This is a genomic window from Aporhodopirellula rubra, assembly GCF_014192335.1.
GTDB classification, from domain to species: Bacteria; Planctomycetota; Planctomycetia; order Pirellulales; family Pirellulaceae; genus Rhodopirellula; species Rhodopirellula rubra.
This window is the reverse complement of sequence record NZ_JACHXU010000030.1, coordinates 1-98,194: the sequence shown is the minus strand read 5'-3', so window position 1 is coordinate 98,194 and position 98,194 is coordinate 1. Positions and strand designations below refer to the sequence as shown.

The 98,194-nt window shown below is 58.0% G+C and carries 56 protein-coding genes; 35 read left to right on the top strand and 21 right to left on the bottom strand.

Going from position 1 to position 98,194, the window contains the following annotated elements:
* Positions 1–902: 902 nt before the first annotated feature.
* From FHS27_RS27490 to FHS27_RS27480, 3 genes are read right to left on the bottom strand one after another with little or no spacing between them, the layout of a single operon-like run.
* Entirely contained in the window at positions 903–3,218 is a 2,316-nt protein-coding gene (locus tag FHS27_RS27490; RefSeq protein WP_184309078.1) for a peptidase M50, read from the bottom strand.
* Positions 3,218–4,360 carry an HlyD family secretion protein gene (locus FHS27_RS27485; RefSeq protein ID WP_246421088.1) on the bottom strand — a complete coding sequence of 381 codons (1,143 nt, stop codon included), beginning with the start codon at positions 4,358–4,360 and terminating at the stop codon, positions 3,218–3,220. Before FHS27_RS27485 ends, FHS27_RS27490 begins: the two co-directional genes overlap by 1 nt.
* Complete coding sequence (locus tag FHS27_RS27480; protein WP_184309074.1) at positions 4,354–5,949, bottom strand: efflux RND transporter periplasmic adaptor subunit; 1,596 nt, start codon at positions 5,947–5,949, stop codon at positions 4,354–4,356. Before FHS27_RS27480 ends, FHS27_RS27485 begins: the two co-directional genes overlap by 7 nt.
* Before the next feature lie 281 nt (positions 5,950–6,230).
* On the opposite strand from FHS27_RS27480, the gene FHS27_RS27475 reads away from it, so the two are divergent.
* The 3 genes from FHS27_RS27475 (at position 6,231) to FHS27_RS27465 (ending at position 9,924) form a co-directional block, all read left to right on the top strand.
* Positions 6,231–8,132 carry a TolC family protein gene (locus tag FHS27_RS27475; protein ID WP_390854719.1) on the top strand — a complete coding sequence of 634 codons (1,902 nt, stop codon included), beginning with the start codon at positions 6,231–6,233 and terminating at the stop codon, positions 8,130–8,132.
* Between the two features lie 71 nt (positions 8,133–8,203).
* Positions 8,204–8,971: a hypothetical protein gene (locus FHS27_RS27470; protein ID WP_184309072.1), complete on the top strand. Its 768-nt coding sequence runs from the start codon at positions 8,204–8,206 to the stop codon at positions 8,969–8,971.
* A gap of 203 nt (positions 8,972–9,174) precedes the next feature.
* Positions 9,175–9,924, top strand: coding sequence for a hypothetical protein (locus FHS27_RS27465; RefSeq protein ID WP_184309070.1), 750 nt, complete (start codon positions 9,175–9,177; stop codon positions 9,922–9,924).
* A gap of 715 nt (positions 9,925–10,639) precedes the next feature.
* Here FHS27_RS27465 and FHS27_RS27460 read toward each other — a convergent pair.
* Positions 10,640–11,785 carry a leucine-rich repeat domain-containing protein gene (locus tag FHS27_RS27460; protein ID WP_246421080.1) on the bottom strand — a complete coding sequence of 382 codons (1,146 nt, stop codon included), beginning with the start codon at positions 11,783–11,785 and terminating at the stop codon, positions 10,640–10,642.
* A 53-nt stretch (positions 11,786–11,838) separates the two neighbouring features.
* The gene (locus FHS27_RS27455; RefSeq protein WP_184309068.1) at positions 11,839–13,167 is read right to left on the bottom strand and encodes a Gfo/Idh/MocA family protein; all 1,329 of its coding nucleotides are present in this window, start codon (positions 13,165–13,167) and stop codon (positions 11,839–11,841) included.
* Between the two features lie 316 nt (positions 13,168–13,483).
* Between FHS27_RS27455 and FHS27_RS27450 the strand changes: the two genes are divergently transcribed.
* The 12 genes from FHS27_RS27450 (at position 13,484) to pyrE (ending at position 34,657) form a co-directional block, all read left to right on the top strand.
* Entirely contained in the window at positions 13,484–15,595 is a 2,112-nt protein-coding gene (locus tag FHS27_RS27450; protein ID WP_184309066.1) for a sulfatase-like hydrolase/transferase, read from the top strand.
* A 69-nt stretch (positions 15,596–15,664) separates the two neighbouring features.
* Positions 15,665–16,642 (top strand): hypothetical protein, encoded by a 978-nt coding sequence (locus FHS27_RS27445; RefSeq protein ID WP_184309064.1) that lies wholly within the window; start codon positions 15,665–15,667, stop codon positions 16,640–16,642.
* Positions 16,643–16,898: 256 nt separating this feature from the next.
* Positions 16,899–18,971, top strand: coding sequence for a S46 family peptidase (locus FHS27_RS27440; protein WP_390854717.1), 2,073 nt, complete (start codon positions 16,899–16,901; stop codon positions 18,969–18,971).
* A 262-nt stretch (positions 18,972–19,233) separates the two neighbouring features.
* Positions 19,234–20,421, top strand: coding sequence for an AAA family ATPase (locus FHS27_RS27435; RefSeq protein WP_184309062.1), 1,188 nt, complete (start codon positions 19,234–19,236; stop codon positions 20,419–20,421).
* Complete coding sequence (locus tag FHS27_RS27430; RefSeq protein ID WP_184309060.1) at positions 20,418–21,287, top strand: hypothetical protein; 870 nt, start codon at positions 20,418–20,420, stop codon at positions 21,285–21,287. The genes FHS27_RS27435 and FHS27_RS27430 overlap by 4 nt, the downstream gene beginning before the upstream one ends.
* Complete coding sequence (locus FHS27_RS27425; RefSeq protein ID WP_184309058.1) at positions 21,287–24,094, top strand: hypothetical protein; 2,808 nt, start codon at positions 21,287–21,289, stop codon at positions 24,092–24,094. The genes FHS27_RS27430 and FHS27_RS27425 overlap by 1 nt, the downstream gene beginning before the upstream one ends.
* Positions 24,091–27,189, top strand: a complete 3,099-nt coding sequence (locus FHS27_RS27420; RefSeq protein ID WP_184309056.1) for a hypothetical protein — start codon at positions 24,091–24,093, stop codon at positions 27,187–27,189. The genes FHS27_RS27425 and FHS27_RS27420 overlap by 4 nt, the downstream gene beginning before the upstream one ends.
* A gap of 63 nt (positions 27,190–27,252) precedes the next feature.
* On the top strand, positions 27,253–28,836 hold the full coding sequence (locus FHS27_RS27415; protein WP_184309053.1) for a glycoside hydrolase family 5 protein: 1,584 nt from the start codon (positions 27,253–27,255) through the stop codon (positions 28,834–28,836).
* Positions 28,837–28,916: 80 nt separating this feature from the next.
* Positions 28,917–30,539 (top strand): phytoene desaturase, encoded by a 1,623-nt coding sequence (locus FHS27_RS27410; protein ID WP_315854717.1) that lies wholly within the window; start codon positions 28,917–28,919, stop codon positions 30,537–30,539.
* 181 nt (positions 30,540–30,720) lie between these two features.
* Positions 30,721–32,196, top strand: a complete 1,476-nt coding sequence (locus FHS27_RS27405) for a type II secretion system protein GspD (RefSeq protein WP_246421077.1) — start codon at positions 30,721–30,723, stop codon at positions 32,194–32,196.
* A 38-nt stretch (positions 32,197–32,234) separates the two neighbouring features.
* A complete protein-coding gene (locus FHS27_RS27400) occupies positions 32,235–33,953 on the top strand; it encodes a COG1470 family protein (RefSeq protein WP_246421075.1) in 1,719 nt (572 codons plus the stop codon).
* 128 nt (positions 33,954–34,081) lie between these two features.
* Positions 34,082–34,657: an orotate phosphoribosyltransferase gene (gene pyrE / locus FHS27_RS27395; protein WP_184309048.1), complete on the top strand. Its 576-nt coding sequence runs from the start codon at positions 34,082–34,084 to the stop codon at positions 34,655–34,657.
* Positions 34,658–34,751: 94 nt separating this feature from the next.
* Here the strand turns inward: pyrE and FHS27_RS27390 are convergent, their stop codons facing one another.
* Together FHS27_RS27390 and FHS27_RS27385 are read right to left on the bottom strand one after the other, a co-directional pair.
* A complete protein-coding gene (locus tag FHS27_RS27390; RefSeq protein ID WP_184309046.1) occupies positions 34,752–35,300 on the bottom strand; it encodes a MogA/MoaB family molybdenum cofactor biosynthesis protein in 549 nt (182 codons plus the stop codon).
* A gap of 70 nt (positions 35,301–35,370) precedes the next feature.
* Positions 35,371–35,811 carry a Rieske (2Fe-2S) protein gene (locus FHS27_RS27385; RefSeq protein ID WP_184309044.1) on the bottom strand — a complete coding sequence of 147 codons (441 nt, stop codon included), beginning with the start codon at positions 35,809–35,811 and terminating at the stop codon, positions 35,371–35,373.
* A 266-nt stretch (positions 35,812–36,077) separates the two neighbouring features.
* On the opposite strand from FHS27_RS27385, the gene FHS27_RS27380 reads away from it, so the two are divergent.
* On the top strand, positions 36,078–38,993 hold the full coding sequence (locus FHS27_RS27380; RefSeq protein WP_390854704.1) for a M16 family metallopeptidase: 2,916 nt from the start codon (positions 36,078–36,080) through the stop codon (positions 38,991–38,993).
* Positions 38,994–39,102: 109 nt separating this feature from the next.
* On the opposite strand, the gene FHS27_RS27375 is transcribed toward FHS27_RS27380, so the two are convergent.
* A complete protein-coding gene (locus FHS27_RS27375; protein ID WP_184309042.1) occupies positions 39,103–41,562 on the bottom strand; it encodes a S8 family peptidase in 2,460 nt (819 codons plus the stop codon).
* A 324-nt stretch (positions 41,563–41,886) separates the two neighbouring features.
* On the opposite strand from FHS27_RS27375, the gene FHS27_RS27370 reads away from it, so the two are divergent.
* Complete coding sequence (locus tag FHS27_RS27370; protein WP_184309039.1) at positions 41,887–42,630, top strand: hypothetical protein; 744 nt, start codon at positions 41,887–41,889, stop codon at positions 42,628–42,630.
* A gap of 16 nt (positions 42,631–42,646) precedes the next feature.
* On the opposite strand, the gene FHS27_RS27365 is transcribed toward FHS27_RS27370, so the two are convergent.
* The 3 genes from FHS27_RS27365 to FHS27_RS27355 all read right to left on the bottom strand — a co-directional run bounded on the left by FHS27_RS27365 (position 42,647) and on the right by FHS27_RS27355 (position 45,350).
* Complete coding sequence (locus FHS27_RS27365) at positions 42,647–43,558, bottom strand: alpha/beta hydrolase (RefSeq protein WP_184309037.1); 912 nt, start codon at positions 43,556–43,558, stop codon at positions 42,647–42,649.
* Positions 43,559–43,737: 179 nt separating this feature from the next.
* Positions 43,738–44,625, bottom strand: coding sequence for a DUF58 domain-containing protein (locus FHS27_RS27360; RefSeq protein WP_184309035.1), 888 nt, complete (start codon positions 44,623–44,625; stop codon positions 43,738–43,740).
* A 47-nt stretch (positions 44,626–44,672) separates the two neighbouring features.
* A complete protein-coding gene (locus FHS27_RS27355) occupies positions 44,673–45,350 on the bottom strand; it encodes an ABC transporter ATP-binding protein (protein WP_184309092.1) in 678 nt (225 codons plus the stop codon).
* 338 nt (positions 45,351–45,688) lie between these two features.
* On the opposite strand from FHS27_RS27355, the gene FHS27_RS27350 reads away from it, so the two are divergent.
* From FHS27_RS27350 to FHS27_RS27320, 7 genes are all read left to right on the top strand, one after another.
* Positions 45,689–48,691, top strand: coding sequence for a PSD1 and planctomycete cytochrome C domain-containing protein (locus FHS27_RS27350; protein ID WP_246421067.1), 3,003 nt, complete (start codon positions 45,689–45,691; stop codon positions 48,689–48,691).
* 257 nt (positions 48,692–48,948) lie between these two features.
* A complete protein-coding gene (locus FHS27_RS27345; RefSeq protein WP_184309088.1) occupies positions 48,949–50,349 on the top strand; it encodes a DUF1501 domain-containing protein in 1,401 nt (466 codons plus the stop codon).
* 94 nt (positions 50,350–50,443) lie between these two features.
* Positions 50,444–52,174 (top strand): sodium:solute symporter, encoded by a 1,731-nt coding sequence (locus FHS27_RS27340; protein ID WP_184309033.1) that lies wholly within the window; start codon positions 50,444–50,446, stop codon positions 52,172–52,174.
* 116 nt (positions 52,175–52,290) lie between these two features.
* Positions 52,291–53,262: a beta-propeller domain-containing protein gene (locus tag FHS27_RS27335; protein ID WP_184309031.1), complete on the top strand. Its 972-nt coding sequence runs from the start codon at positions 52,291–52,293 to the stop codon at positions 53,260–53,262.
* Positions 53,263–53,323: 61 nt separating this feature from the next.
* Entirely contained in the window at positions 53,324–54,883 is a 1,560-nt protein-coding gene (locus FHS27_RS27330; RefSeq protein WP_184309029.1) for a hypothetical protein, read from the top strand.
* A 591-nt stretch (positions 54,884–55,474) separates the two neighbouring features.
* The gene (locus FHS27_RS27325; protein ID WP_246421065.1) at positions 55,475–57,031 is read left to right on the top strand and encodes a sulfatase family protein; all 1,557 of its coding nucleotides are present in this window, start codon (positions 55,475–55,477) and stop codon (positions 57,029–57,031) included.
* Between the two features lie 137 nt (positions 57,032–57,168).
* Complete coding sequence (locus tag FHS27_RS27320) at positions 57,169–58,707, top strand: family 16 glycoside hydrolase (RefSeq protein WP_315854713.1); 1,539 nt, start codon at positions 57,169–57,171, stop codon at positions 58,705–58,707.
* Here FHS27_RS27320 and FHS27_RS27315 read toward each other — a convergent pair.
* Positions 58,699–59,106 (bottom strand): hypothetical protein, encoded by a 408-nt coding sequence (locus FHS27_RS27315; protein WP_009096817.1) that lies wholly within the window; start codon positions 59,104–59,106, stop codon positions 58,699–58,701. The genes FHS27_RS27320 and FHS27_RS27315 overlap by 9 nt on opposite strands.
* 118 nt (positions 59,107–59,224) lie before the next feature.
* Positions 59,225–59,689, bottom strand: coding sequence for a HugZ family pyridoxamine 5'-phosphate oxidase (locus FHS27_RS27310; protein WP_246421063.1), 465 nt, complete (start codon positions 59,687–59,689; stop codon positions 59,225–59,227).
* A 202-nt stretch (positions 59,690–59,891) separates the two neighbouring features.
* On the opposite strand from FHS27_RS27310, the gene FHS27_RS27305 reads away from it, so the two are divergent.
* Entirely contained in the window at positions 59,892–62,072 is a 2,181-nt protein-coding gene (locus tag FHS27_RS27305; protein ID WP_184309023.1) for a hypothetical protein, read from the top strand.
* A 99-nt stretch (positions 62,073–62,171) separates the two neighbouring features.
* On the opposite strand, the gene FHS27_RS27300 is transcribed toward FHS27_RS27305, so the two are convergent.
* Positions 62,172–63,086, bottom strand: a complete 915-nt coding sequence (locus FHS27_RS27300) for a hypothetical protein (protein ID WP_184309021.1) — start codon at positions 63,084–63,086, stop codon at positions 62,172–62,174.
* Between the two features lie 23 nt (positions 63,087–63,109).
* The gene (locus FHS27_RS27295; RefSeq protein WP_009096812.1) at positions 63,110–63,715 is read right to left on the bottom strand and encodes a lysophospholipid acyltransferase family protein; all 606 of its coding nucleotides are present in this window, start codon (positions 63,713–63,715) and stop codon (positions 63,110–63,112) included.
* Positions 63,716–63,924: 209 nt separating this feature from the next.
* Between FHS27_RS27295 and purB the strand changes: the two genes are divergently transcribed.
* Positions 63,925–65,352 (top strand): adenylosuccinate lyase, encoded by a 1,428-nt coding sequence (gene purB / locus FHS27_RS27290; protein WP_184309084.1) that lies wholly within the window; start codon positions 63,925–63,927, stop codon positions 65,350–65,352.
* 197 nt (positions 65,353–65,549) lie between these two features.
* Here purB and FHS27_RS27285 read toward each other — a convergent pair whose 3' ends face one another.
* Positions 65,550–66,032, bottom strand: a complete 483-nt coding sequence (locus FHS27_RS27285; RefSeq protein WP_184309019.1) for a helix-turn-helix transcriptional regulator — start codon at positions 66,030–66,032, stop codon at positions 65,550–65,552.
* Positions 66,033–66,223: 191 nt separating this feature from the next.
* Here FHS27_RS27285 and FHS27_RS27280 point away from each other — a divergent pair, with 191 nt between their 5' ends.
* Both FHS27_RS27280 and FHS27_RS27275 read left to right on the top strand, forming a co-directional pair.
* Positions 66,224–67,936 (top strand): proton-conducting transporter transmembrane domain-containing protein, encoded by a 1,713-nt coding sequence (locus FHS27_RS27280; RefSeq protein ID WP_184309017.1) that lies wholly within the window; start codon positions 66,224–66,226, stop codon positions 67,934–67,936.
* 89 nt (positions 67,937–68,025) lie between these two features.
* A complete protein-coding gene (locus FHS27_RS27275; protein WP_184309015.1) occupies positions 68,026–70,632 on the top strand; it encodes a YbcC family protein in 2,607 nt (868 codons plus the stop codon).
* Between the two features lie 74 nt (positions 70,633–70,706).
* On the opposite strand, the gene FHS27_RS27270 is transcribed toward FHS27_RS27275, so the two are convergent.
* Positions 70,707–72,947: a sigma 54-interacting transcriptional regulator gene (locus tag FHS27_RS27270; RefSeq protein WP_315854711.1), complete on the bottom strand. Its 2,241-nt coding sequence runs from the start codon at positions 72,945–72,947 to the stop codon at positions 70,707–70,709.
* A gap of 506 nt (positions 72,948–73,453) precedes the next feature.
* On the opposite strand from FHS27_RS27270, the gene FHS27_RS31805 reads away from it, so the two are divergent.
* From FHS27_RS31805 to sufD, 4 genes are all read left to right on the top strand, one after another.
* Positions 73,454–73,705, top strand: coding sequence for a 4Fe-4S dicluster domain-containing protein (locus FHS27_RS31805; protein ID WP_184309013.1), 252 nt, complete (start codon positions 73,454–73,456; stop codon positions 73,703–73,705).
* Between the two features lie 187 nt (positions 73,706–73,892).
* Positions 73,893–75,338: a Fe-S cluster assembly protein SufB gene (sufB, locus tag FHS27_RS27260; RefSeq protein WP_160167281.1), complete on the top strand. Its 1,446-nt coding sequence runs from the start codon at positions 73,893–73,895 to the stop codon at positions 75,336–75,338.
* 149 nt (positions 75,339–75,487) lie between these two features.
* Positions 75,488–76,252 carry a Fe-S cluster assembly ATPase SufC gene (gene sufC, locus FHS27_RS27255; protein ID WP_009096796.1) on the top strand — a complete coding sequence of 255 codons (765 nt, stop codon included), beginning with the start codon at positions 75,488–75,490 and terminating at the stop codon, positions 76,250–76,252.
* Between the two features lie 75 nt (positions 76,253–76,327).
* The gene (sufD, locus tag FHS27_RS27250) at positions 76,328–77,650 is read left to right on the top strand and encodes a Fe-S cluster assembly protein SufD (protein ID WP_184309011.1); all 1,323 of its coding nucleotides are present in this window, start codon (positions 76,328–76,330) and stop codon (positions 77,648–77,650) included.
* Positions 77,651–77,703: 53 nt separating this feature from the next.
* Here the strand turns inward: sufD and FHS27_RS27245 are convergent, their stop codons facing one another.
* Positions 77,704–80,736 carry a CHAT domain-containing protein gene (locus FHS27_RS27245; RefSeq protein ID WP_246421059.1) on the bottom strand — a complete coding sequence of 1,011 codons (3,033 nt, stop codon included), beginning with the start codon at positions 80,734–80,736 and terminating at the stop codon, positions 77,704–77,706.
* A 294-nt stretch (positions 80,737–81,030) separates the two neighbouring features.
* Between FHS27_RS27245 and FHS27_RS27240 the strand changes: the two genes are divergently transcribed.
* The 3 genes from FHS27_RS27240 to FHS27_RS27230 all read left to right on the top strand — a co-directional run bounded on the left by FHS27_RS27240 (position 81,031) and on the right by FHS27_RS27230 (position 84,302).
* A complete protein-coding gene (locus tag FHS27_RS27240; protein ID WP_184309007.1) occupies positions 81,031–82,086 on the top strand; it encodes a hypothetical protein in 1,056 nt (351 codons plus the stop codon).
* Between the two features lie 68 nt (positions 82,087–82,154).
* Complete coding sequence (locus FHS27_RS27235) at positions 82,155–83,225, top strand: putative zinc-binding metallopeptidase (protein WP_246421058.1); 1,071 nt, start codon at positions 82,155–82,157, stop codon at positions 83,223–83,225.
* Between the two features lie 51 nt (positions 83,226–83,276).
* Entirely contained in the window at positions 83,277–84,302 is a 1,026-nt protein-coding gene (locus tag FHS27_RS27230) for a D-alanine--D-alanine ligase family protein (RefSeq protein ID WP_184309003.1), read from the top strand.
* A 236-nt stretch (positions 84,303–84,538) separates the two neighbouring features.
* Here the strand turns inward: FHS27_RS27230 and FHS27_RS27225 are convergent, their stop codons facing one another.
* Genes FHS27_RS27225 through FHS27_RS27215 form a run of 3 tightly spaced genes read right to left on the bottom strand, consistent with a single transcriptional unit; the run spans position 84,539 to position 98,084 of the window.
* Positions 84,539–85,711 (bottom strand): aminotransferase class V-fold PLP-dependent enzyme, encoded by a 1,173-nt coding sequence (locus tag FHS27_RS27225; protein ID WP_184309001.1) that lies wholly within the window; start codon positions 85,709–85,711, stop codon positions 84,539–84,541.
* Complete coding sequence (locus FHS27_RS27220) at positions 85,711–94,914, bottom strand: hypothetical protein (RefSeq protein ID WP_315854709.1); 9,204 nt, start codon at positions 94,912–94,914, stop codon at positions 85,711–85,713. The genes FHS27_RS27225 and FHS27_RS27220 overlap by 1 nt, the downstream gene beginning before the upstream one ends.
* A complete protein-coding gene (locus FHS27_RS27215) occupies positions 94,911–98,084 on the bottom strand; it encodes a hypothetical protein (RefSeq protein WP_246421056.1) in 3,174 nt (1,057 codons plus the stop codon). The genes FHS27_RS27220 and FHS27_RS27215 overlap by 4 nt, the downstream gene beginning before the upstream one ends.
* Positions 98,085–98,194 lie beyond the last annotated feature (110 nt).

Here is a 98,194-nt window from a genome sequence, read left to right as displayed (position 1 = left end):
CGTTCTGCTGGCGAACAGTGAGTCTGGTGTCGAGGGACTTTGACGATGGCCAACTATTGCAAATCTTCAAGCGGCGAACAGGGACTGAAGTGGGCGCGGGTTTGGTTCAAGCAGTTTTGTCTGTTTCACCGTCGACCGGTCGATCCTTCGAAAGAGTTTACAGCCGAGGAGGTGATCGCTTTCTTGCGTTCGAAGCGGGATGCGGGCGTGCCGGCATGGAAGCGGATGAAGGTTATCAAGGGGCTGAGGCTTGGGGGAGGGAATTGTGTCGGCCCTTCAGGCCTTGGGGTTTTTCTGTGGGGGGGACCGGTGGCTGACGCCACCGGCATTGGATGTGTCGGCCCGTTGGGCCTGGGGTGGTTGGTTTCTGGGGGACGTGGTTGGAGGTTGTGGGGACAAATTGGCGGAGCAATTTGGCGACTATGGGTTGGGGCGTTGGGTGGCCGAAGAAAAGGCAGCCGGTACCGCTGCAGCCATTCGTACCGCACACCTTTTCCTCATCCGGGAGCAGGCGAGTTTCGAAGATTGCGGACTTCGTCCGCTTGGGTGACTTTCTAGGGGACAGCAATGTGCTTCCCGTCCAAGTGCCCCTCGGATACCAGCAGAGGGGGTAATTGTGGCATGTTGGCGGGGGAGGTGCAAGTTTTTTGTTGGTTTGGTGGGGGGAGAGTTGTATGGGGTTGGTGAGTGCTTTTTGTGCTGGGGGGAGGTTGGGGTTTGATTCTTGATCTTAATCTTGATCCTGATCTTTGGTTTTGGGGTGGTCTGTGGGGGTGGGCCTGGGTTGTTGGGGCTTGATGGTGTGGGGGCTGACCGAGGGCCTCGGTCAGCTACGGGGGAGGATGGTTATTGTGTCGGCCCGTTGGGCCTGGGGGTGGCCGGTTTTTGGGGGAGGTTGGGAGCTAGAAGTTTTCTTTGATCCATCTTTGCCATCGTGCGAAGAGGGAGGTGGCGGGGAGGTGGATTCGGGTGGGGGTGACCAATCGTGTTGGGAGGATCCATTCGCGTGCGTTTGCATTATCGAGACGCACGGTGACTTCGTACCAAACTTCTTTCCGTGTCTGCGAATGCGTGAGTTGCTGTGGATGGCTGCTCCATCCTGATGCAATGATCTCTTCAGGGAGTTCGTCCACGGGATCGGCCGAGACTGTTTCGACGGAACCACTGAGTGTTCCGGCGGGGAGGCCGCGATATCCAACCGAAACGGGTTGTCCGGGACGCACCGAGTCAATCGATTCTTGACGGACGAACAGTGAAACGTAGCGACGGGTCGGGTGCCCAAGCCGGCCGAGCAGCGTGCCCGCTTCCATCGTTGCTCCTACATTGCGAGAACGCAGCGGGACGCCCACCCAACTGAATCGTTCACTCATTCGTTGCCACTGAGTGATGCGCCGCGGCGGTGGATCGTATCGTGTCAGTCCGGTGCGGTTTCCCAATCGCAACTCATCGAGCCGGCGGGCGATCGTGGCGTGCGTCTCCTCGGCGCTAGCGAGCCGCTCTTCGAGGATGGGGTGCAACATGGATCGCGAGGGTTGATCCAAGCGGTCGATGCGTGCAGCAGCCAACTCGGCGCGAAGTTCCTTCACTCGTCCACGAGCGACACTCTCCTGTAACCGCAAACGCCAATCATCGAGTTGAACGACTCCGTCGAGCTCGCCTGTTGCGACGAGCGTTCCAGGCCTGGCAACATAAACCGGCCGCTCGTCATCGGCATGGATTAGCCCGCCGACGCGCCGACCGCGGGGCAGTGGCACGAAGAGAATCAAGGCAATCACAATTGCCGCTCCGGCCATGCCCCAACGTTGGCGTCCTCGATCGTTTTGCAGATCGCCCTCCGCCGCGGTCGATCGATTGTTTCGTTTGCGTAGTTGGCTCAACAGCGTGAAGCCGAGCCAGAGGGTGATGGGCAACGCTAGTCCGATGCCGACCCGGGATTCGATGAACGCGTAGGCCGCCCATACAATGGCTGCATACACGAGCGTCCGATACAGGAGGCTGGCCATGCCGTATGCCACCAATCCGAAATTTTGTCCAGCGCCCATTCTGTGTGTGCTTGCAGGTTCCGCCCGGTCTCGTTTACCGCGAAACCAACGCGAGCATGTTGACCGCATGGCCGATTGGGCTTGCGCGGAAAGATTGGGGATACCAATCCAATCGGAAAGGATGTAATAGCCGTCATACCGCAGCAACGGGTTCGCGTTGATTAACAGAGTGCTCACGGATGCGACCATCACGATCAGCGCCGCGAGGTCATGCAGCGTTCCGGGCTGCGTCGTCGCCCACACCATGACCGCGATGGCTGCAACGGTCCATTCCGCGATCATGCCGGCGGCTGAAACGAGAATGCGATCGCGGCGACGCGGCATCAACCACGTGTCACTGACGTCGCAGTACAAACACGGAATCCCCAGCAACAGCAACACGCCGATTTCGCGGCATCGCCCTCCCAAGGCGGTGCAGACGATCGCGTGCGAGAGTTCGTGGATGACTTTCGTGACCACGACCGCGAAGGCGAACATGATCAAGATACCGTTCACCGAAGAGCCCCCGGCACTGGTCGTCGTCAACGATGAAAACAAGCGTGTGCCGGCATCGGCTGAATCGGCCAAGAATTCATCGAATCGCACCCCAACGATCGCGAGAGCGCAAAACACGAGCACCGCGACGACTGCCAAAACACGCCTGGCCCCCTTTTCTTTCTCGTGCGTGAGCGTTTGGGGTGCGGTTTGCGATGCTCCCGGAGAGGTCAACTGATTTTCTACCTGACTGGTGAACCGACGACCGCCCCAACTGCTGAGCAATTGATCTAGCCAACCACGGAGCCAACCACTGCGGCGTCCAGCGAGCCATCGATCGGGGGTGATTCCGGGCAAACGGATCGCGAGTGGCTGGGACCACCACGGACGCCCCGTGTGACTCGGCGATGGCCGCCACAACCGTGACGCTGGCATGACGTCGTTGGTCACCAATAGTCCCGTGCGGGAGGCGGTCGCGAGAAACTGCGCCAGGTTGCTCGGTTCGATCAGCCCGCGGTACTTCGCTTCGATCTCTTCAAACGAGCCGCCTTGGATGAGCGAACGAAGGATCCCGAACTCGGCATCGTCGAAAAAGTGAAACGCTTGCGACAGCGGGTCGTTTAACACCCAGACGTATCGATCACCGAGCGAAATGTGGCTCGCGATCAGGTCCGGCCGCAGTTGCAAACGGGGCACGCTCATCAGCGGATCTCGACACGTGCGTTCGAACCGGGATAGATGCCGCCGATGTTGTCAAACTCGATCCAAAACCGCACCTCTCCGGTAACCGCATCGATCTCGGGACTGACGAATTTTGATCCGCCGGGAACTTCGACGGTCCCGCCTCCAGGTTGTGAAACGAGAATTCGAATCTCGTTTGATTGCCGCAGGGTCTCGGCATCGAGAGCTTTTGCGAATCCCTCGACCCGCAATCGTTTCGTGTTGATCACGCGAGCTACGATTTGCCCGGGACGCACCCAATCTCCGACGCGAACGTGCATGGTCACAACGGTTCCGCCGATCGGTGTTCGCAGGTGATGGGCGGCGAGCCGGTTGTCGGCGAGGTCGAGCTGTAACGCTTCGATCTCCGCCTTGAGCGAATCCTCCTGTCCGGCCGATCGAGCGGCCTCGAGTTCGACCAACGCGGTTTGGCGTTTCAGCCGCAGGGTTTCCGCGGCGGCTTCGTCGAGCCGCACGTCGATCTGCGCCATCTCCAGTTGGAACTTCGCCTCGAGCGTTTCCAACCGGGTTCGCTCGAACGCGAGTCGCAGCGATTCGATCTCCGATTCCGAAACGGCATCCGAAAAATTCTGTCTCGCGTTTTTGGCCCGCATCCATTCGTTCTGCGCAACGGCCTCGGCCTTTTCGGCGGCCTGGACTTTCAAATCGTTCGTCGCCTGTTGGCGGTTCACTTCGCGGCGAACCGTGTGCTCGGTGATCAGTTGTTCGCGTTCAGCGACGGTGGCTTTCGCCGCCTCCAACGCGTCCTTGGCGTCGCGTCGTTGTTCGGCGATTTGCAGTGCACGTTCGGCCAACGAACGTTCGATCTGCGACTTCTCGTCATCGAGCTGCACGATCAGATCGTTCGTTTGTACGGAATCTCCTTCTTGCACGTTGACTTGCCGCACCGTTCCCTCGGTCGCCGATGTGATCGAAGCTTGATCAATCAACACGACCACGAGATCAGCGACGACCGTCTGCGTGGTATTCTCAGTCGCTCTCGCCGCGACCGCACTGAGACTCAACATCCCAACCGCGATCACCCCAACGGCGGAGTGTCCAATAAAGCGACGTCCAACAAAGCAACGTCGCACCATCAAACCGACCTCACGAAAACTCACCATCCGTAACTCCTCACCCATTCGATCAGCGGACGAAACAAGACGAACCCGACGGCCCGGTTCCCGGCATGAACCACCCCGACGACGGTGGCACCGACATGAAGATCCGCGGGCATGGTTTCCGCAGGCATATTTTCGGAAGACATGGATTCCGTGACCCGCATCGTCACTCCGACCACGGGTTCGCCCCGTTCGGTCCAATGGACGGTATTGGCCACGGACATTAATTCGGCGAGAAACTCAACATCGGGTGACGAACGCAATCGCAGCGTCGCGGTGACCGGTTCGCCGGTTTGCGTGGCGGCGCTGAAGTATCCGAAACTCTCGTCGGGCAAATCCAACACCGCGTGATAACCGCCACTGGGGTCGACAATCTGCATGAGCCATTGGCTCTGCATGACGTTTTGCCCCAACAAGTCGGATTGATCGTCCCGCATCATGACACGCCCGTTGACGGGAGACTCGATGGCGAGAGAACGTTTGACGTCGCCGATCAGAGTCGCCTGCTCTCTCAGCGAGTCGATGCGTGACCGCAAAACCATTTGACGTGCCGACCGACTGCGTGATTCCGCAGGGGAGCTTTCACCACGAGAGACGTCGTTTCCTGATCGCCCGTTTGCGGTTCGCCCCGTGCCGGATTGGTTCAGCCGCAGCGTGGCGAGTTCGGTTTCGGCGGATGCCAACTCCCCGGCGAGACGTTCGTACTGCAATTGAATCTCGGGGCTGTTGATTTCCGCGAGCGGGTCTCCGGCCTGGACGAGTTCGCCATCGGAAACCGGTAGCGTCACCAACGTTCCGGAGGCAGGTGCGAACACGCCGCGGGACGTCGCCGGTTCGATTCGTCCTTCGACTGCCAATCGAAAGGGGACAGGAACACTCAGCAGTACTCCCACAATCACGGCGGCGATCGCGAGGCCGGCAAATCGTTGCCCGGTGCTCAACCGTCGCCACCACCGCGACGTGACGCGTTCGGAACGATGTGATGTCGAGAGCCATGACGCCAACACGACCTTGGCGGCCGCATCGATTTGCGGTTGGATCGGCGTGATCGCCTCGGCCAGCGGGACCGCCTGAGGCATGAACCGCTGCATCACGATCACCGCGTGGACGGCAGACGGATTCGAATCACTCGCATCCTCATGTTTGTCCTGTGTGACGTCGTTCCGTATGGCGTCGTTTTGTACGTTGTCCTCGTGCGAGTCTCGATCACGGTGATGGTGATCTCGCCCGTGAATGGGCATCGCGAACAGTTCCAAGCATTCGGGGCGACGCGACTGCGGGTCGATGTCGAATGCGGGTGAGGTGACCGCGGCGCCTTGCTCTCGGACTCGCGCGGCGATCGATTGCAACCGCACGACTTCACGAGAACGAGCATCTAGCGCGACGGTGGTGGACGTCGCGACCAATTGCGGATTGGGCGTCGTCGTGACGAGGTAGCTGACCCGATCGACGTTCGCCACGGCAGCGATCTCGCCGCAGAGGGCGCGGGCGCGCACGGCGGGATCGGCGAGCGAATCGGTTCGCCGCAGACGTTCGAGTTCGAAGACTCCGATTTGCCGCTGGCGGTCGCGAGGAGAGGGAACAGCGTTCATGGGTGCATTCTACCCGGCGACGACGCAAAAGCCTCGACCCATTGGTCAGTTTCACGTTGTGAAACACGCTCAGACAACGTTTCGTAACGGTTTGACTGGATCGAGTTGTGTCGATTCGTCGAATAAAGACGAGAATGCGGAATACTCCGCCGTGCCGGCGCAACACTCTGCTCTTTGGAACATTGAACACATCCACCAAATCTGATAGAGATCCGAAGTCGGGAGCGATCCCCGGACTGAAGGAGTCGTTGGGCACCGGACTGATGTCCGATCCGCCTCAGATGGCGATTGCCTATGGTGGAGTCGACCGGGCGGGACGCACACGGCCTCGTCGCACGGGCGGGTCGACGGCGCACTGGGGGGTGCTGTCGATTTTGCTGTGGTCGCTGTTAACCGGCGGTATTCTGTCGTTGTTTTCGGGCGTGCTGGGGTGTCGTGCCAGCCGTGCGTTGCCTGAAACGGTCTGCAACGACACGACTTGTGTTGACGCTATCATGGCCAACGTCGACGCCGGTGCTCCACCGAGCGAGCGTGACAAGGCGACTGCGATCGCGACGGCACCGCTTCCGCCGATCACGATTCGCGACGCCGATTCGCTCGAAAATGCTGAGTACTTTGACCTCACGCTCGCCGATGCGATCCGCACGGCGCTAACGAACTCGGAAGTCCTTCGCGACCTCGGTGGCACGGTGCTGCGGGCTCCCGAACAAATGCCCACGGAGCAAACGCTGCCGTTGGTCCAAACCGATCCGCAGTCCGGTATCGAAGCCGCGTTGTCGGCCTATGACGCTCAGCTCTACGCACTCGGGAAGTGGCAAAACAACGACCGGCAATTCAACAACCGCTTCTTCGGTGGCGGTGCGAATTCGTTTCAGCAAGACCTGCACGACTACGTCTTCCAGACGACCAAACGGACCGCCACGGGTGCGGAATTGGCGCTGCGCAGCATCACGGACTATGACGCGAACAACGCGACGGGGAACGAGACGCCGAGCGCATGGCAGACACAATGGCACGCCGAATTGCGACAACCGTTGCTGCGTGGCGGTGGGTTAACGTTCAACCGGATCGGTGGTCCGTCGGCGTTGCCGGGGGTTTACAACGGCGTGTTGATCGCCAAAACCAACAACGACATTTCGGTCGCCGAGTTTCGACGTGACGCACGCAATTATGTCAGCAACGTGATCAACGCGTATTGGGATTTGGCGTACGCGTATCGAGACGCCGACGCTCGTGCCGAGGCACTCGAACGAAGCCGCGTGACGTGGCGAAGTTACGACGCACAGAAAACATCCAACCGACGCGGCGGATCGGCCGAAGCACTCGCTCGCGAACAATACTATCGATTCAAATCGGAATACCAGGATGCCGTGGCCGGGAAACTGGTCGGGCGCACTCAAGTCAACAACGCCTCTTCGGGTGGAACGTTCGCGGGCATCGGCGGCGTGTTGGCGACGGAGCGGCGGCTGCGTTTGTTGATCGGCATGCCCGTCAGCGAAGGTATCTTACTGCGGCCGATCGATGAACCGATTACCGCGCCGATCGTTTTCGATACCGAATCGCTAACCGCGGAAGCGATCCGGATGCGAGCGGAACTGCAACAGCAACGTCTGTTGATCAAACGCCGCGAAATGGAATTGTTGGCAGCCAAGAACTTCATGTTGCCGACACTCGATCTGATCTCGACGTATCGACTTCGGGGGCTCGGCAAAGATTTGACGGGGTCCGATTCGGCGTTCCAAGAGATCGGTGACATGGATTTCCAAGAATACGAAGCCGCGCTCGAATTCCGTATGCCGGTTGGTTTTCGCCAAGCCCATGCGACGGTGCAGAACGCGAAGCTGCAAATCGCCCGCGACCGCGCGGTGTTGAACGAGCAACAACGGCAAATCATTCACGACCTGTTGGGTGTTATCGCCGAAACCGATCGAGCCTACGCGTTGGCGGAAACGAGCCTGAACCGGTATCTCGCCGCGAGAGACGCTCTCGACGCGTTGGAGGCGAATCGCGAAGCCGGTTTGCCGATCAGCCTCGAACAGTTGCTCGATTCGCAGCGTCGGCTCAGCGAATCTCAAACGCGGTATTACCTCGCCGTCACCGAATACATGGTCGCGATCAAAAACGTCCAATTCGAAACCGGCACCCTGCTCGAGAACACGCAAATCATGATCGCGGGCGGCTGACCGCTTGAAAACGGAGCCGACTTCGCCAAGACTTGCGGGCCCGTTTGATCCTAATTTGCAAAGATTCTCGCATGGCCGTCCGGCTCAACGTTCTGATTCTCCGTCCCACCGGTGGCGGCTCTTCGTGGCACGCCCACTGCGACGACCTGCTCGGCCACGTGCTCGGACGACCGGGAATCGACGTCACGCTCCTGGAACGTTTGCCGATCGCGGGAGAAGAATCGACCGAGATGCTGGCGCTCGAATCGATCGGCGGTCACGCCGCCTGTTTGGCCTGGGAAGCCCCACAAAAGGTGCTCGAGGATCTCGATCGAGCAGGCCGCCCGATGACACGGCGGCCGCATGCGGGTGACCCCGGTGCCGGGCACGACGGTGAACCAACCGCCGAATCGGGCGTGAATTCATCGCTCTCGGGCAATTCGGCGGCAAACAGTTCGCATGCAGAGAGCACCAACGGCGATCGTCCTCGGGGACGGATGTACTTCTTCGACATGCGGCAGAATCAAAACGCCGCCGAGGTACTCGATTCGCTCGTGTCGCTGCTGAAAACGCTGCAGGTCCCGACGTTTCAGATCGGCGGATCGACGCCCATCCTGGCCGCCCCGGCATCGCCATCGCCAGCCAACCCGGCTGCCGCGAAAACTGCGGCCTCGGAACCCGTGCCACCGGAACCTGCGGCCCCAAAACCTGCGGCTCATTCGGTTGATTCCAGCGAGGCTGACGTCAATCCGGCCGCTCCCGCCACCTCGCCGAACCGATCGAGTGCCACGGCGTCCGAGCGGTCTACCTCGGACGAACTCGACCGTTTGGTCGACCAACTCGATGAGTTGGACATCTAAAGCGTTTCAACGTGACGTGCCCTTTCCACCGCCGCGACGTTCACCAGCACGCGGCCGACCGTCTGGTGACGGTAGCGTCATCTCGATCCCATGGGATACTGCCGTCAGTTGACGTGCCCAGAACTCGCGTCAGACGGTAGACTGGCCCAGCCGCCTCCGTCGAACTCAGCACCACCCCACCGTTTTCCGCTCCCCAGATCTCCATGTCCGACAAGCCCAACGACGCTTCCGAATCGAATCCCGTGTCCGACGACGAGCCACAATCGGAAGCTGCCGTCACCGAACAAACGACGGCTGACGCGAAGAAAGACGATTCGCCAGGTTGCCTCCCGGCTGTTGTCGCCGGCACACTTCTGATGGGAATCGTGGCTGCGGTGTTGTGTGGTGTCACCACGTGGATCCTGTTTCAAAAGCGAGCTGAAATTGCGGTTCGTACATTGGAAGGGTTTGTCCCCATGATCGAACAAAGCTTGCTCGAACCCGAGGACAAGGCCGACGTGATCAAGCAATTCGAATCGTTGATCAAAGAGATGAGTGCGCCGGATTACCCGCCTGCCTCGGCCGCCGCGATCATGCAGCGGGTCGTGCGATTGCCGATCCCACACTGGGGCGAACTGGACGCCGTCGAATCGTTCGTGAATGAAAACTACGAAGGCGACGACAAAGAACGTGCGTTGACGGACTTGTCACGCGTTCGCAAAGCCGTGCAAGCGAATCTTGCGACCGTTTTTGACGTTGTCGATGTTCTCGAACCGGTCGCCGTCGTTAACGAGACCACAGGCAGTCGGTCGTTAAAAACCAAGATGACGCGGAAGGACATCGATCAAGTGATCGAGCGTGCCGGTTTGCTGGCCGATCGCGCAAAGATCAAGGACCAAAGGTATCCCCGCATCGACATGGCAACGATCCTTCGCCAAGAAATCAAAGCGGCGAAAACGGAAGGCGGCTACTAGTCGCGATTGGTAAGTCAAATGCCGCGCCGCTAACAGTAGCTGGAGTCGCTAACAGTCGGTCGCCCGAAGCCCAGCGGCGATCGGTAACTCATTGGAATGCACCATTGATAAGTGCTGGATTTCGATAGATCGCTTGCGGCGATCATAGAACGGGCTAAGCACGGAGTGCCGGCACAATCTTTTGCGATTAGCGGCGAAAGCCGTCTTTGTGTCGGCCCTTCAGGCCTTTTGTTTTGGCTTGATGCGTTTACCGGGGCTTGGCAGCCCCGGCAAAGGTTCTGCCGGCCCTCCGGGCCTTATTGGAGAGCCGGGGCGTTTTCGAGAATGAGTCCGGGGATGCGCAATTAAATAGGTGCGGTGTTTCGTTCGATTGTTTGCGGCGATGATCGAACGGACTAGGCACGGAGTGCCGGTACAAACACTGCCGGGGGTGCCAACCCCTGGCATCAAGCTCAATGACGCACCAAGGCCTGGAGGGCCGATACAACCTTTTCTGATTTGCGGCGAAAGCCGTCTTTGTGTCGGCCCTTCAGGCCTTTTGTTTGGCTTGATGCGCCTACCGGGGCTTGGCAGCCCCGGCAAAGGTTCTGCCGGCCCTCCGGGCCTCATGGCAGCACAACGCGTCATGATGGCGGCATAACGCGTTGCCGGTTTGTTTGCATTGACTTCAATCAGCAATGCAGTTCGTGCCCCGACTATACGAGGGACCTCGATACTACTGGCCTTCGATGTACTTCAGTTGGATGTCAGTGTCGGGCAGTTTCTCTTTCAACTGATCGACGCCTTCTTGGGTCACGGCGGTGCGAGTGACTTTCAGCTCCTTGAGCGACTTCAAGTCTTCGAGGTGGACCAAGCCCGCGTCGGTGATCAAAGTCGATCCGAGGTGCAGGAATGTGAGGTCTTTCAAATCGCTTAGATAAGGCATGCCTTGATCGGTCAACCGAGTGTTGTCCAGATTGAGCCATTGCAATTGGGCGAGTCCCTTGAGCGGTTCGACGCCTCGGTCGGACAGATTCAATCGCCACACGTTCAGCTTTTTGAGCGAACTCATTTCCGCCAGTGGCGTCATCGCGTCATCCAGCAACTGAGAACATTCGCTCAAATCCAACTCTTCGAGCTTGGCGAGTTTCGGCAAGAACTTCATTCCGTCGGCTCCGATACCGGTCCCGGCAACACGGAGCTTTTTCAAATTGGGAAACGCCGACATCACGTCGATGGCGTCGTCACCGATGGTGGTGCCCGCCATGTAAAGTTCCTGCAGATTCGTGAGGTTGGTGACGGAACTTAACCCGTCTTCACTGACCCACAGGAAATCCACGGCGAGTACTTTCAAATTGGTCAGCTTCGAGACCGAAGCCATTCCGTCATCACTAACATCGCAATCACCGCTCTTGCCCGACAGGCGAAGAGCTTTCAGTTTCGATAGTCCCGTCAAATACTCCAACCCGGCATCGCCAATGGGACAATCTCGCAAGTCGAGGTTTTCGAGCGACGCGATCTCACCGATCCATTTCAAACCGTCATCGGAAATCGGAACGCCACCGAGCAATACCGAACGCAAACGCGGCAATTGACTCAGTGGTTCCAAGTCGGCGTCGGTCACCTCCGTGCCACGAAGGTCGATTTCTATGATCATGCCGTTTCCGTCGCGCCGCATCTTCGTCGTCATCGCTTCGACCGCAGCGACCGCGTTGGCGGGATCGGCCGGTTGCGGTTTCGCCTCGGCCGCTGGCGTTGACACGTCGGCGGCCTCGTTGACGTCAGAACTCGCTTCGGTATCCACCGTGCGGGAACTGCACCCGGACACTCCAACGACAAACAGAACAGCGATGCAGACGGGTGCGTGGATAAAACGGCGCAATGAGATTCTCACGTTCGAGAGGTACGGAAATGGGATCGATCGCGACGGCGCGATTACGCGGTGACTTCCCAACCAGGGCGATATTCTTTTCGCAAGAACACGTCGGCTTCAGGGCAGTTGGTCGCCTTGAGATTTTCGCCATCCCAGTCGAGTTGTTTGCCGGTGCGGAACGCCACGTTTCCGAGAAGGACCGATTCACTGAGTGCGCCGGAGTAATCGAAATTACACGTGGTCGCTGAACCGTCCTTGCATGCTTGGATCCATTCGGCGTGGTGCCCGATCGAATTCGGGATCGTTTCCTCGGGAGGAGTGAAGTCGGCGAACTTCTCTTTCGGAAACAGTTTGTAGTTGCTGTAACTAGCGAACAGGCTTCCTTCGCTGCCGACGAACATCACGCCGCTTCCGGGCACCCGCTGACCGGCCACCGTCTTCGGCGTCATAGATCCATCGTACCAGGTCAGATCGACCGGTGGCATTTCGTCACGAGCGGGGAATTTGTATCGAACGATCAATCCGAGCGGGCAGGTTTCCGGATGGACTTCGGGGCCCTCGGCTTCGCACGACGTCGGATGACGCAGGTTCAACGCCCAGAACGGAAGGTCCATGTAGTGACATCCCATGTCGCCCAACGTTCCTTGGCCGAACTGCCACCAACGACGCCACTGTGCCGGATGGTATCGGCCTGCCGCGTAGGGACGCTCGGGAGCCGGTCCCAACCAGAGGTCCCAATCCAGATGCTCGGGAACCGGATCGGCTTTCTCGGGCAGCTCACCACCGCCCCAACCTTTGCCGACCCAGACATGCACTTCTTTGACATCACCGAGCGCACCGGACTGAACGATTTCGACCACGCGACGGTAGTTATCCTCAGCATGTATCTGTGTCCCCATTTGCGTCACCACGCCCATCTCTTTGGATGCGTTGGCAAGGATGCGGGCTTCCTCGATTGTGTGCGTCAGTGGTTTTTCGCAGTAACAGTGCAAACCCGCGCGGATGGCACGGATTGCGGCGGGAGCGTGATGATGATCGGCCGTTGAAATGACAATCCCATCGGCCTTGTCCGCTTCCTTACTGATCATCTCCCGATAGTCGCGATAGGTGGCCGCGCCCTTAAACGTTTCGGACGCGCGATCGAGATAAGTTTGATCGATGTCACACAACCCAACGATGTCTTGCGACTGGACACCGGCCAGGTTCGCGGAGGCTCGGTTAGCCGTTCCGACGATCAAGAGTTTGAGTTTATCGTTAGCCGAATTCGATGCTTGAACAGGGACGCCTGTGTAGACACCCGCGGCGAAGGCGGCACCGGCCATCCCTCGCAGAACGCTTCGACGATTTGGACGAGCGGACGCAACGTTGTTTTTGTTTCGATCGGTAGGCACTGGAGTCGACACCTTGGATGGGAAGGATGTGGGGAGTCGGACAGGAGGGACACTGAGTATAATTCATCTGCGAAAGCAAAGGTTGAATACTCACGTTTTGACATGAGAACGTTCGACGCGAAAGCTACCAACCCCATGCGATCGGATTCAGCTATACTCCTTCTATTGATTTCCTGCGCAGATGGTTTCAGCGGCAACGATACCCGCACAAACCCGCGGATAACTTCTCGATTCCCGCGAAAATTTTCTGCAGAAAATTTTGAGCCTGAATCCCCCACCTACCTTCACTTCCCTCCTCACTCGCCTACCAATTTCAATGCCCCGCTTCTATGCATCGCAATTTGCATGTTTGTTGATTGCCGTCCTGAATTTGCATCTCATCGGTTTGAACGACACCGGTTATGCCGCGTCACCGGATCCGAAACCGGCACCGAACGTCATCTTTATCCTGTGCGATGACCTCGGCTGGGGTGACCTCGGCGTCCTGCATCAGAACGAATCGACTCACCCCAAGAAGTTCGCAACGCCCGCCCTCGATGCGATGGCCCGCGAAGGTGCCCAACTGCGGAACCACTATTGCCCGGCTCCGGTTTGTGCCCCGAGTCGCGCGTCGTTGTTGTTGGGTGTCCATCAAGGTCACTGCGGTGTTCGAGACAACCAATTCGACAAAGCCCTTCCTGACAACCACACGCTCGCGACGGTCTTAAAAACCGCCGGTTACCGTACCGCCATCATCGGGAAGTATGGTCTACAAGGCGGCGTCAAAGGCGATACGTCATCTGGTTTATCCCAACGGTGGTCTGCGTATCCGACCAAGCGAGGTTTTGACGACTTCTTCGGTTATGTGCGCCACGTCGACGGCCATTTGCATTACCCGGCGGAAGACTGGCCACTGGGAAATTCGGAAAACCACCGCACTCCGAAAGAGTTCTGGCACAACGACCAGGAGATCTCGCAACAACTCGGTCGTTGCTACACGACGGATCTGTTCACCGCTTATGCGAAGAAGTGGATCACCGAACGATCACGTGATGACAATACTGCGCCGTTCTTTCTTTATCTCGCCTACGACACACCACACGCGGCTTTGCAAGTTCCCACGATGGAATACCCATCGGGGCAAGGGCTCAACGGTGGCATCCAATGGGTCGGTAAAGATGGAGAGATGATTAACACCGCGCACGGAACGATCGACTCGTTTCGGTATCCCGAACACACCGGTAAAGAATGGTCGGATGTGGAAGAACGTTTCGCGACGATGGTCAAACGCATCGATGATTCGGTCGGCGACCTTCTGCAAACACTTCGCGATTTGAAGATCGACGAGAACACGCTCGTTGTTTTCTCGAGTGACAACGGACCGCATCACGAATCGTATTTGAAAGACGTCAACTACGCTCCGACATCGTTTCAATCCTACGGACCGTTCGACGGCACCAAACGTGACACTTGGGAGGGCGGTATCCGTGTCCCGACACTCGCGTGGTGGCCGTCGCAAATTCCGGCTGGAACGATCGACCGCACGCCGAGCCAATTCCACGACTGGATGGCGACGTTTGCGGACGTTGCCCGAACGTCTCCACCGGCAGTATGCGATGGCGTCTCGTTAGTGCGATCGATGACCGGTAACGCCGACCGGAGTGCGAGCAAAGTTTACGTCGAGTATTCGGTCGGTGGCTCGACGCAGCCATATGACGATTTCGAAAAACGAAAGCGAAAACGCAAACGCGGCCAAATGCAGGTCTTGATGCACAAGGGCTACAAAGGCGTCCGGGTCAACATCACCGACCCGAACGCGCCGTTCGAAATCTACGACCTCGAGAACGATCCCAGCGAAACGAAAAACCTGGCCGACACGTCGGACGAATTCGTCAAACTACAACAAGAGATGCAAGACCGCGTTCTTCGCATGCGGCGGCCTAACGAAACCGCGAAGCGTCCCTACGATCAAATGCCGGTTCCCTCGTTACCCGCAGTTCCGATGACGCCGGGCATCATTCGATCGGTCGCCAAGGGCTCCTTCGACTGCGTTCCGGATTTTGATTCCATTCGTAGCCAACCGCCATCGGCTGTAATTATCAAAGGCATCCCGAACCGTCCGGCCGAGTCGCATCTCGGCAATGAAGACCGCGTCTACCGGTATATCGGTTTCCTGGACATGCCCGCCGATGGCGAATATCGGTTTGAATTGCAATCGTCGACACCGTCATTCGTTCGGGTCCACGACGCGATTCTGATCGACAATGACTTTCATCACGACGCGTCGCAGAAGCGGTCGACTCGAATTCGCTTGGCAGAGGGTCGCCACCGGTTTACGATTACGATGTTGGCGAAACAGGGAGAGCCGATGTGGTATCTGACTTGCCACGCCGAAGGCGATTCTTCGAACGATCTCACAGACGGTGGTTGGGGCATACCGAAACCATAACGCGAACCTTCGCAATAGATTGCCGGTTGCGCCACGGGCGCGACTTTCACTACGAACGGATTTTGATAGATGGCAGCTTTTTCTCGTCGTTCTCGCAAACCGAATGCCCCTCCTCAGGCTTCCGAGACGACGAACCGATACCGCCAAAACGCGAACGGAACCGCGGGCGTCCCGCGACCGACCGGTTCGGCGGTAACCGCCCAAGGTTCGGCGAGTCCGGGTCAAACCTCCGCCGGCAAAGTTCGCCCGGCACCGCCGAAGATCCGCCCACGCGACCCCGCCGCATTGACGGGATTGGCGATCTGGATTCGCCAGAACCAGCCGTCGTTGGAAAAAATCAAATCCGAGCAGCAGCGTATTCACGCCGAGATGCTCAAACTCAGCCGCGCGATCGATCGCCCCAATTTCCTGAAAGTTGGCCGTGACGACCTGGTGCGTTTGATCCACTTGATGGACGAGGCGTTCTTTGAATCGCGGGTGTTGCCGGTCGCAAAAGCCGAAGGGCTCGACTTCAAATTCTCGTCACGAATGACCAGTGCGGCGGGGAAACTGGTTACTCATTACCCGACGGGCCGAAAAGACGCGCCGCGAACGTTTGAATTGATCCTTTCGTCGACGCTACTGTTCCAAACGTTCGAAGACGTCGATCGCCCGGTCACCGTCACCGGACGTAAGTGTCGAGACCGACTCGAAGCGATGCAGCGGGTTGCCGAACATGAAATGACACACTTGATTGAAATGTTGATTTGGAACACCGGCAATTGCTCTCAACCGCGTTTTCAGGGCATCGCGAAATCGTTCTTCGCTCACACCGACTACCAACACGACCTGATCACGCAGCGGGAACGTGCCGCGGCGAAATTTAACATTCGTGTTGGTGATATGGTCTGGTTTGACAACGGTGGCTCGAAAATCGTCGGCCGCGTCAATCGCATCACCCGCCGAGCCACCGTGCTCGTGAGCGATCCCAAAGGCGAACGGTTCAGCGACGGCGGGCGTTACACGCGTTGGTACGTGCCGCTGGAAAAATTGCGTCCGATGGGATGACATTCGATCGGGATCGCACGCCGGGAACGCGCACAACGTTGTGGGTCCTTCGCGTGTTGACCGACTTCACTACGTTGCCACGGCGCGTTTGGTCTTCTACCATTCAACTGATCGCGCAGCATTTGCGTGGTCTCTCGGCGTCTGATTTGTCTTTCAATATTCATCGGGCGTCTGAGGTTCACCTCGATCGACTCGCAGGCACAGCGGGTCGCTTTCCCTCCCTCGTCCCCACCTCGTTCCTGTGAAAGTAACTTGCATGCTCGGCGGCTCGCTTCGACATCTGACCTTGGCCCTTTCGGTGATTGCGGTATCCATGATTCCATCGACGACGACCACAACCCATGGCGATGAGGGCATGTATCTGTTCAATGATTTGCCGCGCAGCCTTCTGCAGGAACGATACGGTTTCCAACCATCGGACACGTGGGCCGAAGAGTTGCGTCTGGCCTCGGTTCGATTCAATTCGGGAGGATCAGGATCATTTGTTTCGTCGACGGGACTGGTTTTGACCAATCATCACGTCGCCAGTGACACGTTGCAGAAACTCAGCAGCGAAGAACATAACCTGATCAAAGACGGATACCTCGCGAAATCTCACGACGAGGAACTCAAGGCACCCGACCTCGAACTCAACGTCCTGATTGAGATCGAAGACGTCACCGATCGGATCAATGCCGCGGTCACGAACACGACCAACCCAGACGTTTCGGCGAAACAACGCCAAGGGGCGATTGCGGCGATCGAAAGTGAATCGTTAGACCAAACGGGTCTTCGCAGCGACGTGGTCACCCTGTTCGGCGGCGCCCGTTATCACTTGTACCGATATAAGAAGTACACCGACGTGCGTTTGGTGTGGGCCCCCGAAACGGCCGCCGCATTCTTTGGCGGCGATGCGGATAATTTTGAATACCCGCGTTACAACCTCGATGCCACGTTGATGCGAGTTTACGAGAACGGCGAGCCGGCCAAGATCGATCACTTTCTGCGGTGGAGCGACACGCCGGTCAGTGACGGCGATCTGATCTTCGTCAGCGGGCATCCCGGCCGAACCCAACGCATCTTCACCGTCGAGGCTCTGGAGTATCTCCGCGACACGCGTCTGCCATTCGTGTTGGACTATTTACGACGCAAGGAAATCCTTTTCCAACAATATCAACTCGAAGGCAACGAAGCCTCGCGCCGCGGACGAGACGAATTGTTCGGAATTCAGAACGCACGGAAAGCCTACACGGGCATGCTCGCCGGTTTGCAAGACCCGCAAACGATCGCGACACGGCGAGGCCGACAACACCGCTTGATCACCGAAGCGAGCAACAACCCGCAATTGCGGCCACTCGTTTCGGCATGGCAGGAAATCGCTGAAATCCAAAAAGAGAAAGCCGCTCAGTTAACACGATCGGTTTCTCTGCGTAGCGATCTGGTCCAACTCGCGATCTCGATTCTGTTGCTCGCCAAAGAAGATCAGAAACCCAACGGTGACCGGTTGGCGGAATACACCGACGCGTCGCGTGAGTCGCTGCTCAATCGATTGACCAGCCCGGCGCCACTGTATGACGATTTGCAACGAGTCAAACTCGCCGATGAGATCGCGTTGTTGCTCGAACGACGCGGCATGGGCGACACGCTCGTCCAGGAAGTTTTGGCGGGTCGTTCGCCTCGTGAAGTCGCGGCGGAAATTGTCGACCAGTCGAATTTGGACGATCCCGAAGTCCGCCGACAATTGATCGATGGTGGCGTCAACGCGGTACTCGGCAGCGACGATCCCGCGATGCGACTCGCCCGGATTCTCGAACCGGAATACCGAGCCTACCGCGCGGTCGATGACCAATTGTCCGAACGCGAAAAACAGGCCTACGCAAAAATCGCTCAGGTCGTCACCGCGATCGAAGGAACCGGTGGATACCCCGATGCCACGTTCACACTGCGTCTCGCGTTCGGGACGGTGAAGGGTTACATCGAAAATGCGGCCGAGATTCAACCCACCACCAATTTCGAAGGCGCGTTCGAACACGCCGCCGCTCACGCCGGCCAAGACGACTTCGATCTTCCGGAGAGTTGGATGAACGCGAAGGACAAGATCGACTTATCGACACAATTGAATTTCGTCTCGACGGCGGACATCATCGGCGGCAACAGCGGTTCACCGGTCGTCAACCGTGAGGGGAAATTGGTCGGATTGATCTTCGATGGGAACATCCAAAGCCTCACGAGCGATTACCTCTACACCGACCAACAGGCTCGCGCGGTCAGTGTCTCGGGCGTCGGAATTCGCGAAGCGTTGCGGACGATTTACGAAACAGAGTCGCTCGCAAACGAACTTGGGCGATAGGAATGGGCTCTCTTTCAATGGATGGCGAGCGTTGTTGATTCAATTCCACTCGCGGAGCGAGTGGTTGACGAATTAATTCCCTGGGAGAGAGAGTGATTGACGTTTCCATTCCACTCGCGGAGCGAGTGGGCGACGATTTAATTCCCCGGGAGAGAGTGGTTGACGTTTCCATTCCGCTCGTGGGGCGAGTGGGCGACGTATTAACTCCACTCGCGGAGCGAGTGGTCGACTTTGTCGCCGATTTTTGACACGGGCTTAATTCATGAACGCTGCGATCGATCCCGCCGAAATCACTCATCTCGCAGCCAATCTGCGGCGAGATGTGTTGGAACCGATCAAAGAGCGTCTGATCGGCAAAGACGAAATTGTCGAGGTCCTCGGTGTCGCACTGACGGCGGGTGAGAACGCGTTTTTATTGGGGCCGCCCGGCACGGGAAAGAGTGCGTTGGTGAGCGAACTCGCCGGACGACTTCACGGTCGCTCGTTCGACTATCTGCTGACACGGTTTACTGAACCGAGCGAATTGTTTGGTCCGTTTGATTTGCGTCGGTTGCGCGACGGTGACCTCGTGACGAACACCGAAGGCATGTTGCCGGAGGCCGATTTCGTTTTTTTGGACGAGCTCCTCAATGCGAACTCGGCAATTCTCAACAGCCTGCTGCTGGCGCTCAATGAACGGGTGTTTCGCCGCGGGAAAGAACGTGTGCGGCTGCCCATGTTGATGGCGGTCGGCGCGAGCAACCGATTGCCCGAGGACGATGCATTGGCGGCGTTGTTTGACCGTTTTCTTTTGCGGGTTCGATGCGACAACGTGATCACGGATCGCTTGGGTGAAGTGCTCGCGGCGGGTTGGAAACGCGAGCAGCACGATCCGCCGGCACCCTCGCTCGATATCGAGGATGCGCGACGGTTGCAGGCCTGCGTCACGCACGTGGACCTTACGGAAATGTTACCCGCGTACGGCAAGTTGATCTCGCGACTGCGAACCGCGGGCATGGAACTGAGCGATCGGCGGGCGGTGCGATTGCAGAAAACGATTGCGGCGAGTGCCGTGACGTGTGGCCGGACGCACGCAACTGTATCGGACCTGTGGATCATGCGTTACATCTGGGACACACCCGATCAAGAAGAATTGCTGGCCGCTCAGTTGGCGAGCGTGCAGGCCGAGTTTGGCGGCGGGGCGGACGATCCGATTCCGCCCGAAGGCGACGAACTGCAAAGGCACCCGATGGCGGATCATCACATGGAGTCGGGCCCTGATCCTGAACAACTCTCGCGTTTGTTGGACCGAATCGCCGACGAACCCCAGGCCCCCGCGTCGGCCGACACTCTTTCGCTCGTAGCGGCGAGGCTGAACTGGGTCCAAACCGATGCCGCCCGTGAACACCTGCAATCGCGTGTCACGGAGATTCGCGAATCGATCCGTTTGACTCAAGAGGCGACCACGTGAACCGCACGCCGGGGGGCGATCGCGACCGCGATTGGTACGTTCGTCTGGACTCACTCAGTGAGCCTGCGATGAACGCGGTGGCCTCACAATTGGTCGCGATGAACGCGTCCACGCGCGTCGCGACGATTGGCTCGGACGTGTGGGTCCGCACGACGGATTCGAGCAACCGGTCGAACCGTGGTTCGAATACTGAATCAAACGGCGACCTCTTGTCGGTGTTGCGACGGTTACCGGGCGTGGTTTTCCACGTCCACGAGAAAGGCGGCCTCGTGCGTTTGGGCGACAACGTCCCCTCGGTTGCTGCTCATGAGTCGGCCGAAACGCCGCCGCAGTGGCTTCCGATCGAACAGGTCTGCGAAGTCGTCGTGCCGGTTCCTCAAATTGCTCGCCGAGATCCAAACGCCACGCGGCGACCAGTTCAATTGATACGTGGCGGCGTCGCGATGCCATGTAACGCGATGCTGACTCAACTGGCACACCTGCAGGAATGGATCGAATGGACTCCCAAAGCCAGAATTGATCGGCTTCGATGGACGTGCCGCGGCGATGAATGTCTTATGATGGGTGACCCTTTACCGCCGATCGAAGGCCGATACTTCGTTTGCAGGGATCGAGTGATTGTGCCTGCGGGAATGACGTGGACGCCGGCGGTACCCAATGATGTGTTGTTGACCACTTTTGGTGTGTCGCAGAGCGAGTGGTTGTTGTGGGAAACGGAGGATCGTTGGTCGCTAGTTCCTGACGACACGATCACCGCGATGTCACGCGGGGGCGTTCGATCGGCGTTCGCGTCGAGTCATGCAAATCGACACATTAACACTCCACGAGACTCCGCTGACTCGATCGACGCGGGGAACTCGGCCTGATGATGGAATACCTACGCTCACCGGCTCCTAACCTTTGGCGGTGCGATGACGACGGGGACGCGTTCGTTTGGTGTGACGACTCCAGCACGATCGCGTTGGCCGCCGAACTCGCCGCGATTCTGGGTCCGCTGCGAATTTCACTCGGGGCGTTGCCCTCATTCACCGCGGTTCTATTCGTGATCGCGGCGGTGCGGCGACAGGAACTCGCGCGAGACGTTTGGAAACGGCGACTGAGTATTCTGTCCGGTTCCACCCGTGTCGACGCGATCGCCGAGTGGCTGCACTCCCTCGGCGAGTTACCTCTGGACATTCGTTCGCAAACCGAGGGGCCGATGGTGATCTTCGGATGCGGCCTCGAAAACTGCCGGGCTTACCTCTACGAAGCCGACATGCCGCAGTCGGATCTTGTTTTGGAAACTCTATCCCTGTCACGCATTGATCGTGCACCGGAAGAATCTGCAAACGAAATTGGGCGTGAAGGTTCTCCGTCGGATCGTTCTCAATCCAGGCGATATGGTGATGCCTCACGGAGTAAGCGTGCGTGGGAAACGCTGGTTTACCTGAGTCGGTCGGGATTGACGGCGGACTCACTCCGCACGTGGAGAGAAACGGGTATCAAGCTGTTACCCGAACCCGCTGACCAGGCGCCCGTTCCACCGCCACCGCGTGACCCGATCAATCGGTTGCTCGCGGAGTTGTCTGACGATGTCCAATACGGTGCTCTCGCGCGGGCAAGTCGTTCGGCCTCATCGATCGTTTCGTTACCCCGTCGTCCGAGCGAACCGGAAGCGTTACCGATCGGCGGTGTTTCCGATGTGACCAACCGCGGCAATCCCGAACGGTTGCTCATGACGGAATTAGCCGCCGACCCGATGTTGTTGTTGGCGAGGATCGCGAACGGTCAAGCGTTGTATCTGCGACGCGAGACACCGCCGGGACCTGCGCCTCGACAACGTCCGATTGCGATCGAGAACGGCATTCGGTGTTGGGGGGAAACACGAGTTTGGATGTCGGCGTTCGCTTTGGCACTCGGCGCGGCCGAAGAACGACGCGGCGACACGCGGGCGGAATTCTGGACGGTCGCCGGCGATCGCGTCCTTCGTGAGGATTTCACAACACGCGAAGGGACGATCACGCAGTTATCACGACTCGAACCGGACGCTCACCCGGGAGACGCGATTGCGTCCTGGGACGCGTCGCTGCGGGAAGACACCAACGATTGGGACGAGACCTATGCCGAACCGTTGATCATCGTGAGTGAGGCGACCGATCATGACCAAGGCTTCACCGAATCGATTCGTTCGATCAAACGACCATTCTTAATCGCAACGGTAAGCAGTGATGGACGCGTGCAATTGTCACGTCGCACGTCGCTCGGTGACGAAAAACTCCAGCGGTTAAAACTCGAATTGACCGGACCATCCGAGTCCATCGTCAAAGGTGATTCCAAGGAACGGCCCGTTTTCCTTAGCCAAACGATTCCACCGCTGTCATTCAGTGCGGACTCCAAAGTGATTTGGGGGCGGATGGTGATCGACCGCTACGAGAAGCCCATGGCGTGGTTGATCACCCGCGACCGCCGGATGCTATTGAGCACGTCGACACGACACGGTTGCACTGAAATCGTGAACGACCTCCCCAGCAGCAAAGTGTTGGCACATCATTGGCTCAATGACCGATTGAGCATCGTGGTCGGCAGCGAAAACAGGCCGCATGCCTTGCTGCACGTTACCCCCGAATCGAAGATCCAAAGGTTTGACCTGCCTCCCGATTTCGGTTCCTGCAAATATGAATTCGTCGACCAGGAACTCATGCGTTTTCATAATGACCTCTACCAATTCATCGATACTGCGACAGGACGCGTCGCGAGCGAAGGGACTAAAAACGGACAGTCCGTCGGCAACGGGTTCGTGGTACGCCATGGCAAGGAACTCGTTCGCATCGATGGTCAACGCCCCAACACATGGCACAAACTCGGACGATTCCGCCTGGAGTCGGTCTTCGGAATCGGATGCGTCGTTGATGGCGAAAACGAAAACCCCGTGATCATCGCACAGAACCTTAGTTCCGTCCGCCTACTCGGCGAAGAGTTTGAAAAACAACTGACCGGCGTCAACGTGCAATCCATCCATCGACCTCGCCCGATCGTTTGCGATCCGACGCGACGGTGGTGGGTGGTCGAATACGAACAGACGCAACAAATCACCGGGTTGGAAGGCTATCACGTTCCGGATCATCGATTTTTCCGGATCGACACGCGTGAGGCGACCGTTCGCGCCGTGCAGGACGACGACTTTCGAATGCGGCTATGGGCGAGTGAAAAACAGTTCTCGTTCGCGATCCTTCAAAAGTCAGTGCGTACTCAGGTTCGAGGCGTCGCGATGACGGCAAATGGACTCGTGTTCCTGACGCGATCCAACCATGTCCGCCGTCTGCAAGTCGAACGCGAACCTCGATTTCATTTAGCACTCGTTACCGAGATGGGTGACTGGGAAAGCGATTTCGTGTTGTTCGAATCCTCATCGCAAACATCGGGAAACCGCGATGCGGGATGGAGCCTGCGGTCGGCGAAAATCAGCGGCGGGACGGTGTGGTTGGACTCTCGCGGACTCGTTCATTTGCAACGTGATGACGACCATCGAGAACTCACACTCGTGTTGGTCGATTCTCACTGCGCGGGCTGGTTCAGCGACGAAGGATTCTTCGGTCCCCCATTTTTTTCTAACACCGAAGACAACGTGATCGTCGACATACCGGTACCCGACTCGGTGCTCGATTGGCTGGAATCATGGGCGCATCAACAATGAAATTGACAATCCGTCCACGACTGTGCTTTGACGATTCTGAACGTGAGTCAATTACAAACGCCGGATCCTCCGGTGCAGCGCTCGGTTGCTGGCTTCCCAGCGGCGATGTCGACACGCAAATCGACTTCATGATCCGGTGTCGTGGTGATCAAGACGAATCGATTGCGTTTTACCGGGTTCCGTCGGCGGCGCACGATGGGACAGAAAAACGTGCTAACGAGCAGGGCCTACTCGCGTTGCCGCTCGGGGTTTTTAAGATTCCATCGGTTCCCGCCACCGTACCAGTACACGAAGTGCTGGCCCAGCGACCGGGCACGAACAACACGCGGTCGTTCGCGACATCGCAATGTTGGATCGCATCGCAAAGCCGACTCGAACCGGCGTGTCCGCCACAATGGCTCGCCGAAGCCTTGCCCTCGGACGATGCCGCCGTGTGCGCGTGGTTGCCACGGATTGGCTTATTCGTGCTCGAACCGTCTGACCGCGTAACGCTCGATCAGTGCGTGTGCCCGCCCTCCCCACCCGTCACGTTCGACAAACAATCGGATGATCGGTGTGCCGAGTGGACTGCGCCGCCAACGCCGCCCGCGCTACCGCATCGGCTCGCGGGGTTACGTTTGCTCGACCCCTTGACCGCCGAAGATGTGCTCGGCCCCAGCGGTCTCGGTGCCGCCGGTGCCGACATCGGTCGTGATACGGAAGGCCTCGGCGATCAACCGGATACTCCCGCCGGAACAAAGGACGAAAAGTCGGGGCGTCGTCAAAGCTCAACGAGCGGACCACGAAATTGGAAATCGTGGATGCTCCGCAAACTCGACAAACTCGCCGGCCCCAAAGACACCCAGTCGAAGGATTCCCAGGCGAAGGACAATCAAAAGGGAACACCCGCATCTCCTTTGGGAACACACGACACGTCACAACACGGGTCGAACGCGAGAAACCGTCGCACGTCGGGCGCCGGTTCGATCTCCGCGTCGCTGTTTCGCTATCTGTCCCGTAGCGTGGCCCAGGAACGCGAAAACCAGCTCGAGAAACTGCTGCGGATGTCGCGGATGGATCCTGATCGGGCACTTCGATTCGCGATCCCGCTGGCGGGTGCGGATGCCTTTCGTGGGCTCGCCGTTCCGGGCGCACGATTGATGTCGCGTCTGCCGAACTTTTCGCTCTCGGGTCTCCACGGCGGTGGCGGACCGGCTGACGTTTGGGATATCGATCCTCAGGTACGATCACGACTCGTCGCGGCTTATCATGAGATGGCCAACCGCGAATCGGCGGCGGGTAGACATCGTCGCGCCGCGTACATCCACGCAAATTTGCTCGGCAACTACGCCGCCGCGGCCTCGGTACTGGAAGCGGGCGGTTATTTTCAAGAAGCTGCGGCGTTGTATCGCGAGAAACTGAACCGACCCGCCGAAGCCGCCAAGTGTTTGATGGCGGCAGGTCTTTTTGAACAAGCGGCCGAGATCTACGCGAAGATCCAAGACCACGTTAATGAATGCGATGCATGGCGACGTGCCGGAGACGAGGCGCGAGCGACACGTGCTCTCGAACATGCCGTCACGAAACTGGTCTCGTCGAGGCAAATCGTCGACGCCGCGGAAATGATCGACGACCTGTTAGACGACCGGGCACGAGCGATCGAGTTGTTGTTTGACCAATGGCCGAACGGACACGACGTGCGTCGGTGCTTGGTCAAAGCGTTCACGTGGTGGGGCGAGGCAAACGAACACGCGATCGCCGCGGACCGACTGCGCACGGTCGTTGAAACGACATCCGATCGAGACCGGCTGCGGCTCGTCGAACTGACACACCATTTAGCGCGTCGATATCCCGATCGTCATTTGCAACGAACGGCCGAAGACCGATGCCGTGTTGCCGTCTCGCAGATTCTCGTCACGCCGACCTTATCGGGCGACGCTGACAGAGCCTTGACGATGCTGCGAACTCTTGATTCGTCGAGCCCGCTGCTCGGATCCGACGCGACGCGTTTTGCATCGAGGCATCGCAGACGAGAACATGAACGAGTCAAATCCGAGCACCCCGCTTCGAGATCGAGCTCGCGCGAACTCGATCGTTTGCGGTCGATCACGCTGCCCAAGGGGAACTACATCACCGCACAGATGGTGAACGACGAACTGTTCGTGATGCGGCATCAAGGCACGGACGTATGGGTGTCCCGATTGGCAGACCCGGGGAAAATCAGCGGCACGCAAGAGAACCTACCCTTTCATCGAATCAACGGGGTATCTGAAAACCTGAACGAGTTGTGTCCTGTCGACTTGATTGTCAGCGGCACGCAGATCTACGTTCGATTCCCGCATGAGCAGACGATGATGCCATCACTGCGGTTGGAATCGCAAACACTCGCCGACGCGTGGACAATCCATTGGCGTTGGCCGGGCGGATTGCAATCCAGTGACGTGGCCGTGGCCGCATCCGACGACACGTTCGCGAATTTGGAAACGAACGACGGAGAAACCATTCTCACGCAGTGGTCGAATCACTCGATGGCGCTGCGAACGTACTCGCTCACGTCGCTGATCGAATCGGTGCATGACATTAACATCGACGAAATCGGGTTCGACTTGGCATCGCAGGAATTTCAAATTCGAGATGACACGTCGATATGCCCAGCCTACTCGCATCCCACACGATCGACATCGCACCTCGCCTTCCTCGACCAATCACTGGTCGTCGCGGCGGGCAGCACCTTGATCGTCGACGCTCTGTCCTCGTCCGCGTTTGTCGCAGCAGTCGGCCACCCGATTACGGCAATATGTGTTTCGCCTCGCAGCACACGGCGGCGGATCGCGGTCGCTCACGAAGGCGGACTGAACGTTTATTGGTGGGAATTGGGTGAACTGCATTGCCAGATCATTGAAACCGAAAGATCCTTTCAACACGTGATGTGGATGCGCGGCGGCAGATTGTTCGCGGTATCCGGTGCGCAGTTGTCACGCTATCAAATAGGTCGTCAAACGGTCGTCAAGAGTGGCAAGATCACACTATGGAGCGGACCGACGCTCGGTTTGCTCGCGTTGTCGCCGAGCGTTTGTGGCGTCGCCTCGCGGACGGGATCGATTGAACGGTTCTAGCTGTGATAGTATCGGCGTGACTGATTCCGCTTCCTATCGCGATTATGTATCCAAATTGTGCTCATGAACCTCACCAATAAGACATCCAACGCGTGGCGCGGCATTGGTCGAATTTGCGGTCTTGTCATTGCGATTTTGATTGCCTGTGATTCCGCGAACCTGCGTGCTCAAACGTTGCCCGAACCGGCGTGGGATCAGTTGCCGCGTTGGCGTGGGTTTAATCTACTCGAGAAGTTTCACCTCGATTGGAGCAACGGACCGTTCCTCGAATCTGACTTCCAGATGATTTCGGATTTGGGATTCAACTTCGTCCGATTGCCGATGGATTACCGCGTTTGGATTCAAAACGGTGATTGGAACCGGTTCGATGAGAAAACGTTTCGCGAAATCGATCAAGCGATCGCGTGGGGAAAGGAATACTCGATCCACGTTTGCATTAACTTTCACCGGGCTCCGGGATTCACGGTCGCCTCGCCACCGGAAAAAACCAACCTGTGGACCGACCCGGTAACTCAACAGGTGTGTGCGAAACACTGGGGTGAGTTCGCGAGACGTTACGAAAATGTTTCGAACCGGAACTTGAGTTTCAATCTGTTCAACGAACCGGCCGACATTGATGAATCCGCCTATGTCGCGGTGGTTCAGAAAATGGCGGACGCGATTCGGCAGCACGATCCGAAACGGTTGATCATCTGCGACGGGATGCAATGGGGACAACAACCCGTCGCCGGTTTGCGGGATCTTCATGTCGCTCAGGCAACACGTGGTTATGCCCCGATCCAGATCACGCACTACCGTGCCAATTGGATGAAGGGCTCCGACCAATTCCCAACCCCGACATGGCCACGGATCGTTGCCGATGGCACGTTGTACGCGCCGACGAAAGACGACATTCCCATCAACGCGCGAGGCCCGCTGCGGATCACATCCCACTGGACCGACGATACGCCGCTGCGTCTGCGCGTCGGCACGGTGTCCTCCGACAATACACTTGTTGTGCGTGCCGATGGCCGGACCGTGTTCGAGAAATCATTCGCCCCGGGACCGGGCGACGGCGAATGGCGATCGTCCGAATATTCGAAACAGTGGCAGTCTTACAAGGCGATTTATAATCGCAACTACGAAACCATAATCCCCGCTGGCACGCGAAGCGTCGAAATTGCGAACACGAAAGGCGATTGGCTGTCGCTCACCGAAATCGGAATCGGTCACCGCAACGCCAAAGGATACCAACGGGAAACGATCGTGGGGTTTCGCAATCGATGGGCATCCCCGCCGTCGTCGTTGACTTACCACACGATCAAACCCAGCGATGATTCATCGCGACCTCATTTCACCGGTGCCGAACAAGAAGACCGCCTGTGGCTGTGGGACGAGGGTGTCGCCCCGTGGCTGGACGCCTCGCGATCGGGGACGGGCGTTCTCGTCGGTGAATTTGGATGCTATCACCGGACCCCGCATGACGTTACGCTCGCATGGATGGAAGACAGTCTCGCGAATTGGCAACGTGCGGGCATCGGTTGGGCGTTGTGGAATCTACGCGGCAGCTTCGGGGTGCTCGACAGTGAACGCAGGGACGTGAAATATGAGCAGTATCGAGGACACAAACTCGACCGCAAAATGCTCGACCTTCTCCAGCGATATTGACGCCCACGTGGCAAAGCCGCACGCCCGCATTCGGCAGACTCGCCGGGGCCTTATAGTACGGAAAACTTATCTCGGCCCGCGTGCTCGGCCGCCCGAACGTCAGGAAGACATCGTCTCTGAGACCCCAAATGAATAAAAAGAAAATCGTGATCGTCGGTGCCGGGCCTGGCGGATTGGCAACCGCGATGCAGTTAGCTCAGGCGGGATGCGACGTCACCGTGCTCGAACGCCGGGATCGTGTGGGTGGTCGCACCTCTGCAATCGAAACCGAGGGTTTTCGATTCGACTGCGGCCCGACGTTCTTTCTCTACCCCCGCGTGCTCGCGGAGATTTTTCATTCGGTCGGTCGCGACTTAATGGAAGAGGTGCCGATGGAACGTCTCGACCCGCAATACCGCTTAACGTTTGGTGGCGAAAGGGGCGGCGTGCTCGATTGCACGCCCGACATGGACGAAATGGATCGCCAGATTGCCAAGTTTTCCGAAGCCGATGTCGGTCAATTGCGGCGATACATGGACGACAATCGTGAGAAGCTAGAAAAGTTTCGACCGATCCTGGAATCTCCTTTTAACTCTCCACTGGACCTGTTGCGTCCTTCGCTGCTCGGTGCGGCGGCGAAATTGCATCCGTTTCGTAGTCTGGGTAAAGAGCTGGAGCGTTATTTCAGCGACCCGCGACTGGTGATCGCGTTTGCGTTTCAAGCGAAATATTTGGGCATGTCCCCTTTTAACTGCCCGAGTTTGTTCAGCATTCTTTCGTTTCTCGAGTATGAACACGGCGTCTTTCACCCGATCGGTGGATGCAGCCGGGTGAGCGAGCGGATGGCGGAAATCGCCGAAGAGCTCGGCGTCAAGATTCGTCTGAACGAACCGGTCGATTCGATCGAAATTCAAGACCAACGCGTGACCGCTCTGCGAACGTCCCAGGATCGCTACACCGTCGACGCGATCGTCGTCAACGCCGATTTCGCCGATTGGATGACCAAAACCGTTCCCAATGAAACACGGCGGCGATGGACGAACGAAAAAATCGAAAAGAAAAAATTCTCGTGCAGCACCTTCATGCTGTATCTCGGCATCGAAGGCATGTACGAGGATTTGCCGCATCACAACATTCATATCAGCGAAACGTATGATCGGAATTTGCGCGAGATCGAACTCGATCACGTACTCAGCTCCGATCCGTCGGTGTACGTGCAGAATGCGTGCGTGACCGATCCGAGTTTGGCTCCCGCGGGATGCTCGACCTTGTACGTGTTGGTTCCCGTATCGCATCAAAGCGAGAACATTGATTGGTCGACGCAGGCGGACGCGTTTCGCGAAAAAACGCTCGATCAACTCGCCGCGATCGGGCTCGGTGATGTCCGTGACCGGATCCGCGTCGAACATCGCATCACGCCCGACGACTGGGTCAACGACTATGCGATCTACAAGGGGGCCACGTTCAACCTGGCGCACAACCTCGGGCAAATGCTACACCTGCGGCCCAAGAATCGATTCGACGAACTCGATGGCGTGTACCTGGTCGGCGGCGGCACACACCCAGGCAGCGGTCTGCCGGTGATCTACGAGTCGAGCCGGATCAGCTCGCGTTTGCTACTCGAGGACCTGGGGATATCGACGCAGTTCATTGACGAGGCGGCGAAGGGCGTTCCCGTGACCAACGGAATTGCCGCGAGTTTACGTGATCCGGCGATGGCGTGAAATTTAGGTTGGCAAGTGGCAGGAGAGATGGGGAGCGTCTGTTCATTATTCACATTGGCGCCGATCCGGTGGACCCAGTATTAGCAGGGGGTGCATTTGGGGCGCCCTGCTTGTCGGCACAGCAACGGGGGTTTTAGAAAGCTGAACCCGATACGAAACGCTTGAAGACTTTCCGCCTAACTTGCCACTCCAACCTATCCTACCGTTTCTCGTCCTCGCGACGCTGCTCCAGAGCGGTGCGTGCGTGTATCGGCCATTGCCGCCACGCATCTCGGTCGATGAGTTGATTCAAGAATCTCTGGATCGGTCCAACGCGGTCAACAGCGGCGACGAACACTACGTCCAGCCGATCCTCGAAGATGAATTGATCGTGGATAACGGGCACTGGGAAAACGGAGCCTGGGTCGAATCCAACGTCGTCCCAACCGATGCGCCGTACGGATCGGGCCTAATCGACACGGCACTCGATCCACACGTTGCGTCGATCGACGATAGCATTCGCATCAATGAAGAGTTCATTGAGACCGACGTTCGCGAAGTCCTGATGATGCTGACCACGGAAGCGAACCTTGACTTGGTCATGGACGACAACGTCGGAGGAATCGTTAACGCTCAGATCAACGATCTGTTGGTCGATGAGGCGATCGAGAAAGTTTTGATGCCGCTGGGGTTGTCGCACACCAGACGCGGCGATCAAGTCATCGTCGCGCCACCGGATCCGAGTTCGCCGCTGTTCTCTTACATCTCCGTCCGAAAAGACTACCGTCCGCTGCACATCGACAGCCGCGCGTTGATGGAAACGGTACCGGCCTCGTGGTTGCAATATGTCACGTCAATCGAGTCCGCCAAGCTATTGATGGTGCACGCACCTCCACGGATCACCGACGATATCATTTCACGATTCGCGAGCATCGATCAACCGATTCCACAAGTCGTCCTCGAAGCGATCATTTGCGTCGTCTCGCCCGATTGTGGGTTTCAGTTTGGGCTGGATTGGCAGCACGCGGTGGAACTCGACGGCGCGAAATCGCTGGCACTCGGCGCGACCGGACTGGCGCTCAACGGCACCGTCAGTAGCGAGGGCATGAATCAAATTTTTTCAGAATTCAGCAGCACGTCGACATTCGTCAAATTGCTCAACGAACACGGATACCTGACCATTCGCGCCTCACCTCACGTGATGGCGAAAGACGGCGAGCAAGCGAACATTGCGATCAATCGCGAAACGTTCTTTTCGGTGCAACCGCCCGGTACGACGGGAAACAACGCGGTCTTCTTTCAACAGGACATTCAAAAAGTCGATGCGGGCATCACGCTCGATATCACCCCTCACATTCGAGGCGACGTCGTGACGATCGATATCGAGAAAGCGGAGGTCAGCGAAGATGTCCGTACGGCCAACAACGAATTGTCCGTCAACCCGTTCCCGGTGATCAATCGACGCAGCGTCTCGACAACTGTCAGCGTTAAAGACGGAAAAACCATTGTGATCGGCGGATTGGTACAACGAGAAACCATTGATCGGGTCAATCGGGTTCCCGGTCTGAGTCGGTTGCCCGGCGTGGGCTATCTTTTTCAGTCGACCCAACGGCAGACGCGAGACGCCGAGGTGGTGATTTTCATCTCACCTCGCATCGTTCGGTCGGAAGGGTCGTGAACAAGAAACCGAAACTTCCGATCAGAATGCTTGCCCCCATGTCTGTCTTTCATCGCCTGCCCGCTGTCGCACCGAACACCAACAGCCCCGTCGCCCACCGGCGTCGCTGCCAATCGGCGTTTCGCCGGTCGATCGCATTCCGATCGATGGCAATGGCATGCATCGCAGTCGCGGTCAGTTCGAACGCGTTCGCCCAAGCCCAATCCGGTGCCGCATCGGCTGGAAAACGCATCTCGTTGACCCGCAGTGTCGAACCATCCTTCCGCGTCGAACCGGTCGTCCATCGGTTCCGCGCTCGACGCGGTGAAGTAATCCCGTTCTCGTTTGAGATCGCATCGACGGGAAAGATCATGAACGTCGACATCAGTGCGGTAAATCTTCGTCAGGAAGAGACCGGGATCATCTTGCACGATGAAAACAGCAAACCGATGGACGGAGTCCGTTTCACATCACCGAAACAATTCCAATTGCGTCCGGGCGAAAAATTCCAAATCGAAGGCGAAGTCACCGTACCGCTGAACAAAACCAATTACGTCTCGTTCGGAATCCTCGTCCGCGACGGCGGCCAAATCTCCGACAACCCGAACGAGCCTTTGGAGACCGGCAAAACGCGAGCAGCGATTCGCTTCGTCACTCAGTACGTTTTGCGTGTGGACATTGAAACGGGTGCTCAAGACGTTGGCGACATGAACCGGTTGCATTTCGATCGCGGTGAATTGATCGCCATAGACGGTCTCCCTTACATCAACGCGTACCTGACCAACCCGACCGACGATGCGCTCGAATGCGATGTGCGGGCACAACTAAATGCCAACGATTCCGCGACGACGGCGCCCATCCGATTGAACATGCCGTCCCGCAGCGAACTGGAAGATGACAGTCGATACCTCGTCCGCATCATGCCGCACAGTCGTTTGCGATTGGAGGGTCCGGTCGAGGGCATCATTCCCGAAGGCGACTACGACCTGAACGTTCGATTGAGTAACGGGCGTCGCTCGATGGTCCAAGCCAACTTCCCGACCCGCGTCGACTCGAACAGTTTCCGTGGTCTCAGTGCTTTGGTGGCAACGCTCGGTGACGGCCTTTCGATCGAGCCCGCACAAGTCGAACTGGGGCGTGTTTCGGGCACCAACCGCATGACGACGCTGCAATTTCTCAATCGTGGAAACGAACCGAAGAGCGTTCGGTTGATCGCCAAGGACCACACCGGCGTTGCTCTCGACGGAATCATTTTGACCAGTAAATCGTTCGTGCTCAAACCGGGGCGCAGCAAGACGGTTCGCGCCATGCTCCGCGGACAGAACGACGCGAACCATCAGTGGGGAACCCTCGAGGTCGTCTGCGACGAAGCGAACGCATCCAAACAATTGCCTCTCGCCTTGATCCACGCACAACGCCCGGAAATTCAACTCGTCACCGACGAAATGCAGTGGGCACAACTCCCCACCGGCAACGCGTTCACGATGAAGGTGCAAAACCAGGGCGATGGATACGCACCGTTGTTCGCCAATTTGAAATTAGCCGCCACGAAAGGACACCCCGTCAAACTTTCCGACGGCTTCGGAGCTTGGCTCGCGCCGGGTCAGACGCGTGAACTGCAATTTGTCGTGCCCGAATCCACTCAACCGGGCCCGTATCAAATCACGCTCGACGTTCGCTCGGCCAACGATTTGATCGTCGCCGAACGCACCCTCATGCTCGAGTTAACCCCTGAAATGCTGGGTCAGGCGAGCGAACAGGTTGCCGCCCGTCCGTAAGCGTCGAACTCGCGTTTCGCGCCCCAATTCGTCAACTTAGGTTGATCGCGGGGTGCCCGAAAGCCGGCATATGTGATAAGAAAACGCCTTCTCCTGTTTTCCTCACACCTCTCGCGAGTTCCCTCACGATGACCGCCGACGCCAGCCTAAAACCATTGATCGAATTGATGCAGCGTGAAGCGTTGCAGCGTGGCACCTTCACGCTCGCGAGCGGAAAAACGGCGAGCTACTATCTGGACTGCCGCCGCGTCACGTTGCACCCCAAGGGCGCCGGGATGATCGGCAACGCGATGTTGAATTTCATCAGCCGCAACGGCAGTGCCGACGGCGAGATGCCTGACGCGGTCGGTGGAATGGCCATCGGCGCCGACCCGATCACCGCTTCTATTGTCACGATCGCCGGGGGACAAGACATCGACCTGCACGGGTTCATGGTTCGCAAAGAAGCCAAGGGCCACGGCATGGGTCAACAGGTCGAAGGCCCCGTCGAGCCTGGACAAAATGTCGTCATCGTCGAAGACGTCATCACCAGCGGCGGCAGTGCGATCAAAGCCGCCGAAGCAGCCCAAGCGTTCGGGCTCAATGTGCTTTACGTGCTCGCCATCATCGACCGTTTGGCCGGCGGTGAAGAAGCGTTCGCCGCCAAGGGTTTGAAGCTCCACACGCTGACGACAATTCGGGACTTCGGTATCGAACCGGAGTGAACCGGCGTTTGATAGGCCAGCGTTCGCTAGGGCAGCATTCGTCCGCAGGTGGTTCTGCGTCTAGCAACGGTGGCGACGACGGAGAATCGATGCATCAGCCTTTTACTAATGCCGATGCGTGACGGATGATCGGCAGGACGCAGTGATTCATTGCGGTCGTGACCGCTCCCGTCGAACCCGGCAGAGCGAACACGACGACCTGACCGATTCGGCCCGCGGTCGCCCGACTGAGCATCGCTTTGGGGCCAATCTCGGCGATCGAGATCGCGCGAAAGTGTTCGCCAAATCCGGGCAAACTGACGTCGAGCAACTCTTCGATCACATCAACGGCGAGGTCACGCGGGGCGATCCCCGTGCCCCCGGTCGTGATGATCGCATCGACCGAATCGTCGGCGACAAACGCCTTGATCGACTCACGCAGCGGCCCCTCATCGTCGGTGATCACAATCCGTTCGGCAACGAGATGGCCGACGTCTTCGAGCAACGCCACGATGCGATCGCCGCTCGGATCGTTGTCGATCGTTCGCGTGTCACTCAGCGTGATCACCGCCACCCGCAACGCCGCACTGACGTCGACATTGCTGCAGCCACAATCCGGCGACTCACATTGGTGTGAGGCCGGTGATTTCGATGGGTTAGTCATACAGTTCTACTTTTTCGGCGGTCGGTGTCACGATTTGAAAGGGGAAAGGCGAGTCGTTCTCGCGGAGCATTCACGTCAGCGAAATTTCGACTCGGTCTTCGAGTTGACGAACCGGGAACGATTCCTGCAACGGTTGGCGGTTGATCATTTGGATGCCTGTCGCGAGGTCGTATTGCCAACCGTGCCACGGACACGTCACGCATCCGTCACGCACCACCCCTTCGGCGAGCGGGCCGCCTTGGTGCGAACACATGCCATCCATCGCATACCAATCACCGGCGTGTCGAAAGATTGCTACGACCCGTCCGTCGATCAGAGCCTCGACGGCAAAGTCTTCTCCCGATTCGACTTGCGACCGCGAGACTATTTTCAGCGTCGACTCCCCCGAGCATGATTGATCCTCTCGGATTTCAATGACGGGTTGCCATTCGCGTTCCTCATTTCCGTCCGCTCGGTTGGCGGGCGAAACCACATCGTTGGGAAAGCGTGGCACGCGGTCGGAGTCGGACATCTTTTTCGTAGCCGTGCGGTCGAAGGTCGGTTCGAAGGTCAAATTCAGAAATTCATCTTTAGCGAAGCCATCCTAACCGAAGCCCGCTCGGTGACGACCCGTGATCAGCATGAGGCCATCACGTAGACGCCCGCAAAAGGAGACAACAGCCTCCGCTAAACACCTGCGACGTCCGCGATCGGTTTGGGGTGATGGTCGCCCCGGTGGCCTAGACGTTACAATGCCGGCGTAACGCTCGATCTGCAACACAAACGGATTTCCATCAGATGAACCGGCACGTTTCCCCGCCCCGATCTTGGTCACACTCGTCTCGAATTTGCGTCGCCGCACGCTCCGGCCTCGCGCCGATCCTGATTGGTCTCGCGTTCGCCGTGAGCCCGATTGTTTTTGCCGCCGACGTCTCTTCGTCAACGGACGATGGCGCGACCGCCGCCGCAACTGAAACCGAAACCACCGAGACGTCGCAAACTTCTGACTCAACAACCGCCAAGGATGACCACGTGGCCGCAACCGACAGCCTTCCGAAGATGCTCCGCAGCGTCGAAGGGATCTCGCAATATGAACTCGACAACGGAGTTCAAATTCTGCTTTTCCCGGACGAGAGCAAAGAGGTCGTGACGGTAAACATGACCGTGTTCGTTGGTTCTCGACACGAGGGTTACGGCGAGGCGGGCATGGCTCACTTGCTCGAACACATGCTGTTCAAAGGCACGCCGACTCACCCCGAGGTCCCCAAAGTCCTCACCCAACGCGGCGCCCGTTTCAACGGAACGACGTGGATGGATCGCACGAACTACTACGAAACGCTTCCCGCGAGCGAAGACAACCTGGAGTTCGCGGTCAACCTGGAAGCCGACCGTTTGGTCAACAGTTTCATCCGCGGCGAAGACCTCGCGAGCGAAATGACGGTCGTTCGTAATGAATTCGAACGCGGCGAAAATTCACCCACCCGCGTCTTGATGCAGCGGATCGAATCGGCCGCGTTCGACTGGCACAACTACGGCAAATCAACAATCGGCAACCGCAGCGACATCGAACGAGTGCCCGTCGTCAAGCTGCGAAATTTCTATCGCAAGTTTTACCGTCCTGACAACGTGATGGTAATCGTCGCCGGTAAGTTCGATCCTGATCACGCATTGGCAACCATCCAAAACGCGTTCGGACCGCTTCCGGTCCCCTCCAAACCGATTGACGAAACCTACACCGTTGAACCCGCCAAAGACGGCGAACGAACCGTCGTGCTTCGCCGCGTCGGCGACATCCAATGCGTCGGAACCGCCTACCACATCCCCGCCGGCAGCCACCCCGACTACGCTGCCGCGAAAGCTCTCACGGTGGTGCTCGGCGATGAACCGAGCGGACGCCTGTACAAAGAAATGGTCGAGACCGAAATCGCCAGCAGCGTGTATGCGATGGCATTCGGCTTTCGTGAACCCGTCTTGCTGATGTGCATGGCCGAAGTGCCGGTCGATCAATCGCTCGAACAAGCCCGCACGAAACTGCTCGATATCCTCGAGGACTCGTGGGACAAACAACCGATCACGGATGCGGAAGTCGAGCGGGCCAAAGCTCAAATTCTCAAACAACGAGAGATGGCGTCCGCGGACACCGATAAAATCGCCGTCACGCTGAGCGACTGGGCCGCCCAAGGTGATTGGCGTTTGTACTTCCTGTACCGGGATGCCGTCGAAGCACTGACCGCCGACCAAGTTCGCGAAGTCGCGAAGAAGTACTTGGTTCGCAACAACCGCACCGTCGGGCTGTTCATCCCGAGCGACGAGTCCGACCGAGTCAGCATTCCTGAATCGCCGGACCTCAATATCCTGCTCAAAGACTACAAGGGCCGCGCCGCCGTCGCAGCCGGTGAGAGCTTCGATCCTGATCCGATGGTAATCGAGAAACGCGTTCTGCGAGGTGACTTGGTCGGCGGAATGACTTACGCATTGCTCCCCAAACGCACGCGTGGTGATTCGGTCTCGCTCAAACTCACGGTTCGATTCGGTACCCCCGATACCCTGAAAGATCGGATGGGCGCCGTCGAAATGCTGGGGCTGTTGATGGCCCGCGGGACAACGGAAATGACCTACCAAGAACTGCAGGATGAATACACCCGATTGAAAGCTGATGTCTCGGTCTACACGCTGATGGGATTGTTGCAAATCGAAGTGAAGACCAAACAGGAGAACCTCGATGAGGTCATCGCACTGGTCGGTGACGTGCTCAAGACGCCGCGTCTAGACGACACGGAACTCGAACTGATTCGTCGCCAAATCATCACCAGTTTGCAACAGAGCCAATCTGAACCGAGCGTTGTCGCCCCGCGGCACGTCCGTCGCACCCTGTCGCCGTACACCAAAGATGACATCCGTTACGTCATGACCATTGACGAGGAAATCACGATGTACGAAGAAGCCACGATCGAACAGATCCGCGAACTGCATGCGGACTACCTCGGCAACCAAGCCGGTGAGTTGTCCGTGGTTGGTAACTTCGAACCCGCCGACGTCTTAAAGGCGTTCCAATCCGAACTCGAAGGCTGGACGACGGATCAACCTTACGTGCGAATCGATCGCCCCGCTCACCCGGACACGCCCGGTCATTTCGAAGCCCTCGAAACGCCTGATAAATCCAACGCGTTCATGTACAGCAGCCAACAGTACGCTCTCTCGGATCTCGATCCCGAGTACGCCGCACTGACGCTCGGCAACTTCATCCTCGGTGGCGGTTCGCTCAGCAGTCGTTTGGCTGATCGCGTTCGTCAACAAGAAGGATTGTCGTACGGCGTTCGCTCCGGCGTGAGCCCGCGTCCGAAAGACAACCGGGTTGACCTGACGATCTACGCAATCACGAATCCGGCCAACAAAGACAAGTTGCTGAAAGTGATCCGTGAAGAAATCGATCGATTGATCGCAGAGGGTGTCACGCAGGAAGAACTCGACGCCGCCAAACAGTCTTACCTGCAGGCCGCTCGGATCTCACGCACCGGCGATCCAGCGCTCGCATCGATGCTGTTGATGGCGATGTTCACTGACCGCACGTTGGCCGACGTTGCCAAACATGAGCAACAAATCCAAGACGCGACCGTTGAAGACGTCAACGCAGCGATCCGGAAGTTCATCAACCCGGACAAACTCGTCACCGCGATTGCGGGCGACTTTGCGAACCTTCCGAAACCGGAATAAAATTCGATCGCGGTTCGCGGCGTAGAACTCGCGGCGTAGAACTATCGAGACCACATGATTGATCCGTGTCGCTGATTCACAGCGGCGCGGATCAATTCGTTTGATGGGTTCACTCGTAGGCTTCGAACAATTGGCGGAGCCCGCGAAGGTGATCGTCGGCATCACGTTTGAGGTCATCGAGGGATCGCATCGGAACGGTAGATTCGTTCGCCAGCGTCTGAGATTGCGGCACGATCGCCTGCGCCGCCAACGCACTGGCACCGACCGGCACGGTCTCGAATTGCTCGAACGCTTCGCTGCGTTCAAACCCGCGAGCGATGCGACTCGTCCCATCGGCACCGGTCCACTGCGTCAACGATTCACTCGTGTGCCAACTTCCGTCGGGGCTGTCCACGTAGATTCGCACGGTATCTTCGCCGCCACGTGACGCGGTCGCGACAACGTCTTCAAACCCTGAGGCACTCGCGCGATAACCGACACCGCTGATGAGAGAACGCGTTTGCGCGATCGACATCACATCATTTACTGAGCTATCGCCCAGGTCTGCGGTGTCATGCCCGCCTGCTTCCGCGTACGCAAACACTCGCTCGAAACCAAACGCAGCTTGGAACTGATCGCCGCCACGCATCGAACTGAATTGAGGCCGGATGACGAGCTGATCGTCGTGCACCGAATCACTCAAGTGCGCCGTGTCGTTTCCTCCCGACGTCGCGTACACGTACAGTTTATTGACGCCTTCCAACTGGAAGTCGAACCCACGGCCGCTGAACTGAGCCGAATGCTCGTTCGATCGCAACACATCGTCGCCGTCGGAGTCGTACATTGTGACGCGGTCCTGTCCGCCTCCGCTGACGAAACTCACGTTTTCAAAACCACGCAGTTCGATCACTCCGCCTGGAAACGTCAACAACGAGTGCCCGCCGTTCGCTCCACTCGAAGGACGCAGCGTGAGCTGTTCGGATCCGGTTGACCCCAATATTTCAATCGTGTCACCGCCCGCACCCGCATCAATCACGATCGGATTCGATGCCGTTGAGGTCGTGCCCGCATCGAGCAAGTAGCGTCCGGCCTCGTCGCTCAACCAAACATCACCGTCGATTTGCGATCCGCTGTTGGTGATCAAGTCGCGGAGATCCAGAACTAATTCATCCGAGTCGTTACCGCTGGTGTAGCCGTCGATAGTCGTTGGTGTCTCGACCGTTGATCCACCGCCGTCGGGTTCGCCTTCGTTGCCGCCACCACCGGCGAGGTCACCAAAGTCGACGGCCGCTTCGATATCGAGTGTTCGGTAGGTCAGCCCCGTGGACGAATCGGTATGCGTGACGGAGGTCGACTCGAGCCGTTCGAGAATACTCTCCGAGGTCGCCTCAATGCCCGCTGCTTGCATCGCTTGACGCACCAACATGGATGCGGCCGCGACTTGCGGGCTCGCCATGCTCGTTCCACTGAGCGATGCGTAGTCGTTCACGTAACCGTCGTAGCCACGCACGTGCTCCGGCACGGCGCTCGTCAATTGCTGCCCTTCACCAGCAAAGATGCCCTCTTCGCGTTGCGAGAATCCACTGAGGTTTCCGTTCGTATCGACCGAACCGACCGCGGACACCCACTGGCTCGACGCGGGATACATCAGGTCATCGGAGGCCGGATCGAGTGTCGCCTGCGAATTTCCGGCCGCCGCGAAAACGAGGATGTCGTCTTCATAGAGCATCTGCAATTCGTCTTCGAGCATCGCCATCGCTCCGTCGCGGTTGGAATCGTTCAGTTCCGTACCGAGAGACAAGTTGACCGTCGTGATCGGAGATTCAAACGCGTCTTGGTTGTCGTGCACCCATCGCAACGCTTGCTCGATCCATGCCAAGTTTCCGGCACCCGCGTCATCAAACACACGCAGTGCGACGATGTCCGCTCCCGGAGCAACGCCACGGAACGTGTCGCCGTCGAGGGTCGTCGCCACTCCACTGGCCAAACCTGCCACGTGCGATCCGTGATACCCGGCCGGTGCGTCGTCGTAGGGGTCAGCATCGTTTTCGGCAAAGTCCCAACCTCCGACGACTCGCGTCCCGGTGCCGTATCCCGATCCGAACGCGTGGTGATCGTATGCGATTCCCGAGTCGATCACGGCGATCGTTTGCCCGGCCCCGTCGAATCCGCTCGATGCCCCGATCCGCGCTGACTGCTCCATCAGGCTGCTGCCCGATCCATCGGCGCCATTCAGCGCCGACTGCGCGAATGCTTGATCGAGATCGTTGAGCGTCGATCCGTAGGTGTTTGGCGTCAAAACCGCAGGCGCGATCGAGAGCGGAAAGTCTGCGGTCGAGACGGGCAACGCGGAGCCACCGGCGTCATGGCCGACGGCATATGCGTCCGCGGGACAGGGTGCCGAGAATTCAGGTTGAAGATCGACGGCCTGATCAGTCAACGGATCGGAAAAGGGATCTGCCAAGGGCGCGAGCCAGGCCCCCATCATGCTGGCCGATAACGCTAAACGTGGCTCGCAACTCTCGATGCCTGCGGGCGCAAGTTCGATTCCATGGTTGGCGGAATATGTAGCGGTCGTACGAGATTTCATGCCTGACGCCGTCGAGTCCCCACGTGCCGATTCGACACAATACGAGAGATATCGTTACAACCGGAACGGATCATTCAGTGGATTCCAATCCGCGCGGTTCTTCCGTTGAAACCTAGTACACGTTTTGAGCGTTTGTCGCGTGAAATACGACAACAAACGACGTTTCGACTTACCGATCTTGCCCAACCGGACCCTGCATCAAGAGGTTTGAGTCCGTGGTCAGGGTGTTCCGAAAGAAGTGGGTAGCCAGGCGGCACGCGCGATGACTCGCGCCCTTGGCGGTGTATAAGTCCGGTGGGAGCGACAAGTCAGGGTGCGACAGCGATGTCTTTAAGAAAGATTTGGAATTCACTATGCGGGCGTTCCGAGAACTCGGACACGACCGCGAATCCAGAGACCACTGCGGCACAACCGGCCGCACCCGCAGCACCGCGTCAGGCGGCTGAGGTCGCGGTCGCATCGACGGCACCAACCGCGCCGGCGAAAGCGAAACCAGCTACCCGCCGAACCGCATCGCGTCCGGCCGCTCCGGTTGTCGCCGAAGCGAAACCTGCCGCCCCTGCACCGCAGATCACACCGCCCAAACGCAGCGTCCTGTCGATGCTCTCGCGTGGCGAACACGATGCGCTGCTGAAGATCGTCGGCGACAAACAACCGACCAGCATTCTCGAAATCGGTGTCGGCGACGGATCCCGAATGCCCGCGATCCTCGCAATGCTCGATCAATCGGGAATCGAGCAAGGTGTTGTCAAAGCCATCGTGATCGATGAGTTTGAACTCGGCAGCGGTGACGTCGCGATGCGTGACTACCACCGCCAACTCGCCGGACTGGCCATTCGCCCTGTGATCTTCCCCGAGTCGGTCGGACGCGGGCTCGTCAACGTCGCCCACCGTTTCGGCGCGATCGACCTGATCCTCGTCGACGCGAAAACCGACGAAACGAACTCCGAAGCACTCGCCTCATTCCTCGGCAAAGTCACCCATTCGGCAACGACCGTGTTGACCAACACGACCGGGAAGTGGACGACTCGCCAAACCGGTTCGGAACAAACACGACGCGCCGCTTAACCGTCCGCGTTTGTCGTTAGTTCATCCATCCGGCATCACGCAAAAACGTGATCGTCTCGCCGAGTGTCTCGCGGTAGTACTTACCGCCGGACCGATTGACGTTGAAAAACCCATGCGGTTGTCCCGCATAGGTTCTCAACTCGCTCTTCAGGCCCGCTTCGCGACTGAGTCGCTGGAATCGTTCGGCCGTCGTTACGGGGATCAACCGATCACTGTCCCCTAAAAACACGATCGCCGGAGGATCGTCGGCCGTGATATTGTGTGCCGGTGAATACTCCTGGTATTGATCTGCGACGCGTTTGGTTCCCCAACCACCAGGCCCGTTGTCGTAAACGGGATTGAACAACAGAAGCGCGTTGGGTTTTCTCGAAACACCTTCGACAATCTCGTCGTCCATCATGCCGAGATACGCGGCCAAGTGCCCGCCCGCCGAACCGCCGCCCGCTGCGATCCGGTTCGGGTCGATTCCGAATCGTTTCGCATTGCCTCGCACGAATCGAAACGCGTCTTGGGCGTCGGCGATGCAGACATCCGGCGGCGCGGTTCCCTTCTTATCGAGTAGCCGGTACTCAACACGGAAACACACCAAACCTAACTTGGCGAGTTCTTGGCTGTGCTTCGCGAACGGGCCTGGTTCGCCGCCGACCCAACCTCCGCCATGAAAGAACACGACCGCACCGCGAGAGCCACCCGCCTGCCAATCCGAAGGACGCGTCCAGTCGATCCGCAAGTCCCGTGGTTTGCTCTCGTGTTCGACCTGTTTGTAAATAAAAGAATCTTCGATCGTCGCCTGTGCCACCGCTTCCGCACTTCCGCCATCAGCCACCGCGACCGTGTCGCCGGCCGTTCCGATCGATGCCAGCGGACTGAACGCAGCCGAAACTAGAAAGAGGAACACAACACAATTCTGCAGACGCGCAAACATCATCGATCCGGGGTGGGGAGGGGGGGAATCGGAGGGAGGGAGCGTGGTAAAGGGCAATCGTCAGGTCACCCGAATCACCACGAAGATATTACACCATCGAAGGCCGAGATGCTCGCGATCGGCATGATTTGTCAAACGCGGCAATCCCCACGGCGCGGCAGTGACGATCGAAGGCAACGACTCTAGAAGCGAGCCTGACGTTGCTGCAAATACTCCGTCAACGCTTTGTCGAACGGCATGCTGGTATCTAGCGCAACGTAGTCAATCCGCATCTTGTTGCAACCTTCGCTATACGTTTCTCGAAACGCATCGACCCCGCGAAGGTACTCGTCTCGAAAACCGGTCGCATCAACGGTGACCAACTCACCCGTTTCGGGATCTTCAAACTCTACCGGTCCGTCGTATGGAAAGTGCACCTCGGCTTCGTCCATGACATGAAACACAATCACATCGTGCCCACCATGCCGGAGCCTCCCCAATGCGGTCAATATTTCAGCGGGATCGCCTAACAAATCCGAGAACAACATCACCAAACTTTTTTGCCGCAACATCGCCGCGACCTGCACGAGACTCGCGGTAATGTCGGTTGTCCCATCCGGCGTCATTGCCGAAAGGGCCGCCATCACGTCTCCGAGATGCCCACGACGACTGCGGGCCGGCAACACGGCGCGAAGCTTGTCGCGAAAAGTCAGCAATCCGACCGGGTCTTTTTGCATCGTCATCAAATACGTCAACGATGCCGCCAAACACGTCGCATACTCGAACTTGGTCATCGATTGACGTTCGCTAAACCCCATCGACTTCGACAAATCCATGACGAGGTATCCCGTCAGGTTCGTCTCCGCTTCAAACCGTTTGATGTAATACTTGTCCGTCTTCGCGAAGACCAACCAATCGATCAGTTTCGGATCATCGCCGCGGTTGTATCGTCGGTGCTCACTGAACTGGACCGAGAATCCCTGCAACGGACTCGAGTGCAATCCCTGCAAAAACCCACGCACGACCATGCGGGCCCGTAGATCAAGCCGCTTGATTTTCTGCAACGTCTCAGGGGAGAGCGACTGGGTCATGCGTCAACAACGTCCGTGTGTTTGAAAGAGGAAAACATGAGCGACGCTCACGCCATCGAACGTTCGACCAGAGCGCCGCCGGTGAGTTCGAATTGACTTTGCATTGCATCGGCGAGTGCCAACGAATGCGTCACCGTCACCAACACCGCGTTCTCATCGGCTTGCAAACGGAGCAACAACTTCGTGATATCCGAAGCCGTTTTCGCATCCAGGTTTCCGGTCGGTTCATCAGCAAGAATCAGCGTCGGACGCATCAACATGGCCCGGGCGATCGCGACGCGTTCACGTTCACCGCCGGACAATTCTCCCGGCAAGTGCGTGCTACGTTCGCTCAGCCCCACGGCCTCGATCAACGCTTCGGCCCGCCGCGTGTCGTCGGCCGTCGGTTTGCCCGTGGCGAGCGAAGGGATCAACACATTCTCGATCACCGATAATTGCGGCAACAGATGGTGATCTTGAAAAACGAATCCGATCGTTTGGTTGCGAAACGCCGCTCGGGCCTTCTCATCGAGGGCAAACGGATCCGTTCCGTTGATGGAAACGCGTCCCTCGTCGGGCTGATCGAGCGTTCCCAGAATCTGCAACAGCGTCGTTTTCCCGGTACCGCTCGGACCAACGATCGCCGCCGACTGCCCCGGTTCGAGTCGCAATGACACATCCTCCAACACGCGGAGCGGTTGCCCCACCGTGGCGTAAGATTTTTTAACATTCTCGACAACTAGCATTCCCTGGCCTTTGTCATTGTGTTTGGTTCGTCCGTTTCGCGTCATCTGGAATTGTTTTCGTCGGCAAATCACGGGTGCACGCCCGAACGCCACACGCAAACCCCATGATCGACTCTGTCGCAACACAGTGTATCGCACAACGAAGAGAACGGTCAGGTGAAAGACGCGTCGGAGGAACTCCCTGCCAGAAACTCCGATCCGATCCGACCTGAACAGTGGCGTGTACGGCTGTCGCAATGGATTAATCGACTGCCGCACATTATGCTCTCATGAGATATCGCAACCCGCTATAGTGGTCCTCTTCGCGTTGCGAACTGACGCCGTTTGAGAGAAAGCATATGACTGACGTCTCCCGTTTGCGTTGCCTCCTGATCGCTGCCGCTGCGTTCGTGTGGCATTCGAATCAAGGCACTGCGGAAGAGATCGCCCCCCCCGAGTTCACGTCTGAACAGCTCGAGTTTTTCGAAAAAGACGTGCGTCCGGTATTGGTGGAACACTGCTATTCCTGCCACAGCGGAGACTCCGAAAAACTGCAAGCGGGTTTGTTCGTCGACAGCCGCGAGGCGTTGCTGCATGGTGGTGATTCAGGCGAAGCGATCATCCCAGGTGATATCGACGGCAGCCTGTTGATCGAAGCGGTTCGGTTTGAGTCCTACGAAATGCCACCGGACGGAAAGCTGCCCGACGAACAAATCGCGGCGCTCGAACGGTGGATCGAAATGGGCGCGCCGTGGCCCGAAGAAGAATCCGGGGGTGACTTCACGCGTCCCTCTTTTGACATCGAATCTCGGCGCGAGGAACATTGGGTTTGGCAGCCGGTGCAGTCTCCCGAGGTCCCGTCGGTTAAAGATGCGACCTGGCCCCGCGACAAGATCGATCACTTTATCCTCGCCCGCTTAGAAGCCGAGGGTCTGCAGCCGACTCACGATGCAACTCGCACGGCGCTCATGCGGCGGTTGTACTTCGACTTGATCGGCTTGCCGCCGACACCTCAACAAACATCCGAATTCCTCAACGACACATCACCGGCGGCGGTCGAACATCTCGTCGATCAACTCCTCGAATCGCCTCACTTCGGCGAACGATGGGGACGCCATTGGTTGGATCTCGTTCGATACGCTGAATCCCGCGGTCACGAATTCGACGACGACGCACGCAACGCGTTCCAATATCGCGACTACATCATCCGCGCTCTCAACGCCGACGTCCCCTATGACCAATTGGTGCGTGAACACCTCGCGGGCGATTTGCTGTCAACGCCACGTCTGAATCCTCAATCGGGTTTCAACGAATCGGTTTTGGGAACCGGTTATTGGTTCCTCGGCGAGTGGGTGCACTCCCCGGTGGACGTTCGCAAAGATGAATCGGACCGATTCGACAACATGATCGACGTGATGTCGAAAACGTTCCTGGGTGTGACGGTGGCATGTGCCCGTTGCCATGATCACAAATTCGACGCGATCTCGACGGCGGACTACTACTCGTTGTCCGGTTTCTTGCAGAGCAGCGATTACCGTCAAGTTCGATTCGAATCGCTCGAACACAACCGGATCGTCGCTCGCCAAATCGAGGCTCTCGATCGCGACTATCGCGCCCGAATCTCAAGCATCCTCGAACAAAGCCAACTGCCTCAACCGACCGCCGCTGCGTTGGATGTCCCCGCCGTGGTCGACTACGGCAACCTGCCACCGAACGACTACATGCAGAACGGGTTCATTTTCTCGTCGCAACCGACGCAGGTTGGACAACCCTACTGGACCTCCGACGACAACGGCATGTCGTTGCACTTCGCCACCGAAACAGCCGCGATCAATGATCCCATCTGGAACGGACTGGAATCGATCTCCGAAAAAGGGATCGGCAACCGTAACAAACTCGACCAGATTCCGCGTGCCGGTCGAACATTGCGAACACCTACCTTCCTGCTTGAGAACGGACAGGTTAGCTGTCGCGTTCGCGGCACCGGACACGTCGTCGCTTGCGTGGACTCACATCGATTGGTTGCGGGACCGTTGCACGGCGAAACGATCAGGCCAATTAAAGAATCCGACGAATGGGTGACGCTGAACCTAACACGCTACGTCGGTCATCGATTGCACCTCGAGTTCACACCCGCAGAGGACAGCCAATTGGCGGTCGCCTACGTGCTGCAAGGTTCCGAACGCCCGACGATCAAAAAGATTAACCGACAAACCGCGGAGGCATCCGCAGCGGTGGCCGAATACGAAAACGCGGCTCTGAAAGTGATCGGCGAACAAGCCCCCGATCTCGTGGATTCGTGGAAACGCGAGCGAGAAGAACTGCAATCTCAGATCATGCGTCGCTCCCATTTGGCAATGGCGATGATGGACGGGACCGGCGAAGACGATCATGTCCTCATCCGTGGAAACTCGTCCAAACCGGGTGATTTGGAACCACGTCATTTCCTAACTGCCATTTCCTCCAACCAGCCGATGAAAATCAAGGCCGGCAGTGGACGTCTCGAACTCGCTGAACACATCAACGATCCCTCCAACCCACTCACCTCGCGAGTCGCGGTCAACCGGATTTGGCACTACTTGATGGGACGCGGCATCGTGCCGACGCCTGACGACTTCGGCGTACTCGGCCAATTGCCGTCGCACCCAAAACTGCTGGACTATCTGGCAACCGAATTCGACGCCGACGGACGCAGCATCAAGCGGATGATTCGCCGCATCGTTCTGTCGCGAACGTATCAACTCGGCAGCCAATCCGATCCCGACGCGGTCAGCGCCGATCCAAAGAACATGCTCTGGCACCATCGTGCTCCGAAACGACTCGAAGGTGAAATCATTCGCGACTCGCTGTTGTCACTCTCGGGACGTTTTGATTCGACCATGCACGGCGAACCGATCCCCATCCACCTGACGCCGTTCATGGATGGTCGTGGCCGTCCGAAAAAGAGTGGCCCGCTCGATGGGGATGGTCGACGATCGATCTACTCGGCGGTACGGAGAAATTTTTTGTCCCCCTTTATGTTAACGTTCGACACACCTGCCCCGTTCAGCACGATGGGGCGCCGCAACGTATCGAACGTTCCCGCCCAAGCCTTGATTTTGATGAATGATCCGTTTGTGATCGAGCAAACGAAACAATGGGCGACCCGCGCAATCGGAGAATCAGACGACGTCGATCAACGACTGCGTTGGATGTACGAGACGGCGTTCGCGAGACCACCCACCGAGGATGAAGCGATGATGGCACCCGCCTACCTCCACGCCGAAGCGAAGGCACGCAACGTGTCCGAAAATGACGCCGAACTTTGGGCCGACATCGCTCACGCGTTGGTCAACACGAAGGAGTTCATCTTCCTGCCCTGAGCGTGCAAACGGGTGTCCTCGCGTGTACCGCCAGCGGCATTCCCATTCGCCGACACCGCCACTAGCCGACACCGCGGCGCTTCGCAATCGCCTCGCCCCCCACCTCAAACTTGCCCACTGCAAACCTGCCCACCTCGAACCCGCCCCGCACCGAAATCCTGCCTTTCATAATCCTGCCCTCAGGACGCCCACCCATGAATCAAAATTTCCTGTACCCGTGCCAGAGATACCAGTCCGCCCCGACTTCGCGACGAGACATGCTCAAGCGATGCGCGAGTGGATTCGGGGCCGTCGCATTGGCTGGATTGCAAACCGATCCTGCGTTTGCCGCGTCCGCATCGTCATCGAATACCGGCGGTGCAGGGAAAGCCGGCCACGGGCCTCACCACCGTGTCCGCGCCAAAAACGTGATTTTTCTCTACATGGACGGCGGGCCATCGCAGATCGACACGTTTGACCCCAAACCGCTGCTCGATAAGTTCGACGGCAAAGACCCTGGGAAACTGTTCGACGTCGAACCGACGCAGTTCAACAACAACGGCAACGTGCTCGCGAGTCCCTGGAAGTTCAACCAATACGGCGAATCAGGCATTCCGGTCAGCGACCTGTTCCCTCACGTGGCGACCTGCGCGGATGAACTCGCGGTGATCCGATCGATGGTCTCCGAGTTCCCCGAGCACACCTTCGCGAACTACTTTCTGCACACCGGCAGTGGACTGCAGGGCCGCCCCAGCATGGGAGCGTGGGTGAATTATGGCCTCGGCAGTGAGTGTCAAAACCTGCCGGGATTTGTCGTCATCAACGGCGGACTGATTCCACCAGGCGGCGTGGATTGCTTCGGCAGCGGTTTCCTGCCGGCGAGCTATCAGGGATCGATCTTCAAACCAACCGGCAGCGGCGTCGCCAACATCGAACGGACCGAACCCACGCTGGAACGCCAACGCTCCAAACTCGACCTGATCGGGCAACTCGACGGCTTCGCCCCCGACCGATTCGGACAACACGACAGCCTCGAGTCGGCGATCCGAAATTACGAACTCGCTTATGCGATGCAGATGGCGGTTCCCGACGTCATGGCACTCAACGACGAGCCCGCGCATATCCAGCAGGCGTACGGCATGGAATCGGAATACGCTCCAACCCGCACCTATGGGGCGCAGTGCCTGATCGCGCGTCGGATGATCGAGCGAGGCGTGCGTTTCATTGAACTGACGTGCCCGAGCGTCGGTGGCGACCGATGGGACCAACACGGCAGTCTCAAAGAGGGGCACGAAAACAACGCCCGCGCGGTCGACCAACCGATCGCCGCTCTGCTGAAAGATCTTCGCCAACGCGGCATGCTCGACGACACGCTCGTCGTGTGGGCAGGCGAATTCGGACGCACCCCGTTCGCTCAAGGCAAAAATGGCCGCGACCACAACCAATTCGGCTTCACCGTCTGGATGGCGGGCGGCGGCGTCAAACCGGGAACGATCTATGGTGCCACCGACGAATGGGGCTACAAAGCGATTGAAAACCGCGTCGAGATTCACGACCTGCACGCCACGATGCTGCACCTGATGGGCGTCGATCACACACGATCGACGTTCCGCTTCGGTGGCCGCGACATGCGACTGACGGATGTCAAAGGACACGTCATCGATAGCGTGATCGCCTGACCTCGCTGTCGCGAAAACACATTACTGTTCGGTTTCATTTTCCCCACCCGCGACGGCTTTCACGCCACCGCTGAACTCGAAACAAACGTGAACCATGGAGCACTCAACGAGTGAACTTTCTGAGCTAGGCACGCGCGTGCACCTCGGGACGGTCGACATCATTGTCGCAGTCATTTATCTAATCGGAATCGTCGCGATCGGCTTGCTAGCCGCGTGGCGACATAAAAAGCGAGAAGGGGCCGCGGATGAATACTTCCTCGCCGGAAAGAGCCTCGGATGGGCGAGCATCGGCCTGGCACTCTTCGCCACCAACATCTCGACACTGCACCTCGTCAGTTTCGCGCAGAACGGGTTCGACACCGGACTGCTCAACGGCAACTTCGAGTGGATGGCGGGCTTCACCCTGGTTCTCCTCGGACTGTTCTTCGCACCGTTTTACATCCGCTCGGGCATCTCAACGCTGCCCGATTTTCTTGAACGACGCTACAACCGCACGTGCCGCGATTGTCTCGCATTCGTATCCGTCCTGACCGCGATCGTGATTCATATCGCGTTCGCTCTTTTGACGGGCGGCATCATCCTGGAGGAACTGCTCGAGATCCCGATGATCTACAGCCTTCTGGTGTTGTGCGTTTTGACGGGCATTTACACGATCGTCGGTGGACTGCTCGCCGTCGTCGTGACCGAGAGCATTCAAACAATCGTGCTTCTCACCGGCGCCGCACTGATCACTTATTTCGCACTTTGGGAACTCGGCGGCACCGCGGACTCTCCCGGCGGGTGGGACGGCTGGCAAAACCTGTTGTCGATTTTGCAGCGTGAAGGCGAAACGGAAAAACTCTCCATGTTGCGTCCGCACGGTGACCCCGACGGCATGCCGTGGTACGCCGTGTTGCTGGGCTATCCCGTGTTGGGCATTTGGTATTGGTGCGCCGACCAAACGATCGTGCAACGCGTGCTCGGTGCTAAAGACGAACAACATGCACGCCAAGGTCCGATCTTCGCGGGCGTGCTGAAGATATTACCGGTGTTTCTATTTGTGCTGCCGGGACTGCTCGCCTATGCCCTTTTCGTCGACGGACGACTCGACCTATCGATGATCACCGTCGACGGCGAAGTCCAATCGAAAGGCGTCTACGCGAGCATGATCACAGAACTGTTGCCATTGGGCATGCGTGGCATTCTCGTCGCGGCGTTGATGGCCGCACTCATGAGCACGGTGTCCGGAGCGTTAAACTCAATCTCGACTCTCGTCAGCTACGACCTCGTGAAGCGATTCAACCCCAGCGTCAGCGACAATACGCTCGTCCGCGCGGGCCGGATCGCCGCCGCGATCGCGTTGTTCGTCGCCGTCGGGCTCGTTCCCGCCCTGAACATGTTCGAGAGCATCTACAACGGCATGGCGAGCATCATCTCGCACGTCGCGCCGCCAATCACGGCCGTCTTGGTCCTCGGCGTTTTTTGGCGAGGCTCGAGTGCTCGCGCCGCCGCCTCCGTGCTGATCGGCGGATCCATTTTGGGCATCAGTGTCTTCACGATCAACACGTTTGTCCCGGACGGGCTCCTCAACCAACTGCCCGGAGGTTTCATGATGATGGCGTTCACTTTGTTTGTGCTCTGCGTGATCGGCCAAGTCATCCTCAGCCTGATGCTGCCCGATCCGAAACCGGTCGCAGCCGATGGCGTACTCAACGGATCCGAATTGGCGTGGGAAACGCCTCTCGCGGCGTTAAGAATTCCTGGCAAGACTCGATTGGGTGATCCCCGCCTTCTCTCGGCCTTGCTGATCGTCGTTATGGTCATCCTGTACTGGATCTTCCGCTAGTTCCCTCGCCTCCCGCATTCACGCCTAGCCTCGGCGTCATCGATACCCTGCCTCAACATCCATCCTGCGTCCTTTATTCCTTGCCTTCACTCTTGCCCCGCATCGAGAAACCGAGCATGCCAAAGCTTCTCCGAATTTGCTTCATCATCGCGTTCTTTTTCGCGTTTACGAACTCGCACATCAATATCGCTCCGGTGCTCGGGGCAGACGAATCAGATGTCGTGACGCACGGATTTTTGGCATGTGGCAAGACGACTTACATCGTCGGTGAGAGTGGCACGAAAACATGGAGCTACCCGCACTCGACCCGCGACGGATATGTACTCGACAGCGGCGAGATCGTTTTAACACTCAGCAAATCGAAAAAACATCCCGGTGGCGCCGTCGTCGCGATCGCAACCGACGGGACCGAAACGGTCTTGTGGAAAGGCAGCCAAGCCGAAGTCAACAGCGCCCACCCGACGGACTCAGGAACGTTGGTGATTACTGAAGCCGGCAACAACCCGCGTCTAGTCGAAATCGATCGCGACGGAAACGTGTTGGTCGAGTTCTCATTGCAGTGTCAGAAACCGAACTTTCACATGCAAACTCGAATGGCACGCAAACTCAGCGACGGAACGTACCTCGTTCCTCACTTGCTGGACTTTGCCGTTCACCAATATGACGCAGAAGGGAATGTGTTGAACAAGATCGACACGACCGTTCCGGGTGACACCGAGCGTAAAATCCATTCTTGGCCCTTCACCGCGATCCGCCATCACGACGGCCACACCTTGGTTTGCTGCACCAACGGCAATCGCGTCGTAGATTTTGACGAGAGCGGAGAGATCGCGTGGCAACTCACTAACGAAGATCTCCCTGGGCCGTGGTTACAAGATCCCTGCGGCAGTCAACTCCTTCCCAACGGCAACATCGTCATCACGAGTTACGCGGGCGGTCGAGCCGACGTCAACGCTCCCAAATTGATCGAAGTCAACCAGGAGAAAGAAGTCGTCTGGACCTATTCCGATGGGCAGAAAGTCGGAATCCATCACTTCCAAATTCTCACGACCAACGGGCAAAATCTCGCAGGGCCGATCCTCAAATAGTTCTTGCGGTCTATTGCAACTGGCACGATGAAAGCAAACGTCTGATGGAAGCAAACAACCGATGAACGTCCTCCGACACATCCTGCTGCTCACGTTCGTTTGTGTCAGCACATTCCTATCGTTTCCCACTCAGGTAAACGACGCGGCCCCCGATGCGGGCGTGGTCGCGTATGAGGACTTTGGCGCCGTCGGTGATGGCGTCCACGATGACCTGCCCGCAATCGTTCGAACGCACGAACATGCCAACGCCAACGACATGGCCGTCGCGAGCAACCCCAACGCGACCTACCACCTCGGTCGCACGGCGTTGACTGCGGTCATCATGACGGACACCGACTGGAGCACGTCGCGTTTCATCATCGACGACACCGATGTGGACGATCACAAACGGACGCTATTCGAGGTTCGCAGCCGACTGCGACCTGAGGAATTGACGATCCAAAAACTCAAACGTGATCAGAAACATTTGGACCTGGCGATCGACACGGATTGCTACGTCACGGTGACAAACCAAAACATCAAACGTTACATCCGGCGCGGAAACAACCAGAACTCCGGAACCTCCCAGCGTGACAGTTTCATACTCCACCGTGACGGACGGATCACGGGAGACATTGATTGGGATTACGACAAAATCGACCGGGCGGCGGCGTTTCCGATCGATCAGGCGCGATTGTTCCTACGCGGTGGCATCTTCACCACCACCGCCAACCGAATGAAGCAGGACGTGGGTTACAACTATTGGCAACGTAACATTCTGATTACGCGATCCAATACCGAAGTTGACGGAATCGTCCACCACGTCGTCGGCGAAACCGCGACGGGGCATCCTTATTCAGGATTCATCAACGTCAAAGAATGCGCGAACGTGACCCTGCGCAATTGCTTCGCCACCGCGCACAAGACCTATCGCACGATCGGCGCCGCTGGCAAACCCGTCAGCATGGGATCCTACGACTACAGTGCCAACGGCGTGGTCAATTTCACGATGATCAATTGCCGGATGGAGAACATCACTGACCGTTCTCGCTGGGGAGTCATCGGGACGAATTTTTGCAAGAACATTGTTCTGGAAAACTGCGTGCTCAATCGCATGGACACGCACATGGGCGTCTCAGGACGCTATGAAATCCGTGGTTGCACGCTCGGTTACATGGGTTTGAACGCGATCGGACGCGGTCTCCTCACGGTCGAAAACTCGACACTGCATGGTCGCTCGCTCATCAATTTCCGTGACGACTATGGCAGCACCTGGAACGGGGACATCATCATTCGCGATTGCCAGTGGATTCCCAACTCCGGAAAGAAGTGCGATCCGCATCTGTTTAACCTACGAAACGACGGCACTCACGACTTCGGTTACCGCTGCTTCATGCCTCACACGATCAAGATCAACGGACTGCACGTCGACGACTCGAATCACTCGGACGCCTATGAAGGCATCTACCTCTTCTCGGACCCCGGCGGAAACTCGCAATCAAACGCTGCTTTTCCGTACGCGTGGTGTCAAAGCATCAAGATAGAAAACCTAACCGCCACGAGCGGTAAGCCCATTCGCATTTCACCGAATCCCCACCTCGCCGAAAGCGTTGAAGTCACCTTCATCGATGCTGCCAAATAACGGCACGTGGCGTCATCAGCGCGAGTGCGAAGGACAAAGAACAGCGAGAATATGAATTCGTTTGTCGATCGATAATGCTGATGACACTTGATCTCGAGCATCTCAAATGATGACGTGCCCGAACACAGTAGCTGAATTCATTAGAATTCAATTCCCCGACGTCTGGCGTCATCGGCTTTATTTATTTTCGGAATGCTCTCGTCACCCGTCAAACTGGCACGCCCACCAAACGCTCTGCGGGCTAGCAACTTTTTCGGCGTCAAACCAAAACAGTACGATCTTGACTCGCGGCACATTCGAACGATGCAAAACGGACACTCTGTGATTTTCCTGACACGTCTGGCAAATCGAAACTGCGAGACAAACGCCGAGAATGCCTTCTCATTGATGCATGACGGCGCCGGTCGGTCTATGCTGTTGGGACCGCGAGCGATGCCATTGAGCAATCCGGCAAAGCCCGACCCGCCTCCGCATCCTACCTCCCTAACCCGCCGTCACTCCCCACCCGATGCATCCTTGAGTCATCTCGTTTGAGTTCTCGAAGGCGTCAGCATCTGCCTTCCGTCGTTAGCCGTTTCACCGAGGATCCCCATGCCACCTCTGCCCCCGTCACGTCTCCTCCCGGCACCGCTCACGTCGATGCTGATTGCGTCAACCCGCAATGTGCCCGCTACACGAGAACCAATCGCTGGCGTCCTATCGGCCTGTGCCGCATTGGTGTTGGCGTGGTTCGTTTCGTTTGGTCAGATCAACGCTGCCAACGCCGCGGAAGGTGAAACGGAATCCGCAGAACGCCCCAACGTAATCGTCATTTTCACGGACGACCAAGGCTACGGTGATTTGGGTTGCTTCGGTTCGACGACAATCGCGACACCCAACATTGACCGCATGGCGAAAGAAGGCCGCACGTACACGAGCTTCTACACCGCATGTTCGGTCTGTTCGCCCTCACGTGCGGCATTGCTCACCGGTTGTTATCCCAAACGCGTCGGCATGCACCGTCACGTTTTGTTCCCCAAGAGCGACTACGGTCTTAACGCGGCGGAATACACCATCGCGGACCATTTGAAATCGGCCGGCTACGCGACCGCCTGCGTGGGCAAGTGGCATCTCGGTCACCACCCTGAGGTCCTTCCTCGGGCAAACGGTTTTGATTCCTATTATGGAATCCCGTACTCCAACGACATGAACCATCCGGCCAACCAAAACAAACCACGCAACGCGTCGGACGAACTATGGGCCGACCAAGAATCCTGCGTGAACCTTTGGCAAACGCCATTGTATGAAAACGAATCCATCATCGAACTCCCCGTCGACCAGCGAACGATCACTCGCCGATACACCGACCGGGCGATCGAGTTCATCACTGCGAATCAGGAACAACCATTCTTTTTGTATCTGCCGCATTCGATGCCACACATTCCGTTGTACGTCCCCGATGATGTCTACGACCCCAATCCCAAGAACGCGTACAAATGCGTGATTGAGCACATCGACGCGGAAGTCGGACGGTTGATGGACACGGTTCGAGAACTCGGATTGTCGGAAAACACGATGGTCGTTTACACCAGTGATAACGGACCGTGGTTACGTTTCAAGAACCACGGCGGAACCGCGGGCCCACTGCGAGACGGCAAAGGCACCACGTTCGAAGGCGGCCAACGAGTTCCTTGCGTCATGTGGGCACCTGGACGGATCCCCGCGGGCACCACCACCGACGCGTTCACGTCAACGATGGATCTCCTCCCAACGATCGCGGCGGTAACCGATCATCCGCTGCCCACCGACATCACGATCGACGGTTACGATATTTCGAGCACGTTCGCCAGCGACGAGTCGCCTCGAAATGAACTCGTTTTCTACTCCTCAAAAGGATTGCTCGAAGGCATCCGAGTGGGGAACTGGAAACTGCTGGAAAAACCCGTGCCGGGCAAGAAGATCCAAGGCACCAAGAAAGGCCAGGATGCCAGTTCGATCAATCGCATCCTCTCTGACCTCAGCAACGACATCGGTGAGAAGGACAATCGGTTTGCCAGCGAACCCGAAATCGCTCAACGACTCAAAGCCAGAATGGTCGCCGCGGACCAAGAAATCACCGCAAACGCCCGCCCCGTATGGCGTCAGACGGAACCAACGACGTCGAAATAACCACTCTAAAACGCATGTTTACCGACACTGTCATGTCAACTTTCCCTCCCCCATTCCCCACGAGAACGATGTTGCCCTCCTATCCCACCCAAGGCATGCGCCTCTTCTGTTGCCTAATGCTTCCTCTCTTCGCAGCCGTGAATTCGCACGCAGATGATTCCGCAAAGGCTTCGCCGCCCTACCAAACGTTTTCACTGTGGAGCGATTCGGAATTGGGGAATACGGAGTCAGACAATACGGAAGTTTTCGAAGCACGGGGAGTTTCCAACGGCTGGATGACGAAGATCAACCGCCCGACTCTCGCGGTCTATCGGCCAACACCTGAGTCCAATACGGGGACGGGCATTGTTATTTGCCCCGGTGGCGGATACGGCGGATTATCGATCGAAAAGGAAGGACACGCGGTCGCTCAGTGGATGGCCGAACAAGGTGTCACCGCGGGCGTGTTGAAGTATCGCTGTGGCGGCGGTGCGAACCAGCATCCCGTTCCCTTGCAAGACGCACGTCGAGCGATCGCGATCATGCGAGAAAACGCAGCGCAATGGGACCTCAAAACCGACCAAATGGGCATTCTCGGATTCTCAGCCGGTGGCCATCTCGCGGCGAGCGTCGCGACCGACGAAGAGGCCGACATCAACTACGCCGTCCTCGTCTATCCCGTCATTTCCATGCGGGAAGGCGTCACTCATCAAGGTTCGCGCAGAAACCTATTGGGCGACTCTCCCACCGAGGAACTCTCGCGTGAAATGTCGCGTGACGAACAAGTCAACGAGTCGACCTGCCCGACATTTCTCATGCACGCCGGCGACGACAAAGCGGTTCCGGTCGAAAACAGCCTGCGGTTTTATGCGGCGATGCAAAAACACAACATTCCCGGTGAACTGCATATCTATGATCGCGGCGGTCACGGGTTCGGAATGTATCGCGGGGATCGCCCCGTCGATCAGTGGCCTGATGCCTGCAAGGCTTGGATGCAAATGAACGGTTGGATCGCAAAAGAACCAACCGGCGATACGACCGCTGCGACCGATTCGGTGCACGCCGCGATGGACGACACCCAACCTGGGTGGACTTCATTGACCGAAGATGACTTCGCCCACGTCAACAGCAACGACGACACGTGGAGTTGGCACGATGGAGTGCTGCACTGCACGGGTAGACCGGTGAGTGTCCTGAGGACTGCGAAACAGTACGAGAACTTCGAACTCGTGGTCGAATGGATGCATGAGAAACCAGCGGGCAACTCGGGATGTTTCGTTTGGACGACTCCCGAATCGATCGAGAAACTAACTGAGGCTGCCAAACCGGGTCTGCCTGACGGCATCGAAGTTCAAATGCTCGACCACGGGTACACCGACATGATCCGCCAACGTGGCAAAGACACGTCGTGGTTCGGAACCAATGGCGACGTCTTTCCGGTGCGTGTCCAAATGACCCCGTTCCCTCCGCTCTCACCCGATGGAAGCCGCAGCTTTCCTCGCAAACATTTGGCAAAGGGACACGGACAATGGAACCAGTACTACGTCCGGGCGATCAACGGCGAGGTGCGATTGTGGGTTAACGGCGAAGAGGTTTCCGGAGGCACCGACATCGAACCGGCCCAAGGTTACCTCTGCCTCGAAAGCGAAGGCTCGCCGATTCAGTTCCGCAAGCTTCGCATCCGAGAACTACCCTAACGTTTCCGGGGTCTTCGGTTTAACGAGGCAGTGGAACCCGAAACACGGTTCCTCATCGACACGCTCGGCCTCGGCGTCGCTAAGAATCTCTTGCACCTGTTTCATGCGTTGCGGATCCAGTGCCGCGGAAATCACCCGTTGGTTTCCGTCGGGACCGATCACCACCGTCGTTAATACCGCGACGGTGTTCTCATGCTGCAACGCCGCGATGATGTTTTCACCGACCTGCTGCTCTGAATTCTTGATCGTGGTGACGAACTGAGCGATTTGCTTTTTGTCTACATCGTTGGTCACGTGCTGCGACAAAGATCCGGGCAGCGTTTCTTGCAGTTCGCCGTTTTGGGATGATTCGGGAACATCGTCTGTTTCGACATTGGGCTTATCAGGTTGGGACGCCATGTTGAGTGAGGCCTAGCGAGGTGAAAAGGATTGCGGACAAAGGAACGCGTAAGCAAGTTCGAAAAACCGTGCCTCCATTCTAAGACGAAAAGGGAACAGCCAACCAAATCACGCGTCTTTACAACTGATCGGCTGAGACGGTTTCGATACGCCCGAAACCCGCGACCAAGTGGGCCGTCGTGATTGAGAATTCATAGATCGCGAAATCACCGAACCCGGCGTACAGTTCCGCCGACGGGTGAGCGTCGAGGAAAACTGCTCGGGCTTCAGCATCAGATCCTGACTCGAGCTTCTTAACCGTCCCCACCAACGTCACACGGGCCGCGGCCAGAGGTTCGCCAGTCGTTCCAGAGGGAGCCTCGGCGAGCAACAGCGAGGCGGACGCGTTTGCGTTCAGATTTTGGGTGTGCCGGGCCAATCCGCTCAACAGCATCAACACGGTCGGCACCGATTCGGGATCTGAACCGGACGTCGCCGCCACGGTGACCAGCGAGACGAACGGACCGCCGTCGGATTCGATCGTCCCGAGACTCGCCGATCGCGCCGCGCGAACGATCGATTTGGCCAGTCCGGCGTCGGTCATCAAAATTCCCATCAAACAGTGCAAAAGAACGTTCCCTAGGCAGTATAGCGGTGTTCTCGCGTCCACGGGTTAGTCAGCAAAATGCGGAATCTGGCGGACTGGCACCGTTCGTGCTGTGATTCCTGGTCGCACTCCGTGCTTTTATTGCCAAACTAGCTAAACTGGCGAAGCCCACATTCCCCGCAGTCCGCCTAGAACATCCATGCTCCAAAAACACGGTTTTTCGATCGTTCTCGCCACCGCCGCCGTTTTCCAGGTCATGGCTCCTGGTGACATGGCTCCCGTAGTAGCGACCGCGACCGCCGGATGGCCGATCGTCGAGAACGCCCCGCTTTCGCATTCCTTCGCCGCGCCGCAATATCCGCCGCTGCCCGAGGGAGCGATTTTGCTGGAGACCGTGGCCAGCCCCACGAACCCGATCGACCAAGTCACCGAATTGCTCAACGCGATCGATCGAGCTCGCGGCGAACTGAACCCCGATACGCTGCCGGACCTCGTTCGCGCCGAAGCCGAAGTGGTCACACGAATGGCGGCGGTGGAATCGTACTTCGAACGGTCGACCAATTCCTCGAACAAGTCCGCGTGGCTGCGTTACTTGACGATGGGCCCGTTGATGGAGGCGATCGAGAACGAAGAGTCGATCGCCCGCCGAGGCCGTCCCGCCGTCGAACTCGAGTCACGTTTGCGGGGCATTCACACGGGCTTGGAACTGGCCCCATTGGTGAACCTTCGCACGGCCGTTCAACACTACATCGCGGCGCTGCGATACTCCGATCCGAAACGAGGCCTCGCGTCGATCAACAAACAACTCGACGCATTGAGCGACCTGTTCGCTCCCGAAGAGACGTCTGAGAAAGGAGCGACCTCCGAGTCCTCCGAACCGATCCGATCGCCACGACCGCTGAGCGAATTGTCGGCCGAAGACGTTGCCCAGTTAGAGCGTCTGCTCGGAGGCCTCTCCGACGCCAATCAAGCGACCGCGTTGGTCTCGCAAATCCGTTCGCACTTCAGCAAACCGAACTTACGCGGATGGGTCGACGGACGCACGATCACTGACGCGTTGAGTCGACCGATCAACAATCCCAACGACGTCAACGATTGTATCCTCGGCACTCGAATGCTCGGTCGCGCCCGAATCACCGGGCACGTCACGTCGCAACTGCTGCCCTCGGATCAATATGTTCGGTTGATGGTTCGGATGGACGGCACGTTCACCTCGACCGCTCGTGGATTTCATAAACCGATCACGCTGGACACCACAGGCCTCGGCAAGGTGTACGCGGCCCGGCAATTCGCAATCACGGAGAAAGGCATCACTCTCGGTGAGACCATTGCGACCGCGGATCTGTCGACACAAATCAGACGGATCAACCATCCGCTCAAACTCGTGCGGAAAATCGCGTTGCGGAAAGCCGCCGAACAACGACCACTTGCCGAGGCCATTTCGAGTAACAAACTGCGAGACCAAACGTTAGAAGGATTCGACGAACAAACCGCCGAAGCCGCCAAACGCGAGTTCCCAAGTATTGATGAGGCCATCACGCCATGGTTCCTCCGACTCGATTTTCCAACGCTGACGCGATCAATCGGATCGACGAGCGAAGCCGTCTATTCACGCGCGAACCTCCAACGTCCCTTCGGTCTCGCCGCGTTAGCCGAACCACCGCCGCTCGCTTCCATCCGTTCGGTCGATGGCGAGGGCGTGCATCCCGGTGGTTACTTCAGTGCCGTGCAAGTGCATCAGAGCGTGCTGGACAACACGATCGTCAATCTGCTCGCCGGACAAACGCTCTCGCCTGCCAAGATCAATGAATTGGTGGCGGCATTGGGAATCCCGATCCCCGCGCAAGTCACATCGTCACCCGCAATCAAGGCGGCCGTGACCAGCAGCGGCGTCGAACCGCTCGATCTCGATATCGACGATCTCAGCGTCGACGATGTGGTCGAGGCGGTCGCCGAAGCTGAACCACCGGAAGAATTCGAAGTCGACTTACACGATTTCCGCCCCGTGTTCGTCGAAGCGGTCGACCAGTCACTGCGAATCGGATTGCGTGGTACACGTTTCTCGCAAGGTGACCGCGAAATCAGTCGCACTCTGGAAGTCGCCGCAACTTACCGACCGGTCATCAGCGACGAGGAGATGTGGTTGATCCGCGATGAAGAAGTCGACCTTTCGTTCCCCGGCACACGCCGGCTCACGATCAGCCAAACGGCGATCAAAACCAACATGGAAAAGAGCTTCAACGATCTCTTCCCGAAAGAACTCCTACACCGCAGCTTTCCGATGCCCCCGTCGGTCAAACTGCCCACGTTGGCAGGACGCGTGCTGAAGGTATCCGCGATCGACTTCACCGACGGTTGGATCTCAATCGCGTTGCGATAGCTTTAACGCGGTAGTCACCGTTTCACCGGCCCGATCGGCCAGGGAACGACGACCGCGTCATCGTTCTTCCCCGAATTGCGACAGGCGACTGAATCGTCGCTACGTGGCAACGGGTTCGCCTTCCTCCGCCGCTTCGACTTCTTCTTCGGCAGAAGTCTCTTCTTGGGGCGACGTCGAGTCTGGTTCGCGGAGCCTCAGAATGATCGACTCGCCTTCGACTTCGATGGTTTCGAACTTCCTCAGCATCTCTGCGTTTTCTGGATTCTTGTAGACGTCCTTGGCCAAGTTTTCGAGGGCAAACTGGTCGAGAATCTGTTGTGGAATCTGTTCGCCCTTGACGCTCGCGTCGATCAACCGCACGACCAGAATGCCGTCTTGCATCGAGACATCAAATTCTCCATCGGCGTTAAAGAATCGCCCATCGCCTCCCGGGAACATATCTGTCGGAATGCTGACCTTACCAAACACCCGCCCGTCTTCAATTTCGACGAACACGCGTCCCTTCAACTCCGGTTTCGATGCGATCAAACCGTTGATCTCTTTCGCGGTCAGTTCCAATTCGCGGACCGGCAATTGACCAGTGGCGAGTTCTTCGCTGTCGGTATCCGATTCGCCATCGGCATCAACATCGACGTCCTCCCCCACGTTGACGCTTTGTTCACCACGAACTTGATTGGTAAACGATTCGATGCGGGTCTCCAATGCGCTGAGTTCTTCCTCATCCATTTCGACGACCGGCATTTCGGCGGCCTGAGTGTCGGTGTACTTGGCGACCTGCGTGGTGAGTAAGTAATACCCACCGACACCGAGACCGACCATCGCGAGCAGCATGAAGACGATCGCGCCGAGACATCCCCACACCCAACAACCGAGCCCCTTTTTTGGCTCGCGTTGTCCGGCTGCGGCCTCGTGAGGTGCGTAGGGGCCCGAAGCGGGATTGTTCATCGGGTCTCCCGCACCGCCCGGCGTCGTCCACGGGGCACGGTTGGGGTTTTGATCGCTACCATCACTCATTCGATGAATCCGTTTTGAGGGGGTTAAAGATCTTTCAGTTGCAAAACCGATTGTCGGGCTCGCCGCAAAAAGTCGGCTTTGGGTTCGCCCGCTTCGAGGAAAATCGGAGCTCCGATCGTGATGCACGAAAGCAGCGGCACGGGCAAAACCTCGCCACGCGGCAAGATCCGGTTGAGGTTTTCCATATAAACGGGAACCAATTCAAGATCAGGTCGTTTTTTGCCCAAGTAATACAGCCCGCTTTTGAAATCACTCATTTCTTCCCCGGCGCTCCGACCGCCTTCGGGGAACACGATTAGCGAATAGATATCGCCCATTTGGCGAATCATGCTGTCGATCGGACTCTTGTGAACCCGGATCTCTTTGCGGTCGATCAGCAGAGCGTTGAAACTCGCCGCGATATGGGGTTTGAACCATCCGCCGCTCCAATAATCCTTCGCCGCCACCGGACGCGTCAACGCGCGGATCTCTTTCGGTAACGCCGACCACAGCACCACCGCATCGAGGTGGCTGGTGTGATTGGCGAAATAAATGCGTTGGCAGGTGTCCGGTTGGCAGTCGATCCAGCGAACGGTGAAACCGCTGAATAACTTTGCCAAGAGGACGATCGCGTGGCTGGTCAAGGTCATGGCGACGAGTTTACCCTGACGCCGCGATTGCCAGTAGATCCCCCGGCGGGCCCGTCATTCGTCCTCAGCGAATGAGAGACTATATTCTTGCCCGTCGCCTTCCGTGAATTTCCCAAAGTGTCGCCTGACACGAGACCGATCGCGATCCATTTCAACTCTCGCAAGTCCGCTTGCCCGCTCTTTTTTCGGAGATTTTCGTGCCGGCCCCAATGCCCACCGTTTTGCCTAACGTCCTCGCCTCCCGTTACGCCAGCGACGCGATGGTCGCAATCTGGTCCCCCGAAGCCAAGGTGATCCAAGAGCGAAAATTGTGGATCGCGGTGATGGAAGCCCAGAACGATCTCGGCGTTTCGATCCCTGATGACGTGATCGATGCGTACCGCAAAGTCGTCGATCAAGTGAATCTGCAATCGATCGATGATCGCGAACGGGTCACCAAGCACGACGTCAAAGCCCGCATTGAAGAGTTCAACGCGCTGGCCGGACACGAGCACGTCCACAAAGGAATGACGAGCCGCGATTTAACCGAAAACGTCGAACAACTACAAATCCGCTCGGGCCTAATGCTCGTCCGCGACCGGATCGTGACGTCGTTATCGTTGGTCGCCGAACGTGCGTCGGAATTCGCCGAATTGGCGATCGCCGGACGCAGCCACAACGTCCCCGCCCAAGTCACGACGGTCGGCAAACGGTTCGCCAACATCGCCGAAGAATTGTTAGTTGCGCACCAACGCATCGACGAATTGATCGCCCGCTATCCTCTGCGTGGCATCAAGGGCCCCGTCGGGACACAGCAGGACATGCTCGACCTGTTCCAAAACGACGCCAGCAAACTCGACCAACTCGACGTTCGTATCGCCGAACGTCTCGGGTTCACGTCGGTGTTCGATAGCGTTGGACAAGTCTACGCACGATCGCTCGATTTCGATGTCGTCTCGGCACTGACGCAGCTTTCGTCCGCGCCCGCGAACTTTGCCCGGACGCTGCGTTTGATGGCGGGTGCGGAACTGGCGACGGAAGGTTTCCGGCCCGGCCAAGTCGGATCGTCGGCGATGCCGCACAAGATGAACGCTCGATCAGCCGAACGAATCGACGGGTTCTGCGTGTTGTTGCGTGGTTACCTCGCCATGGTCGGCGGTTTGATCGGCGACCAGTGGAACGAGGGCGACGTCAGTTGCAGTGTCGTGCGACGTGTTGCCGTGCCGGACGCGTTTCTGGCGATCGACGGACAACTCGAAACGTTCCTTACCGTGCTCGCTGACTACGGCGTTTACCCCGCGGTGATCGAGCGTGAGCTTCGCCGGTACCTGCCGTTCCTCGCAACGACCAAAATCTTGGTGGCCGCAGTCAAAGCCGGCGTGGGTCGCGAAACCGCACACGAAGCGATCAAGGAACACGCCGTCGCGGCGGCCCTCGCGATGCGTGACACCGGTCGTGACGACAACGATCTGCTCGAACGTCTCGCCGAAGACGACCGAATCCCGATGACCGGAGAACAACTGAGTGCGGCAATCGGCGCACCGATCGAGTTCATCGGCAACGCGGCTCAACAGATCGAAAAGGTGAACGCCAAGATCGCCAAACTCGTCGACGCCAACCCCGACGCGGCCGCCTATCGCCCTGGCAACATTCTGTAGCGTGACCCTTTGTTCCCGGGCGCGGCGACCAGCACGCCGCCCGGTGCAAAATCAGAACGCAGCAAGACCAAGTCCAATCGCAAACAGGTTCCCCACGCATCGACACCCTGCGTCCCGGCGTCCAGCCTACCTGTTACCTGCAACTGCAACCTAGAGTCAGCGATTCGCCCCAACCTGATCGCGAGCGTCGAAACGGATTAACCGTGGATCAGCTTTAACAGATCGCCGATCGTTCGATGGGCTTCGATCGGGTGACGCAATTGCTCATCCGGCAGGACTTCGTAGTGGTTCTTCCGGCCGACTTTCTCTCGGCGGATAAACCCCTCGTCTTCCAGATCCTGCACAATCCGCTGGACCGCCCGTTCGGTGATGCCGACTTTCAACGCGACTTCCCGGAGTACCAAATCGGGATCGCCGTGCAGCGTGATCAGCACGTGCGCGTGATTGGTGAGGAATGTCCACCGACTCGCCGGGGATTCGCTCTTTCCGGTTGATTTCTCCGCCGCACCCTTTGCCACCTTGAGAGCCGACGTTTCTCGCGCCGGTTGCTCTTTTCCGGTCTCTTTCGAGGCCGTTGCCGTTGATCGAGTTGCCGATCGCTTCATGATCAAAAATTCCGCCTGTCCGCGAGTGAAATGCAGTCGAAGCGCCTCCGTGGCCGCTCGCATTCCACAAAACATACCATCGAATTCACGAAACAAAATTCGCGGGATTAAAAAGACGCAGTAAAAAGCGGGTTTTCATGCGATTTCGGAGGCAAACTGACCGGATTCGATCAAGATTCGCCGCCAAAACAACGAAACTGAATTGACGACAGGCATGTCGTGCTTTACTATTCGCGTATCCCATACCGCAAATTGGAGTTCACGCAATGAGTTGGTTTCTGTCGCTTGGTTTTCTGCTTCCGGTCACCCTGATCGCGACGGCATGCGTCCCCCGCTCGCTCGCCAAAGGCGAAGTGGTTCGGTATCGCCGCTGGGTCACGTTCCTCGCCGGTGGGCAAGCCTTGGTTGCCGCCGCAATGTTGTTGTCGCTGGGAATGTCCACGGCCTTCGGATCGGCAGAGACGCTGGGCCTGGGAACGACGCAACCCGCCGACGCGACGCTGCTGCGACTTTCGGATGATTTGCCGCTGACAGTTTCGGTTCACTACGACGGCGTCGCCGCATTGATGTTCGCGTTGGTGTCTTTCGTCGGATGGGTCATCTGTCGCTATTCGATGCGTTACCTCGACGGCGAACCATCCCAAGGTCGCTACTACCGGTGGACCAGCTTCACGATCGGATCGGTTTGCCTGATGGTGATTTCGGGAAACCTCCTGATGTTCGTCACGGCATGGGTGATGACGAGCCTGGGGCTACATCAACTGCTGCTGCACTACGGCGATCGTCCTGCAGCTCGGCGAGCGGCGTGGACCAAGTTCACAATCAGCCGAATCGGTGATGCGGCTTTGTTGGTCGCGATCACGCTGATCTATCGAGAGTTCAGCACGCTCGAATTCGCTGAACTGCTCGCCGCCGCAGGATCCACCGTGACCGCCACGCCCGGCATTCAAGCGGCCTGCTTTCTCTTGGTCGCCGGTGCGATTACGAAGTCCGCACAATTTCCGTTTCACACTTGGTTGCCGTTGACGATGGAGACGCCCACTCCTGTCTCCGCACTGATGCACGCTGGCATCGTCAACGCGGGTGGCTACCTGTTGATCCGGACCAGCCCGATCCTCGCACTGACGCCCACGGCAATGACAATGCTCGCCTTTATCGGCGGGCTAACAGCTTGCTTCGGCGCCGTGGTGATGTTGACGCAGACAAGCGTGAAGAAGTCACTCGCATATTCAACGATTGCCCAGATGGGATTCATGATGTTGCAATGCGGGCTCGGTGCGTTCTCGGCCGCGATGCTGCACATCATCGCCCACTCGCTCTACAAAGCACACGCGTTCCTGAGCAGCGGCAGCGTCCTGACGCAGCAGGCCGCAACACGGGGCGCTGCCACGCCACGATCTGCGCCCGAACATGTCTTGCCGCATAACACCGGCCTGCGACACGGTTCATTGACTCCCTCGAACGTTCATCCGTCTGTGGTTACTTCCCATCCCACCACGAATACTGGTGAAACGTGGAAACAAGTCGCAGGCTCAGTGTTGATCTCGACGGCAGCGTTAACGGCGGCTTTTGTGGTCTTTCAAATCAACCCGTTGGCCAAACCGGGCGGACTCCTACTCGGCGGCGTCCTCTGTGTTTCTCTGGCCTACTGGATGCAGCGAGTGATGGCCTCAGGCGAATCTAAGCTGGTCATGCGGTCCGTCGCGGTGACCGCGGCGATGTGTTTCGCCTACACGGCGAGCTTTTGCGGCGTCGACAAAATCGTCTCAGCGAGTCTGCCGGCCGCCACGTCGCCGACCTGGCAACTGTTCGTCGCAGTGGCGGTCGCATTCGGTTTCGGAATGCTTCTGGCGATTCAACTTCGTGCGACAACGCCGTGGAAATCGTCTCGCTTCGAACGATGGCAAATCCACGCCGCCAACGGCTTCTATCTCGACAGCATTATCCGACGCGTTTTCGGACCACTCGTTTCGAGTTGACCTCGTTTGTTGCCCAATCCCCTGCAAATTCACCTGATCCCTTTTCGTCGATCCACTCCACCTGACTCAACTTCCACCAAAGGAATCTCATGTCGAACGTAATGACTCAAAACGCTCCCGCGTCGCCGATGAAAGCAGCGGTCGCAAAGATCATCTCGCGATCCGAACCTGGAACATCCGGTTTCGGCACGACCATCCGCGAAGCGCTCAAAAGGGTCAGCGATGTGATCGCACCGGTTTGGCCGCTGCGGGATTACGTGGCGGTGAATCCCTACGCGGGACTCTCAGCGAACAGCTTTTTGGAGGCACGTTCCCTTTTACAATCCTTTTCAGATTGCGAAACCCTGATGGGAATCGAGTACTACCGAGACGCCTACCGCGAAGGCCGTTTTACCGCCGACGACATCGCGGAATCGATGAAGGAATTGGCCGAACAACAAATCACAACATCGCTCGACGCGCAGGACACCTGCGACCTACTCGCCCAAAATTCCAATTCGGAAAATCCCGGAATCCGCGAACAAAAGGTGCAACCGCGTCTGCGAACGATTGCGGAAATTGCAACCACGTCACACAGCATCGATTGGAGCGAAGCGATTCGCGACGAAGTATCGAAACATTGTGCGGCACACTACGACGAAGGCGAATCGGTTTGGGCGAGCCCCGTGGCGCACTTGTCGCTCTACCAAGCTTGGCGAACGGTCGCACCCCATGACCGGAACATCGAGATCCTCGGTCTGCGAGGGATTCGCCAGTTCATTGCGAAGTTGCCCGCGATGCCAGAAACCGCCATCACCGAACTCTTGACGCGGTTGAATGTCCCGCAACCACTCTGGTCTTCGTTCCTGCTTTGCCAAGCGTTCTCGATCCCCGGGTGGAGTGCCTGGACGAAGTATCAAACGAACTGGAAAGGGAACGCCCCCGTGTCAAACGACTCGTTCAGCGAGAACGACCTGGTCGGCCTGCTGGCCATCCGGTTGGCCTACGATGTCGCACTGGCCGAGAGCGAATCGATTGAAATCGATCTCTCGGGATTGGTGGACAAGAATTGGCCGGCGGGTATTGGCCGAACAAACGGGAACGAGGAAGCCGTCGTTCGACTGGTGCTCCTGCGAGCCAGCGAAATCGCGTTCCGCAACAACCTCCTCGATTCGATGTGCGAGAAACCCTTCTCACCGCATCACGAAACGTCGGATCTTGCGAGCCCGCCCCAACGCAAACTCGCGCAGATGGTGTTTTGCATCGACGTTCGATCCGAACGAATCCGACGCCAACTCGAATCCCTTTCCGACCAGATCGACACTCTTGGATTTGCCGGCTTCTTCGGCATGCCGATTCAATCAGTGTCGATCGGACAAACCACCGGAGACGCTCATGTGCCGGTATTGATCAAACCGAAATTCAAATTGCACGAAGGGTTGCCCCATCAAGAACACGAACCGAGCGTCATTTCAAAGCGAAAACAAACACGGACTTGGCGTCAAACCTGGAACGAGTACTCGACCAGCGGCATCGGGTGTTTCTCATTCGTCGAGTCGACCGGGTTGCTGTACGGCTGGAAACTCGCATCGCGAGCGTTCGGTAAAGCCGGCTCCAACGACCATCGTTACGACGCCGTGCCCGACCACGAACGAGATCAACTCGGACCAACGCTTCGAGGCCTCAACCATCAGGGGATCACACTCACCCAGCAAGCCGACCTCGCCGAATCGATACTTCGCAACATGGGCCTGACCGAAGACTTCGCGTCGTTGGTCGTGTTCTGTGGGCACGCCAGCCAAACGGACAACAATCCACTCGCCGCGGGACTCGATTGCGGTGCATGCGGAGGTCACTCCGGTGAACCGAATGCGAGACTGGCCGCAATGCTTCTCAACCAACATTCCATCCGAACGATTTTGGCGAACCGCGGGATCATGATTCCCGACGACACGCTCTTCGTCGCCGGACTTCACAACACCGCCACCGACAGCATCACATTTTTTCACGCAGACGACGTTCCGGAATCACACCGGGATCACGTTCAACAATTGACCGAGATCGCCGACAACGCGAGCGAGCAGACACGACTCGAACGACTTCCGATCGTCGCCAGCGACACGGTCGAAAAACTTATCCAACGGGCGGGCGATTGGTCCGAGGTGCGACCGGAGTGGGCGTTGGCGGGTAACGCGGCATTCATCGTCGCTCCACGGTCACTGACACGCGACGTGAATCTCGACGGCCGTTCCTTCCTCCACAGTTATGATTGGCAACAAGACCCCGAGGGCAAAGTCCTGGAGTCCATCATGACCGCACCGATGGTCGTGGCTCACTGGATCAACATGCAGTACTACGCGTCCACGGTCGACAACGCCCACTTCGGAAGCGGATGCAAGACGGTCCACAACGTGGTCGGTCGGTTCGGCATTTTGTCGGGCAACGGAGGCGACCTGATGACGGGGCTGCCATGGCAATCGGTCCACACGGGATCCGCGTATCAGCACGCACCGATGCGGTTGCAAGTGATCATCGCGGCGCCGCTGGAATCGATCGACCGAGTGCTTCAAAAACACCTTCCCGTCGCGGAACTCGTCGAGGGCGGCTGGCTGCACTTGGTCGCGATCCACGACGGCATGTCCTATCAACGTGCCCCGTCGGGCGATTGGTCGGCCATGCCGTCAGCCATGCCGTCGGCGTGCAACACGGTGAACTGACGGTGCTGAAAACACCGACCCGAGAACATTCTCGAAATCTAAATGGGTCCCATCATCACCAGCTCGCTGGCACATCACTCGTGCTGGCGGCTGGTTTTGATTTTCTGTTTTCGCATCTTGCCGTACAACGTTGTGGGTTTGAGCCCCAACGCGGCGGCGGCACCATCGTGGCCATAAACCTTCCCGCCGCAACGTTCGAGCGCGTCAAGAATGGCTTGCCTTTCGATTTCCGCGAGAGTCCCATACGCGCCATCCGTTGCACCGGAGAAACCGGAACCTCCAAATGACATATCGCCGCCCAGCGTTTCACCACTGGAGGCAATTCCGCCTGAGACGACACTGCCCGACAACCACGACGCGTCGAGCGAAAGCGTGTCGCCGCGGCTGATGATCATCGAACGTTCGATAATGTTCTCAAGCTCGCGAACGTTGCCCGGCCAATCGTACTGCATCAGCACCTCCATCCCACGACGGTCCACGCGGGTGATGCTCTTGTTCATGCGTGCGGAAAAGCGGCCAATGAAATGATTCAATAGCGCCGGAATGTCTTCCCGACGCTCACGCAGCGGCGGAACGACGATCGGGAAGACGTTGAGGCGATAGTAGAGATCATCGCGAAAGCGACCTTCTTCGGCAGCGGTTTTCAAGTTCCGGTTGCTGGCCGCGATCACACGTGTGTCGACATCGATCGGCTCGCTGCCGCCGACGCGTTCGATCACCCGTTCCTGCAACACACGCAACAACATCACTTGCGTTTCCGCCGGGACCTCCGAGATTTCATCGAGGAAGATACTGCCGTGATGCGACAACTCAAACCGACCACGACGTCGCTCGGTAGCGCCCGTGAACGCACCCGCCTCGTGACCGAACAACTCGCTCGCGATCAGCGACGGCGACAGCGAGGCGCAGTTGACCTTCACCATCAAATTTTCGCGGCGCGCACTTCCGTCGTGAATCGCTCGAGCGATCAACTCCTTTCCTGTCCCCGTTTCACCGAGAATCAAGACCGTCGAATCTGTTAACGCGACCTGCTCGACCGCGACACGAACTTGCCGCATCGCGGGCGAGTCGCCGATGATGTTTCCGAAATCATGATCGGTGCGAATCTCGTCGCGGAGGTACACGTTCTGTTGTTCCAGCTCACTCTTCAATCGATCGATTTCGCTGTATGCGGACGCGTTGTCCAGCGCGATCGATAACTGGCTACAAATCTCTCGCAACAGCTCCAAATCCCATTGGTCGGGTTGATGTTCCTTGCGAGACACGATGCCCAAAACGCCGACGCTCTGTTCACGCGACAACAACGGTAGATAGACCTTCGATCCGTAACCGACTTCGAACAATCGCCGATCTTCGGGGAACGCCTGGGCTTCCTTGAGCGACCGGACGACCTGGGGAACCCGGTGTTGCATCACCCAATCGAACGCGGACCCCGGCAGCGGCTGCGTCGGGATTTCGGCCCAATGATGCCGGTCCCCGTTGAACTCCAGAGCAAACCCGTGACGCGACGTCGCCCGGGCGGACACCAGCAATAAACTCACGCGGTCGCAGTTGAGGTGTTTGCGAATCTGCACCGCGGCATGACGGAACACCTGCCGCATGTCGAGACTCGAATTGACGACCTGCCCCATTTCGACGAGCAACCGATACCGGCTCTCCGATCGGCGGAGTTGCTCGGTCTGCTTGTCGACTTCGAGTCGCAAGGTGTCGAGGAAATCGTCCTTCGCCGAGTTCGCGCGAGCGAGTTCCTCGTTGCTCTGCTGCAACTGCCCGATCAACCGAGTCTTCTCCACGCCGATCGCGATCGGACTGGCGAGGCGACCGAGCAATTCGGCGTGCCGTGTCTTGTATCGGTTCTTCTCGCGACTGGAAAAGAAGATCACCCCGATCGGTTTCCCATCGGCGAGCAGCGGCAACGTTAGGCTGGACCGCATCCCTTCGCGGACGATCAATTCGGTCGAACTCGACGCCGGTTTGTGACGCAGGTATTCATCGAGGTCCGAGATGATCCGCGGTTCGCCGGTCTCTAGCAGAGGCGCCAGCGTGGAGCCTTCCACTCGAGCGGCGTATCCGATCTTCAGCTTCACATCGCCGTCGGACCGACACGCAACGAGCCGGAGCACGTGAGCGGGCTCCTCAAGAAGTGCCACCCCGATACGGTTCGACGGAACGACATCGGCCAGGTGATCGAATACCGAGGCGAGCAACTCATCGAGGCCGTGGCCCATGTTGAGTTGCCTGAGCATCCGCTCGACGAGGTGCTCGTAACTCGCGGCCTCGGCCGCAGCATCCGAAATCACAGAAGATTCGGTCACAGCAGATCGCGTCTCAGAAGCCCGACTCGCATCCGACCCAGAGGGCCGCGACGCGGGCTTCGACGAATCCATGGACTGAGAATCCGTGATTTGAGAATCTGCGGACTGAGAATCTGGCGACTGAGAATTTGGGGACAATGCGTGGGACTCGAAGGATTGCAACGCGGGCTCGAGACCATCTCAATATGAACAAACGACCAAATATCGACAAGCAGCAAATCGAGCGGATTCAAGGCGTTCCTCGGCAAAAGCCGATAATCGGTAAAACCGCGCCAGCCAGAATGACCAAATATGGTCACCCTTCAAAAAACACCTCTTTCATTAAGATTTTCTTAACTCGTTTGCTTCAAACGCGTTGCGTCGTCGGGGTGGGTCGCGATTCGTATTCTGGCACACCGGGTGCATTCATGGATCGAAGAAGTTCCAGGTTGCCACCCGTCGTTGGGGCACGGCGGCCTTCGATCTGCTTCCTTTTCGACACCTCTCCTCTCCCGCGTTCATTTCTCATGGCCCACGTTGTTGCCGAGCCTTGCTGCGACTGCAAACACACAGATTGTGTGGTGGTTTGCCCGGTGGAGTGTTTTCACGAGGGACCTCGCATGCTGTACATCCACCCGGATGAATGCATCGATTGCGAAGCCTGTGTGCCGGAGTGTCCGGAGGAAGCAATTTACCATGAGGACCGGTTGCCGGCAGATTGGGCACCGTTCCGAGACCTCAACGCCACGATGGCTCGGCAAACTCCCCTAGTGAGCTGAACTGTTCCTCGTCGTGGTGGTTCACCATCGACGAAAACCGGGCTACTTTACGAGCCCTCATAGTTTTTAAGAAAACGAAGTTTTTAAGCATACAAACGAAATTCAGTCGCGAGCGATCCCCCGTCCCATCCCAGGGAACAGAATCCCCCCAAACTGGCGTCCTATGACCACACCGGAGAAACAAACCATGTCATCTGAAAACGCGCTGCTGGAAGAATACGCCCAGCGTGAATACGAGCACGGGTTCATCACTGACATCGAAGCGGATTCCATTCCGGCGGGTTTGAGTGAAGACGTCGTGCGTTTGATTTCGCAAAAGAAGAACGAACCGGAATGGTTGCTCGAATGGCGTTTGAAGGCCTACCGTCATTGGTTGACCCTCGAAGAGCCGAACTGGCACAACGTCAAATTCCCGCCGATCGATTACCAGGCGTCGGTTTACTATTCCGCACCGAAACAAAAGCCGAAGCTGAACAGCCTCGACGAAGTTGACCCGGTGTTGCTGGAAACGTACGAGAAATTGGGCATCCCGCTCGAAGAGCAAAAGGTGCTCGCCAACGTCGCCGTCGACGCGGTCTTCGATAGCGTTTCGATCGTGACCACGTTCCGCGAAACTCTCGAAAAGCACGGCGTCATTTTCTGCCCATTCTCCGAAGCCGTTCAGCGTTTCCCTGAATTGGTGCAAAAGTACCTCGGCTCGGTCGTGCCTTACTCGGACAACTTCTACGCGTCGCTGAACTCGGCCGTCTTCAGCGACGGCTCGTTCTGCTACATCCCCAAGGGTGTGCGATGCCCGATGGAATTGTCGACGTACTTCCGCATCAACGCACAGAACACCGGACAATTCGAACGGACCCTGATCATCGCCGAAGAGGGCAGCTACGTCAGCTATCTCGAGGGTTGCACGGCACCGAAGCGTGACGAAAACCAACTGCACGCCGCAGTGGTTGAACTCGTCGCGATGGACGACGCTCAAATCAAATACTCGACCGTCCAGAACTGGTACCCCGGCGACGCCGAAGGCAAGGGCGGTATCTATAACTTCGTGACCAAACGCGGAGCCTGCCGCGGCGAGAATTCGAAGATCTCGTGGACGCAGGTCGAAACCGGTTCGGCGATCACGTGGAAATACCCGAGCGTGATCTTGCAAGGCGACAACTCCGTCGGTGAATTCTACAGCGTCGCTGTTACCGCGAATCATCAACAGGCCGACACCGGCACGAAGATGATTCACATCGGCAAGAACACCAAGAGCACGATCATCTCCAAGGGGATCTCGGCGGGTGTTGGCCAGAACAGCTACCGCGGCGAAGTCAAAATCATGAAGGGCGCGACCAACGCTCGCAACTTCTCGCAGTGCGATTCGTTGTTGATCGGTGACCGCTGCGGTGCCCACACGTTCCCCTACATCGAAGTCCGCAACACGACGGGCAAAGTGGAGCACGAAGCGTCCACCTCGAAGGTTGGCGAAGACCAGATTTACTATCTCCGCCAGCGCGGACTGCCGACCGAAGACGCGGTCAACATGATCGTCAACGGCTTCTGCAAAGAAGTCTACGACGTGTTGCCAATGGAATTCGCGGTTGAAGCCCGCAAACTGTTGAACGTCAGCCTCGAAGGCAGCGTCGGTTAAACGTCACCAACACAACTCCATCGCGGTGGAGCGTGAGCCCTCCGGTCCGGTCACCCCGGACGCGTGCAATCACCCATTCGCACGCCATCGGCAACACGTGTTCTCCGCTCCTCCCATTTCCAATCACCTGATTCACTCAACCACTCATCATGTTAGAAATCAAAAACCTCCACGCCCGTAGCGAAGACACCGAAATCCTCAAGGGCATCAACCTCAGCGTCGCTGCGGGCGAAGTCCACGCGATCATGGGGCCCAACGGTTCGGGAAAGAGCACGCTCGCTCACGTTCTCGCCGGTCGCGAAGATTATGAAATCACCGAGGGTGAAGTGACCTATGACGGCAAAGATTTGCTGGACATGGAAATCGAGGAACGGGCCGCCGAAGGTGTCTTCCTGGCCTACCAATACCCTGTCGAAATTTCCGGCGTCAGCAACAAGTATTTCCTCAAGGCGGCGATTAACTCGATCCGCAAACACAACGAACAGCCTTTGATCAGCCGGGGTGATTTCGTGGCGATGCTTAAGGAAAAACTCGCGTTGTTGGGCATGGACAAATCCATGATGGACCGTAGCGTCAACGAAGGCTTCTCAGGCGGTGAAAAGAAACGCAACGAGATTCTCCAAATGGCGATGCTCGAACCGAAACTCGCGATTCTCGACGAAACCGATTCTGGTCTCGACATCGACGCGTTGAAGATCGTCTCCGAAGGCGTCAACGCACTTCGCAGCCCCGAACGTGCGATCGTCGTGGTGACTCACTACCAACGACTGCTCGACTACATCGTGCCGGACAAAGTTCATGTGTTGGCCGGTGGCAAGATCGTTCGCTCCGGCGACAAATCGCTGGCACTCGAACTCGAAGATAAGGGTTACAGCTTCCTCAACGAAGGAACCGAAGCCGTCGCGGCGAGCTAACACCGCTGACGTAAATCGCGTCCGGTCGCCGGACCACGATCAACCCGAACACTGAAACCAACCCGAACGACGAAAATGATTGCCACCGAAAACGACGCGTATCAAGAATCCTTCAACCAATTTCAAACCGAGCAGTCCGCGACCGCTCCGGCTTGGTTGACCGAATTGCGACAGGCTGCGATGACCCGCTTCACCGAATTGGGAATTCCGACCAAACGCATCGAGGACTGGCGTTTCACCAACGTGAAATCGCTCGCGGCGAAGCCGTACCAAAACGTGCAATCGATTTCGCTCGCCAGCGGTGACGCCGAAGAGTTGCTGCAACGTGCGAAGCTCGACGATTCGTTTCATCGGCTCGTGTTCGTCAATGGACACTACGTATCACAGTGGTCGACTCAACATGAATTGCCCGAAGGTGTCGTGATCGAAAACCTCGCGTCTTCGATCCGCGAAAACTCGGGCGATCTGCAAGAGCGTTTGTCGTTGGAAACATCCGACGAGGCCGCTGCGTTCATCGCGTTGAACACCGCGTTCGTTAACGACGGTGCGTTGATCGACATCCCGGAAGGCGTCGTTCTCGATCGTCCGATTCACCTGATCTTCCTCAGCGTCGAATCAGGGCAAACCGTCTGCCATCCTCGCAACCTGATCCGTCTCGGCAAAGGCAGCCGCGCCGCGGTCATCGAAAGCTATCTCGGTCGTGAAGGCGAAGGCTACTTCACCAACGCGATCACGCAAATCGAACTCGACAAATCCGCCGACCTCGATCACCACAAACTGCAGCACGAGCAAACCGATTCGCTGCATGTGGCCTCCACGCACATCGACCAGAAGGACAGCAGCGAATTCCGCTCGCACTACTTCTCGTTCGGATCGTTGATGGCTCGAAACGAAATCAACTGCATGCTCGACGGCGGAGAAATCGTCGCGACGCTCAACGGCCTCTACATGCCCACCGGCGAACAGTTGATGGACTGCCGCACGCGGATCGATCACGCCAAACCAAACTGCAACACGTACGAGTTGTACAAAGGCATCCTCGACGATCACGCCAAAGGCGTCTTCAACGGAAAGATCTTCGTGCACCAAGACGCACAGAAGACGGACGCCAAGCAGAGCAACCAAGCCCTGTTGCTGTCCGACGATGCGGTCGTCAATACGAAGCCACAGTTGGAAATTTATGCCGACGACGTGAAGTGCACCCACGGTGCCACCATCGGTGAACTCGACGAGAACGCGTTGTACTACCTACGTTCACGTGGCGTCTCGAAAGATCTCGCTCGCAAGATGCTGATCTTCGCATTCGCTAACGACGTTGTCCAAGGCGTCGAAATCCCCGCCGTTCGCCAACACCTCGAAACGATCTTGCTGTCCAGCCATGGTCTGCCAGACGTTTAACAGACGGTCAATATTTTCGCAAAACGGTCGGTTCCAACAACGCAACGGGTCGTTCAATCTTCTGTCGCCGGCGGTTCCAATTCCAGCGAACCGGTACTGAGATAAGTCGACCAGAACAACGGCGTATCCCCCGGGATCGCCGGCACGTCGGTGTCGGGTTTCCCCAACAGCGGCTCACGCGACGTCGACAATTCCGCCTGACGCAGCATCATGGTGCCCCGCCGGAGCGCCGCGGCGAGCGAAGTGTGCGGGATCTCGTTGACGATCTCAGTCAGCACCGTGACCGCGGACGATCCCCCGGTCGGCCATCGACTGACCGCGACTTCACGAACCCCCGAGGCTCGCAACGCGGCGAGCGGGAAGAACAACTCGCTCCCGTCGCCGAGCTTCGTCGTCGTTGCACTCGTTCGCAGACCGGCAATGACGACCGACTGCGGACCACTCGCGGGATAGCGAATCCAATCACGAAGTGCGTCCCAGTCGCCACGGCCCGCCGTTCGTCCCGATGAGTTGTCGACGGGGATGACATGCGTTGAGAGCGCGTCGGACACATTCGGTGTCAGGGGAGCGGCGACCAACAGGTGACCGATATCCAATCCAATGTTCTGCGTCGGTGGAGCCTTCGCGGGTGTCGTCACCAACGGATCCTGAGCTGGCATGATCACATCATCGATCATTGCTTGGTTGGCCTCGGAATCACGTAGTGCGAAGAACGTGCTCGCGACCATTGCGATGCGTTCGGATGTCGTTGCGGCGCCGACACTGCGAAGTGCAAACCCCGGCGTCGGTGCGTATTCGATCTGCAGACTGTCCGCCCACAACGGCACCGTCACTTCCGAACCGGCATCATCTCCTTCCTTGACCGCGGCCATCGCACGAGCAGGCAACAATTCAAACGGCAAGTACCACAACTGTCCGTCGGGGACAACAATGATCTTTTCGAGTCCCTCTTCCGACCATCCCGAACTTTCGGGCATCAAGAACGAACGAAGTTTGTCGGCCGCAGATTTCCAACCCTCATCCGAATCAGGCAGACGCTTTCCACGATTGCGGGACACGCCGACGTCTTGCAACAAGCGGTTGACCATCGCGGGCAATCGGTTGGCGGCGGGGACCATCCATGTGCGCGTGGTTCCGTCGCGCGTGGCGGTGGCGAAGATTTTGCCGGAGTCGACCACAAACGTGAGCAGCGCGACTCCATCAGGAACTTCGACCACGTCGGTCGTCGCAATCGCGGGCGGATTGATCTCCGGAACCGCAACTCGCGAAAGGGTCAGGTCGCTCAGTTCCGCTTCCATCGCGAGGGCCGCGGGAGCAGACCGCTCCGGCACGTTGTCGCCCTGGGCGGGCACCTGAATCGACGCTTGCGTTTTCTCACGCAATCGGGTGAACGCGGGGGGCGCGTCGGCGAGCAATCCGCGTCCTGACGGCCACAGCGTGTATGCGGGCGACGTGGCGAGCGTTCGCAATTGCAACATTCGTCCCTGCAGCGGCAAACGCGACGTCAAGCGTTTGGCGAGCACACGATCGGATTGCCGCAGAACCTCGGGCCCGTTGTTCTCCATCGAGGCCATTTTCATCAGCGCCGAGTGCATGGCCGAATCGTCAAAGTAGGTCGCCGCGAGTGCGTTGAGTGGATCTTGACGCCACAGCGAAATCCCAACCGGCCCGGCATATCCGCTCAAAATCCGTTTCGCGGATTGGTTCCCGACGTTGCCACCGAGGCCCGCCAACACGATGTCCGCTTGATACATGAACGGCATCGAGATCACGCGTCGTCGCTGGTCCCGCCGGTCGAGCACGAAATCGGCGACCGCCTTCAGTGCCGACGCCATGTCTGAACCGCCCGACGATCCGATCGGTTGCCCTTTCGCTGCGGCCAATCGAGCGGCAATGTACGCGCCGTAGGCCTCCAAGCGAGGCAGTTCAACATCACGACGTGTTGCCAACGCGATCGCGGATTGAAAGTGTTCCGCACCCACCGCGTGACGTCCCGCTGAGACCGCCGCGTCGGCGGCGACGAGATAGCAATGCAACGACGCCAAACGGGATTGCCGGACGAGGGACCGTCCCGCGAGCACCGCCGTCTGCTCGACACGGGCCAACCCCGCCGGATCAGCGACACCGACTGCGATCTGCAATGCCTCACCGATCCATTCATATTGTTCCAACGCAGCGGCAGCGTTGGTAATTTGCGACGCCGAAGCGACCATCAACGCACGCGATTCCGGATTGAGTTTCCCTGTATCATCGCCACCGGACGCGATCTTCAACGCACACAGCATTAATACCGGCGTATTCGAATGAACTCCCCCCGGCGACGCGTACTTGCTCGCCCGATCGATCACCGTCTTGTCTTCGCCAATGGCGAAATACTCACAACCCCGCATCGCGTGCAGTAGACTCCGGGCCAACGGATGGTTGACGCCGGACGGCATTTTGGTCGCTTCGAGAAGTTCGCGTGAGAGCGGATCGTCGACGGCGAGGGGTCCGAGCAGGACACGGCGACGGTGCATCAAGACCGCGATCGAGTGCATGATTTCGAGCGCGTCAATGTTCTGAATATTCGGCGACTCGATCACACCTCCTGCCGCCAGCGAACTCTCCGTGACCGCTTGTCCACGCTGAATCGGGATCGACCGTGGCAACGGCAGCAATCGAACCGCGGCGACCTCCGGCCACAAATTGTTGGTCGCCTGTTTGATCTGAGCCCCCGGGTTCAGTACCGAGAAATCGAGCTGGCCGATCCAACCACGGTTTCGAATCGCGATCCGCGCCGCCTCATCGAGTTGCACACGACAGGCGGGGAGGTGCCCGAGTTGCCAATAACACTCGGCGAGCATGACGCGACCGGGGATCGCATCGACCCACTTCCCGTTCACGTCCGTGCGGGCGCTGCGAGCCGCGTATTCGAATCCACGGATCGCGTTGTCGATATCACCGTCGCGATACGCCTGCATCGCGTCGTAGTAAATCTGCATCGGGTCGGTACCGCGACCGGTCACCTGAGCCCACGCTGTGACGTCTCCCACTAGTAGAATCGTCAACGAGAAAAGGATTGTGAACAGTTTCGTGGGTAATGCCATCGGACGATACGTTGAATTCATGCTAGCGTTGAGTTGCGGTAATCGGTCTGACTACCCCTTAGTGTAGCCGTGTTGTCGAGCGGACTCGAACGATCTCGCCGATACCGACGCCCTGCACATGGCCGCGAGTGCCGTCGATGGCGGATACAACGATTGTACGCCTGTCGTCGCGAAAGACGCGTGGACTGTTTAGAATGCGGGCACTGTTATTTGCGATTGAGTCGTTTCCTCTTCACCTCACCCTCTCTTCCCGATCGCGTGGACACTTGAGAGGGGACTGAACGTTCGGTTTTTATGCCTGTCATTCAATGCCCAAGCTGCCAAAAATCGCTCAATGTCAAACAAATGCCAGCGGGCGGACGGATTAAGTGTCCCGGCTGCGGAAACGTGATCAACGTCGGCGGGGCCAAACAGCCCGCTGCACGCCCCGCTGCACAACGACCTGCGTCGGCACGTCCCGGGGCCCAGCGAAAGATGCTGACTCCCGAAGACGAAGGTTTCGATTTCGGACAAATTCAATTTCCGACCGCGGGCCCGGTCGCCGTTTCTAGTTTTCCCACCGATCCCTACGAACGCTCCGCGTACCAGGGCCCCATTCCGGGTGACCCACTCGGCGAATACATCGGCCAACCGACCGCCCAACCGGAAGCAGGCGAAGGGAACAGCAAGTCGAAAAAGAAGGGCACGCTCAGCCCACTCGCACTGGCGGCGATTCTCGGCGGCACGTTTATGTTTTTGCTGATCGCGATCGTGATCGGTACGATTCTCGCAAGTTCCGGCGGCGACGAGGGAGATACCGCCGGCGCCCCGAAGAGTGGTTCCCCCTCATCACCCGTCGCCGATGTCGATGCAGTAAAAGCGAACGTTCCCGCCGGTTACGACCTCGTCGAAATCGCCGGCGGCGTCATCTACATGCCTCAGGGAACTTCACTCGCCAACGAAGACATCATCACGGTGCTGGAATACAAAGCCGTCAGAAGTGCGAAGACCGAATCGAGTTTCTTCTTCGGCTCGATGTCAGAAACGGCCGAAGAAGTCGAAGCGGAAACGCTCCGAAAACGGATCGCCGCACAACTCAAAGGCGGCTACATCGGTGGCACGCAGTGGCAACGCAACGGCTACAGTGGCATCAAAGGACGTGTCGACCAAAGCCGCTTTGTCGGCGAAATGCAGGTCGAAACGTTTCATGTCGACGGACGGATCTTTGTCGTCGGATACGCACCATTTAGCATGGGCGCCGACACCTCGGTGCAGATGAGCGTCGACCGTGGCGCGGAAAACGAAGAAGTCGAAACCTTCTTGAATTCCTTCACCGTGGGACCGAGACCGAAGGGCGGTTTGTTTTGGTAAAAGGAAACCGGTCGAACCCCAAAGCGAGCCGCAACGGTGCCGCCGATGGCGTGCGCCGTTCTCGCAGGATGAAACCTCTCGAACCCGAACAACTGCCGCTGGCTCGCCGCAAAGACGTGCACGATGCCGACGAGCAGTTGCTGCCGTTGTCGGATGAACAATTGCTCGACCTTCGGATGTCGGATCTCAAACTGACCATCCGCGGAACCGTTCTTGAAAAACGCATCGCCCAGCTCAACGAAGAATTGGCGGCACGAGGACTAAAATTCAAACCGCATTTTTGGTTGAGTGAAGATTGGTTTTCGCCCGACGACGTCCCCGGCATCGCGATTCCGTTTTACCTCGCCCATCGCCGGCTGATGCGTTTGGAACGCAAACAATTGCTGGACGTGGAGGGGGGAACGCATGAATGGTGCATGAAAATTTTGCGTCACGAGACCGGACACGCGATCGACACCGCGTTCCGTCTGCGACGCCGGGCGATCTATCGCCGCGTGTTCGGCAGGTCGTCGGTGCCATATCCGGAATCGTATCAACCCAAACCGTCCAGCCGTGACTACGTCCACCACTTGGAAATGTGGTACGCCCAATCACACCCGCTCGAAGACTTTGCCGAGACGTTCGCAGTTTGGCTGCGGCCGGGGTCGCGTTGGCGTGCCCGGTATCGGAATTGGCCCGCGATAAAAAAGCTCGAAACGGTGGACGAGTTAATGAACTCAATCCGCGGCAAAAAACCCGTCGTGCAATCTCGAGCCACCGTCGATCCACTTTCGCGACTCCGCAAAACCCTGCGAACGCATTACGAACGGAAACGAACCCACTACGGTTTGGACTTACCGAGCGTTTATGACAACGACCTTCGCAAACTGTTTTCGTCCGAAGAAGCTCATCGCCGCAACATGACCGCCGCCGCATTTCTGACCCGCATTCGCACCGAACTGCATCGAACGGTTTCGAAATGGACCGGCGAGAACGCCTACACGATCGACCAAGTCGTGCAGGAAATGATCGAGAGATGCCGCGAACTGAACTTGCGACTCGGCGGCCCCGCCGAGGAAGTCAAACGCGATGCCATGATCTTGGTCGCTGTCCGCATTACTAATTTCTTACACGAAGGTGGCCACCGTGTCGCAGTTTAGAAACGCCCGGCACACTGCCACCGCCCTACTATCGGTGCGGGAGAAAACCGCGTGAGTAAGTTACGTGTGCTAGTACTGGTGCGAGACGGACACGTCCCGCCGGAATCCCTCGAAGGCATCGACGAGAAAGAATGGGGACCGTGGAAAGCAGAATTCGATATCTGCGAAACGCTCCGCAACCTCGGTCACGAAGTGTTACCGCTAGGCATCTATGATGACTTGGCCCCGATCCGTAACGCGCTGAAAGATTTCGAGCCCGACATCACGTACATGTTGTTGGAGGAATTCCACGGCGTCGTGACGTATGACTTTGCCGTGATCAGCTATCTCGAGTTGATGCAACAACCCTACACGGGCTGCAACCCGCGCGGACTGCTGTTGAGCAAAGACAAAGCGTTGTCGAAAAAAATCCTGACTTATCACCGGATCCCAACGCCGCGATTCGCTGTTTTTCGACACGGACGGGCGGTACGCCGCCCGCAACGATTATCGTTCCCACTGTTCGTCAAATCGGTCACTGAAGACGCGTCGTTCGCGATTTCCCAAGCATCGATTGTTCACAACGATGCCGCACTCGCTGAACGTGTCGCGTTCGTCCATGAGAAAACAGGTGAGGACGCAATCGTGGAACAGTACATCGAAGGTCGCGAGATCTACTGTGGTGTACTCGGCAACGACCGACTGGTTTGCTTTCCCGCTTGGGAAATGGATTTCGGAACACTTCCCGAGGACGCCGCCCGCATTGCGACGAGCCGCGTGAAATGGGACCGCAAATATCAGGAACGCCACGAGATCACCACGCACGCCGCGAAAGACCTCGACCCGGCAATGGAGAAGCAAATCTTCAAACTGTGCAAACGCGTTTACCGTGCGTTGAGCATGAGCGGTTACGGACGCATGGACCTTCGGTTGACTCCCTCGGGCGAAATCTACGTGATCGAAGCCAACGCGAACCCGAACATCGAATACGGCGAAGACTTTGCCGAATCCGCTGAGGCCGCGGGCATCACCTACGAAGCCCTGATTCAACGCATCCTGAACCTCGGACTCAGCTACAAAGCCGCCTGGATGGCGTAGCGGGTGTGACGCGATTCAATCGCAACGGGCAATTGGAGCAGTCGCCACGCGCATGATCGGTTCTGTAAATAACCGGTCCGTGTAAATGACCGGTCCGTGTAAATAATCCGGCCGTGTGAATAACCGGGCCGTGTGAAATCCTGATCCGCAGGAATAACTGGGTGCGTAATTAACCGAACCGCGTGCGTGATTGAGACGTGCTAACGCGCGGCACACATCCGCAGAACCGCCCCGGTTTACAATTCTTGGGCGATCTCTTGCACCGCCGCGATGACGCGATCCACGTCATCCATCGTCGTGCCGTGCCCGCCGCTCAGACGCAGCGTCCCATCGGCTTGGGTGCCCAAACACTCGTGCACCAACGCGGCGCAGTGGTATCCCGACCTAGCTTCGATTCCGAATTCGGCGTCCAAAATCGCGGCGGCCTCGGCCGGCGACAACTGCGGTCCGAAATCGAGACTCGCGATCGGCAGTTCCCCGCGTCCTCCCACCACTCGCACACCGTTGATATTTCGCAAACCGTCGTGCATGTACGTCGCGAGCCGCAACATGCCATCGGGATCAGGCGAATACCGAGTGAGCGCCGCGTTCCATCCCGCGATAGCGGGAACGTTCTGCGTCCCGGGCTCGAGACGTCCGGGCATCTCCTTAGGCATCTCACCGGCGAGCCCGTCGTGCCCACTGCCTCCCTGAACGGTCGGCTCGATTAAAGCATGCCAATCACGGTGCACATACAACATCGCGATTCCGACCGGCCCGCCACTGCCCTTGTGCGACGGCGCCGCCAACACGTGAACGCCCATGGAACTCACGTCGACAGGAAGATAGCCGAACGTTTGCGCAGCATCGCACAACAACACAATCTGATTCGACGGATCACGTTTCGCATTGTGATCGGCAACGACACGTCCCGCCTCCGTCACCGGCTGCACCATCCCCGTCACATTCGACGCGTGAGTCAACGCGATCATTCGCGTTCGCTCGCTGATAGCGTCGGCCAAACGGGACACATCAACGAGCCCATCGTCATCACACGGGATCACGTTCAGATCGGCACCCACGCGTGACGTCGCCGACCGCAGCGGTCGCAACACCGCGTTATGCTCGACCGCGGATGTGATCACCTCGCGACCGCGACCGACCACGTTAGGCACTAACCCATGAATGGCCGCATTGAGTGCCGCCGTGCAGCCACCATGAAACGAAATGCAACGTGGATCATCGGCGCCGATACTGCGTGCCAAAGCTTCACGCGTTCGGGCGACGAGGGCACCGGCATCACGCGCCGCCGCATAACCGCCTCGAGATGCACTCGCACCACATTCACGCATGAAATCCGTCATCGCTTCAATCACGCCATCGGCTTTAGGCCAACTCGTTGAGGCGTGATCGAAATACAATCGCTGCACTACTTCAATTCCCGGTTCGATTTCATGGCGTTGCCTGAATGGATCGCGTTACCTGACTTCATCGCGCTGCCCGTCTTCACCACATTGTTAGAGCGAAGATGAAAGCGAGACACAATCCATTTCCGCGACCAATCACTACCGCCGAGAACGACGGCAGCCAACATCAGCCCCGCCGCCATCGGGATTGGCATCAACATGAATCCAATCCCGCTCAACACGAACAACCATAACGACGGATGGTCCCAATTCACACGGGGCAGCCATTCCGGTAATTCCGGTTCGTTCTTCTCGTCGCGAGACCGATTGCGGGGAATCAAGACCGCGATCAGAACCAATCCAGCCAACGCCACGAAAATTCCGCCACGCAGCACCTGTTGCCGAGCGTACTCACTCAGCGGCGTGCGTTGCTGGGCGAGCAATTGAACCGGCAAACGTCTGCCTTTCCAAACAAACGTCCAACGGTCGACAAACCCGGGAGGCGTTGTCACGGCAAGAAAGTCAGACCATGTTGTCGAGGAATCACGACCGGCGAGTGCCAAATCACCCAAACGTGATGAAGGATTCGAAGAACGCAGCCCGCCGTCGGAAACACTCGGATCGAGATTCGGAACCGCATCGGCTAAAAACGCATCGAGCGAAAAGTACCGAGTCTCTTGCGAAAGGATGTACGCGTCCATCTCTTCCCAACTCAGCAGCGGTTTCGAAATCACATCGTCAGAGTCCGCCGGCAAGGGCGTACCATCGGATTCCACCGCATCCGAGTCCGAGTCCGAGTCCGTGGAATTTTCTTTGACGGGGCCACCAATACGACGTCCTGCTGCGTCGCACAACATTCGATATCGCAATATCCACGGACGCAGCCAAACGGCAACTTCTTCATCACGTCGGTCGGCAAGTGCGTCCGAGGACGATCGAATCGCCTCAACGACACAGGACGCGAGCCATCGCAAACGGGTTTGCGAAGTGATCGAGGAAATTGCTCCCCTCGATTGCCCGCCGCCACCTGTATTACCGCCCACTGTAACGTCGCCGATCGACTCACCATCGACCGCTTCACCTTTAGCAGCGTCGCTGCGAATCGCGTCCATCATTTCATCCGACGGTTCAACCGATTGCCCCAACACGGTCGACTGCAATGGAATCTCGCACCAATCTACGCTCGACTCGGTGTCGTCGGTCGCCAACCCGACCAACGTCGGCATCAAGACGTTCCCCAAATCTTTGGGAAACGCAATCAAGACCTCAACCGTTTGGCTCAAACGGCTCAGCGGCAAAGGAACATCCCAAATCACTTCCCCGGCATCCACCGACGTTTCGGTCACCTCGTTCTGCGCAGTATCCCCCGACGCCAGTGGAGATCCGGAAACCCGGCGCAGGTCGGCTGCGCGAGTTCCCGCCCAAACACCCACCAAATCCGCCACCGCCGGCACCGACAGACGAACCGACGATTGGTCGCCGGGCAATAGATCGAACCGGCTGACCATCAGCCAATGTTCGCTCTGCGGTCGTACGAGCACACGATGGTCGGCGTGAATCAACTCAGCGATCCGATCGGTCCGCGGCAGTGTTTCCAAATCGATCGACCACCCCGGACTCGTGACTGCGTAAACCGATAACTCGGCGTTCGATTCGACGCCGGATGCCGACGCGTCCGAATCACCGGACGACACGACCGATGCGGCATTGGTGTATTGCTCCAACGCCCCGTCACTTCGCCAACGCGGTTTCTCGATCGGTCCGGCAAAATTACTTCGCCATCGAACTTGCTCGTTCGTCAATCGAGTCGGCACGACGACATCGATACGATGCCGACGAACATCCATAATCCGAATTTCAGGAACGCTGACTCGAGTGATTTCACTCACGGCGAGACGACTGATCAATCGGAAACTGCGAACATGTTGCCCGTCGGAATCCTCTGGTTTCTCGCCGCCTGTGTCTACCTCGGGAGTCGCGTCGTCGCGGCGAAGTTCCAATCGCAATACCTGCAACGCCGGATCGAGCGTGGGTTGCCGCGACGAAATGCACAACGGCACAATCTGCAGCGAATCACACCAACGTGTCGGCAACGCGATGTCCAAATAATCCGGGCAATACTCGCTCGTAATCACACAATCGGTTTGCGCCGTCCATCGGCCCTCTTCCCAACGCAACGTGATTCGCGAATCAACGTCGAAGGGCCGATTGTTTCGTCGCACTCGGAACCGGGCCGAAGCGAAGGCATCCTGAATCGGGCCAGTAGTCGCGAATCGATCCACCAGCACTTTGCCTGACGTCAGCAACGATGCCGCATCCTCGACACCGGCATCGAGTTTCTGACCACCGACCGGGCGAGTCCAATTGACGAACGCGTCGATGCTTCGCGTGATTAGCAATTCGTGTGACTGATCGAAATCAGTGCTCTCGTCGCGATCGTCGGCCTGCGCCCCGTCTCCCGCTTTCATGATTTTGGTGAGGTGCATCAACGGCAGCCGGTTGTCTCTGCCGCCCGCAGAAAGCGGCAACACCGCGTTAACTTTGACTCGAAATCCGACCTGATCACTGGTCAGCAGAAGTGTTGTGATCTTTCCACGTTTCGAAACCGTCCACGGTTGGACGACGGGCTGGGTGCCCGACTCGTTGGTCGATCCGTTCGAATTGCGGTCCAGCGGAATAGATGATGCGTCGTCGAATTCCGTTCCGCCCGGGAACTCACCCGCTCCGTTGGTTTGGCCATTCGCCGCAAACGCGGTGGCCGATTCATCGCCAATCGGTTCAAACTTCCAATCTAGCAAACGCGCCCCAACGGGCAGATCCACTGCGTAGCGTGTCGCACCGACCGAAGTCGACGTGCCGGTTTTGGGGCCGTTCACTTCGGCGAAGAACTCAACCCGCTGAGAATCATTATCGATTGAGATTTCGTGTTTGGTCGTCAACGGGGTTTTCGGTTTCGCGATCCGCCGCAGCGTCAAATCCGTGACCGTCCCGACGGCGGCACGATTGATCGAACTGAGGTACCCAGTCCACTTTGCATAGAATTGATCCACCGCGAGCGGCTCGAGCCCACCGATCTGCGACCAATCGGGTTGCAGGTCATTCGCGATCGTCCAGGCCACCCACGGAAGAGATTCATCGGCAGCACGCCTGAGCGGTGACAACGCCGCGTCGGGAGCAAACTCGGCAGCCCCCTCCGGTGTAACGACGGGTACGGACAACGCATCGCGAGCCGCAATCCCTTCTGCCCCGATCTTGACCTTAGGCATACGAATCCGCCACACACCGTCTTTCGGTGTCGCGAGCGTCCATCCCAACCGGATCGGTCGCGTCGGTGTGGCGAGCGACATCAGACGCAGAGTCTGCATGTCCGATCCGCTATCCGGTTTCTGTCGGCTCCAATGCTGAGTTAGCAATTTGCATTGCGCCGTTTCTCGCGACTCAGCATCTCGACCGTCAATCGATTCATTATCGCCCAACAGTTTCGCCGCACTTCCTGCATCCTTGGTCGCTTTATCGAGCGCATCGTCATCCGTACTGTTTTCCTCACCGAAACCAGGATGGATTGGCCCGTCGATATCGTCAAAGGAATCCACCCCCTGAACTTCGGGGACCGTTGTCGATAACGCAACAATCGCCTCGGGCGGCAAGGGACTGCGTGGTTGAATCTCGCACTCGATGACCGTCTTGCCCGCCTGCGAGTGAACCCAAAATCGCTTCTGCCAATAGTTTTCATCGTCCCATGGCAATGTCGGGGCGGAGGACTTTGTGGTATCGGACGCTGCGTCACGGAACTGGTACCGCAAACTGAGCCGTCGCGTCGGACCGAGATAAATGACGTCGGCAACTTGTGAATACCCGTTCGAGGTTGAACTCGACGTGGCGAGCGATCCTTCGAGAGTGTCATCGGACTGAAGATCGACCACCCAACTCGACGTCTGGTTCTGCAACATCACCGACTCGACGTCGTCACCGGCGGACACGTTCAGATTGGCGGCGGAGAGTGGCGGCAACGTTGCCGACACCAACACCCATGGCGACTCCCACTCGAACTGACACTGCAGCGACAAAACAATCTCCGCGGATCGCACCGCCTCGAAGTCACGTTCGGACGAAGGCATTTCGACCCACACCCAACCTTCGCCGTCGTCTCCCCAACGCAGCGTTTGTCGCTCGACTCCGGACTGAACCCGCGCCACACCGATCACCTGTTCGAAACGATACGGCAATCGCAAACGACGTGTTTCAGGAGGCAACACCAAACCGATCTTCGCGGTCAGCTTTGCAACGCCCGTTTGCCGAAGTTTTTCGGCTGTCAACGAGGCTCGGTTGCCTCCCAAACCGGGCTGGTTTCTCCGGTTCGTTTCATTGGCACTCTCGAACAGACCACCTTCGGTTTCCGTTGTCCCAACCGATGGAAATCCCGAACGCGGCAAAGCCCCCAACGCGGGTCCGACGTCCGGCTGCAAAGGAGAACGCAATTTCAAATCATAGGATACGTTCTGAATCATCGGAGACTGGATCTGCGAACGAACATCACTAAAAAACAGTTCGTTGTAGAACGCCTCGGGAATGTAAATTTTATTCCCCAACATTTCGCCGTCACGTTGGAGCGGTACCAAAACATCGATCGTCGGCGGCGTCCTCTCTTTCACCGTGGTCGCATTCGGAACCACCGTGGGTGGGCCAATCAGTGGCGTCTGCGCGGCGACGTTGTCTCCGCCGAACCATGTCGCAAGTGTGACGGCAAAACCGATCAAGACGGGAACGATCGACGAACTCGAAAAGTCGTCACCCGAGCCTGGCTCCGATTCCGATTCTTCCCGCGACGAACCGTCACCTCCGACGATATCGTCCGTGTGCAACTCGCTCGAGATGATCTCACCCGCATCGAACTTTCGTGTCCATGAATCAGACGGCACGTTGGGCGCCGGAGTGTTGGCCGGAGGAGTCTTCGGCGTCTGTTCACCCCGCGAACGCGCCCCGCCGAATTCACGACCGACCGGCACCACTGCACTCGATGGCTCCCGCCGCCCCGACACGCGATCAGCGGAATGCGAAACGGCTTTCGATAGACTCGAACTGCCCAAACCCGCTTCGGCTGCTTTGCGTTCTCGCATCCAATCCGTCGTCGCGAGTTGCAATGCAGCGAGCGTCAACGGCATGGCTACAAACGCAATTAACGGCAATGCCGTGCTCGGCCACAACAATGCCGCCGATACGGCCAAAATGATTCCCGCTGCGATCGTGATGAAGCCACGATGGCCGACCATCCGTGCAAGCCCCAACAAGATAAACGCAACCACCCAACCGATCGAACCGAGGAACCCGGCCGGTAAAAGCAACGGCCTTGTCATTCCCGAAACGCCCCACGGAGCGGCCGACAATTGAATCACGGTTGTCCCCGTTGCCGCGACCAGCTCCCGCCGAGCGTCAACGACTAATTGATCGAGTTGAATATCAGGATAACGGAACCATCGATACCAACTCCCGCGAGTCGCGGGCGAAATCCAACTGACCTCCAAACGCGTCCAACGCGGAGGCGTCACCGACGATTGAGACAGGGCCGACTTTGGCGGCGGCGACTCTTGTGTTGTCGGGCGTGCCAACGCCGCCGAAGCCACATTGTTAACCGGAACCGGCGAAGGCAACACGATGCCCCGACCGGGGATGATCCGCGGCGTAACCAACTCGCCATCGCGTCGAACTTCAACCAAATGCAGCGAAAGCGGGTACGTCAACTCCATCTCTGAATTGGATCGCACCAAACAAGTCAACTTCAGCATGTCGGTCCCGTTGACCGAGGCTACCGCGGCAAGGCGTTGCCCAACGATCAAACCGGTCGGCGAATGATGCGACCGCGGCATCACCTCAATCCACGGGCGGTCATTGGGTTCGTATCGGTAGCGAGCGGTCTCGGCGATCGGCGCATCCGGTCGAGACCAACGCACCCGTGAACTCACGAGCGGTTCACTGCGACTCGCCTTCGCGTTGTCGAGCGTAGGAACGCCTTTTAAGGCATCAAAATTCCGTGACAATTGCAGCGACGGGTCGATCCAAACTTCCGCCGATTGAGAGGCCGCATCGGGAACATTCGGCAAACCGATTGTCAGTTTTGATCCGACATGATCGATGCGTTGACGTCGTCGGCCGATCAATAACGATTGGTTCGTAAACCGCGGAGGTAACGCGACACGGACCTCCCATGAATTGACACCGTCAATGAATTGCCGCGTAACCGCGTCATCGTCAATCGCGAATTCGGGTTGATTGGCCTGCAATTGCACTGACCACTGCATCGCCGACCAAGATGGCGGCGGCGTGGGGTCTCCGCCCCCGTTCGCTTTCGACGACTTCGGATCCGCCGCGAAACGCAATCGCATCGAACGAATTTCCCCGGCCGTCCCTTCGGTCTTCACCTCGAGGGTTTGCCAAACGTGATCGCTCGGCAGCGGACGCTGCGGCGATTCACTCTGAAGGGTCACACGTTCCAGTGGACGTCCGATGGGCGTCGTGCGTCCGCCCCGTAATAACGTCCGCAACGAAACAGACAAATTGACATCGGGTTTCTCGAGTGACACCGCAGGCGTCGCCTCGATCGCACCGCCGAACACAATCGCATCGCCCGGCAACGGTGCAAAGAAACGTCGCTGCTCCGCCGTCAAATCCGAGAATGCCTTTCGCGAAGGTTCGATCGCCGCCTTGGCTGACCAACTCAAGTTAGAGGGTGGAATGATCGCCGCCAACATTTGCCCTGGACAATCCACGGCCCGGATCAACCAAAGTGCGTCCACCCGCTGAATCGATTGCCCCGCGATCGCGGCGCCCCGGTTCCCCGGAGGATTCACGCCGCTCTCTCGAGGCAACGATGCAGGATCGGGTTGCGATGGTGGAGTGTTGGCGTTTCCCGGTAGTGTGATCAAATCGGACGCCGCCTGCGGAACGTTAAGATCCTCTGAATCGACCAGAACACCGGCGACGTCTCGCTGAGCGCCGTTGTCGTTTCGCTCAGTATTCTCTTTCGCGATGGCTTCGTTCTGCCCGGCGTCGTTGGAACGGCGATACAGGTTGCTGCGTCGAGCACGTGCGGTGACATAGACAGACACACGATTGTCGACGACCTCGTTGCCTCCCGGCCAAATCGTCAATCGGCGTCCGCGACCGACCGGCGGCCCCGTCGGAACACTGCGTCTCGCTTCGCCGACACCGACAAATTCGAATTGAAAACCGTCTTGGATTTCGAGCACGATCGGCCGAACGGATCCTTGCGGCATTTCGATAGTGACTTTCCCTCTCGCCTGGATCGACGTTTCATCCATTTCGAAACGCACCTGGTGATTCGCAAATACCAACGCGTCGTTTTGAGAAATAGAAACCGACCACGGGTCGTCCGCCCTCGGTGGCGGCCCCGACGCCATCCAAGTCGACGTGGGATCGGCGGACAATTCTCCCGACATCCCGGTGGGAGTCGCGACACCGATCCGGTCGCCCGCGCGAACGAAGTCACCGGGCAGAGTTCGCACACTCCACCCATCGGGCAATTGGACTTCGTTAAAAACGCTCCACGACGGAACCTCTAGCTGGATTTGCCACGTCTGAGGAGGAACAAAAAACTGATCCGGTGGCAGCAAAGGTCGAGGCAACCACAACTGCTTGCCACGCTGTTTGGAAACGCCTTCGAATACCAACGTCGTCGACGCATTACCCGACGTTGCCCCGGTGCCTGTTCTCGTAGCCGAACCGCTACCTATCGGATTCGTCCAACGCACACGGCCCTCGGTCCACTCGAATGGCACCTCGATGTTGTCACGACGAACTGCCGTCACGTCCGCATTGGCCCACCCCAATTCCGACAACTCGATCTCGTCATTGGCGTCGAGCGTCAACCGATACGACCATCGCAGTTGATTGCCCATCCATTGTGCTTGCAAACGACAACCACGCACCACCGAAATCATCGTGGGGTCGTGTGACGTGTCATCCGCGATCGAGGTTGGTCCGCGAGAGTCGTCCGCGTTTTCCTCGTTCGAGGAACGCAACAACAGCGTCAACATTTGCCCCGGTGTTGGTTCGATCAAATACCAATTTCCGCCGGACGGCTGAATCGTCGCAGCAGACTCATCGTTTTCAGATCCGGCGAGGGCAAATCCGAGATCATCCACCGACGGCGGTTCATCCAATCGAACAACCGATCCGCCTTCGGCATCCAAGACCTCGCGTTGTCCCACACGAAGGTAGAACTGCGTCACGGTCGCATCGGGCAACCGCAGCGTCCACCGCCGCCCGCGAGTGACGTGCTGACACCGCGACGACCATTCGAAGTCAATCGTTCCACCAACCGGTCCCAACGCATAACATTCGCCCGAGACATCACTGACGATTCGCGATCCGATCCGTTCGTCCGTTTTGACACCGACTTCGGTGCCGGTTTCGGCCAACCTTTCGGTCACCGCGAGATCCGAATCGGTTTCGATCAAATTAAGATTCAGAGGCCCGAGCCGGTAACGACGCATGGCCACCTGCGTGCGGGCGAATTCGTCCGAGTCGTTTTCGTTGACGTCCTGGGATTGAGGCAGCACCAACCGGCTCGCTCGGCTGACCAAGTAATTCTCGTCAACGTGAGCGACCATCACGAGTCGACTGACCGGCGCATTGGAAATCTGCAACGCCGATTGCGGCGCATCACGCAGCGCCGCGGCTAAATCTTCGATCGAGATCGGACGGAACGATTGCGGAATCATGTCCGCCAATTGCGAACCATACAACGCGATCCAACGCGGCTTGCGTCGTCGCCACTGCGAGGCCGCGAGCGGATGATCCAGACGCATGGGTGTCTCGATCGCTTCGGCTTCTTCATCCGTCTCTTCAGGTTCCGCCTCCATGGGCTCGTCAGATACATCACCGTCCCCTTTCAAATCGGCATCGCCCGCGTTCATTTTCTCGGTGGCGGGATCCGCCGATGCGTCCTCAGCTGCGCTGATCTCGTCCGGTGCACCCGTCTCCTCTGACGCATCGGTTTCCTCTGACGAAATAGCCGCAACGGTCTTTTTTTCGTCCGCTGGTTGCTTTTCAACGGGTTGGTCGACCGGCGGAACGGTTTGCGCGTACGAAACCGAGGCGAGCCAAGCGGAGGACAAGGCCGCGATGAAGAGGGAAAACGCGAGGTTCCGCCAACGGACGCGATGCCGCGGCCAAGACGTCCCTGCAACGGAACGGGACAGCGTGATCACCGAATGGCCTCCGACGAATCCGGATCGGACACATCGAAGACGCCTGAACGGGAAGCCGATCCGTCGTCCGCGTTTTCTTGCGTTGGTTTCGCGAGACTGGCCGTGGGGACGGCCGAAGGAGTTGGGTCGGATGACCCCGGCGTGTATCGCGGATCGAAGTCTTGCGTCTCGGTCTGACCGCCGCGAGATTCGCGGCTCGGCGTGTTGCCCACTCCCGTTTCAGATTCACCACGACGCGATCCGTCACCACGACGCGTCACGCTATCCCGGCCCGTCGTTCGAGGTTGCAACACACGTTGGCCCGTACGTGGTACCGCGACCGCGGATACAGCATAGAAGACTGCCACTAACGTCAACGAAATCATGACCAATTGAGCCGTCAACACGACACCATCGGGTGCGATCACCAACAACCCGGCCAACGCGATCGCCAACACAAATGCCACCAACGGATGATGGAGTGACGGGAACCACTGGAACGCCGATGCGAGCAATAACACAAACCCGCCCACGGCCAGCCACAGGATCGTTCGCGAGATTGTAATCGTGTCGAATGAGAACACATTTCCTGCAAAGAACAGATAGCGATTACCGGGAACCGTAAAAGTGGAATTCGACATTGATTCGCGAATCGCTTCCTGAAGAATTTCATCAGGCGACATCTTCGACACGAGTTCCGCATCGCCGGACGCACTGCCTGCCGACGTTGCCGCCGAAGCTAACTCCGCCGACGATTCCGTATCCGAAACGTCCCGCGAGAACGCCGCGGCCCCACCGTCACTCAGTTGCCAATCTAAATCCAACGCCCATCGGATCAATGACGGATCGCTGATCGCGGGCACGCGGGCCATTCGCAATCGATCTCGCTCCCACCGCATCGCTTTCCCGGATTGCGACGACGCCCAGAAAAGATGCGAATCCGGCGGCACCACCAATTGCCAATACTGCAATCCGGAACCGACCGGCAACCGGATCAATGGTTGGCAACGTGACCACCACGGATTGTTCGGCTCCTCGGTCCAAATCCGCACATCGAGCAAATGGGTGTCTGACGCGGCGTCGCCCGATTGCGAGGCCACCGTCGAATCGGCATTTGACGCTACAGACAACGTCGATGCTCCGGCCGTCGAAAAATCATTGCGTTCGGGAAGATCGATTCGCAACCCGCTCGCATCTCGGGTGCTCGCCACGGGCAACCCGTCGAGCATCACTTCCACGCGAATCGTCTGCAACCTCGACGGCAATCCGAGCCGCACGCGACGACCTCCCCGAACCGATGCCAGCAAATGTTCGTGTCGAAACTGTTTCCCCACGAGGCTACGCAAGAACGAACGTGGGATCTCAGTCAATCGTTCCTCACCCACGCGGCTGCGCAGAACGATTGGAACCGGGAAGTCAGGCAGAACGTTGAACGTCCAACGATTTGACCGATCGGAATACTCCGTCCCAACGTCAGCACTCGATGCGGAGCCAACCGTCCACTCGAAACGACCGGCATCACGGAGGTTGCCGAGCACACCGTCGCTTTCAGGTAACACGCGCCAGAACAAACCTGCGGAATCCGTCACACCGACCGGCATTTCCACACGCAGTGGCGACTTCAAATCGACTTGGTCGGCAACCGGACTTGGCAACGTGATCAAGCTAGCGATTTCACCACGAGCCGCAGGACTGTCGGGCAAACTGCTTTGTTGTCCCGCTGGCACGGCCGCCACGATCGGCGGCTGAAAAACCAATTCAATGCGGTGTGTCCCCGAATCCAAACGAGGCGAGATGATCTCGAATGTTTTGCTGCCGGCGAATTTGGATCCGTCGGGCTGCTCCACGCTGCGAACAATCGCCGGTCCACCGTCGACCGTCGCCAACCACTGCCCGGCGTCGTCCTCGAGACTGGCGTTGTCGTCGGCGAGCGTTTCGGTCTCACTGAGCAGCGCGTCAAGGGCGTCATCAATATCGGTTTCGTCAACGGGATCCGATCCGTCCGCCAGGTCCGTCTCTGTGCCATCGCTGGTGGATGTTTCCGGTTCCGGTTCGCCCGCACCCGAACCCACCGTCGGGATCGCGAACCGCAATCGCCCCTCGAGGTCCAACGGACTCGTGATCGTCCACACCGATCGAGACATCCATCGGTCACTCGACTGAGTCATCGAAACCTCACCCGACCATTGCAACTGCAGCGGCCGGGACGCAAAACTGCCGCTGAGCGACCACGGCGATTCCGGACTCAGAATCCGGAACTTCGAATCCGCCTGACCGCTGATGCGTTGCAGCGTGGGGCTTTCAGCGAGATCGACCAACCAGGATTCGCGACGCCCATCGAGGACAGTCAACTGCACATCACTCAGGATGGTCGCGGCATCAGTGGAAAGAATACGCGGCAACACCAACGATCTAAAATCATCCGTTGTCGCCGAGGCTAACAACTCCGCCGTGATGCGGTACCGTTCCGGCCACTTGCCGTCGGGCGTGTCGACCTGCCATTCGATCAGATCTCCCGTGGTGCTGATTTCCAATGACGCCGTCCGGCTCTCAGTCGTAATGCCGAGTAAGCGCCACGGCCCCGTTTCCAATCGCAACCCCTTGGGGTCGATCCCGCCACTGCCAGCACGTAAATCGATCTGGACCCGCGCCGCACGACGGGTCACCTGCAATTCCGCTTCGCCGGTCAAACGAACCTGTTGCTGCTTACCCGACAGCCAAACCGGCAACTCAAACCGGGTTTGTGTAAAACGGAACGGGTACACCAATTCACCGTTCTTTTCACTCGCTTGTTGTGAAACGATCGCATCGATTCCCAACCGCGGCCGCCACCGCAAACGATGATCGCTGGCGGTACGAATGGTGACTTGGCCCCGGTGTCCGATCGCACCGGCGACCTGCGGCACGGTCAGCACCCACGGTTCCGTCGCGGTGGCCTCGGGCGGAAATTGTCGCAACTGCAAACGCAAACGAACTGTCGATGGAGCCTGGGTTTCGGGGCCCCCCGCCCATCGCACGCTGATCCGCGTCGCCGGAACCACACCTCCGTTACCATCGGGCGGTCCGGGTGTGGCGTTTGACGCCGGGTTGTTCGCGTTCGTTGTCTTGTTGGGTGTCCCGCCTGGGTTTGCTTCCGATGCCGTTTGCGGTTCGCCGACATCGCCCGAGCGAGTGATACTAATGTCCCACATCGACGCATCGGTAGTACCAATAAGGATTTGACTTCGCGTGGATGCGACGGTTGCGTCACTTTCTCTTTCATATTGCTTCGTTCGTCGCGGTTCAAAACGCTTCGCCTAGC

Bases quoted from the DNA above. Each gene is read 5' to 3' on its own strand.
- FHS27_RS27490 (WP_184309078.1), bottom strand. From the start codon at position 3,218: ATGAGCGTGCCCCGTTTGCAACTGCGGCCGGACCTGATCGCGAGCCAC.
- FHS27_RS27485 (WP_246421088.1), bottom strand. From the start codon at position 4,360: ATGGTGAGTTTTCGTGAGGTCGGTTTGATGGTGCGACGTTGCTTTGTT.
- FHS27_RS27480 (WP_184309074.1), bottom strand. From the start codon at position 5,949: ATGAACGCTGTTCCCTCTCCTCGCGACCGCCAGCGGCAAATCGGAGTC.
- FHS27_RS27475 (WP_390854719.1), top strand. From the start codon at position 6,231: ATGGCGATTGCCTATGGTGGAGTCGACCGGGCGGGACGCACACGGCCT.
- FHS27_RS27470 (WP_184309072.1), top strand. From the start codon at position 8,204: ATGGCCGTCCGGCTCAACGTTCTGATTCTCCGTCCCACCGGTGGCGGC.
- FHS27_RS27465 (WP_184309070.1), top strand. From the start codon at position 9,175: ATGTCCGACAAGCCCAACGACGCTTCCGAATCGAATCCCGTGTCCGAC.
- FHS27_RS27450 (WP_184309066.1), top strand. From the start codon at position 13,484: ATGCCCCGCTTCTATGCATCGCAATTTGCATGTTTGTTGATTGCCGTC.
- FHS27_RS27445 (WP_184309064.1), top strand. From the start codon at position 15,665: ATGGCAGCTTTTTCTCGTCGTTCTCGCAAACCGAATGCCCCTCCTCAG.
- FHS27_RS27440 (WP_390854717.1), top strand. From the start codon at position 16,899: ATGCTCGGCGGCTCGCTTCGACATCTGACCTTGGCCCTTTCGGTGATT.
- FHS27_RS27435 (WP_184309062.1), top strand. From the start codon at position 19,234: ATGAACGCTGCGATCGATCCCGCCGAAATCACTCATCTCGCAGCCAAT.
- FHS27_RS27425 (WP_184309058.1), top strand. From the start codon at position 21,287: ATGATGGAATACCTACGCTCACCGGCTCCTAACCTTTGGCGGTGCGAT.
- FHS27_RS27420 (WP_184309056.1), top strand. From the start codon at position 24,091: ATGAAATTGACAATCCGTCCACGACTGTGCTTTGACGATTCTGAACGT.
- FHS27_RS27415 (WP_184309053.1), top strand. From the start codon at position 27,253: ATGAACCTCACCAATAAGACATCCAACGCGTGGCGCGGCATTGGTCGA.
- FHS27_RS27400 (WP_246421075.1), top strand. From the start codon at position 32,235: ATGTCTGTCTTTCATCGCCTGCCCGCTGTCGCACCGAACACCAACAGC.
- pyrE (WP_184309048.1), top strand. From the start codon at position 34,082: ATGACCGCCGACGCCAGCCTAAAACCATTGATCGAATTGATGCAGCGT.
- FHS27_RS27390 (WP_184309046.1), bottom strand. From the start codon at position 35,300: ATGACTAACCCATCGAAATCACCGGCCTCACACCAATGTGAGTCGCCG.
- FHS27_RS27385 (WP_184309044.1), bottom strand. From the start codon at position 35,811: ATGTCCGACTCCGACCGCGTGCCACGCTTTCCCAACGATGTGGTTTCG.
- FHS27_RS27380 (WP_390854704.1), top strand. From the start codon at position 36,078: ATGAACCGGCACGTTTCCCCGCCCCGATCTTGGTCACACTCGTCTCGA.
- FHS27_RS27375 (WP_184309042.1), bottom strand. From the start codon at position 41,562: ATGAAATCTCGTACGACCGCTACATATTCCGCCAACCATGGAATCGAA.
- FHS27_RS27370 (WP_184309039.1), top strand. From the start codon at position 41,887: ATGTCTTTAAGAAAGATTTGGAATTCACTATGCGGGCGTTCCGAGAAC.
- FHS27_RS27365 (WP_184309037.1), bottom strand. From the start codon at position 43,558: ATGATGTTTGCGCGTCTGCAGAATTGTGTTGTGTTCCTCTTTCTAGTT.
- FHS27_RS27360 (WP_184309035.1), bottom strand. From the start codon at position 44,625: ATGACCCAGTCGCTCTCCCCTGAGACGTTGCAGAAAATCAAGCGGCTT.
- FHS27_RS27355 (WP_184309092.1), bottom strand. From the start codon at position 45,350: ATGCTAGTTGTCGAGAATGTTAAAAAATCTTACGCCACGGTGGGGCAA.
- FHS27_RS27350 (WP_246421067.1), top strand. From the start codon at position 45,689: ATGACTGACGTCTCCCGTTTGCGTTGCCTCCTGATCGCTGCCGCTGCG.
- FHS27_RS27345 (WP_184309088.1), top strand. From the start codon at position 48,949: ATGCTCAAGCGATGCGCGAGTGGATTCGGGGCCGTCGCATTGGCTGGA.
- FHS27_RS27340 (WP_184309033.1), top strand. From the start codon at position 50,444: ATGGAGCACTCAACGAGTGAACTTTCTGAGCTAGGCACGCGCGTGCAC.
- FHS27_RS27335 (WP_184309031.1), top strand. From the start codon at position 52,291: ATGCCAAAGCTTCTCCGAATTTGCTTCATCATCGCGTTCTTTTTCGCG.
- FHS27_RS27330 (WP_184309029.1), top strand. From the start codon at position 53,324: ATGAACGTCCTCCGACACATCCTGCTGCTCACGTTCGTTTGTGTCAGC.
- FHS27_RS27325 (WP_246421065.1), top strand. From the start codon at position 55,475: ATGCCACCTCTGCCCCCGTCACGTCTCCTCCCGGCACCGCTCACGTCG.
- FHS27_RS27315 (WP_009096817.1), bottom strand. From the start codon at position 59,106: ATGGCGTCCCAACCTGATAAGCCCAATGTCGAAACAGACGATGTTCCC.
- FHS27_RS27310 (WP_246421063.1), bottom strand. From the start codon at position 59,689: ATGACCGACGCCGGACTGGCCAAATCGATCGTTCGCGCGGCGCGATCG.
- FHS27_RS27305 (WP_184309023.1), top strand. From the start codon at position 59,892: ATGCTCCAAAAACACGGTTTTTCGATCGTTCTCGCCACCGCCGCCGTT.
- FHS27_RS27300 (WP_184309021.1), bottom strand. From the start codon at position 63,086: ATGAGTGATGGTAGCGATCAAAACCCCAACCGTGCCCCGTGGACGACG.
- FHS27_RS27295 (WP_009096812.1), bottom strand. From the start codon at position 63,715: ATGACCTTGACCAGCCACGCGATCGTCCTCTTGGCAAAGTTATTCAGC.
- purB (WP_184309084.1), top strand. From the start codon at position 63,925: ATGCCCACCGTTTTGCCTAACGTCCTCGCCTCCCGTTACGCCAGCGAC.
- FHS27_RS27285 (WP_184309019.1), bottom strand. From the start codon at position 66,032: ATGTTTTGTGGAATGCGAGCGGCCACGGAGGCGCTTCGACTGCATTTC.
- FHS27_RS27280 (WP_184309017.1), top strand. From the start codon at position 66,224: ATGAGTTGGTTTCTGTCGCTTGGTTTTCTGCTTCCGGTCACCCTGATC.
- FHS27_RS27275 (WP_184309015.1), top strand. From the start codon at position 68,026: ATGTCGAACGTAATGACTCAAAACGCTCCCGCGTCGCCGATGAAAGCA.
- FHS27_RS31805 (WP_184309013.1), top strand. From the start codon at position 73,454: ATGGCCCACGTTGTTGCCGAGCCTTGCTGCGACTGCAAACACACAGAT.
- sufB (WP_160167281.1), top strand. From the start codon at position 73,893: ATGTCATCTGAAAACGCGCTGCTGGAAGAATACGCCCAGCGTGAATAC.
- sufC (WP_009096796.1), top strand. From the start codon at position 75,488: ATGTTAGAAATCAAAAACCTCCACGCCCGTAGCGAAGACACCGAAATC.
- sufD (WP_184309011.1), top strand. From the start codon at position 76,328: ATGATTGCCACCGAAAACGACGCGTATCAAGAATCCTTCAACCAATTT.
- FHS27_RS27245 (WP_246421059.1), bottom strand. From the start codon at position 80,736: ATGGCATTACCCACGAAACTGTTCACAATCCTTTTCTCGTTGACGATT.
- FHS27_RS27240 (WP_184309007.1), top strand. From the start codon at position 81,031: ATGCCTGTCATTCAATGCCCAAGCTGCCAAAAATCGCTCAATGTCAAA.
- FHS27_RS27235 (WP_246421058.1), top strand. From the start codon at position 82,155: ATGAAACCTCTCGAACCCGAACAACTGCCGCTGGCTCGCCGCAAAGAC.
- FHS27_RS27215 (WP_246421056.1), bottom strand. From the start codon at position 98,084: ATGTGGGACATTAGTATCACTCGCTCGGGCGATGTCGGCGAACCGCAA.